This is a genomic window from Streptomyces sp. CB02414 (assembly GCF_001905385.1).
GTDB lineage: Bacteria > Actinomycetota > Actinomycetes > Streptomycetales > Streptomycetaceae > Streptomyces.
The window spans coordinates 57,081-170,839 of sequence record NZ_LIPF01000003.1; the positions used below are offsets into that span (position 1 = coordinate 57,081).

Annotated in this window: 102 protein-coding genes, 5 tRNA genes, 1 other RNA gene and 4 pseudogenes (1 of these 112 only partly in view); 57 read left to right on the forward strand and 55 right to left on the reverse strand. The window is 72.2% G+C overall.

Annotated elements, in window-relative coordinates; genetic code table 11:
- Positions 1-118 precede the first annotated feature (118 nt).
- The 4 genes from AMK11_RS11235 to ffs all read right to left on the reverse strand — a co-directional run bounded on the left by AMK11_RS11235 (position 119) and on the right by ffs (position 6,052).
- Entirely contained in the window at positions 119-1,957 is a 1,839-nt protein-coding gene (locus AMK11_RS11235; RefSeq protein ID WP_073725868.1) for a hypothetical protein, read from the reverse strand.
- Positions 1,958-2,255: 298 nt separating this feature from the next.
- Positions 2,256-3,506, reverse strand: a complete 1,251-nt coding sequence (purD, locus tag AMK11_RS11240; protein ID WP_073725870.1) for a phosphoribosylamine--glycine ligase — start codon at positions 3,504-3,506, stop codon at positions 2,256-2,258.
- 98 nt (positions 3,507-3,604) lie between these two features.
- Positions 3,605-5,908: a DNA polymerase III subunit gamma and tau gene (locus AMK11_RS11245; RefSeq protein WP_073725872.1), complete on the reverse strand. Its 2,304-nt coding sequence runs from the start codon at positions 5,906-5,908 to the stop codon at positions 3,605-3,607.
- A gap of 49 nt (positions 5,909-5,957) precedes the next feature.
- An RNA gene (gene ffs, locus AMK11_RS11250) (signal recognition particle sRNA small type) lies at positions 5,958-6,052 on the reverse strand.
- Between the two features lie 74 nt (positions 6,053-6,126).
- Between ffs and AMK11_RS11255 the strand changes: the two genes are divergently transcribed.
- Positions 6,127-6,214: transfer RNA gene (locus AMK11_RS11255), tRNA-Ser, on the forward strand.
- 67 nt (positions 6,215-6,281) lie between these two features.
- Here AMK11_RS11255 and AMK11_RS11260 read toward each other — a convergent pair.
- The gene (locus AMK11_RS11260; RefSeq protein ID WP_241846947.1) at positions 6,282-6,995 is read right to left on the reverse strand and encodes a hypothetical protein; all 714 of its coding nucleotides are present in this window, start codon (positions 6,993-6,995) and stop codon (positions 6,282-6,284) included.
- A gap of 297 nt (positions 6,996-7,292) precedes the next feature.
- On the opposite strand from AMK11_RS11260, the pseudogene AMK11_RS11265 reads away from it, so the two are divergent.
- Positions 7,293-8,057, forward strand: a pseudogene (locus tag AMK11_RS11265) (oxidoreductase).
- Positions 8,058-8,125: 68 nt separating this feature from the next.
- On the opposite strand, the pseudogene AMK11_RS11270 reads toward AMK11_RS11265, so the two are convergent.
- The 7 genes and pseudogenes from AMK11_RS11270 to AMK11_RS11295 all read right to left on the reverse strand — a co-directional run bounded on the left by AMK11_RS11270 (position 8,126) and on the right by AMK11_RS11295 (position 15,074).
- Positions 8,126-8,747 (reverse strand): annotated as a pseudogene (locus AMK11_RS11270) (LysR family transcriptional regulator substrate-binding protein).
- Positions 8,748-8,874: 127 nt separating this feature from the next.
- A pseudogene (locus AMK11_RS39205) lies at positions 8,875-8,997 on the reverse strand (LysR family transcriptional regulator); the annotation flags it as partial.
- Between the two features lie 105 nt (positions 8,998-9,102).
- Positions 9,103-10,869, reverse strand: coding sequence for a copper resistance CopC/CopD family protein (locus tag AMK11_RS11275; RefSeq protein ID WP_383580704.1), 1,767 nt, complete (start codon positions 10,867-10,869; stop codon positions 9,103-9,105).
- 183 nt (positions 10,870-11,052) lie between these two features.
- Positions 11,053-11,826: an SDR family NAD(P)-dependent oxidoreductase gene (locus tag AMK11_RS11280; protein WP_073725876.1), complete on the reverse strand. Its 774-nt coding sequence runs from the start codon at positions 11,824-11,826 to the stop codon at positions 11,053-11,055.
- Positions 11,823-12,314 carry a cupin domain-containing protein gene (locus tag AMK11_RS11285; RefSeq protein WP_073725878.1) on the reverse strand — a complete coding sequence of 164 codons (492 nt, stop codon included), beginning with the start codon at positions 12,312-12,314 and terminating at the stop codon, positions 11,823-11,825. Before AMK11_RS11285 ends, AMK11_RS11280 begins: the two co-directional genes overlap by 4 nt.
- Entirely contained in the window at positions 12,311-12,949 is a 639-nt protein-coding gene (locus tag AMK11_RS11290) for a GNAT family N-acetyltransferase (RefSeq protein ID WP_073725880.1), read from the reverse strand. The genes AMK11_RS11285 and AMK11_RS11290 overlap by 4 nt, the downstream gene beginning before the upstream one ends.
- Positions 12,942-15,074, reverse strand: coding sequence for a penicillin acylase family protein (locus AMK11_RS11295; protein WP_073725882.1), 2,133 nt, complete (start codon positions 15,072-15,074; stop codon positions 12,942-12,944). Before AMK11_RS11295 ends, AMK11_RS11290 begins: the two co-directional genes overlap by 8 nt.
- Before the next feature lie 82 nt (positions 15,075-15,156).
- Between AMK11_RS11295 and AMK11_RS11300 the strand changes: the two genes are divergently transcribed.
- From AMK11_RS11300 to AMK11_RS11330, 7 genes are all read left to right on the forward strand, one after another.
- Positions 15,157-15,885 (forward strand): siderophore-interacting protein, encoded by a 729-nt coding sequence (locus AMK11_RS11300; protein WP_073725884.1) that lies wholly within the window; start codon positions 15,157-15,159, stop codon positions 15,883-15,885.
- A gap of 25 nt (positions 15,886-15,910) precedes the next feature.
- Positions 15,911-16,507, forward strand: a complete 597-nt coding sequence (locus AMK11_RS11305) for an HhH-GPD-type base excision DNA repair protein (protein WP_073725886.1) — start codon at positions 15,911-15,913, stop codon at positions 16,505-16,507.
- Between the two features lie 476 nt (positions 16,508-16,983).
- Positions 16,984-17,661 carry an HdeD family acid-resistance protein gene (locus AMK11_RS11315; protein WP_073725890.1) on the forward strand — a complete coding sequence of 226 codons (678 nt, stop codon included), beginning with the start codon at positions 16,984-16,986 and terminating at the stop codon, positions 17,659-17,661.
- An 82-nt stretch (positions 17,662-17,743) separates the two neighbouring features.
- A complete protein-coding gene (locus AMK11_RS37785) occupies positions 17,744-18,073 on the forward strand; it encodes a hypothetical protein (RefSeq protein ID WP_073725892.1) in 330 nt (109 codons plus the stop codon).
- An 81-nt stretch (positions 18,074-18,154) separates the two neighbouring features.
- Entirely contained in the window at positions 18,155-18,292 is a 138-nt protein-coding gene (locus AMK11_RS38130) for a hypothetical protein (protein WP_198941339.1), read from the forward strand.
- 149 nt (positions 18,293-18,441) lie between these two features.
- On the forward strand, positions 18,442-18,738 hold the full coding sequence (locus AMK11_RS11325) for a type II toxin-antitoxin system VapB family antitoxin (RefSeq protein ID WP_003999914.1): 297 nt from the start codon (positions 18,442-18,444) through the stop codon (positions 18,736-18,738).
- A gap of 155 nt (positions 18,739-18,893) precedes the next feature.
- Complete coding sequence (locus tag AMK11_RS11330; protein WP_073725894.1) at positions 18,894-19,514, forward strand: LytR C-terminal domain-containing protein; 621 nt, start codon at positions 18,894-18,896, stop codon at positions 19,512-19,514.
- Between the two features lie 13 nt (positions 19,515-19,527).
- Here AMK11_RS11330 and upp read toward each other — a convergent pair whose 3' ends face one another.
- Positions 19,528-20,163 (reverse strand): uracil phosphoribosyltransferase, encoded by a 636-nt coding sequence (upp, locus tag AMK11_RS11335; RefSeq protein WP_073726785.1) that lies wholly within the window; start codon positions 20,161-20,163, stop codon positions 19,528-19,530.
- A 106-nt stretch (positions 20,164-20,269) separates the two neighbouring features.
- Between upp and AMK11_RS11340 the strand changes: the two genes are divergently transcribed.
- From AMK11_RS11340 to AMK11_RS11370, 8 genes are all read left to right on the forward strand, one after another.
- A complete protein-coding gene (locus tag AMK11_RS11340; protein WP_073725896.1) occupies positions 20,270-20,500 on the forward strand; it encodes a hypothetical protein in 231 nt (76 codons plus the stop codon).
- A 277-nt stretch (positions 20,501-20,777) separates the two neighbouring features.
- A complete protein-coding gene (locus AMK11_RS11345; RefSeq protein ID WP_073725898.1) occupies positions 20,778-21,323 on the forward strand; it encodes a tRNA adenosine deaminase-associated protein in 546 nt (181 codons plus the stop codon).
- Positions 21,324-21,400: 77 nt separating this feature from the next.
- Positions 21,401-21,832 (forward strand): tRNA adenosine(34) deaminase TadA, encoded by a 432-nt coding sequence (gene tadA, locus AMK11_RS11350; protein WP_079187423.1) that lies wholly within the window; start codon positions 21,401-21,403, stop codon positions 21,830-21,832.
- Positions 21,833-21,887: 55 nt separating this feature from the next.
- Positions 21,888-21,972 (forward strand) — tRNA-Ser (locus tag AMK11_RS11355).
- Positions 21,973-22,059: 87 nt separating this feature from the next.
- Positions 22,060-22,236, forward strand: coding sequence for a hypothetical protein (locus AMK11_RS36790; protein ID WP_079187385.1), 177 nt, complete (start codon positions 22,060-22,062; stop codon positions 22,234-22,236).
- Positions 22,236-22,529 carry a Dabb family protein gene (locus AMK11_RS11360; RefSeq protein ID WP_073725902.1) on the forward strand — a complete coding sequence of 98 codons (294 nt, stop codon included), beginning with the start codon at positions 22,236-22,238 and terminating at the stop codon, positions 22,527-22,529. Before AMK11_RS36790 ends, AMK11_RS11360 begins: the two co-directional genes overlap by 1 nt.
- A 131-nt stretch (positions 22,530-22,660) precedes the next feature.
- Positions 22,661-23,554, forward strand: a complete 894-nt coding sequence (locus tag AMK11_RS11365) for an RNA polymerase sigma factor SigF (RefSeq protein WP_031017799.1) — start codon at positions 22,661-22,663, stop codon at positions 23,552-23,554.
- Positions 23,555-23,845: 291 nt separating this feature from the next.
- A complete protein-coding gene (locus tag AMK11_RS11370) occupies positions 23,846-24,784 on the forward strand; it encodes an RNA polymerase sigma factor SigF (RefSeq protein WP_073725904.1) in 939 nt (312 codons plus the stop codon).
- A 108-nt stretch (positions 24,785-24,892) separates the two neighbouring features.
- Here AMK11_RS11370 and AMK11_RS11375 read toward each other — a convergent pair whose 3' ends face one another.
- Positions 24,893-25,102 (reverse strand): hypothetical protein, encoded by a 210-nt coding sequence (locus AMK11_RS11375; protein WP_073725906.1) that lies wholly within the window; start codon positions 25,100-25,102, stop codon positions 24,893-24,895.
- Between the two features lie 206 nt (positions 25,103-25,308).
- Here AMK11_RS11375 and AMK11_RS11380 point away from each other — a divergent pair, with 206 nt between their 5' ends.
- From AMK11_RS11380 to AMK11_RS11390, 3 genes are all read left to right on the forward strand, one after another.
- Positions 25,309-25,812 carry a MarR family winged helix-turn-helix transcriptional regulator gene (locus AMK11_RS11380; RefSeq protein ID WP_073725907.1) on the forward strand — a complete coding sequence of 168 codons (504 nt, stop codon included), beginning with the start codon at positions 25,309-25,311 and terminating at the stop codon, positions 25,810-25,812.
- 13 nt (positions 25,813-25,825) lie between these two features.
- A complete protein-coding gene (locus tag AMK11_RS11385) occupies positions 25,826-28,372 on the forward strand; it encodes an MFS transporter (protein WP_079187387.1) in 2,547 nt (848 codons plus the stop codon).
- Between the two features lie 132 nt (positions 28,373-28,504).
- Positions 28,505-29,326: a YceI family protein gene (locus AMK11_RS11390; protein WP_073725911.1), complete on the forward strand. Its 822-nt coding sequence runs from the start codon at positions 28,505-28,507 to the stop codon at positions 29,324-29,326.
- Here the strand turns inward: AMK11_RS11390 and AMK11_RS11395 are convergent.
- Entirely contained in the window at positions 29,309-30,010 is a 702-nt protein-coding gene (locus tag AMK11_RS11395) for a GAF and ANTAR domain-containing protein (RefSeq protein ID WP_073725913.1), read from the reverse strand. The genes AMK11_RS11390 and AMK11_RS11395 overlap by 18 nt on opposite strands.
- Positions 30,011-30,028: 18 nt before the next feature.
- The gene (locus AMK11_RS11400) at positions 30,029-30,733 is read right to left on the reverse strand and encodes an ANTAR domain-containing protein (protein WP_073725915.1); all 705 of its coding nucleotides are present in this window, start codon (positions 30,731-30,733) and stop codon (positions 30,029-30,031) included.
- A 260-nt stretch (positions 30,734-30,993) separates the two neighbouring features.
- On the opposite strand from AMK11_RS11400, the gene AMK11_RS11405 reads away from it, so the two are divergent.
- Both AMK11_RS11405 and AMK11_RS11410 read left to right on the forward strand, forming a co-directional pair.
- Complete coding sequence (locus AMK11_RS11405; protein ID WP_073725917.1) at positions 30,994-31,389, forward strand: STAS domain-containing protein; 396 nt, start codon at positions 30,994-30,996, stop codon at positions 31,387-31,389.
- Positions 31,390-31,424: 35 nt separating this feature from the next.
- Positions 31,425-31,895, forward strand: coding sequence for a PPOX class F420-dependent oxidoreductase (locus AMK11_RS11410; RefSeq protein WP_073725919.1), 471 nt, complete (start codon positions 31,425-31,427; stop codon positions 31,893-31,895).
- Positions 31,896-31,933: 38 nt separating this feature from the next.
- Here AMK11_RS11410 and AMK11_RS11415 read toward each other — a convergent pair whose 3' ends face one another.
- The 8 genes from AMK11_RS11415 to AMK11_RS11450 form a co-directional block, all read right to left on the reverse strand.
- Entirely contained in the window at positions 31,934-32,692 is a 759-nt protein-coding gene (locus AMK11_RS11415; RefSeq protein WP_073725921.1) for a TetR/AcrR family transcriptional regulator, read from the reverse strand.
- 119 nt (positions 32,693-32,811) lie between these two features.
- The gene (locus AMK11_RS11420; RefSeq protein ID WP_073725923.1) at positions 32,812-34,323 is read right to left on the reverse strand and encodes an MFS transporter; all 1,512 of its coding nucleotides are present in this window, start codon (positions 34,321-34,323) and stop codon (positions 32,812-32,814) included.
- A gap of 65 nt (positions 34,324-34,388) precedes the next feature.
- On the reverse strand, positions 34,389-36,416 hold the full coding sequence (locus AMK11_RS11425) for an ArnT family glycosyltransferase (protein ID WP_073725925.1): 2,028 nt from the start codon (positions 36,414-36,416) through the stop codon (positions 34,389-34,391).
- Positions 36,413-37,684 carry a bifunctional glycosyltransferase family 2/GtrA family protein gene (locus AMK11_RS11430; RefSeq protein WP_073725927.1) on the reverse strand — a complete coding sequence of 424 codons (1,272 nt, stop codon included), beginning with the start codon at positions 37,682-37,684 and terminating at the stop codon, positions 36,413-36,415. The genes AMK11_RS11425 and AMK11_RS11430 overlap by 4 nt, the downstream gene beginning before the upstream one ends.
- 14 nt (positions 37,685-37,698) lie before the next feature.
- Positions 37,699-39,252, reverse strand: coding sequence for a HAMP domain-containing sensor histidine kinase (locus AMK11_RS11435; RefSeq protein ID WP_073725929.1), 1,554 nt, complete (start codon positions 39,250-39,252; stop codon positions 37,699-37,701).
- On the reverse strand, positions 39,249-39,989 hold the full coding sequence (locus AMK11_RS11440) for a response regulator transcription factor (RefSeq protein ID WP_198941340.1): 741 nt from the start codon (positions 39,987-39,989) through the stop codon (positions 39,249-39,251). The genes AMK11_RS11435 and AMK11_RS11440 overlap by 4 nt, the downstream gene beginning before the upstream one ends.
- 112 nt (positions 39,990-40,101) lie before the next feature.
- Entirely contained in the window at positions 40,102-40,992 is an 891-nt protein-coding gene (locus AMK11_RS11445) for an amidohydrolase family protein (RefSeq protein WP_073725933.1), read from the reverse strand.
- 67 nt (positions 40,993-41,059) lie between these two features.
- A complete protein-coding gene (locus AMK11_RS11450) occupies positions 41,060-41,947 on the reverse strand; it encodes a DUF2797 domain-containing protein (RefSeq protein ID WP_073725935.1) in 888 nt (295 codons plus the stop codon).
- A 98-nt stretch (positions 41,948-42,045) separates the two neighbouring features.
- Here AMK11_RS11450 and AMK11_RS11455 point away from each other — a divergent pair, with 98 nt between their 5' ends.
- Entirely contained in the window at positions 42,046-42,405 is a 360-nt protein-coding gene (locus AMK11_RS11455) for a winged helix-turn-helix transcriptional regulator (RefSeq protein WP_073725937.1), read from the forward strand.
- A gap of 19 nt (positions 42,406-42,424) precedes the next feature.
- On the opposite strand, the gene AMK11_RS11460 is transcribed toward AMK11_RS11455, so the two are convergent.
- Positions 42,425-43,909 (reverse strand): peptidoglycan D,D-transpeptidase FtsI family protein, encoded by a 1,485-nt coding sequence (locus tag AMK11_RS11460; protein ID WP_073725939.1) that lies wholly within the window; start codon positions 43,907-43,909, stop codon positions 42,425-42,427.
- Positions 43,910-44,175: 266 nt separating this feature from the next.
- Here AMK11_RS11460 and AMK11_RS11465 point away from each other — a divergent pair, with 266 nt between their 5' ends.
- Positions 44,176-45,489, forward strand: coding sequence for a hypothetical protein (locus AMK11_RS11465; RefSeq protein WP_073725941.1), 1,314 nt, complete (start codon positions 44,176-44,178; stop codon positions 45,487-45,489).
- 107 nt (positions 45,490-45,596) lie between these two features.
- On the opposite strand, the gene AMK11_RS11470 is transcribed toward AMK11_RS11465, so the two are convergent.
- Both AMK11_RS11470 and AMK11_RS11475 read right to left on the reverse strand, forming a co-directional pair.
- A tRNA-Arg gene (locus tag AMK11_RS11470) sits at positions 45,597-45,669 on the reverse strand.
- A gap of 167 nt (positions 45,670-45,836) precedes the next feature.
- Positions 45,837-45,927: transfer RNA gene (locus AMK11_RS11475), tRNA-Ser, on the reverse strand.
- A 179-nt stretch (positions 45,928-46,106) separates the two neighbouring features.
- Here AMK11_RS11475 and AMK11_RS11480 point away from each other — a divergent pair.
- The gene (locus AMK11_RS11480; protein WP_073725943.1) at positions 46,107-46,598 is read left to right on the forward strand and encodes an SSI family serine proteinase inhibitor; all 492 of its coding nucleotides are present in this window, start codon (positions 46,107-46,109) and stop codon (positions 46,596-46,598) included.
- Between the two features lie 201 nt (positions 46,599-46,799).
- Positions 46,800-51,218, forward strand: coding sequence for a hybrid sensor histidine kinase/response regulator (locus AMK11_RS11485; protein WP_073725945.1), 4,419 nt, complete (start codon positions 46,800-46,802; stop codon positions 51,216-51,218).
- Positions 51,219-51,270: 52 nt separating this feature from the next.
- Here AMK11_RS11485 and AMK11_RS11490 read toward each other — a convergent pair whose 3' ends face one another.
- The 3 genes from AMK11_RS11490 to AMK11_RS11500 all read right to left on the reverse strand — a co-directional run bounded on the left by AMK11_RS11490 (position 51,271) and on the right by AMK11_RS11500 (position 54,349).
- Positions 51,271-52,926 (reverse strand): long-chain fatty acid--CoA ligase, encoded by a 1,656-nt coding sequence (locus AMK11_RS11490; protein WP_198941341.1) that lies wholly within the window; start codon positions 52,924-52,926, stop codon positions 51,271-51,273.
- A 169-nt stretch (positions 52,927-53,095) separates the two neighbouring features.
- Positions 53,096-53,692 carry a SigE family RNA polymerase sigma factor gene (locus AMK11_RS11495; RefSeq protein WP_073725947.1) on the reverse strand — a complete coding sequence of 199 codons (597 nt, stop codon included), beginning with the start codon at positions 53,690-53,692 and terminating at the stop codon, positions 53,096-53,098.
- A 330-nt stretch (positions 53,693-54,022) separates the two neighbouring features.
- The gene (locus AMK11_RS11500) at positions 54,023-54,349 is read right to left on the reverse strand and encodes a hypothetical protein (RefSeq protein ID WP_073725949.1); all 327 of its coding nucleotides are present in this window, start codon (positions 54,347-54,349) and stop codon (positions 54,023-54,025) included.
- 404 nt (positions 54,350-54,753) lie between these two features.
- Here AMK11_RS11500 and AMK11_RS11505 point away from each other — a divergent pair, with 404 nt between their 5' ends.
- Positions 54,754-55,626 carry a bifunctional DNA primase/polymerase gene (locus AMK11_RS11505; RefSeq protein WP_073725951.1) on the forward strand — a complete coding sequence of 291 codons (873 nt, stop codon included), beginning with the start codon at positions 54,754-54,756 and terminating at the stop codon, positions 55,624-55,626.
- 29 nt (positions 55,627-55,655) lie between these two features.
- Here the strand turns inward: AMK11_RS11505 and AMK11_RS11510 are convergent, their stop codons facing one another.
- The 4 genes and pseudogenes from AMK11_RS11510 to AMK11_RS11525 form a co-directional block, all read right to left on the reverse strand.
- Complete coding sequence (locus AMK11_RS11510; RefSeq protein WP_073725953.1) at positions 55,656-55,964, reverse strand: hypothetical protein; 309 nt, start codon at positions 55,962-55,964, stop codon at positions 55,656-55,658.
- A gap of 39 nt (positions 55,965-56,003) precedes the next feature.
- Positions 56,004-56,681 (reverse strand): annotated as a pseudogene (locus AMK11_RS11515) (DJ-1/PfpI family protein).
- A gap of 210 nt (positions 56,682-56,891) precedes the next feature.
- Positions 56,892-56,976, reverse strand: a tRNA-Ser gene (locus AMK11_RS11520).
- Between the two features lie 61 nt (positions 56,977-57,037).
- Positions 57,038-58,585 carry a S1C family serine protease gene (locus tag AMK11_RS11525; RefSeq protein WP_073725955.1) on the reverse strand — a complete coding sequence of 516 codons (1,548 nt, stop codon included), beginning with the start codon at positions 58,583-58,585 and terminating at the stop codon, positions 57,038-57,040.
- A gap of 305 nt (positions 58,586-58,890) precedes the next feature.
- Between AMK11_RS11525 and AMK11_RS11535 the strand changes: the two genes are divergently transcribed.
- The 3 genes from AMK11_RS11535 (at position 58,891) to AMK11_RS11545 (ending at position 61,844) form a co-directional block, all read left to right on the forward strand.
- Complete coding sequence (locus AMK11_RS11535) at positions 58,891-59,718, forward strand: glycerophosphodiester phosphodiesterase (protein WP_073725957.1); 828 nt, start codon at positions 58,891-58,893, stop codon at positions 59,716-59,718.
- A gap of 236 nt (positions 59,719-59,954) precedes the next feature.
- Complete coding sequence (locus tag AMK11_RS11540) at positions 59,955-60,506, forward strand: ATP-binding protein (protein WP_241846948.1); 552 nt, start codon at positions 59,955-59,957, stop codon at positions 60,504-60,506.
- Between the two features lie 372 nt (positions 60,507-60,878).
- Positions 60,879-61,844, forward strand: a complete 966-nt coding sequence (locus tag AMK11_RS11545; protein ID WP_073725961.1) for a DUF5926 family protein — start codon at positions 60,879-60,881, stop codon at positions 61,842-61,844.
- Between the two features lie 246 nt (positions 61,845-62,090).
- Here AMK11_RS11545 and AMK11_RS11550 read toward each other — a convergent pair whose 3' ends face one another.
- Positions 62,091-62,921: a hypothetical protein gene (locus tag AMK11_RS11550; RefSeq protein ID WP_241846949.1), complete on the reverse strand. Its 831-nt coding sequence runs from the start codon at positions 62,919-62,921 to the stop codon at positions 62,091-62,093.
- Between the two features lie 55 nt (positions 62,922-62,976).
- Entirely contained in the window at positions 62,977-63,642 is a 666-nt protein-coding gene (locus AMK11_RS11555; RefSeq protein ID WP_073725963.1) for a bifunctional DNA primase/polymerase, read from the reverse strand.
- Between the two features lie 649 nt (positions 63,643-64,291).
- Here AMK11_RS11555 and AMK11_RS11560 point away from each other — a divergent pair.
- Both AMK11_RS11560 and AMK11_RS11565 read left to right on the forward strand, forming a co-directional pair.
- Positions 64,292-65,812, forward strand: coding sequence for a PP2C family protein-serine/threonine phosphatase (locus tag AMK11_RS11560; protein WP_073725965.1), 1,521 nt, complete (start codon positions 64,292-64,294; stop codon positions 65,810-65,812).
- Positions 65,813-65,944: 132 nt separating this feature from the next.
- Entirely contained in the window at positions 65,945-67,411 is a 1,467-nt protein-coding gene (locus AMK11_RS11565) for an aminopeptidase P family protein (RefSeq protein WP_079187425.1), read from the forward strand.
- 76 nt (positions 67,412-67,487) lie between these two features.
- On the opposite strand, the gene AMK11_RS11570 is transcribed toward AMK11_RS11565, so the two are convergent.
- Positions 67,488-67,949, reverse strand: a complete 462-nt coding sequence (locus AMK11_RS11570; RefSeq protein ID WP_073725969.1) for an ATP-binding protein — start codon at positions 67,947-67,949, stop codon at positions 67,488-67,490.
- Positions 67,950-68,171: 222 nt separating this feature from the next.
- Between AMK11_RS11570 and AMK11_RS11575 the strand changes: the two genes are divergently transcribed.
- From AMK11_RS11575 to AMK11_RS11615, 9 genes are all read left to right on the forward strand, one after another.
- On the forward strand, positions 68,172-69,011 hold the full coding sequence (locus tag AMK11_RS11575; protein ID WP_073725971.1) for a hypothetical protein: 840 nt from the start codon (positions 68,172-68,174) through the stop codon (positions 69,009-69,011).
- A gap of 134 nt (positions 69,012-69,145) precedes the next feature.
- Positions 69,146-69,898: a YcnI family copper-binding membrane protein gene (locus tag AMK11_RS11580; protein WP_073725973.1), complete on the forward strand. Its 753-nt coding sequence runs from the start codon at positions 69,146-69,148 to the stop codon at positions 69,896-69,898.
- A 126-nt stretch (positions 69,899-70,024) separates the two neighbouring features.
- Positions 70,025-70,675 carry an SCO family protein gene (locus AMK11_RS11585; protein ID WP_073725975.1) on the forward strand — a complete coding sequence of 217 codons (651 nt, stop codon included), beginning with the start codon at positions 70,025-70,027 and terminating at the stop codon, positions 70,673-70,675.
- A complete protein-coding gene (locus AMK11_RS11590) occupies positions 70,672-71,181 on the forward strand; it encodes a copper chaperone PCu(A)C (RefSeq protein ID WP_073725977.1) in 510 nt (169 codons plus the stop codon). Before AMK11_RS11585 ends, AMK11_RS11590 begins: the two co-directional genes overlap by 4 nt.
- A gap of 13 nt (positions 71,182-71,194) precedes the next feature.
- The gene (locus AMK11_RS11595) at positions 71,195-73,273 is read left to right on the forward strand and encodes a copper resistance CopC/CopD family protein (RefSeq protein ID WP_073725979.1); all 2,079 of its coding nucleotides are present in this window, start codon (positions 71,195-71,197) and stop codon (positions 73,271-73,273) included.
- Positions 73,274-73,281: 8 nt separating this feature from the next.
- Positions 73,282-74,607, forward strand: coding sequence for an iron uptake transporter deferrochelatase/peroxidase subunit (efeB, locus tag AMK11_RS11600; protein WP_073725981.1), 1,326 nt, complete (start codon positions 73,282-73,284; stop codon positions 74,605-74,607).
- Positions 74,608-74,687: 80 nt separating this feature from the next.
- Entirely contained in the window at positions 74,688-75,620 is a 933-nt protein-coding gene (gene pheA, locus AMK11_RS11605; protein WP_073725983.1) for a prephenate dehydratase, read from the forward strand.
- 570 nt (positions 75,621-76,190) lie between these two features.
- Positions 76,191-77,468, forward strand: a complete 1,278-nt coding sequence (gene serS, locus AMK11_RS11610) for a serine--tRNA ligase (protein ID WP_073725985.1) — start codon at positions 76,191-76,193, stop codon at positions 77,466-77,468.
- Complete coding sequence (locus AMK11_RS11615; RefSeq protein ID WP_073725987.1) at positions 77,465-78,316, forward strand: HAD family hydrolase; 852 nt, start codon at positions 77,465-77,467, stop codon at positions 78,314-78,316. The genes serS and AMK11_RS11615 overlap by 4 nt, the downstream gene beginning before the upstream one ends.
- 241 nt (positions 78,317-78,557) lie before the next feature.
- Here AMK11_RS11615 and AMK11_RS11620 read toward each other — a convergent pair whose 3' ends face one another.
- From AMK11_RS11620 to AMK11_RS11640, 5 genes are all read right to left on the reverse strand, one after another.
- Entirely contained in the window at positions 78,558-78,794 is a 237-nt protein-coding gene (locus AMK11_RS11620) for an SGM_3592 family protein (RefSeq protein WP_073725989.1), read from the reverse strand.
- Between the two features lie 123 nt (positions 78,795-78,917).
- The gene (locus AMK11_RS11625) at positions 78,918-79,637 is read right to left on the reverse strand and encodes an ABC transporter permease subunit (protein ID WP_007388893.1); all 720 of its coding nucleotides are present in this window, start codon (positions 79,635-79,637) and stop codon (positions 78,918-78,920) included.
- 11 nt (positions 79,638-79,648) lie between these two features.
- A complete protein-coding gene (locus AMK11_RS11630; RefSeq protein ID WP_073725991.1) occupies positions 79,649-80,560 on the reverse strand; it encodes an ABC transporter ATP-binding protein in 912 nt (303 codons plus the stop codon).
- Positions 80,557-81,465, reverse strand: coding sequence for a hypothetical protein (locus AMK11_RS11635; RefSeq protein ID WP_073725993.1), 909 nt, complete (start codon positions 81,463-81,465; stop codon positions 80,557-80,559). Before AMK11_RS11635 ends, AMK11_RS11630 begins: the two co-directional genes overlap by 4 nt.
- Complete coding sequence (locus tag AMK11_RS11640) at positions 81,455-82,417, reverse strand: ABC transporter ATP-binding protein (protein ID WP_073725995.1); 963 nt, start codon at positions 82,415-82,417, stop codon at positions 81,455-81,457. The genes AMK11_RS11635 and AMK11_RS11640 overlap by 11 nt, the downstream gene beginning before the upstream one ends.
- Before the next feature lie 211 nt (positions 82,418-82,628).
- On the opposite strand from AMK11_RS11640, the gene AMK11_RS11645 reads away from it, so the two are divergent.
- The 5 genes from AMK11_RS11645 to AMK11_RS11665 all read left to right on the forward strand — a co-directional run bounded on the left by AMK11_RS11645 (position 82,629) and on the right by AMK11_RS11665 (position 87,424).
- A complete protein-coding gene (locus tag AMK11_RS11645) occupies positions 82,629-84,380 on the forward strand; it encodes an SDR family oxidoreductase (protein ID WP_198941342.1) in 1,752 nt (583 codons plus the stop codon).
- A 136-nt stretch (positions 84,381-84,516) separates the two neighbouring features.
- Positions 84,517-85,065, forward strand: a complete 549-nt coding sequence (locus AMK11_RS11650) for an RNA 2'-phosphotransferase (RefSeq protein WP_079187391.1) — start codon at positions 84,517-84,519, stop codon at positions 85,063-85,065.
- A gap of 6 nt (positions 85,066-85,071) precedes the next feature.
- The gene (locus AMK11_RS11655; RefSeq protein ID WP_073726001.1) at positions 85,072-85,530 is read left to right on the forward strand and encodes a hypothetical protein; all 459 of its coding nucleotides are present in this window, start codon (positions 85,072-85,074) and stop codon (positions 85,528-85,530) included.
- Positions 85,531-85,582: 52 nt separating this feature from the next.
- The gene (locus AMK11_RS11660) at positions 85,583-86,488 is read left to right on the forward strand and encodes an LLM class flavin-dependent oxidoreductase (protein ID WP_073726003.1); all 906 of its coding nucleotides are present in this window, start codon (positions 85,583-85,585) and stop codon (positions 86,486-86,488) included.
- A gap of 48 nt (positions 86,489-86,536) precedes the next feature.
- A complete protein-coding gene (locus tag AMK11_RS11665; RefSeq protein ID WP_073726005.1) occupies positions 86,537-87,424 on the forward strand; it encodes an HAD family hydrolase in 888 nt (295 codons plus the stop codon).
- Positions 87,425-87,452: 28 nt separating this feature from the next.
- Here AMK11_RS11665 and AMK11_RS11670 read toward each other — a convergent pair whose 3' ends face one another.
- The 5 genes from AMK11_RS11670 to AMK11_RS11690 all read right to left on the reverse strand — a co-directional run bounded on the left by AMK11_RS11670 (position 87,453) and on the right by AMK11_RS11690 (position 96,532).
- Positions 87,453-88,496 (reverse strand): M23 family metallopeptidase, encoded by a 1,044-nt coding sequence (locus AMK11_RS11670; protein WP_073726007.1) that lies wholly within the window; start codon positions 88,494-88,496, stop codon positions 87,453-87,455.
- Between the two features lie 122 nt (positions 88,497-88,618).
- Positions 88,619-90,301, reverse strand: a complete 1,683-nt coding sequence (locus tag AMK11_RS11675) for a GAF domain-containing sensor histidine kinase (RefSeq protein WP_073726009.1) — start codon at positions 90,299-90,301, stop codon at positions 88,619-88,621.
- Between the two features lie 117 nt (positions 90,302-90,418).
- Positions 90,419-93,922 carry a thiol reductant ABC exporter subunit CydD gene (gene cydD, locus AMK11_RS11680; protein WP_073726011.1) on the reverse strand — a complete coding sequence of 1,168 codons (3,504 nt, stop codon included), beginning with the start codon at positions 93,920-93,922 and terminating at the stop codon, positions 90,419-90,421.
- A 79-nt stretch (positions 93,923-94,001) separates the two neighbouring features.
- The gene (gene cydB, locus AMK11_RS11685) at positions 94,002-95,006 is read right to left on the reverse strand and encodes a cytochrome d ubiquinol oxidase subunit II (protein WP_073726013.1); all 1,005 of its coding nucleotides are present in this window, start codon (positions 95,004-95,006) and stop codon (positions 94,002-94,004) included.
- 20 nt (positions 95,007-95,026) lie between these two features.
- On the reverse strand, positions 95,027-96,532 hold the full coding sequence (locus tag AMK11_RS11690; protein ID WP_073726015.1) for a cytochrome ubiquinol oxidase subunit I: 1,506 nt from the start codon (positions 96,530-96,532) through the stop codon (positions 95,027-95,029).
- 209 nt (positions 96,533-96,741) lie between these two features.
- On the opposite strand from AMK11_RS11690, the gene AMK11_RS11695 reads away from it, so the two are divergent.
- Entirely contained in the window at positions 96,742-97,116 is a 375-nt protein-coding gene (locus tag AMK11_RS11695; protein ID WP_073726017.1) for a cyclophilin-like fold protein, read from the forward strand.
- Positions 97,117-97,169: 53 nt separating this feature from the next.
- On the opposite strand, the gene hisC is transcribed toward AMK11_RS11695, so the two are convergent.
- A complete protein-coding gene (gene hisC, locus AMK11_RS11700) occupies positions 97,170-98,249 on the reverse strand; it encodes a histidinol-phosphate transaminase (protein WP_073726793.1) in 1,080 nt (359 codons plus the stop codon).
- A gap of 401 nt (positions 98,250-98,650) precedes the next feature.
- Between hisC and AMK11_RS11705 the strand changes: the two genes are divergently transcribed.
- The 3 genes from AMK11_RS11705 to AMK11_RS11715 all read left to right on the forward strand — a co-directional run bounded on the left by AMK11_RS11705 (position 98,651) and on the right by AMK11_RS11715 (position 102,119).
- Positions 98,651-99,763 carry a LacI family DNA-binding transcriptional regulator gene (locus AMK11_RS11705; RefSeq protein WP_073726019.1) on the forward strand — a complete coding sequence of 371 codons (1,113 nt, stop codon included), beginning with the start codon at positions 98,651-98,653 and terminating at the stop codon, positions 99,761-99,763.
- A 212-nt stretch (positions 99,764-99,975) separates the two neighbouring features.
- Entirely contained in the window at positions 99,976-101,070 is a 1,095-nt protein-coding gene (locus tag AMK11_RS11710; protein ID WP_079187393.1) for a metallophosphoesterase family protein, read from the forward strand.
- 182 nt (positions 101,071-101,252) lie between these two features.
- The gene (locus tag AMK11_RS11715) at positions 101,253-102,119 is read left to right on the forward strand and encodes a hypothetical protein (protein ID WP_073726023.1); all 867 of its coding nucleotides are present in this window, start codon (positions 101,253-101,255) and stop codon (positions 102,117-102,119) included.
- 61 nt (positions 102,120-102,180) lie between these two features.
- Here AMK11_RS11715 and thiC read toward each other — a convergent pair whose 3' ends face one another.
- Positions 102,181-103,992 (reverse strand): phosphomethylpyrimidine synthase ThiC, encoded by a 1,812-nt coding sequence (gene thiC / locus AMK11_RS11720; RefSeq protein WP_073726025.1) that lies wholly within the window; start codon positions 103,990-103,992, stop codon positions 102,181-102,183.
- 253 nt (positions 103,993-104,245) lie between these two features.
- Between thiC and AMK11_RS11725 the strand changes: the two genes are divergently transcribed.
- On the forward strand, positions 104,246-105,790 hold the full coding sequence (locus AMK11_RS11725) for a YibE/F family protein (RefSeq protein WP_073726027.1): 1,545 nt from the start codon (positions 104,246-104,248) through the stop codon (positions 105,788-105,790).
- A 64-nt stretch (positions 105,791-105,854) separates the two neighbouring features.
- On the opposite strand, the gene AMK11_RS11730 is transcribed toward AMK11_RS11725, so the two are convergent.
- From AMK11_RS11730 to AMK11_RS11745, 4 genes are all read right to left on the reverse strand, one after another.
- Positions 105,855-106,292, reverse strand: coding sequence for an SsgA family sporulation/cell division regulator (locus AMK11_RS11730; protein ID WP_073726029.1), 438 nt, complete (start codon positions 106,290-106,292; stop codon positions 105,855-105,857).
- A 98-nt stretch (positions 106,293-106,390) separates the two neighbouring features.
- The gene (locus tag AMK11_RS11735) at positions 106,391-107,125 is read right to left on the reverse strand and encodes an IclR family transcriptional regulator (protein WP_338012646.1); all 735 of its coding nucleotides are present in this window, start codon (positions 107,123-107,125) and stop codon (positions 106,391-106,393) included.
- A 306-nt stretch (positions 107,126-107,431) separates the two neighbouring features.
- Entirely contained in the window at positions 107,432-107,644 is a 213-nt protein-coding gene (locus tag AMK11_RS11740) for a DUF5326 family protein (RefSeq protein ID WP_073726033.1), read from the reverse strand.
- 175 nt (positions 107,645-107,819) lie between these two features.
- Positions 107,820-108,137 carry a cupin domain-containing protein gene (locus tag AMK11_RS11745; protein ID WP_043382483.1) on the reverse strand — a complete coding sequence of 106 codons (318 nt, stop codon included), beginning with the start codon at positions 108,135-108,137 and terminating at the stop codon, positions 107,820-107,822.
- Between the two features lie 59 nt (positions 108,138-108,196).
- Between AMK11_RS11745 and AMK11_RS11750 the strand changes: the two genes are divergently transcribed.
- The 6 genes from AMK11_RS11750 to AMK11_RS11775 all read left to right on the forward strand — a co-directional run bounded on the left by AMK11_RS11750 (position 108,197) and on the right by AMK11_RS11775 (position 112,885).
- On the forward strand, positions 108,197-108,574 hold the full coding sequence (locus AMK11_RS11750) for a phage holin family protein (RefSeq protein ID WP_073726035.1): 378 nt from the start codon (positions 108,197-108,199) through the stop codon (positions 108,572-108,574).
- 4 nt (positions 108,575-108,578) lie between these two features.
- Positions 108,579-109,073: a low molecular weight protein-tyrosine-phosphatase gene (locus AMK11_RS11755; protein WP_073726037.1), complete on the forward strand. Its 495-nt coding sequence runs from the start codon at positions 108,579-108,581 to the stop codon at positions 109,071-109,073.
- Positions 109,070-110,248 (forward strand): cystathionine gamma-lyase, encoded by a 1,179-nt coding sequence (locus AMK11_RS11760; protein WP_073726039.1) that lies wholly within the window; start codon positions 109,070-109,072, stop codon positions 110,246-110,248. Before AMK11_RS11755 ends, AMK11_RS11760 begins: the two co-directional genes overlap by 4 nt.
- Before the next feature lie 226 nt (positions 110,249-110,474).
- Positions 110,475-111,380: a LysR family transcriptional regulator gene (locus AMK11_RS11765; RefSeq protein WP_073726041.1), complete on the forward strand. Its 906-nt coding sequence runs from the start codon at positions 110,475-110,477 to the stop codon at positions 111,378-111,380.
- A gap of 67 nt (positions 111,381-111,447) precedes the next feature.
- The gene (locus AMK11_RS11770) at positions 111,448-111,930 is read left to right on the forward strand and encodes an NUDIX domain-containing protein (RefSeq protein WP_073726043.1); all 483 of its coding nucleotides are present in this window, start codon (positions 111,448-111,450) and stop codon (positions 111,928-111,930) included.
- A gap of 88 nt (positions 111,931-112,018) precedes the next feature.
- The gene (locus AMK11_RS11775) at positions 112,019-112,885 is read left to right on the forward strand and encodes a GNAT family N-acetyltransferase (RefSeq protein ID WP_073726045.1); all 867 of its coding nucleotides are present in this window, start codon (positions 112,019-112,021) and stop codon (positions 112,883-112,885) included.
- 72 nt (positions 112,886-112,957) lie between these two features.
- Here the strand turns inward: AMK11_RS11775 and AMK11_RS11780 are convergent, their stop codons facing one another.
- Together AMK11_RS11780 and AMK11_RS11785 are read right to left on the reverse strand one after the other, a co-directional pair.
- Positions 112,958-113,377, reverse strand: coding sequence for a GlcG/HbpS family heme-binding protein (locus AMK11_RS11780; protein ID WP_073726047.1), 420 nt, complete (start codon positions 113,375-113,377; stop codon positions 112,958-112,960).
- Positions 113,378-113,477: 100 nt separating this feature from the next.
- Positions 113,478-113,759, reverse strand: partial view of an MFS transporter gene (locus AMK11_RS11785; protein WP_073726049.1) — the final stretch only. 930 nt of this gene lie beyond the right edge of the window; the window shows 282 of its 1,212 coding nt (coding positions 931-1,212); its start codon lies off the right edge, out of view; the stop codon is at positions 113,478-113,480.

Consider the following 113,759-nt stretch of genomic DNA (forward strand, 5'->3'; position numbering starts at 1 on the left):
TGTTCGTCGCGAAGTGGCCGAAAGTGGAATTCAGAAGTCCGCTTCGAGTGGGGCGGGGTGACGTCGAAGCGGGTCGGGTCCTGGGCCCGCGCCCGGGCGCGGGCCTGGGGAGTCCGGGTCAGACGAGGCGTACCGGCTTCTCGGGGCGCACGCCGAGCTCGGCCAGCCAGGTACGCAGCGGGTCCGGGTCGCCGGTCTCCACGAGGCTGCGGACGTGGGAGGCCAGGTCGGCGACTCGCGCGCCGTCGACCAGGAGGGACGGTCCGTCGAGCCAGTCGAGGCCGGGGGCCGCGCCGGCGGTGTCCATCGCCGCGCAGCACACCATCGCCGTGATGTGGGCGGTGAGGATCTCGCGACCGGTGCGCGGCGGCTGCAGGGGGAGGAGAGGGAGCGCGCGGTCGTCCCAGAGGGCGGTGTCCGGGGCAACCGGTCCGGCGTCCGCCCCGGGGTGAGCGGCCGGGGCCGGGGCTCCGGAGGGCTGTGCCCGTGCTTCCTCGCGGGCCAGCTCGGCACTGAGCCCGGCGGCGAGGGCGGCACCGCGGGAGGTCGTGCCGGCGAGGTCGTCATCGTCGTCGGGGGTGAAGGCGGTGCTGGTGTCGGTGTCGGTGCCTGTGACGGCGGCGGCCTCGGTCGCCGGGTCACCCGCAAGCGCGGGGCCGTCCGGGGGCGTGGTCGTGAGGTGGTCCAGGACGCGGGACAGGGTCGGGCCGTCCGTGCCCGGTGCGGCCCCCTCGGCGGCGCGGCGGACACCCAGGGCGTCGAGGACGCGGTGGAGGCGGGCCGCGTCCGTGCGCCAGGTCCGGTCGACGACCTCCTCGGGATACTCCTCCCACCCGACCGGCGCCCAGTCCGGGCCGGTCTCGGCGGGCCCCCCGTGGAAGAGGCGCGCGGCCAGGAGCGAGACCGCCTCGTCCATCGTCCCGGGCTCCTCCAGCAGGTCGCAGGCGGGACGCTCACCCAGGCGGGAGGCGAAACCCTCGGCCAGCCGGTCGCGGCGGGACAGCTCCGTGAGCGCGGCGACGACGCCCACGTCCAGCCGGGAGGGCCAGCGGCCCATCCGCCAGGCGGGCAGCGCCACCCGGGTCAGCAGCCGGTCCCAGCCCGCGTAGGCGAGCCCGACCTGCTCCTGCGCGACGATCCGCAGACCGTAGTCCACAGCCTGTGCACGCTCCGCGGCGGCCGCGGCGACCCCGCGCTCCATCTCGGCCGCGTGCACACGGCAGCTGCGCAGCAGGAGTCTGGACACCCAGCCGAGTCCCGCGCCCACGGCACGGGACAACGGTCCCCGCCCGACGTCCGACGCCGCCGCCACCGCCGCGTCCAGGCCCCGTATGAAACGGCGGGCTGCGGCTATGTCGGGGTGGGCCGAGGGCCCCGTACCCGCGACGACCGGGGCGAGGACGGCGCGCAGCTCCCCCACCCGCATCCACCACAGGAAGGGCGAGCCGATGACGAGGACGGGCGCGGGGGCACTCCGGCGCCGGGCGGGTCCACCCGGTCCGGACAGGTCGTCGTGCTCCTGGGCGGACGGCGGGCCGTGGGCCGGGTGGTTGCGGTCCTCCAGCCAGCTGTCGCAGTCCGGAGTGAGGGCTATCGCGGAGGGAGCGGGGACGTCGAGCCGGTCGGCCAGGTCGCGGACCATCCGGTAGAGGTCGGGGGCCGACTCCTCGGCGACCGCGACCGTCGGCGTGACGGCGGGCCGGGAGCGGGTGACGACCAGGGCGACCGCGGCGGCGGCCACCAGGACGAGGAGCGCGAGCACGGACACGGCCCAGCGGACGGCGTCCCAGCCCCCGCCCACCAGGTGCCCGGTCGAGCCGCCCGCCAGCAGGATCACGGCGGCGGCTGCGGGCAACAGGGCGACGGCCAACGCCCTGCCGCGGACGCGCAGCACGGCCAGCGCCCGGGAACGCGCGGCCTGCGCGCCCAGCTCCACTCCACCACCGATACCGGTCACGACCGGACCTCACCCCCTCCTCGCTGTCCTGTCCGTCCAGGGCTGTCCTGCTGCTCTCCCGCTCTTGCTCACTCACCCCACTGTGGCACCCGCCACTGACATCGCAATGCCGGTGGGCCAAGTGCCGGACGCTTGCGCGGCACCCTAGTTGGGGGTCGTGCACCCGTCAGCCGTATAGCCCATCGGTCACTCGATGGAATGGCTTTGGGGAAAGGTGGGTGACGGACGGCAAGGATCAGGCCCCGGCTCCTGAGACGGAGTCGGGGCCTGCCGGGTTCGGGTGCGGTGGGGATTCGGGCTACGCGCCCGCCGCCTTCGCCGCGATGTCCGTGCGGTGCTGGGAGCCGTCCAGACCGATGCGGGCGACGGCCCGGTACGCGCGGTCGCGGGCCTCGGTGAGGTCGGTCCCGGTGGCGGTGACGGACAGGACGCGGCCGCCGGCGCTGACGACCGCGTCGCCCTCGCGCCGGGTGCCGGCGTGCAGGACGTAGGCGTGCGGGGCGTCCTGGGCGGCGACCTCGTCGAGGCCGGTGATCGGGTCGCCGGTGCGCGGGGTGCCGGGGTAGTTGTGGGAGGCGACGACCACGGTGACGGCCGCGTCGTCGCTCCAGCGCAGCGGCTCCAGGTCGGCGAGGTTGCCGGTGGCGGCGGCCATCAGCAGGCCGGCGAGCGGGGTCCGCAGCCGGGCCAGCACGACCTGGGTCTCGGGGTCACCGAAGCGGGCGTTGAACTCGATCACGCGGACGCCGCGCGAGGTGATCGCCAGACCGGCGTACAGCAGCCCGGAGAACGGGGTGCCGCGTCGGCGCATCTCGTCGACGGTCGGCTGGAGGACGCTCTCCACGACCTCGTCGACCAGCTTGGGGTCGGCCCACGGCAGCGGCGAGTACGCGCCCATGCCGCCGGTGTTGGGGCCCTCGTCGCCGTCGAGGGCGCGCTTGAAGTCCTGGGCGGGCTGGAGCGGGCGGACGTTCTCGCCGTCGGTGATGGCGAAGAGGGAGACCTCGGGGCCGTCCAGGTACTCCTCGATCACGACGCGGTCGCAGGCCGCCGCGTGCGCACGGGCGGCCTCGACGTCGTCGGTGACGACGACGCCCTTTCCGGCGGCGAGCCCGTCGTCCTTCACGACGTAGGGGGCGCCGAAGGCGTCCAGGGCCGCGTCGGCCTCGTCCGCGCTCGTGCAGACGTACGAACGGGCCGTGGGCACACCGGCGGCGGCCATGACGTCCTTGGCGAAGGCCTTCGAGCCCTCGAGTTGCGCGGCCTGCCCGGAGGGGCCGAAGACCGGGATGCCCGCCTCGCGCACGGCGTCGGCGACCCCGGCGACGAGGGGCGCCTCGGGCCCGACGACGACCAGTTCGGCACCGAGCCGGGTGGCGAGCGCGGTGACGGCCGCACCGTCGAGGGCGTCGACCTGGTGCAGTTCGGCGACCTCGGCGATACCGGCGTTGCCGGGTGCGCAGTGCAGCGCGGTGACGTCGGGGTCGAGGGACAGGGAACGGCACAGGGCGTGTTCGCGGGCGCCGCCGCCGATGACAAGGACCTTCACGGGGGTCAGCCTAATGGGAACGGGCCGGTGCCCTTTGTGCGGGCTTCCGAGAGGGCGGGGCGCGGAGGGTTGTACCTTCCTCCAGCGCAGCTCCGCCCCTACTCGTTCGCGATCTCCTCGACCACGGTCGCCCCCAGCTCCCGTACCAGCAGTTCCTTGCCGGAGAGGGCCGACTCGTCCAGGTCGGGGTCGTCGTCCTCGGGGATGTCGTCCTCGGGGGAGATCGGACGCGGCTCGGGCGCCGGGGGTCTGGGCGCGGGAGCGGGTGCGGCGGGCGCGGCGGACGAGGGGGCCGGTGCGGACGACGCGGGGCCCGGAGGCCGGGCGGCGGGCGAGGGCTCCGACGGGCGCGGCGCGGGCGCACCGCCACCGAAGCCGCCACCACCGCCGCCGCCCGTGTTCCCGAAGCCGCCGGCGCCACCGCCGGGACCGCCGTATCCACCGGCGGGTCCGGGCGGGGCCGCCGGTGCCGAGCCGCCCGACGGATCGACGACCGCCTCGATCTTCCACTGCACGTTGAACTGCTCGGTCAGGGCCTGCCGCAGCACGTCCTCGCTGCCGCTGCTCAGGAAGTTGTCGCGGGCCCCCGCGTTGACGAAGCCGACCTGGAGGGTGGTGCCGTCGAAGCCGGTCACCTGGGCGTTCTGGCTGAGCAGGATCCAGGTGAACCGGCGACGGTTCTTCACCGCCTCCAGGATGTTGGGCCAGATCTGGCGGGGGTCCACTCCGGAGCCCGGCGGCGGGCCGGCGGGTGCGGAGGCGGCCGGCGTGGGTGCCGGAGCAGCGGCCGGAGGCGCGGCGGGGCCGGGTGCGGCAGGAGTACGGGGCTGTCCGCTGCCCGCGGGTGCCGCGGTGGGCCACCCTCCGGGCCGCCGTCCGCCACCCGCGGGCGTCGCGGTCGGCCACGCACCGGGCGCGGGCGACGAGGCGGGCGGAGCCGCGTCGGGCGCGGGACCTGGTGCCGGAGGGGAGGCAGGGGCGGGAGCGGGAGCGGCCTGGGGCGAGCCACCGCCGTCCCCGAGAGAGTGACCGCCACCGCCGCCACCGCCACCGGCAGTCGGCTCCGGGGCCGGCCCGCCCCCGGCCCCACGCACCGCCGCCCGCGCGGCGGCGGGCCCACCGCCCGGCGGAACCGGAGCGACGGGGGCGGAAGGAGCGGAAGCGGAGGCGGCCGCAGCGCCTCCGTGCGCCTCGGGCCCGGGCACGTACCCCATGGCGGGCGCGCCCGCACCCGCCGAGAACTGCACGCCACGCTCGATGCGGTCCAGCCGCGCCATCACCGAACGCTCGTCGCCGTACGCGGCGGGCAGCAGCACGCGCGCGCAGATCAGCTCCAGCTGGAGGCGCGGCGAGTGGGCGCCCCGCATCTCGGTGAGCCCCTCGTTGACGATGTCGGCGGCGCGGCTCAGCTCGGCGGCGCCGAAGGAACCCGCCTGGGCCTGCATCCGCTCCAGGACGTCGGCGGGGGCGTCGATGAGCCCCTTCTCCGCGGCGTCGGGCACGGCGGCGAGGATCACCAGGTCACGCAGGCGCTCCAGCAGGTCGGTGACGAAACGCCGCGGGTCGTTCCCGCTCTCGATCACCCGGTCGACGACCTCGAAGGCGGCCGAGCCGTCCCCTGTGACGAACGCCTCGACGACGGAGTCGAGCAGCGAGCCGTCCGTGTAGCCGAGGAGGGCGGTCGTCATGTCGTACGTCACACCGTCGGCACCGGCGCCCGCGAGCAGCTGGTCCATGACGGACATGGAGTCCCGGACGGATCCCGCGCCGGCCCGCACCACCAGGGGCAGCACACCGTCCTCGACCGGGATCTCCTCCCTGCCGCAGACCTCGCCGAGGTAGTCGCGCAGGGTGCCGGGCGGCACGAGACGGAAGGGGTAGTGGTGGGTCCGCGACCGGATGGTGCCGATGACCTTCTCGGGCTCGGTGGTGGCGAAGATGAACTTGAGGTGCTCCGGGGGCTCCTCGACGACCTTCAGCAGGGCGTTGAAGCCCTGCGGCGAGACCATGTGGGCCTCGTCGATGATGTAGATCTTGTACCGGCTGGAGGCGGGCCCGAAGAACGCCTTCTCTCGCAGGTCACGGGCATCGTCCACGCCTCCGTGGGAGGCGGCGTCGATCTCGATGACGTCGATCGAACCCGGCCCGTTCCTGGCCAGGTCCCGGCAGGACTGGCACTCGCCGCACGGGGTCGGCGTGGGTCCTTGCTCGCAGTTCAGGCAGCGCGCCAGGATGCGGGCGCTGGTCGTCTTGCCGCAGCCGCGCGGCCCGCTGAACAGGTACGCGTGATTGACCCGGTTGTTCCGCAGCGCCTGCTGCAACGGGTCGGTGACATGCCCCTGACCGATGACCTCGGCGAAGGACTCCGGGCGGTAACGGCGGTAGAGCGCGAGAGACGACACGCATACGAGGTTATAGGCGCCCACTGACAACCGGACCGCCCCGGGGAACGCAGGCGCCCCCCACGCACCCGCCAGAGCCAACCTACCCTTGCTGCCTTCCGGCCCTGGGGGAGTTCAGTCAGATAGCGCCGCGTGAGGGGCTGAGCCACACGTTACCCGATCCGGGGCCCCGAGAACGAGTTCGCGAGCACTCTCCGACGTCATGTAATGTTCTCTGCGGAGGATTCGCCTAGAGGCCTAGGGCGCACGCTTGGAAAGCGTGTTGGGGGCAACCCCTCACGAGTTCGAATCTCGTATCCTCCGCCAGTGCCTCACCGGGCACGATGTCGAAGGGCCCCCTGGAAACAGGGGGCCCTTCGACGTGCGCGGTACATCAGCGCCGCCGCGCAGACCACCACGGGATGCCCGTCCACACCGCGGGCAGGCCCACTCCGAAGCAGGCGGCGATGATGGTGAAGAACAGCCGCCTGCCATAGGGCTCCCATGTGAAGGGCTCGTGGTGCCGGGGCCTGACCAGGCGCACCGCGCCGAACACGAGGGTCTGTGCCGCGACGAGCCCGGCGAGCACGCCGACGGCGGCGTTCATCTGGAGTTCGTCGCGGGGCGCCGCCGAGGTGTTCTGCCGCACACCGTCCTTGCCGAGCGCCACGATGTCGCGGCGCCAGGCGGTGGCCGTGACCCGGTCGCCGGGTTCGAGCCGCTCCAGGAGGGGGCCAGGGTCGCCGAATGACACGGTCGCCCGCCAGGAGTCGCGGTCCGTCAGGACCGCCTCGTAGGTGGAGCTCTTCCCGGCGGTCTCGTTCACCGTCTTCTCCACTGTGAACCGCCAGGTGCTCAGGCAGTCCGTCTCCCTCTGCTCCATGGCGCGGGAGGAACACGGCTCGGCCGCGCGATAGTCCTGGTAGCGCGCGCCGTCGGAAGGCAACCACCGGCTGAAGACCAGCCAGCAGCCGGCCACCGACGCCAAGGACAGCAGGATGAGCAGCACACCCGTGAGCCGGGTCCGGACCGGCGACCGCCTGTCGGTCCGGCCCTCGCCCGGCCGTCCGCCCCCGCTCCGCGCCGTGGCTCTCGCCTGCGCCGCCATGTCGCCCTCCTCCACCCCCGCTTCGCTCTCGCCAGCTTCCAGCAGCCATGAGCGGGGCCACAACGGGGTCGTACGGCAGCGTGGGAGGGCCTCGGTTTTCCGTGCCCCGGCAGGCACGGCCGCGACGTCGGCCCGGCGGCACAGCCGCACCCCGCCGCTCCCGGAGGCATAGGAACCCCCTATAGCCCCCCCTCATATCCCGTCTTTGCCTCTGTTTGTTTTCCGGTCGTAGCGTGAAGCAGCTCGACACAGGTGATCACCGTTGTTTCCATGCACGCGACCGAGAGAAACAAAGACATGTCCCCGAATGGGAACGGACCGGATTCACGGGAACTCGCCGGAAAGCGGGCCCTCGTCACGAGGGGGCACCCGCGGTATCGGAGCGGCCGTTGTACGGCGGCTCATGGAGGCGGGAGCCGACGTGCTCACCACCGCCAGGTCGGCGACGAGCACGGTGCCGGAAGGGGCCGCCTTCGCCGCGGCCGACGTGCGGACCCGGACGGGAGCGGAGGCGGTCGCGGACGCCGCGCGGGAGGTGCTCGGCGAGGTGGACGTCCTTGTGCACAACGCGGGTGGGGCGCAGCCGTACAAGGGCGCCCTGGACATCCCCGACGAGGAGTGGCAAGAGGCGCTGGACCTGAACTTCCTGGCGGCGGTACGGCTGGACGCGCTGCTGGCGCCGGGGGGCGGGAGCGGGGCACCGGGGTGATCGTGCACGTCTCCTCGGCCGCGGTCGCCGCCGCGCTGCCGCCGTTCCTGCACTACGAGGCGGCGAAGGCGGCACTGGAGAACTACAGCCGGGGCATGGCCGCGGAACTGCCCCGTCCGAAATCCGGGTCAACACCGTGAGCCCCGGCAGGGTCGCCACGCCCGGCGGCGAGGCGACGCGGGAGCAGTGGGCGCGCCTGTCCGAAGAGCCGGGCCCGGATACCACCACCCCGCTGGGGCGCGACGGCCGGCCCGACGACATCGCCCACGCGTGCTGCTCCTCGCGTCCGACTGGGCGGCTGGCTCACCGGCAGCGACATCTTCGTGGACGGCGGGGAATTCCCCAGGGGGTAACAACGTATTTCCGTGGCGGACATCGCGACGGGAGTGGTCGAGTGGCGCCCGTCTCCTTCTCCCGGCCGTCAGGAAATCGTCGGGACGGAAAGGGAAGCGGGCCAGGATTCCTTGCGGAGAAATTCGACCAGGGCCTTCTCCGCCGGGCCCGCGCCCTGCCGGAGCACGGCGATGACGGGCTGAGACACGGCCGGGAAGGCCGGGCGGGCGAGGTGCCGGTGGTTATGGGGCACCACCGAGGCGGGCACCAGCGCCACCCCCAGCCCGTGGGCGGCCCAGCGGACGGCCGTCGCCGTCTGGGAGACGCGGGCGGCCGTGACCGGGGCGGGATCGCTGTCCCGCAGCACGTTCAGCAGTACGCCGTCCAGGACTGTCGCGGTCGAACCGCACCCACGGCTCCCCCTTCAACGCGCCCAGCTCGACCCGGTCCGCGGCAAGCCCCGGGTGCCCGGTGCCCAGCACCGCGACGAACTCCTCGTCGCCGAGGTGGTGGGCGTCGGAGGGGCTCCGCTCGCACGCCGCCATCAGGGCGAGGTCCAGCACGCCTCGGCGGCACAGCCGCTCCAGCCCGGCGGAGCTCGGCTCCTCGAAGACCGTGACCTCCAGCCGCGGGTAACGCGCCCGGCAGCTGCCGGGTGCCCAGCCCCAGCTGGGCGGAGACCACCAGCTCGCCCACCAGCTCCTCGGCACCGGCCCGCGCCGCCGCCCGCGCCCGCCTGGCCGCGCTCACCGCGGCCTCCGCGTCGCGCGGGAAGGCGCGGCCGACCGCAGTGGGCACCAGCCCCGTCGGCGTACGGGCGAACAGTTCCACGCCCAGTTCCCGCTCCAGGCCCCGGATCTCCTGGGACACCGACGGCTGGGTGACGCGCAGCGATTCCGCCGCCGTCACCGGGCCCTGCTCGGCCACGGCCAGGGGGTACTCGAACTGACGGAGACTCATCGGCTTCCGTTCCCTTCCCGGGTTGATGCGGTCCACGCGGTCGTCGTCCTCGTCCCGTCCTCGTCCTCGTGAAGGGAAGAAGTCCTTTCCGACCGTCGTTCATCCCTACCTCTCGACGCGGATCCGCCTCGACTCGCTCACCTGGTCGATCTCCGACACCCGGACCGTCGTCCTCATCGTCCAGGTGCCGGGGAGCGGGAGGGTGAGGGAGTTGGCGCTCCAGTAGCCGCCCCGGTCGACGAGTTCCGCGTCGATCGGGCCCACGTCCCGGTCGGGCAGCGTGAAGGAGAGGCGCAGTTCGGGTACGGCGGCCAGGCTGCCGTCGGGGCCGAAGACGACGGCCTGGACCGCGTTGTCGCCGGTGCGGCCGGGGTCCAGAGTGATCTGGACGGTGCCGCTGCCGGAGTCGCCGATCTCGAAGGGGATCGTGGTGACGGACGCGGGCAGCACTCCGCCCGCCGGTGCGGACCGCGCCGCCTCGGCCGCCGCACGGCCCGGGACGGTGCTGGTGAGCACGGTCGTCACTCCGAGGACGACGGCCGCGACGCCGGCCTCGGCGAGGACCGACCTCCGCAGTCCCCGGCGGTGGGCGTCCGCGGCGGTCCCGGCCGGTGGCGCCGGCTCGGGCGGCTCCGGGGTGGGCTCCCCGCCCCCGGGCGGCCCGCCCACCCGTTCCGGCACCCTGTCGGGTGCGCGCTCCCGTTCCCGTACGGCTGTCCCGGGGTCCGCCAGTGCCGCCGTCCACCGTCGCGAGACCGCCGCCGCGGCCAGCAGCACGGCGACCGCCGCCAGCTTGGCCAGCAGCAGCCTGCCGTACGCCGTCCCGGTGAGCGCCTGCCAGGAACCGAGTCCGCGCCAGGACTGGTAGGCGCCGGTGACGACCAGGACGGCCACGGAGACGAAGGCGACTCGGGAGAAGCGGGCGACGGTGGCGGCGTCCGTGGTGCCGCGCAGGATGAGGAGGAGGGCGACCAGGCCGCCGAGCCAGACGGCGGTGGCGAGCAGGTGCAGCACGGACGACGTCATCGCGACCGGCACCTGGATGCCGGCGGAGGCGTGCTCGGCCGCGGCCCAGGTCAGGGCGAGACCGACGGCGAGCGCGGCGCCGGCCGCGGCGGAGACGGGGGTGCGTATGCGGCGCCGGGCGGCGCGGGTGAGGAGGAACGCCACCGGTGCCAGCAGCGCCAGCCTCGCCAGCAGCAGCGCGCCCGGCCGGGTCGACGCCGTGCCGCCGAGGGCCGGGACGTCGAGAACCGCCGACGGTCCCGTCCCCGCCTCGTACGGGGCCCTGAGCAGCAGCAGGGCGACGGTGGACGCCAGCAGGCTCCACCAGGACGCCAGCAGCGGACGGCGCAGCGGGGCGGGGTCCGGCGGGCGGCACAGGGCGACGAAGGCGGTTGCGCCGATGAGCAGGGCGGCGGAGAGGTAGGCGAGGTAGCGGGCGATGTGGTGAAGGGCCGCGGTCGCGGGGTCCTCGGTGGGACCGGGGTCCACCGCCGCCGGCGCCGCGGAGGGCTTGCCGACGGAGAAGGTGAAGGCGCCGGAGACGGGGTGGCTGTCGGCCGACACCACCCGCCACGCCACGGTGTACGTGCCCTCGCCGAGCTCGCCCGACAGCGTGACGCGGGCCGTGTCGGAACGGCCCCCGGCACGTCCGGCCTCCCCCGTGCGCACCCGGTGGCCCCCGGGGTCCAGGACGCGGAATGAGTCGTCGCGCAGGCCGACGGACTCGGTGAAGGTCAGGGTGACGTGGCGCGGGGCCGACCGGAGGACGCTGCCGTCCCCGGGGTCGGTGGAGCGGAGGGCGGCGTGGGCGGACGCCGGTCCGGCACCGCCGACGCCGAGGACGAGCAGGGTGAACACGGTGCCCATGAGCACCGGCCAGCGCCGCCCCCACGGTCCCCGCACTCGCCGGTCCACGGCACGCGCACCGCCACCACGCCTCACGTCGCATCTCCGTCGTCGGGACCCACTGCCTCGGGGATACGTACGGATGCGGGGGCCGCGCCGCTCAGCGGACGTCCGGCCGGTTCGGTGCGGGGTACGGCCGGTTCCTCACCATGACGGGCGTGCCGTCACCCCGCCGTCCACCACGAGGTCGTGACCGGTGATCCAGGACGCCAGCCGCGACGCCAGGAACACACACGCGTCGCCCACGTCCTCCGGCCGGCCCAGCCGTCCCGCGGGTGCCGCCCGCCGCCACCGCCGTACGCCGTCCGGCCAGGCCTCGGCGAGACCGTCCCGGTCGATGAGGCCGGGCGAGACGGAGTTGACCCGCACTCCCCACGGCCCGTACTCCAGGGCCGCCGAACGGGCGTGCATCACGACCGCCGCCTTGGAGGCGCTGTAGTGCGCGTGGGCGGGGGCCGGGGCGCCCGCCTCGATGGACGCGATGTGGGTGACGGTGCCGCCGCCGTCCTGGTCCCGCATGATCGCGGCGGCGGACTGTGTGCACGCGAAGACGCCGGTGAGGTTGGTGTCCACGACCTCCCGCCACTCGGCGGCCGTCATACCGGGCAGCTCCCGCAGCGGCTGCACGCCGGCGTTGTTGACCAGCGCGGTCAGCCGTCCGCCGCCCCAGTCGGCGGCGTCCTCGACCAGGGTGCGGCAGGCGTCCTCGTCGGTGAGGTCGGCACGCAGCACGGTCGCCCGGCCGCCGTGGTCCCGGATCCGTGCGGCCACGTCCTGGGCCGGCGCCACCGCCGTACGGCAGTGCACCGCGACCGCCGCGCCCTCCTCGGCGAACCGCAGCGCGATGCCCCGGCCGATGCCGCCGCCCGCGCCGGTGACCAGGGCGACCTGTCCGTCGAGGAGAGTGGGGAGACTCATGGACGGCACAGTTCCATGATCCGCGCCGCCTGGTCCGGGTAGCGCGCCGTCAGTTCGGCCGCGTCGCCGTGCTCGTAGTCCCCGTAGGTGAAGCCGGGCGCCATCGTGCAGCCGAAGAGCGACCACGCGCCGCCCGCCCTGACCCGGCCGCCCATCCAGGTCCCGGCGGGAACGGTGAACTGCACGTGCTGCCCGCCCAGTACGTCCGGCCCCAGCACGGCGGTGCGCGTGCCGCCGTCCGGGCCGAGGAGCAGCAGCTCCAGGGGATCTCCGAGGTAGAAGTGCCAGACCTCGTCCGAGGGCAGGCGGTGCAGTGCCGAGAAGTCGTCCGGGCGGGCGGTCAGCAGCGCCACGATGGCGGTCCCGGCGGGGCGTCCGCCGGGGCCCCCGGGACCGGCCCAGGTGCGGCGGAACAGGCCGCCCTCGCGGGGGATGGGTGCCAGCCCGTAGTGCGCGATCAGGTCTTCGGCGGTCGGCGTGCGCGTCACGCGGGGAAGGCTACCTCCCGGCGGAGAAAGGCGAGTTGCGCCTTCTTCTCCGGCAGGTACACGTCCGGCAGGTCGACCTCGGGCAGCACGACGGCCGGTCCGGCGGTGAAGCCCTGCTTGAGGAAGCGGGCGATCGCCTTCTCGTTGCCGACGTCCGGGTCGACCACGATCCGCTTCCGGTCCAGGCCGATGAGGACGTACGCCATGAGGGCCGACGCCAGCGCGGCCGTCCAGCCGGGACGGGCGCCCTCGGGCCCCGCGGGCGCGAGCAGCAGGTGGACGCCGATGTCGCCCGGTTCGGGCTCGTAGCACTCGCTCACCCGGTCGGCCTCGGGGTCGTAGGTCTGGAGCAGCGCGACCGGCGCGTCGTCCTTCACGACCAGGAAGGCGTGGTGGGTGTCGAGCGTGTCCATGTGGGCGTAGACGCCGGCGACCTGATCGCGCGTGAGTCCGGTCATGCCCCAGAAGGCCGCGCGTTCCTCGCTCACCCAGCGGTGGATCGTGTCGGCGTCCGCGGCGGGGTCGAGGGGGAGGACGCGGACGGTGCCGAAGCCGCGGAGCTCCTGCTCGTGGACGGGGTTGCGGGAGGCGTACGGCGGCGTGGGAGCGGCCTGGTGGGCGTCGGGGTCAGTCATCGGTTTCCTTCGTGAGCCGGTCGAAGTCGGTGATCACCGGGGCGAGTGCGCCGTCGAGCCACAGGGGCTGCTGATCACGGTGGTGGGGTGAGCCGGGGACGCCCGAGGCGCCGAGGGGCACCACCCAGCGGCTGTGCTGCCGGTCGGCCAGGTCCCAGACGTAGCGGGCGGCGGGGCCGCGCGCGGCGCGGTCGGTGAGTCCGGGGACGGCGGAGGTGCAGAGCACGCAGTCGTGGTCGCCGGCCAGGCCGGGTTCCGGGCGGCCCGAGGTGTCCGGCAGGGCCCGCCAGGGGGCGAGGCGGTGGGTGTCGCCCCAGGTGCCGGCGGGGGGCCGGGCGGCCACCTCCTCCAGCGCGGCGCGGACGGTCTCGGCGCGGTCGATGCCGTAGAGGTCGTCCGCGCGCAGGAGGTGTTCGAGGGCGTAGGCGACGCGCGGGACGAGGGCGAGCCAGGGCTGGAGCACCTCGGGATAGGCGGGCGGGACGGCGGCCGGGGCCAGCGCCGGGTGCGCGGCGAGCCGCCGTACGACGGCCGCGCGGACGGCCGCGTACGCCGCCGCGTCGGCGCTGTCCGCGTCCATGTGCCGGTCCCAGGCGAGGAGACGGTCGCGCAAGGCGGTGGCCTCGGGGGACAGGGCGATGGCCTCGGGGGACAGGGCAGTGACCTCGGGGGGCGGGGCGGGGGCCTCGCCGGGCGGGACGCCGAGTGCGGCGATGTGGTCCAGGAGGGGGGCGGCCGAGGCGAGGTGGGTGTCCGTGTGGATCGCGGGCATGTCCGCCGCCGACCAGCGTTCCCTGCCCGCGAGCAGGGCGGCGATGCGGTCGGCGCGGTGCGGCGGGGCGAACTCGACGCCGAGCGGGGTGGCCGGGCCACGCTGGTTGGCCATCACGGCGACGCCGTCGGTGAGGCCGGCGCGCGGCGGGGTGTGCCAGCCGGTCCACTCGTGACCGGGTTCCCAGGCGGGCACCGGGCGCAGGCCGTTCGCGGCGGGGCGCACGGGTACGCGACCCGCCACCCGGTGCAGCAGCCCGCCCTCGGTGTCCGCCGCCTGCACGACGTTGACCGGCTCCGCCCACGCCTCCAGCGCGCGGTCCACGTCGCCGACCCGGCGGGCCCGCAGCAGCGGCAGCAGGGCGCCGAAGCCGAGGTCGGCGGTGACGCGGGGCGGGTAGCGCAGGCTGAGGGCGGCCGGGGTGCCGTCGTCCAGGCCCTCGGGTCCGCCGGCGATCACCGGGCCGCGGTCGGTCTCGATGACCTCGACCTCCACGGTGTCCTCGCCCGCGACGTGGATGGTCTCGGTGTGCCGGGCGGCACGGTGCCAGGTGCCGTCGGGGCCGAGCGCCTCGACGCCGGCGCCGGTGCGGCGCAGCCGTTCCCGGTAGAGGTCCTGGTAGTCGGCCATGGCGTTGGTGATGGCCCAGGCGACCGTGCCGGTGTGGCCGAAGTGGGCGATGCCGGGGACGCCGGGCACGGCGAGGCCGACGACGTCGAACTCCGGGCAGGACAAGTGGATCTGCTGGTAGACGCCGGGGTCCTCGATGAAGCGGTGCGGGTCGCCGGCGACGATCGCGTGTCCGGTGACGGTGCGGTCGCCGGAGACCAGCCAGCCGTTGCTGCCGGCGGTGCCGGGGCCGTCGGCGGCGAAGAGAGCGGCGGCGTCCGGGCCGAGGTGGGCGGTGATGTGCTCGCGCCAGAGCTTGGCGGGGAAGCCGGCGAACAGGATGTGCGTGGCGAGCCAGACGGCGAGCGGGGTCCAGGGTTCCCAGTGGCCCGGGGTGAGGTCCACCCGGGCGAACTCGGGGGCGTCGCAGGCGGCGAGCCCCTCGTTCACGCCGCCGGCGTACGCCCGTACCCAGGTGGCCGTCTCCGGGTCGTTCTCCTCCAGGGCGGTGAAGCAGCGGCGGGCGGTGTCCGCGAGGCGGGCGCGGCGGGCCAGGCGGTCCCAGGACAGGGCCTCCGGGCCGAGGAAGGACGCGGAGGTGCCCTGGGCGCGGTGCCGCTCGACCTCCAGTTGCCAGGCGCGGTCCCGGGCGGTGACCCGGCCCTGGGCGCGGGCGAGTTCGTGCGCGTCCTGCGCGCGGAGATGGGGGATTCCCCAGGCATCGCGGTATGTCTCGGCGCTCACCCCTGTGCCCCTACTTTCCTTTAGGTTAGGCTCACCTAAGTCTTTGGTCGTGGCCGAATAGTACGTGAAGGGTGAAGAAACGATGGGGCAGGGGCGGGGTTGGGAGGGCGCGGTCCTCAAGCTGATGCGGGGCAAGGACTTCGAGTTCACCGTGACGGACGTTGAGGACGTGACGCCGGACTTCCGGCGGCTGCGCCTGACCGACGGCGGCATGCTGGCGGCGACCGGGGTGCACCCGACGATGTGGGTGCGGCTGTGGTTCGAGAACGCGGGCAAGCCGCACCAGCGGGCGTACACGCTGGTCGACCCCGACCCGGAGGCCGGCACGTTCGGCATGGAGTTCGCCCTGCACGAGGGGTGCGCGAGTGACTGGGCGCGGGCGGCGAAGGCGGGGGACACGATCGAGGCGACGGTGCAGGGCACGGGGTTCGAGGTGCCGCAGCCGGCCCCCTCCCGTGTCTTCGCGGTCGCGGACCCGGCGTCGCTGCCCGCGCTGAACTCGCTGCTCGACGCGGTGTGGGCGGTGCCCGCGACCATCTGGTTCGAGGGCGGCGGGGCGGAGGACGGCCTGCCCTTCCGTACCGATCCGGAGCTGCACGAGGTCCGCACGGTGCCGCGCCGGGACGCGGGCGCGCATCTGGTGGCGCGAGTGAAGGAGGAGCTGCCGGAGCTGCTGCGGGCCGCTCCCGAGCCGTACGTCTGGATCGCCTGCGACACGGCGACGACGCGGGCCCTGGGGGCGTACGTCCGCAAGGAGCTGGGGGTGGCCAAGCAGCGGGTGAACGCGCTGGGGTACTGGCGCGCGACCTGAGCCGTTGCTTGCGATCATCGTGGGCATGGACGTCACACTGCACCTCGCCCAGGACCCCGAGGCCGACGAGCTGCTCGGCCGCAGTCCGCTCGCCGCGCTGGTGGGCATGCTGCTCGACCAGCAAGTTCCCATGGAGTGGGCGTTCAAGGGGCCGTCGACCATCGCCCGGCGGATGGGCGCGGAGGATCTGGACGCGCACGACATCGCGGCGTACGACCCGGAGGCGTTCGCCGCGCTGCTCTCCGAGAAGCCTGCGGTGCACCGGTATCCCGGGTCGATGGCGGGCCGGGTGCAGCAGCTGTGCCGGTACCTCGTCGAGACGTACGACGGTGATGCCGAGGCGGTGTGGCGGGGCGTCGGCAGTGGGAAGGAGCTGCTGAAGCGGCTCCAGGACCTGCCGGGCTTCGGCAAGCAGAAGGCCCAGATCTTCCTGGCCCTGCTGGGCAAGCAGCTCGGCGTACGGCCGGAGGGGTGGCGGGAGGCGGCCGGGGCTTACGGCGAGGCGGACTCCTTCCGGTCGGTGGCCGACATCACCGGGCCGGAGTCACTGACGAAGGTACGGGCGTACAAGCAGGAGGCCAAGGCTGCGGCGAAGGCGAAGGCGAAGGCCTCCGGCGGTTGAGCGGGGCGCCTGCGGCGCCGCTGCGGGCCCGGTGGGGGTGCGGGTAGCGCGTGGGTTGTCTGTGGGTCGGGGCCGCGCCGGGGGGTGTCCGTCCTCGGAACGGCGCGGAATCGGTCGGACAGAGAAGTGGACGGCGCGGACGCGCCAACCGCTGCGGGCGGACACCCCCCGACACGTCCCCTTCCCGCCGTACGCGGCTGACCGACCACGCGGCGCCTCCGGTGGGCGCCGCGCCGGCGTGCGCGGCTGCGGGCACGTCCCGCCCAGCTGCGGGCAGTCGTGCCTCCCCCAGTGCCTGAACGGCCTGGGAGGTACCCCCAGGGCGGCACGGGTGGGCGCAGCGGCACCCCGTAGCGCCGGGCCGTGCCCCCCGACGCCCACACCCACACCGGGCTCCCCGGACCCCGCCCAGGCACCGTCAGCCTGACAGCCCACCCCAAGTGGCGCAGCCCACCGCGCCGTTCCCAGCATGGAGCATGACCGAGTCACCGAGCGGCGCTCCCGGTAGTCAGCCGTACGACGACCGCGGGGTGCACACCCGGGCCGCCGGCCGGGGCGAGCGCGAGCGCGCGCACGAAGCCGAGCCGGCCCTCGAAGGACCACTGCACCTGCTGTCCCGCACCGCATGGCAGACCGTGCTGCTCACCGGGGTCGCCTCCCTGGTCCTGGGCGTGCTCGTCCTGGTCTGGCCGGGCGCGTCACTGCTCGCCGCCGGAGTGCTCTTCGGCCTCTACCTCGTCGTCAGCGGCGTCCTCCAGCTGGCCGCCGCCTTCGGCACGCACCGGACGACCTCGCTGCGGGTCCTCGCCTTCATCAGCGGTGCCGTGTCGATCCTGCTCGGCCTGTTCTGCTTCCGCGGGCACCTGCAGTCGGTGCTGCTGCTCGCGCTGTGGATCGGCATCGGCTGGCTGTTCCGCGGCGTCACACAGATCGTGGCCGCCGTGCACGACCCCGCGATGCCGGCGCGCGGCTGGCACGTCTTCCTCGGCGTCGTCACCGTCGTCGCCGGGATCGTGCTGATCGACTCGCCGGTCGAGTCGGCCACCGTGCTCATGCTGGTCGGCGGCTGGTGGCTGGTCGTCGTCGGGGTGGTGGAGATCGTCACGGCCGTGGGCCTGCGCGGGCGCGCCCGTCAGGTCCCGCGCACGCTGTGAACGGGGCGCGCCGCTACGCCGAGCGGGCGGTTCTCGTACCGTCGCGATGGGCGCGGTGCGCCCGGCGGGGACACGAACCGACGTGAGCCCCGCACCGTACGCCACCCTCCGCGCCGGGCGTCGTGGTGCGTGGCTGCGTGTCCTCGTTCTGTTGCTCGCCCTCGCCCTGCCCTGCGCCCACGTCACGGGCCAGGCGGCGCCGCCCGTGCCGGTGGCGGGCGCGAGCGGCGGGGGCGTCGGCGAGTACGACCATCTCGACACCGCCACGCGCGCACCGGCCCGATGCGTCCGGCGCGGGGCGCCCGCGTGCGCGGCTCCGGTGCCGACGGCCGCTCCTCGGTGGCGGTCCTTCGCGCCCCCGGTGCCGGCCGGGCTGCCGCCCACCCCTCGTTCCGTGGTCCTGCGCTGCTGACAGGGCCGGTGCCGGGCGTCCGTCCGGTCCGTCCGTCCCACGACAGGAACAGGAACAGGAAGAGGAACGAGGGAAACAGCCATGCCCAACGACCCCTACGCAGTCCTGCGCGCCCTCCTGCGCGCCGAAGGTGCCCGCCGCACTCCGCACCCCGGCCCCGGCAAGCCGCAGGTCCCGAGCGAACCCCGGCCGTCCGCGCGTGAGGGGAGGCGGGACTGACCGAGGCGGCCGAGCGGGGCGGAGGCGGTCCGGCCGTCTCCGTCCCGGGTGCGCCCGGACCTGTTTGCCCCCGTTTACGGCGTCATTTCCAGCGCCGCACTCCGCCGCCATGGCTGCGCCCGCGACGACTTGGCCGGTAGGCTTTCCGTGTGATCTTCAAGCGCATCGGAAACGGCCGGCCGTACCCCGACCACGGCCGGGAGAGCACCCGGCAGTGGGCGGACGTCGCGCCGCGCCCGGTCCGCCTCGATCAGCTCGTGACGACCAAGGGTCAGCTCGACCTGGAGACCCTCCTCGCCGAGGACTCCACCTTCTACGGCGACCTCTTCGCGCACGTCGTGAAGTGGCAGGGCGACCTGTATCTGGAGGACGGGCTGCACCGCGCGGTGCGCGCGGCACTGCAGCAGCGCCAGGTGCTGCACGCGCGGGTCCTCGAGCTCGACTGAGTCCCGATGCGCCCGGCCGACCGGCCCCGTGACGTTCGGGTTTGATCCGTTCGGGTTGCATCGCACCGGGTCCCGGAACGTCGACTGATCATCTAATAGGCATCGCCGCCGGAGCGCACTACGCTGCGTTCATGAGCATGCTCACTCCCCCTGGCATGGGCGGCCAGTACAAGATCACGGGGGACCGGTACCCGCGGATGCGACCGGCCCGGCGACGCGGCAGGCTCGCGGTCGCCGCCGTCGCCTGCGTCACCGTTCTCGGCGTGCTCGGCTGGGGCACGCTCCAGCTGATCGACGTCTTCACCGGCGGGGACAAGGCGAACGCGGCCGGTGCCGCCGCCGACTGCCCGACCACGGGCACGAAGGCGAGCGCCGCGCCCGCGGCGGTGAAGCTGCCGAAGCCCGCTCAGGTGACCGTCAACGTGCTCAACGCCACGACCCGCACCGGCCTCGCCCAGAAGACCGCCGACGAGCTGAAGAAGCGCGGTTTCCGGGTCGGTGAGGTGAGCAACGCGCCCAAGGAGTACGACAAGAAGATCAAGGGTGCGGGGGTCCTGCTCGGGCCCTCCGCCTCCCTGAAGAGTTCGCTGGCCGTGCTCGGCACTCAGCTGCCCGGCGCCGAACGCCGTACCGACGCGGCGCGCAAGGGCGCCGAGGTCGACCTGATGATCGGCGACGCCTTCAAGGGGCTGGCGAAGCCCGCGGACGCCGACGCGGCGCTGACCGCACTGGCCGCGCCGCAGCCGACGCCCGCCGCGGAGAAGAAGGGCTGCTGAGCAGCCGTACGGCTTATTCGGCCGCGCCGTACATGCGGTCGCCCGCGTCGCCGAGGCCCGGGACGATGTAACCCAGTTCGTTGAGACGCTCGTCGACCGAGGCCGTCACGACCGTCACCGGGGTGCCGGCCAGCTCGCGCTCCATCAGCTCGACGCCCTCGGGCGCGGCGAGCAGCACCACGGCCGTCACGTCATCCGCGCCGCGCTTGATCAGCTCCTGGATCGACGCGACCAGGGTGCCGCCCGTGGCCAGCATCGGGTCCAGGACGTACACCTGGCGTCCGGAGAGGTCGTCCGGCATGCGGGTGGCGTAGGTGGAGGCCTGGAGCGTCTCCTCGTTGCGCACCATGCCCAGGAAGCCGACCTCGGCGGTCGGCAGCAGCCGGACCATGCCGTCCAGCATGCCGAGCCCGGCCCGCAGGATCGGCACCACCAGGGGGCGTGGGTGGGAGAGCTTGACGCCGGTGGTCGGGCAGACCGGTGTCTGGATGTCGACCTGTTCGGTGCGCACGTCGCGCGTGGCCTCGTAGGCGAGCAGGGTGACCAGCTCGTCGGCGAGGCGGCGGAAGGTCGCGGAGTCGGTGCGCTGGTCGCGCAGCGTGGTGAGCTTGTGGGCGACCAGGGGGTGGTCGACGACGTGGAGACGCATGTCCACCACAGTAACCGGGCCCCCGGGGGGACGCTTCACTCGCTCGCTGGAGTCAAACCCCCCGGTCGGGGGAAGGTGGGAGGGACTGACGCTGGGTGGTGAGACTGTGCCTGACCGGGACTTCTACGACACTCCGTCCCCCGGCGAACGGCCGCGGGCCGGGAGCGGGGCTGAGCGGAGCACGGAACCGGACCGGGAGGCGGCCCGACGACGGCGGCGGGCCCAGTTCCTGCGGGACCTGGCGGAGGCCCGGGAGCTGCGGGACCGTGTGCAGCCGCGCCGCGCCAAGGCCGCCCGGCTGCGCCACGCGATGCGCATGCGCACCTTCCGCTGGTAGTTCCGCCGCCCGGCGGGGGAAGATCGCGCGCCGCGCCGGTGTTGGGGCGACGGGAGTACGCGGGTGGCGGGAGAAATCCGCGTACGATCCGCACGTGGTGGTGACGAGTCTGGTTTCCGGGCGAAACTGCCGGAGACAGGGCGCCGAAGACGTCCCCTGACGGCCTTGTTTCTGCCACGATTCCGAGTGGGTGGGGCTCGGAGCACCGCTCCCCCGCCCGCAGCCTCCGCCGGGGGGACCCCCAACCGGCACGCCTATGACCAGTGGGAGAGTCACGGTGTACTTCGCCGCACTGCTCGCGCGCACCGAAGAGGGATGGGTAGCGAGCGACACTGAGCTCGACGATGTGGAGACCCTGTCGGATCTGGCCGACCTGGCCCGGGAGGCCTCTCCCGACGAGGACACGGTGCTCGTGCTGATCGAGCAGGAGGACGCGTGGTTCGGAGTCGTCCGGGTGGACGGCGAGGAGGACCCCCGTATCTACGTGTCGGACGCCGCCGCCGCGGCCCGCAGCAGCTACGGCGAGATCCTGCTCACCGACGAACTGCTGGGCCGAGAGCCCGGTGACGACGGCGACGACCTCGACGCCCTCGACCTCGACGGCACGGAGGACGGTGAGTCCGAGGACGACGAGGACGGTACCGACGGCGGTGACGCGGCCGCCGGTGCCGGGGAGGCCGTGCCGCACGGGCCGGTCGGTGACGCCGAGGTCCTGGACGACCTGGGTGTGAGCGAGAAGGAGCTGCGCTCGATGGCCGGGGACGCGGTCGGCGAGATCGCCGAGGCGCTGGGCGCCTCCGAGGTGCTGGAGACCGTGCGCTGACCGGACAGGACGTGGGAGAACAACCGGCGGAACGTTCCGCGCCGCCCGATCCGGTGCGCGACCCGTGGCGGGCGGCGATGCGGCTGGCCCTGGCCGAGGCCGGGCGGGCCGCGCTCGGCGGTGACGTGCCCGTCGGCGCCGTCGTGCTGGCACCGGACGGGCGCACGGTGCTGGCCGCCGGGCACAACGAGCGTGAGGCCGGCGGCGATCCCACGGCCCACGCCGAGGTGCTCGCCGTCCGCCGGGCGGCGGAGGCCCTCGGTGAGTGGCGGCTGGCCGGGTGCACCCTCGTCGTCACCCTGGAGCCGTGCACGATGTGCGCGGGCGCGCTGGTGCAGTCCCGGGTGGACCGGGTCGTCTACGGCGCCCGCGACGACAAGGCGGGCGCGGCCGGCTCCCTGTGGGACGTCGTGCGCGACCGGCGGCTCAACCACCGTCCCGAGGTGATCGAGGGCGTCCTCGCGGACGACTGCGCGCAGCTGCTGACCGAGTTCTTCCGCGACCGCTGACCGGCCCCGAATACCGATTTCGAACCATGCGGCACTGTGCTGTAAGGTCTGTCTCGGTAGCGTGTCCGAGCGGCCGAAGGAGCTCGCCTCGAAAGCGAGTGTGGCGCAAGTCACCGAGGGTTCAAATCCCTCCGCTACCGCTTTTGAAGGGCCCCGTCGAAAGACGGGGCCCTTCGTGCGATCATGTGCGATCGAAAGGCGTGCAACAAGGGACAGGGGAGGCCGCGGTGGCGGTGAACGCGAAGAAGATCGCCGTCTACGCACTCGTGGTTTTCGTGCTGTATGTGATCATCACCGATCCGGAGACTGCCGCCGACTACGTCCTAATAGGTTTCCAGGGCATCTCCGACGCGGCGGGCGCTGTGGGCGACTTCATGACCTGGGCCGCCAAGGGAGGAAATTGATGATCCGCCACCTGGTGCTGTTCAAGCTCAACGACGGCGTGGAGCGCGACGACCCGCGCGTCGTGGAGGGCGTCGAGGCGTTCCGCGCGCTCGGCGACCGGATCGAGGAGCTGCGCTTCTGGGAGTGCGCCTGGAACATCAGCGACCGTCCCATCGCCTACGACTTCGCCATCAACTCCGCGGTCGAGGACGCCGACGCCCTCAAGCGGTACCTCGAACACCCCGCACACCAGGCGGGCGTCGCGCTGTGGCGCGAGTTCGCCACCTGGGTGATCGCCGACTACGAGTTCTAGAGCCTCGCCGCGCAGATCGGCCCCGTACCTGATCGGTACGGGGCCGATCTGCGTTCGTTCACTCAACACGACGTTATGAGGTGCTTGCACACAGTGCACATGTCTTGTGATGCTATGACCGCTTTTGACGGATGAGTGACGGAAGAGTTGACGATCACGAGGTGGAGTTGACCGTGCCGGCCAGTACTGCGCCTCAAGCACCGCCCGCGCCGCCCGCCCAGGCCACTGAGGCGCCCGCGCGGGAGACCACGCAGCAGCGCAGCCGGGGCGCCGACACCCGGGCCCTGACCCAGGTGCTCTTCGGTCAGCTGAAGGGGCTCACACCTGGCTCACCGGAGCACGACCGGGTGCGCGCGGCGCTCATCGAGGCGAATCTGCCGCTGGTGCGCTACGCCGCCGCCCGCTTCCGCTCCCGCAACGAGCCGATGGAGGACGTGGTCCAGGTCGGCACGATCGGGCTCATCAACGCCATCGACCGTTTCGACCCCGAACGGGGCGTGCAGTTCCCGACGTTCGCGATGCCGACCGTCGTCGGCGAGATCAAGCGGTACTTCCGCGACAACGTCCGCACGGTGCACGTACCGCGCCGGCTGCACGAGCTGTGGGTGCAGGTCAACAGCGCCACCGAGGACCTGACGACCGCCTTCGGGCGCTCCCCGACCACCGCCGAGATCGCCGAACGGCTGCGCATCACCGAGGAGGAGGTGCTGTCCTGCATCGAGGCGGGGCGGTCGTACCACGCCACCTCGCTGGAGGCCGCGCAGGAGGGCGACGGGCTGCCCGGCCTGCTCGACCGGCTCGGCTACGAGGACCCCGCCCTCGACGGGGTCGAACACCGCGACCTGGTGCGGCACCTGCTGGTCCAGCTCCCGGAGCGGGAGCAGCGGATCCTGCTGCTGCGCTACTACAGCAATCTGACGCAGTCGCAGATCAGCGCGGAGCTCGGCGTCTCGCAGATGCACGTCTCGCGGCTGCTGGCGCGCAGTTTCCAGCGGTTGAGGTCCGCCAACCGCATCGAGGCGTAGTCTCACCACAGCGCGGGAAGCATTCGAAGGCGCGAGCGAACGGTCACCGGGGCGAGCGAATCGCTCACCAGGGCCGTTGCGGGCGGAATCGGGCCGAAAGCCCGTCAGACCCCCTGTTTCCAGGGGGAATTCGCGTCTCGGATGTCGACATGTCACTACAGCGCGTTGCCGACATGTGACATTCTGCCGGAGACGCGTTTGCCGGAGCTCCGGCTCCGGTATTCAGGTGAAGGCTGCGTTCCCGTCCCGGGATCGTGTGCCGCGACCGTCCCGCGACCCAAAGGGGGTGGCATGTCCGCAGAACAGGGCAGCTCGAAGGTGCTCGCGCTCGCGGAGAGCGAGACCGCGCCCGACACGCTCGAGGCGCTCGGCCCCGTCGGCTCCATCGACTCCGTCGACGACGGTCAGGCCGTCGAAGCCGTACCGACCCTCGACGCCGTGCCGGCCCAGGCCCTCGCGGCCCCGGAGGCCATCGACACCCGCACCCTGTCCCGCTCCCTGTTCCTGCGGCTCGCCGCCCTCGACGCGGACAGCCCCGAGCGTGCCTACGTCCGGGACACCCTGATCGAGCTCAACCTCCCGCTGGTGCGCTACGCGGCGGCCCGCTTCCGCTCGCGCAACGAGCCGATGGAGGACATCGTCCAGGTCGGCACCATCGGCCTGATCAAGGCGATCGACCGCTTCGACTGCGAGCGGGGCGTGGAGTTCCCGACCTTCGCGATGCCGACCGTCGTCGGCGAGATCAAGCGGTTCTTCCGGGACACCTCGTGGTCGGTGCGCGTCCCGCGCCGGCTCCAGGAGCTGCGCCTGGCCCTGACCAAGGCGAGCGACGAGCTCTCCCAGAAGCTGGACCGCTCCCCGACCGTGGGCGAGCTGGCCGCCGTGCTCGGCGTCTCCGAGGAGGACGTCGTCGACGGCCTCGCGGTGGGCAACGCCTACACCGCCTCCTCGCTGGACTCCCCGGCCCCGGAGGACGACGGCGGCGAGGGCTCGCTGGCCGACCGCCTCGGCTACGAGGACACGGCGCTGGAGGGCGTGGAGTACCGCGAGTCCCTCAAGCCGCTGCTGGCCAAGCTGCCGCCCCGCGAGCGGCGGATCATCATGCTGCGCTTCTTCGCCAACATGACCCAGTCGCAGATCGGCGAGGAGGTCGGCATCTCGCAGATGCACGTCTCACGGCTGCTGACCCGCACCCTGGCGCAGCTGCGCGAGGGACTCATCTCCGACTGACGCCGGTTCCCCGGCATTACGGCGACCGCCGCGGCCCCTCGGGGGGTTCCGTGGCGGTCGCCGTCACATATGCGTGCCCGCGCCCCGGAGGCCGGTCGCGTGCCGGAGTTACGCCAGCGCCAGCCAGGCCACGGCCGCGACGACCGCCACGGCGACCACGACGCCGACGATCAGGCCGATGCGCGGGCCGGAGGAGGAAGCGGCGGGGGCCGCCTGCCGGGACTGGGGGGCGTCGTCGACGAACGCGCGGAACATCTGGGTGCTGCCGGCGGGGTCGTGGTTGCCCTGCGGGCCCTGGGTGCCCTGGTTGTTAGCCATGGGCCGAGACACTAGCGAATCCTCGGTGGGGCCCCAAGTGCGGGGCCGCCGAACCCTCTTGAGGCACCTCACCACCCGCCACCTGCGCGTTTACTTTCGCAATACTTGCCTTTGCCAACTTTTTATGGCCGCATGACCGTTTTTGTTTGCCTGTAGCAACCAACCGCTTCTATGGTTGCCCTAAGCAACGAATGCGGGAGGTGCGCATGGCCGAGAGGGCGCAGTACGAGGAGCTGATCCGACAGTTCAGCGCCTTCGGCGCCGTCAAACGGGAGATGGGCCGCATCCTGCCGGCCGACTGCCCCGGTGGCTCCGCCGCCGTACTGACCCTCCTCGGCCGCCATGGGGACATGCGCATCAGCAAGCTCGCCGAGCTGCTGGCCGTGGACATGTCGGTGACCAGCCGCCACGTCGCGCACATCGCCGACCGGGGCTGGATCGAACGCTCCCCCGACCCCGCGGACAAGCGCTCGCGCATCCTGCGCCTGACGCCCGCGGGCCAGGCCCTGCTCGACGAGCTGTCGGAGCGGACGACCCAGCTGCTGGCCCACCGCCTGAGCGACTGGAGCGACGACGAGGTCGGCCAGCTCACCCGGCTGATGACCAGGCTCAGGGCGAGCTTCGACGACTGCCGGTCCGCACCGGCCCGGCCCCCCGCACCACCCGAGGTCGAACAGACCACCCGTACACCCGCGACCACCACGAAGTAAGCAAAGGAAGTCCATGGCAACGACCACACCAGCCGGTGTGCGGGCTCATGCCAAGCACGGGGGAGGCTCCGCCGGAGACGCTCCGATGTCGCACCGGCAGATCATGGAGGCGCTGTCCGGGCTCTTGCTCGGCATGTTCTGCGCCATCCTGTCCTCGACCATCGTCACCAACGCCCTGCCCGAGATCGTGGGCGACCTCGGTGGCGGCCAGAGCGCCTACACCTGGGTCGTCACCGCGTCGCTGCTGACGATGACCGCCTCCACCCCGCTGTGGGGCAAGCTCGCCGACCTGGTCAGCAAGAAGGCCCTGGTCCAGATAGCCCTCTGCGTCTTCGTCCTCGGCTCCGTCGTGGCCGGCCTGTCGCAGAACGCGGGCATGCTCATCACCGCGCGTGCCATCCAGGGTCTGGGCGCCGGCGGTCTGTCCGCCCTGGCCCAGATCATCATGGCCGCGATGATCTCCCCGCGCGAGCGCGGCCGGTACTCCGGCTACCTCGGCGCCACCTTCGCCGTAGCCACCGTCGGCGGCCCGCTGCTCGGCGGCGTCATCACCGACACCAGCTGGCTCGGCTGGCGCTGGTGCCTCTACGTCGGCGTGCCGTTCGCGATCATCGCGCTGATCGTGCTGCAGAAGACCCTGAACCTGCCGGTGACCAAGCGGAAGGTCAAGGTCGACTGGGCCGGCGCCTTCTTCATCACCGCCGCGGTCTGCCTGCTGCTCGTCTGGGTCACCTTCGCCGACGACAAGTACTCCTGGATGTCCTGGCAGACGGGCGTCATGGTCGGCGGCTCGATCGCGCTGACGCTGATCTTCCTGCTCGTCGAGTCCAAGGCCAGCGAGCCGATCATCCCGCTGCGCCTGTTCCGGAACCGCACCATCACCCTGGCCTCGCTGGCCTCGCTGTTCGTCGGTATCGCGATGTTCGCGGGCACCGTCTACTTCAGCCAGTACTTCCAGCTGGCTCGCGGTGAGTCCCCGACCATGTCGGGCGTCATGACCATCCCGATGATCGGCGGCCTGTTCGTGTCGTCGACCGTCTCCGGTCAGATCATCACCAAGACCGGCAAGTGGAAGGGCTGGCTGCTGGCCGGCGGCGTGCTCCTCACGGCGGGCCTGGGCCTGCTGAGCGGCATGCGCTACGACACCCCGTACTGGCACATCGCGATCTTCATGGCGCTGATGGGTCTCGGCGTCGGCATGATGATGCAGAACCTGGTGCTCTGCACGCAGAATCAGGTGGCCCCGCAGGACCTGGGCGCCGCCTCCTCCGTGGTGACCTTCTTCCGGTCGCTCGGCGGCGCGGTGGGCGTGTCGGTGCTCGGCTCGATCATGTCGACCCGGATCAGCCACTACGCCCAGGACACCATCGGGCAGCTCAGCCCCGAGGAGCAGGCGGGCGCGGCCAAGGCCACCGGCGGGGGCATCCCCGACATGGACCTGCTGCCGCCGGGCATCCGCGAGTGGCTGGAGAGCGCCTACGGGCACGGCATCGCCGACATCTTCCTGTACGTCGCGCCGGTCGCCGCCCTCGGTTTCCTCGTGACCCTGTTCATCAAGGAGGTCCCGCTGCGTACGTCGGGCGCCCTCGCCCAGGCCGCGGAGGCCTCGGCCGAGACGGCCTCCCCGGCGGCTCCGGCCCCGGCCGAGGCCACCCGGGTCGCCGCCGAGCCGGTCCCGGCCGGTGCGGTCGCCGCCCCGTCCGTCGCCGACTCCGGCACGCAGCCCGCGGCCACGCAGCGGCTCGCCGCCGTCGCCACCGCGGCGGCCGGCTCCGGCGAGACCCCGGCACCCGTCTCCGGCGGCATCGCGGTGCGCGGCTTCGTCCGCGGCGCCGAGGCCGCGCCGGTCCCGCAGGCCGCGGTCACGCTGATCTCGCTGGGCGGACGGCAGCTGGGCCGCTCGGTCGCCCAGGCCGACGGTTCCTACGCCGTGGACGCGCCGGGCGCGGGCTCGTACGTCCTGATCGCCTCCGCCGACGGTTTCCAGCCGCAGGCCTCGACGATCGTCGTCAACGACGAGCCGGTCGCCTACGACATCCTGCTCAGCGGCACCAGCGGGCTCACCGGCCTGGTGCGGGCCGTGGAGAGCGGGCTGCCGGTCAAGGACGCGATGGTGATCGTGACCGACGTGCGAGGTGACCTGCTGGCCACCGCCGCCACCGGCGAGGCGGGCGAGTTCGCCTTCACCGAGCTGGTGCCGGGCACGGTGACCGTCGCGGTCAACGCCGCCGGCTACCGGCCGCGCGCCCTGCCCCTGGAGGTGGGCGGCACCGGTGTCACCCGCGTGGAGGTCGACCTCCAGGCCGGGGCGCAGGTCCAGGGCGTCGTGCGGGCTCCGCACGGTCCGCTGGCCGACGCCCGCGTCACGCTGGTCGACGCGGCGGGCAACGTGGTCGGCACGGCCACGACCGGCGCGGACGGGGCGTACGCCTTCACCGACCTGGACGCCGGTGAGTACACCGTGATCGCGACCGGCTACCCGCCGGTGGCGACGTCCCTGACGGTCGCCGGCCCGGGTGCCGACGGCCACGACATCGAGCTCGCCCACCCCGGCGAGTAGCGAGTCCCCGGCCCGTGGTGGCGTGCGCGCTCTGAGCGGAGGTGCGCCCGCCCACCACGGGCCGGTTTGTTTACGACCAGCTTTACGACCAGCTTTCGACCAATTTCTGAGCCTTTGCAGGGAGAAAACGGGATGGGACTGACCGCGAGGATCCGAACGCGGGACGGATGGGCCGTGTCGCACGCGGTCGTCACGGTGACCGACATGACCGGCACGCAGGTGCTGCGCGCCGAGGCGGACACCGAGGGCACCGTGCGGGACACCACCGCGCTGGCGCCGGGGGCGTACACCGTAATCGTCACCGCCGTCGGCTACGCGCCGGCCGCGTCCAGCGCGATCGTCACCGCGAGCGGCCGGGCCGAGGTCGGCACCGTGACGCTGGCCCGCCAGGGCGGCACCGAGCTGCCGCCGCCGGGGCCGTGGACCATCGACCCGGCGCACTCCAGCGTCGCCGCGGTCGCCCAGCACCTGGGCATTTCCAGCGTGCACGGCCGGTTCACGGAGTTCGCCGGCACGGTCGAGATCGCGCCGGACGACGTGACCAAGTCCAGGGTCGAGGCGGTGATCCGGGCGGCCTCCGTCGACACGGGCAACGGCATGCGCGACACCCACCTGCGTTCCGCCGACTTCCTGGACACCGAGCGGTACCCGGAGATCACCTACCGCTCCACGGGCGTGACGCAGGCCGGCCCCGACCGCTGGACCGTCCACGGCGAGCTGGGCCTGCACGGCGTGGTCCGCCCGGTCGACCTGGACCTGGCCTACCTCGGCACCGGCGCCGACCCGTGGGGCGGCACCCGGGCGGCGTTCCGCGCCACCACGGAGCTGCGGCGCGAGGACTTCGCCATGAACTACAACCAGGTCCTCCAGGCCGGCATCGCCGCCATCGGCACGACGCTCAGGGTCGAGCTGGACATCCAGGCGGTCCAGGGGGAGTCACTGCCGGCCGCGTGAGGCGCCGCCGGACGCCTGGGCCACCAGCTCGCCGCACAGGTCCCGGAGCTTGACGTTCCGGTGCTGCGAGGCACGGCGCAGCCGCGCCAGGGCCCGGTGGGCGTCGATGCGCTCCCGGGCCATGAGCATGCCGACCGCCTGGTCGATGACGCTGCGGGAGAGCAGCGCGGTGCGCACGTCGGCCGCCGAGGCCCGCTGCCGCTCCAGGCGCAGGGCCTCGTTCACCGCGTCGGCGGCCCGCTCCGCGAAGGCGCGGGCCGCTTCGCGTCCCCGGGCCAGCGAGTCGGGCTCCATGCCGTAGAAATTGAGCGCGGCCCCCGTCTCGCCCTCGACGGCCATCGGCAGCGCCAGTACACAGCGCACCCCGGTGGCCAGCGCGTACTCGGTGTACGCGGGCCAGCGGGTCTCCGCGGTCAGGTCGGGTGAGTACCGGGGGCTGTCCGTCTCGGCGGCGTCCACGCACGGACCCGAGCCGTTCTCGTACTGCCTGAGGTCCAAGCCGCTGGGCAGCCCGGAACTCCCCGCCAGGGTCAGCAGCCGGTCGGCGCGGCGCACGGTGACCGAGCAGGCCGCGGCGCCGGGGACCTGGCCGACGGCACGGTCGGTCAGGTCGCGCAGCAGCGTGTCGAGACCCTGGCTGCGGGCCATCGCCTGGTCGAGCGGGTCAGAGGTCTGCGAGGTCATGCACGTACGGATATCCCGTCATCGTTCCGCCACGCCTCGGCCGCCCGCACCGCTGTTCGCGTCGACGATGCGGCGGGCGAGGTCGCGCAGTTTCACGTTCTCCCGCTGGGAGGCTTTCACCAGGGAGTCGAAGGCGCCGGCCGCGTCGATGTCCATGCGCTCCATGAGGATGCCGGTGGCCTGGCCGATCAGGTCCCGGGTGCGCATGGCTTCGGTGAGCTGTTCCCGCACGGTCGCCGAGTCCAGGGCGAGGGAGACGTGCGCGGTGAACAGGCGGCCGATGCGGGCGGCGTCCTCGTCGAAGGCCTGCGGTTTGCGGGCGTAGGCCGTCAGCACGGTCAGGCGGCGCCGGTCGGCGCGCAGCCGCAGCGACAGGGCGGAACGCAGGCCGAGGGCGCAGAGGGCGTTCCCGCCGCCGTCGGCCTCGCTGTCGTCCGTCCGGACCACGGGGGTGGTCCACAGGCGGTCCCAGTCCGGGTGCGGCTCGCGGCCCCCGTGCCGGGAGTCGGCGTCGAAGCGTACGGCCTCGTCGGTCCAGGCGAGGGTGCGCAGCCGGCCGCGCTGGATCTCCGAGATGCCCGCGTGCTCGGCGCCGGGCAGCAGGCTCACGGCCAGTTGGACCGCGGTGCTCAGGGTGTCGTCCGGGGAGCCCGTCCCATGCAGCTGCCGAGCCGCCGACGTCAGGGCCTCGGCCAGCTCGAAGCCCACCGGAAAACGCGGCAAATCAGTAAATTCGGACGCAGCCACCACGAACCTCTTCGGCGTGCACGACCCGGTGGCCGTGCGCAGGAGAGCTCCGCAGCACATTCCTGACTGCGAGCACAGGACGTACAGCACTCTAGCTGCTCGGTTGCGGTCCGGTGACGCGCGGTCGACGGACCGATCAGGCACCTTCCCCATCGACTCGGCGGCGTGATGGAATGGGACACGGGTCAGGAAGCGGCCTTGCCGGAAGCCGGACGTACGTCTGCAAGGTGAGTGCCGTGCCCTTACGCCCCCGCCCCTGCGACCCGTGTGATCCTCCCGGCTGCGCCGTACTCTCGCTGCCCCCGGACATCGACTTCTGCAACGCCGCGGGGCTGCTCCCCCTGATCATGACCGCCGTGGAACACCACTCGGCCGGCCTGCGCGTCCTCGTCCTGGACCTGACGGCGACCCGCTTCATGGACTCCCAGGGCGTCCGCCTCCTCGACGAGGTGCGCCGCCGCCTGCCCGGCCGCGCCCGGCTGCGGGTGGTGGCTGCCCCGAAGGGCGTGCCCAGCCGGGTCCTGGAGCTGTCCGGGCTGCGCCGGGACGTGCCGGTGTACGACAACCTCGCGGAGGCGCTGCGCCAGGAGAGCGGTGCGGCGAGCGGGCCCGGAAGCGGGAGCGCGGCCTAGAGGTGACAGCCTGTGACAGCCTCTAGGGTGACCGCATGGCACCGAACATCGCGACGAACACCCGCGTCTCCCTGGACGAGTTGCTGGACTTCGTACGCCCCCGGCACCGGGCGATCCTGCTGACCCGCCGGGCCGACGGCAGCCCGCAGGGGTCGCCGCTGACCTGCGGGGTCGACGACTCGGGCCGGATCGTGGTCTCCACGTACCCCGAACGGGCCAAGACCCGCAACGCGCACCGCGATCCGCGGGTCAGCGTCATCGTGCTCAGCGACGAGTGGAACGGCCCCTGGGTCCAGGTCGACGGCACGGCGGAGGTCGTCGACAGCCCCGACTCGGTGGAGCCGCTCGTGGAGTACTACCGGAACATCGCCGGCGAGCACCCCGACTGGGACGAGTACCGGCGGGCCATGGTGGCGCAGGGCAAGTCGATCATCCGGGTGACGCCGGAGAAGTGGGGGCCGGTGGCCACGGGGGGCTTCCCGGCGCGGCTGACGTCGGACGGCTGACGTCCGGGGCGGGTCGGCCCCGTCCCGCCGGGGGCGGGTCAGCCCCGTTCGACCATCGCCTCGATGCCCGCGACCAGCAGGTCCAGCGCGAACTCGAAGTCCCGGTCCAGCATCTCGTCGACCGTCTCACCGCCGCGGGCCGACATGATGGCCCGGGACTCCGCGACGACGTCCGGGGCGGTGTCCGACGACTCGGCCACCGCGTTCATGGAGTCCTGGAAGTACTCGTCCGGGCTCATCCCGGTGTCGGCCGCCCGGGCGAAGAGGTGACCCTCGATGGTTCCGTAGCCGTACACGAACTGGAAGACGGCCGAGATCCCCCCGGTCAGCCGGTGGGCGGGCAGTCCGCTGCGCCGCATCACGCCCTGCACCGCGCGGGAGAACTCCATCGAGTGCGGCCCGATGTTGAGGTAGGTACCGGTCAGCTGGGACATCCACGGGTGACGCACCAGCAGGGACCGGTTCTCCCGGGCCAGTGCGCGCAACTGCTCGCGCCAGTCCCCCTCGGCCTCCGGGTCGGGGTGGCGCAGCTCGCCGTAGGCCGCGTCCACGGCAAGTTCGAGCAGCTCGTCCTTGGTGTCGACGTACCAGTAGACGGACATGGCGGTGACGTTCAGCTCGGCGGCCAGGCGGCGCATGGAGAACTTGGCCAGCCCCTCGGCGTCCAGCAGCCGCACCGTGACCTCGGTGATCCGCTCCCGGTCCAGCCCCGACGGCTGACCGCCACGCCGCCCCCCACGCCGCCCTTCGTCCACCAGCCACACACTGGCCCGCGCCCCCCGGCCCGCCTTCGCCATACGCACCTACCTCGCTCACCGATGCCGGTCATGCTAGGCGCCCCTCCAGGGGCGCGGGGAACGGCGCGACCAGCCACAACGAAGCCCGCAGCCGCGCGGAGACCCCACCACCCGAGCTCTCAGGCGCCCGCCCGTTCCGCCCTCCGCAACAACACCGACGCCACCGCCCCACCGACCAGCACGGCCACCGCCCCCACCAACTGACTGCTCTCCAGTCCGGAGGAGAACGCGTCGACGACCCGCTCCCGCTCCGCCTCCCCCTCCGCCGAGGCCAGCGCCGCGGGCAACGACGCCGCCGCGACCGGTACCAGCGCCGCGAACCGCGAGTTCAGCACCGCGCCCAGCACGGCCACGCCCAGCCCGTTGCCGAACTCCGCGAGCGTCCCGTTGATGCCCGCGCCGACGCCCGCCTTGGCCGGCGGTATCGAACTCATGATGGCGTGCGCCATGGCTGGGTTGCCGAGCGCGCACCCCACGCCGATCAGCAGCAGCCCCAGCAGCGTGCCCGGATAGCCCACGCCGGTCAGCGTGGCGATGGCCACCAGGCCCGCCGACATCAGCACCATGCTCAGCATGACCGCCACCGGCGTACCGAGCTTGACCAGCCACTTGGCCGCGATGCCGGAGAAGTTCAGGACCACCACCGTCGCCGCCAGCGGCGCCGTCGCCAGCCCCGCCTCCAGCGGGTCGTACCCGAGCACGAACTGCAGGTGCTGGGTGAGCAGGAACAGCGCGCCGCCCATGCCGAAGGTGATCAGCATCAGCCCGGCGACCGCGCCCGTGAACCGCTGATTGCGGAAGAAGGCCAGGTCGAGCATGGGGTACGGGATGCGGCTCTCCCAGTACGCGAAGAGCGCGAGCACACCGACCGCGACGGCCGCCGTGGCCAGTACCCGGCCGGAGGTCCAGCCGTGCTCGGGGCCGGAGATGATCGCGTAGACCAGCGCGGCCATGCCGATCGTGGAGAGCAGGGCGCCCAGCAGGTCGGGGCGGTCGCCCTGCCGGTTCTTCGACTCCGGGACCAGGGTCACGACCGCGACCAGGCCCAGTGCCACGACCGGCAGGTTGATCAGGAAGATCGCGCCCCACCAGAAGTGGTCCAGCATGAAGCCGCCGATCAGCGGCCCGCAGGCGAAGCCCAGCGCGCTCACCGCGCTCCAGATGCCGATCGCCTTGGGGTGCTCCTCGGGCGCGAAGATCTGCATGACCACGGCCAGGGTGGTGGTCAGCAGCAGCGCGCCGCCGACGCCCATCCCGGCGCGGGCCGCGATCAGCTGGCCGGTGCTCTCCGCGAGGCCCGCCGCCAGTGAGCCCAGACCGAACAGTGCCAGGCCCGCGGTCAGCATCTTCTTGCGGCCGTAGCGGTCGGCGGCGCTGCCCGCGGTGAGCAGCAGGCCGGACTGCACCAGTGAGTAGGCGTTGATCATCCACTGGATGTCGGAGGTGGCCGCGCCCAGCTCGTCGGTGAGGGAGGGGATGGCCACGTTCAGCACGGTGTTGTCCAGCACGACCGTCAGCTGGGCGAGGCTGATGACACCGAGGATCAGCCAGCGCTGCGGGTGACCCTGGACGGCGGGCACGGTCGGCGCCCGGCCGGGTTCCTGTTCCTGCTCGGGGGAGGACGTCGTCATGCTGTACAGCGTATAGGGCTTCCTATACGCTGTACAGCTGGCTGATTCAGTGATTCCGCGCCTGGTCAGGCGGTCGGTCGGGTCAGGTCGTAGAAGGTGGCCGATCCGACCGTGACCTCCTCGAAGTTGGCCTCGACCCATGAGGTGATCTGCGACGAGGTGCCGGAGTCGCCGCCCATGCCGCCTCCCGTTCCGCCGGCGATGAAGTAGTGGATCCTGCCGTCCGCGACGTACTCCTTGAACCGGTCGAGGGTCGGAGACGGGTCCGTGCCGTTGAAGCCGCCGATCGCCATCACGGGCTCGCCGGTGGCGAGCTGGTAGCTCGCGGCGTTCTGGGAGCCGATCGCGGCGGCCGCCCAGGTGTAGTCGTCGGCGTCGGTCTCCAGCAGCTTCTTCGCCTCGGTGCCGACCTGGGCGCCGTTGAGCAGGCCGCCCATGCCCATGCCGCCGCCTCCACCCGCGCCGGGGCGGGCGGCCTCGCCGGTCCGGCCGTTCTGGCCCGGTGCGCCTCCGGGAAAGCCACCGCCCCCGGGGAAGCCCCCGCCACCGGGACCGCCGCCCCGGCCCCCGCCATCCCCACCGCCCGGACCCGCACCGCCCGGAGGGCCCCCGCCGCCCATCACGCTCGCGCCGGACGGACCCGCCGTGACGATGGAGCCGCTGTGCCCCTCCCGCACGGTGCTCAGCGTGTACGCCGTCGGCGCGGCCAGCGACGTCACGATCCCCAGCCCCGCCGCCGCGAGCGCCGCCCGCCGTCCCAGCCGCCCGGCGAAGACCAGCCCGAGCGCGGCGACCAGACCTCCGACGAGGACCAGCCACTTCAGCCAGGGCAGGTAGTCGGGCGTGCGGTCGAGGAGCACATACCCCCAGGCCGCGGTCACCGTGGCCGCGGCGGCCAGCGCGAGGGACGCCCAGGCCCGCTCCCGCCGCTCCCACAGCGTGGCCGCGCCGATGCCGACCACCGCGGCGAGGTACGGCGCGAGGGCGACCGTGTAGTACTGGTGGAAGATGCCCGCCATGTAGCTGAAGACGGCCGTGGTCGTCAGCAGCGAGCCGCCCCAGACCAGGAGGGACGCGCGGGCGGCGTCGGTACGGCCGCCGCGGCGCAGCGCGACCAGCCCCGCGGCCAGCAGGATCAGGGCCGCCGGGAGCAGCCAGGAGATCTGGCCGCCGATCTCGGCGTTGAACATCCGGTCCCAGCCGGTCTCGCCCCACTGTCCGCCGCCGCCACCGGGGCCACCGCCGCCGCCGACGCTGCCGGTCTCCTCGCCGTTGAGCCGGCCCAGGCCGTTGTAGCCGAAGGTCAGCTCCAGGAAACTGTTGTTCTGCGAGCCGCCGACGTACGGGCGGGACGACGCGGGCCACAGCTCCACGACCGCCACCCACCAGCCGCCGGAGACGACGATGGCGAGGGTGGCGAGCGCGAGCTGCCCGAGCCGCTTGCCCGGCCGCACCGGCGCGCAGACGCCGTAGACGAAGGCGAGGGCGGGCAGGATCAGGAACGCCTGGAGGGTCTTCGTCAGGAAGGCGAGGCCGATCGCGACACCGGCCCACACCAGCCACCTGGTCCGGCCGTCCTCCAGCGCGCGGACGACGAGGTAACAGGCCACGGACATCAGCAGCGCGAGCAGCGCGTCCGGGTTGTTGAAGCGGAACATCAGCGCGGCGACGGGCGTCAGGGCCAGCACCGCACCGGCGATCAGTCCGGCCGCGGGGCCGAACCGGCGGCGCACGGCCGCGTACACGACGGCGACCGTCGCGACGCCCATCAGCACCTCGGGGACGAGGATCGACCAGGAGCTCAGCCCGAAGATCCGGACCGCCAGCGCCATCGGCCACAGCGCGGCCGGCGGCTTGTCGACGGTGATGGCGTTGGCCGCGTCGAGCGAGCCGAAGAAGAACGCCTTCCAGGACCGGCTGCCCGCCTGCGCGGCCGCCGAGTAGAAGGAGTTGGCGTAGCCGGAGGCGCTCAGGTCGTACAGGTACAGCACCGCGGTGGCGAGCAGCAGGCCGAGGAAGACCGGGCGCACCCATCGCGGGTCCTCGGGACGGCCCCGCCACAAGCGGCGCCACAGATCGTGGTGGGTCGTCATCGTCCGTCCCCCGGCTCCGTCACCGACCGTGCCGGGTCCGCGAACACCCAGGCGCGGAAGAGCAGGAAGCGCAGCACGGTGGCCGCGAGGTTGGCGGCGATCAGCACCGCCAGTTCCGTGGAGTGGCCGGGGTCCGCGGTCGCCGAGTTCAGGGCGGCGAGCGAACCGCTGGTCAGCACGAGACCGATGCCGAACACCACCAGTCCCTGCGCCTGGTGGCGTACCGCACCGCCCCGCCCGCGCACACCGAAGGTCAGCCGCCGGTTGGCGGCGGTGTTGGCGACCGCCGAGACCAGCAGGGCGAGCGCGTTGGCGAGCTGCGAACCGGCGAAGAGGCGGAAGCCGCTGTAGAGCAGCAGGTAGACGAGGGTGGACAGGGCGCCGACGACGCAGAAGCCGACGAGCTGCCGGGCCAGGCCCTGCGGTACGCCGGTCAGCTCCCGGTCGCGCGGGTCGTCGCCGAACGGCCGCGCCAGCCGGTCCAGCGGCAGCGAACCGGTGGCCAGCGCCTTGCCGACCCGCCAGACGCCCTTGAGGTCGTCGGTCGCCGTCTTCACGATGTGCACGGTCGAGTCGGGGTCGTCGACCCAGTCGACCGGCACCTCGTGGATGCGGCACCCGGCGCGCTCGGCGAGCACCAGCATCTCGGTGTCGAAGAACCAGCCGGTGTCCTCCACCAGCGGCAGCAGCACCTGGGCGACGTCCCGGCGGATCGCCTTGAACCCGCACTGGGCGTCGGAGAAGCGGGCCTGGAGGGAGCCGCGCAGGATGAGGTTGTAGGAGCGGGAGATGAACTCCCGTTTGGCGCCGCGCACCACGCGTGAGCTGCGAGCGAGGCGGGAGCCGATGGCCAGGTCCGAGTGGCCGGAGATCAGGGGCGCCACCAGCGGCAGCAGGGCGTTCAGGTCGGTGGACAGGTCGACGTCCATGTAGGCGAGGACGGGGGCGTCCGAGGCCGACCAGACGGTCCGCAGGGCCCGGCCCCGCCCCTTCCGCTCCAGGCGGCGGGAGGTGACCTCGGGCAGCTCCGCCGCGAGCCGGGCGGCCACGCGCGCGGTGGCGTCGGTGGAGGCGTTGTCCGCGACCGTGATGCGGAAGCCGTACGGGAAGGTCCGCGTGAGGTGGTCGTGCAGCCTCAGGACGCACGGCCGGAGATCCTTCTCCTCGTTGTAGACGGGGACCACTACGTCCAGGACAGGCGTACCGGCTCCTGCGGCCGGGAGATGCTCCCGCGCCGGCAGGGAGCCGGGAGAAGAGTCGGTTCGCATGGGACCGACACTTCTCAACTCCCCTGTCGCACCCGTGTGGTGACGCTGTGCTGTGCCTGTGAGTGCGCCGGCGAGCTCGCCGGGGCCGGCAGGTGCAGGGTGAAGACGGTGCGTCCGGGCACGCTGTCGACGGTCACGGCGCCGCCGTGCGCGGCCGCCACGGCCTGCACGATGGCGAGCCCGAGGCCCGTCGAGCCGGTGGCGCGGGAGCGGGCCGAGTCGCCGCGCGCGAACCTCTCGAAGACGTGCGGCAGCAACCCGGCGGGTATCCCCGGCCCGTTGTCCTCCACGTCCGCGCACAGCCACGCCCCGTCGCACCGCACGCGCGCGGTGACGGTGGTGCCGGGCGGGGTGTGGGTGCGTGCGTTGGCCAGCAGGTTGACCAGCACCTGCTGGAGCCGGGCGGCGTCCGCCGAGACGATCGCCGGTTCGTCGGGCAGGTCGAGGCGCCAGGTGTGGTCCAGCCCGGCCGCGCGGGCGTCGCTGACGGTGTCCACGACGAGCGGTACGAGGTCGGTCCGCCCGAACTCCAGCGGCCGTCCGGCGTCCAGGCGGGCGAGCAGGAGCAGGTCCTCGACCAGCCCGGTCATCCGCCCGGCCTCGGACTCGATGCGGCCCAGCGCGTGCCGGGTGTCGGGGCCGACCTGTTCCCCTCCCCGGCGGGTCAGTTCGGCGTACCCGCGGATCGAGGCGAGCGGCGTGCGCAGCTCGTGGCTGGCGTCGGCGACGAACTGCCGTACCCGCGTCTCGCTGGCCTGGCGGGCGTGCAGGGCCCCGTGCACGTGGTTGAGCATCCGGTTGAGCGCGGCGCCGACCCGGCCGACCTCGGTGTGCGGGTCGCACTCGGACTCCGGGACGCGTTCGTCGAGGCTCACCTCGCCCGCGTGCAGGGGGAGTTCGGAGACGCGGGTGGCGGTGGCGGCGACCCTGCGCAGGGGGCGGGTGGCGACACCGACGATGACGGTGCCGGCGAGACAGGCGGCGACGAGGCCGGCGGCGGTGACGCTGGCCTCGACGATGATCAGGGTGTTGACGGTGCCGGTGACCTCGGAGGTGGGGACGGCGGCGTAGTACCCGTCCCGGTACTCCACGCGGTAGTCGCCGAGGTCGCCGATCTCGACGGTGTGCTGGTCCCCGTCGCGGGGTGCGGAGGCCAGCGCGGCGCGTTCCGCCTCGGTGAGGGCGACCGGGCTGGTACCGCTGAAGTCGGTGCTGTCGTCGTCCTTCTCGCCGTACTTGGCGTCGACGACGGCACCGTCCTGGACCTCGGCGACGATCGTGCCGAGCGGCTGCGGGCCGCGGGTGACGAACTCGTCCAGGTCCATCCGCCGCGGGCCGTCGGCGCCGGGCTGGAGGTCGCCGGGGCCGGTGCCGACGGGCGGCCCGAAGCCGGAGACCCGCATGGCGACCTCGTGCAGCTGCTTGTCCAGCTGGTCGTACAGGTGCGACCGCAGGGCCACCGTCGTCACCGTGCCGATCACCGCGCACACCACCGCGATCAACGCCACGGACACGACGACGAGCCGCGTCCGCAGGGTCCGCGGACGCGGTCGCCGCCGTCCGCTCACGACACCGCGGGCTTGATCAGATAGCCGGCGCCGCGCCGCGTGTGGATCATCGGCTCGCGTCCGGCGTCGATCTTCCGGCGCAGGTAGGAGATGTACAGCTCGACGACGTTGGCCTGCCCGCCGAAGTCGTACGACCACACGCGGTCCAGGATCTGCGCCTTGCTCAGCACGCGCCGCGGGTTGCGCATCAGGAACCGCAGCAGTTCGAACTCGGTAGCGGTGAGGTGGATGCCGTCACCGCCCCGCGTCACCTCGTGGCTGTCCTCGTCGAGGGTGAGGTCGCCGACGACCAGGACGGACTCGGAGCGCCGGTCGGCGGCACCGGTGCGCCGGATCAGTCCGCGCAGCCGGGCGACGACCTCCTCCAGGCTGAACGGCTTGGTGACGTAGTCGTCCCCGCCCGCGGTCAGCCCGGCGATGCGGTCCTCGACCGCGTCCTTGGCGGTCAGGAACAGCACCGGCACGTCCGGCACGTCGCGGCGCAGCCGCCCCAGCACGCTCAGCCCGTCCATGTCGGGCAGCATCATGTCCAGCACCACCGCGTCGGGCCGGAACTCGCGCGCGGCCTGGACGGCGCCGTGGCCGTCGCCCGCGCTGCGGATCTGCCAGCCCTCGTAGCGCAGGGCCATGGAGAGCAGTTCGGTGATGGACAGCTCGTCGTCCACTACAAGCACCCGGACGGGGCTCCCGTCCGGCCTCAGCAGTTCGGTGCGCCCCTGGGGCGAGGTCGTGGTCATACCGGACACCCTGGCGGTGCGCTCTGAGAGCACTCTTTCGCCAAGCTGTGATTTTCCTGAGAAACCCACAGGGGCCTCCCAGGCACCGCCCGGCCGCAGCGGCCGGTCGCCGTCAGTGCCCGGGCAGCCCGAACAGCCGGGCCCCGTTGTCGTGGCACACGCCCCGCAGCCACGCGTCGCCGAGCTCCAGCCGCTCCAGCGCGCGCAGCTGGTGCAGGTAGGGGTAGGGGATGTTGGGGAAGTCCGTGCCCAGCAGGACGCGGTCGCCGAGGCCGGCCAGCCGGGGCAGCGCCCGCCGGGGGAAGGGGGCGAGCCGCTCGCTGAAGTCGGTGAACGCCATGGTCGTGTCCAGCCGCACCTCGCCGTACCGCTCGGCCAGGTCCAGGAAGCCCTCGTACTCGGGCATCCCCATGTGCGCGACGATCAGCCGCAGCCGGGGGTGGCGGGCGAGCACGCGGGCGATCGGCTCGGGCCCGGTGTGCTTGCCGGGCGCCGGCCCGGACCCGCAGTGGATCACGACGGGCACCCCCGCCTCGGCGAGCAGCCCCCACGCACCGTCGAGCAGCTCGTCGGCCGGGTCGTAGGCACCGACCTGGACGTGCGCCTTGAAGACCCGCGCCCCCGCCTCGACCGCCTCGCGGACGTACGCCTCGACGCCGGGCTCCGGGAAGAGGGTGGAGGTGTGCAGACAGTCGGGGGTCCGGCGGGCGAAGTCCACCGCCCAGCCGTTCAGCCACCGGGCCATGCCCGCCTTGTGCGGGTACAGCATGGCGGTGAAGGACCGCACGCCGAACTCCCGCAGCAGTGCCGTCCGTTCGTCCTCCTCCCTCCGGTAGGTGATCGGCCACTCGACGCCGCCGGTCAGCGGCCCGAGGGAGTCGAAGTAGCCCCACACCTTGCGCAGGACGCGCTCGGGCATGAAGTGCGTGTGCACGTCGACCAGCCCGGGCAGCCCGAGCCCCTCCCAGAACCGGCGGACCTGTCCGGCCTCGTGATCACTCATGCAGCCACGATCGCGCCCGGCCCGCCCCCGGAACAAGGGGCCGGATCGGGACTGTCCGGGGGCGAGGTCAGAACAGCCCGTCCTGCACCCCGGCCGCCACGCCCCTGAACCCCCGCACGGGCACGGCGCACGGTTCGCCCCCGGCCGCCACCAGCTCCCACCCGGTCATCAGCCGTGAGTCGAGCACGATCACCCCCCGCTCCGTCGCCAGATGCAGATCGGGTCCCGCGACGGCCATCAGCCCGCCCCCGATCGCGCCGCCGGCCACCAGTTCGGTCACCTCCCCCACGGCGCCCGGACCGTCGGCCCCTGCCTCCGCGACACCGAAGGCGGCGGCATGGTCCACGCCCCGGAACGGCGCCGGCGTCAGCGACTCCGGCCAGCCGCCCAGCGCCACCGCCCGCGCGTGCAGCTCCGCGATCTCGGCCGTCCGCTCCCCCTCCGACCCCGGCAGCCCGGACCGGACCGCACGCTTCTGGGCGTAGGGGATGCGGTCGGGCACCCCCAGCGCGGCCCGCAGCAGCTCCTCCGTCCGCCGCGCGGCCATCAGCGGGCCGTGGCCCAGCCAGCTGAAGCAGACGGCGCCCTGCTCCAGCAGCCGGGCGGACCCCCGCTCGTACGCGGTGATCCCGACCTTGACGAGGCCCGGCCCGAACCACGCCAGGTAGACGCGGTACGGCCGCGGATCGTCCGCGACGGTGTCGGCGGCCACGGAGTGCGCCCGGTCCAGCCGCGCGCACTCCTCGCACCGCGCCCCCGTGCTCCGCCCCGGCACGCCGGCCCGCACCGGGCATGCGTGCCCCCGTGCCCCCACGCAGGTCCGCTCACCCCCCTCGGCGACCCCGAAGGCCACCCTTCTGCCCCGGACCAGCGCACTGCGCCGTCCCCCGACCCACGTCAGCACGGGACCGTCCGCCGCCCACCGCAGCCCCGAGCACTTCCACGTCTGTGCCATCCCCGCCGAGCGTAGAGGCCACCACTGACAACGCCCCCGACAGCAACAGCGACGAGGCGGGCACTGCCCAGAAGACAGTGCCCGCCTCGACGTACGGTATGAGCATGATGGGAAGCGACGCGACGTGTCCGGAACGCCTGGTCATGGAGCACGTCACCAGCCGCTGGGGCACCCTGGCCCTGATCGCCCTGCTGGACCGCCCCTACCGCTTCAGCGAACTGCGCCGGGAGATCGGCCAGGTCAGCGAGAAGATGCTGGCGCAGACCCTGCGGACCCTGGAGCGCGACGGCCTGGTCCACCGGGACGCCAAACCGGTGATCCCGCCCCGCGTGGACTACTCCCTCACGGACCTCGGCCGGGAGGCCGCCGAACAGGTCCGGGGCCTGGCCCGCTGGACGGAGCGGCGGATGACGGCGGTGGAGCAGGCCCGCGAGGCGTACGACGCCGGCCGGGCCTGACCCGCCACCGCGCTCCGCGTCACTGCTGCAGGACCGCCTTCATGACGTCCCGGGCGATGGGTGCGCCGAGGCGTCCACCGGAGATGTCCGCGCGGGAGATGTCCATGTCGGTCGGGTCGATGAAGACGGCGACGGCGACGGAGGACCCGTCGTCCTTCTTGCCGTAGGAGACGAACCAGCCGTAGGGCACCTCGTCGTCCACGTCGACACCGCGCTGCGCGGTACCCGTCTTGCCGCCGACCGTGATGCCGTCGATCAGGGCGCGCTTGGCGCTGCCCTCCTTGGCGGTGAACTCCATCATCTGCTGGACCTTCTGCGCGGTCTCGGCGGAGACCGCCTCGCTCATCACCGCGGGTTCGGTCTTCTCCAGCGTGTCGAGGTCCGGGCCCTTGACCTCGTCGACGATGTAGGGCTGCATCAGCTTGCCGTCGTTGGCCAGCGCGGCGGTGACCATGGCCATCTGCATCGGCGTGCTGGTGAGGCTGCCCTGTCCCATGCCGGTGAGCGCGGTGCCCGGCAGGTCGAGGTCCTTGGGGTAGAGGCTCTTGGTGGCGAGCAGGTCGCCGAAGTCGTCGGAGTAGACGTCCTCGTTGAAGCCGAACTTCTCGGCCGTCTCCCGCATCTTCTCCGGCCCCAGCTCGGCGGCGGCGTCGAGGAAGACGTTGTTGCACGACCACTGCATCGCGACCTTCATCGAGGCCTTGTTGCAGACGCCGTCGCCGGCCTCACTGCCGATCTTGGTGCTGGACTGCGGCAGCTGGTACGGCGACTCGGCGTCCGTGCGCGCATTGATGTCGCTGACCGCTCCGTGCTCCAGCGCGGCGGCCGCGGTGAGGATCTTGAAGGTGGAGCCCGGCGGGTAGGTCTCGCGCAGCGCGCGGTTGGCGAGCGGCTTGCGCTTCTCCTTGGTGAGCGCGACGAAGCGGTCCGACTCGTTGAAGGTGCCGCCCGAGAACGTCGACGGGTCGTAGGAGGGCGCCGACACCAGCGCCAGCACCTTGCCCGTGCTCGGGTCGAGTGCGACCACGGCTCCCCGGGCGCCCTCCAGCTTGGTCAGCCCGTCCCAGGCGGCCTTCTGCGCCTTCGGGTCGATGGTGGTGACCACCGAGCCGGCCCGGCGGCCCTCCCCGCTGACGACGTCGGCGAACCGCTGGAACGCCAGCCGGTCGTCCTTGCCGGTCAGGATGCCGTCGTAGGTCTTCTCCAGCAGCGTCATGCCCTGGGCCTGCGACGCGTACCCGGTCACCGGCGCGTACATCGGCCCGTTGACGTAGGTGCGCTTGTACTTGAGGTCGCCCTCGGTCTCGGTGGAGCCCGTGATGGCCCGCCCGCCGACGATGATGTCACCGCGCGGGGTGGAGAACTGCTCGATCTGCACCCGCCGGTTCTTGGTGTCGGAGGCGAGCTCCGGGGCCCGGACGTACTGCAGCCAGTTCGCACGGATCAGCAGGCCGAGCACCAGCAGCCCGCAGAAGATCGCCACGGCCCTCAGCGGCTTGTTCACCGGATGCCTCCGTCGAGGCTCGGCCGGGTGGCGGTCGGCCTGTCGGATATGGAGACGCGTCGTCGCAACATGGGCACACCCTAGACACAGTCACGGGCCTTCTTCACCGGGCGGTGCGACCTTGCGACGCGTCTGCGACAGACCTGTGCCGCGGTATTGCCCGGCACGGAAGACCCTGTTGATCATAAACTCATCACACTTTCAGGCCGACCCCCACACTCGCGGCGGCCGGCCCCCACCGTCTCTCCCCCATGAAGGGCCCATTTGTGAGACTCCGTCGTTCCCTGTCCGTGGCCGCCGCGGTCGCGGTCGCCACTCCCGTCGTACTGCTCACCGCCGCCCCGGCGTTCGCCGCCGGGACGCCCGCGGCACAGACGCAGCACCAGCCCACGTACGCGGAGTTGCAGAAGGCCGCCGCGGACGCGGCCAAGGAGTACGAGGACGCCCTCGCCGCCGAGAAGGAGGGGCGGAAGACGGTCGACGCCACCCTGGCGGCGCTGGACTCCGACACCCACCCGCTCAAGGCGGCCACGATCACCGCCGACAAGGCGGCCAAGGACGCGGCCGACGCCGAGGCGGCCGCCGGGAAGGCCGTTGCGGACGCGCGGGCCTCGGTCGAGGCGGCCGTGACCGACGCCGAGAAGGCCGAGGCGCAGCAGGCTCTGGAGGCCGCCGAGAGCGACCTGGCGGAGGCCGCCGAGGCCAGGCAGAAGGCCGACGCCACCGCCGAGGCGGCCCAGACCGCGCTGGGCGACGCCCGGGTGGCGGCGGTGCGCGAGTACGGGAAGCTCCAGACGGCCCTGGAGAAGGCGCTCGAGGCCAAGGAGGCCGCCGAGGAAGCGCTCGGCACCGCGAAGGAGTGCGTCCGCGAGAACGGACTGACCGCTCGCGCGGTGGGGTTGCCGTCCAAGGTCGTCGCCGGCACCACCGTGGACTTCACCCTGCGCGTGACCAACGGGTCCGAGCGCACGCTGGACGTGGACCCCCTGGCCTTCGTGCGCGTGGCAGGCGAGGGCAGCGGTGCGAAGAGCGCGCTGAAGGTCAAGTGGTCCGACGGCTCCGGCTGGAAGGCCCTGGACGGCAACCGGCCCGAGCACATCGCCCCCGTCGACACCATGAAGCCCGGCGAGCACAGCGACGTGAAGCTGCGGATGAAGGTCGCCTCCGGCGCCGGGGCCGCCGACGCCTTCGCCCTGTTCGCCGCCGACGCCTCCAGCGCGTACAAGCCCTGCGTCCTGGGCCCGATGAAGCGCTACGACTTCGAACTCCTGCCCGCGGACAGCGACCCCGGCACGGTGGACGAGGCCGACCCGGGCGCGCCCGGCAAGGACGACGACAAGCGGCCGGGCACGACGGGCACGGGCACCTCCCCCCAGGGCGGCACCCCGAAGCAGACGACGCAGACGACACCGACGACACAGACGGTGCGCACGTCGGCCGCCGGCACCGGCGGCACCCTCGCCCAGACCGGCACGTCCCCCGCACTGGCGCCGCTCGGCATCGCGAGCGCCGTCGCCGTGGCACTCGGCGCCGGCACGATCGTCGCCGCACGCCGCCGCAGGGGTGCGGACAACACCTGACGCGGCACTCGGTGGATGCCCGCCCGGACCGGGCGGGCCTCTACCGGGGGATGCAATGGAACAACAACGACAGAGGCCCCGGATTTCTCCGTGGCCTCTGTCACATGTGCACTCGGCAGGATTCGAACCTGCAACCTTCTGATCCGTAGTCAGATGCTCTATCCGTTAAGCTACGAGTGCTTGTCTTTTCAGTTCTACCGTCGCTCCCGGTCCTTTCGGCCCGCTCGCGGCGACAGGAAGAACATTACATGACTGCCGCCGTCATGTGAAATCCATTGACCGCACCCCTTGTGACCTGCGAAAACACCGAAGCCCCGGCCAAGTGGCCGGGGCTTCGGTGATCGGTGCGGAGGCGGAGGGATTTGAACCCTCGATGGGGGGTAAGCCCCAAACCGCATTAGCAGTGCGGCGCCATAGACCGGACTAGGCGACGCCTCCAGACAACATCACCGACTCGCGTGCGAGCGCGAGCGGTGCGTGCCGATGATGACACAGTTGAGCGCGCTGTCACCAATCGACCCCTACGGTACTAGGCGGGCGGGCCGCAGGGCAAAGCCTTACGACGTGGTCGCCCGCCGGTCGCGCAACGTCCGGCGGGCCGACGCGTTAGTCAGGTCATGTCGCAGGTCACCCGAGTCCCCGCCGCCCGCCTCCTCGGCGCCGCCGCCCTGTCCGTCGCGAGCCTCGCCGCCCTGGCCGCGCACCCGGCCGCGGCCGCCGGGCCGTACGCCCCCGCCCCCGCCCCCGCCGCCGGCCCGGACGACCGGGCCACGGACCACCTGACCGTCACCGTCCGGGACACCGGTCCGGACGCCGACGGCACGTACGAGCTGTCCTGCGGCCCCGCCGGCGGCACCCACCCCGACCCGGCCGGCGCCTGCGCCGTCGTCGAGCGCGACACGCGCTGGGGGCAGGACGCCTTCGCGCCGGTCCCCGAGGGCAGCGTCTGCACCATGCAGTACGGCGGCCCGGCCACCGCACACGTCACGGGCACCTGGGCCGGGCGCCCGGTCGACGTCACGTACGACCGCCGCGACGGCTGCGAGATCTCCCGCTGGGACCGCATGGTGCCGCTGCTGCCCGAGGTGGGGGCGCCGGGACGGTCGTAGGCGCCCCCCGGCGAGTGCCGGAAGGGCGGCGCCCGGGGGCATCGGTCACACGTTCTGCGTCATTCCCGCGTGCGACCTCCGTCCCGTCCCGCACCGCCCGCCGGGCCCCAACCCTTAGACTCCCTCGCGTGACACGCTGCGGGCCGATTGGCAAGATGGCCCGAGCGGTCGGCAAGTGCGGTAACAGGAGGGAAGCGTCTCGTGAGCAGCAGGCCATCCCGAGGCGCTGCTCGCCTCGCAGCCATACTGGACGCGCTGCCGGACGCGTTGGTCCTGGTCAACGCCAACGGCACCGTCGTCAACGCCAACACCATCGCGCTGGAGGCCTTCGAGACGCCGGGCACGGCGCTGGTCGGGCGCGGCCTGCTGGATCTGCTGCCGGAGTTCGACTCGCGGCTCATCCCCGGGTCGATGCGGCGCCCCGACCACATCGACCCCCGGACACGCACCAAGCCGACCCGCATGGTCGCCCGGCGCACCGACGGCAGTGAGTTCCCCGTCGAGGTCACCAGCGCCAACCTGGAGACCGGCCAGCAGGCCTACGACAACTACGGCTACACCGGCGACGAACTGCTGATGCTCGTCGTCCGCGACCTCTCCGGCACCATCGACACCGAGGCCGAACTGGCCCGTTCGCAGCGGCAGACCGAGATGATCCTGCGGGCCGCCGCCGAGGGCGTCGTCGGCACCGACACCGACGGGCGGATCGTCCTCGTCAACCCGGCCGCCGCCCAGATACTGGGTTACCGCGCCAGCGACCTCGGCGGCCGCGAGCTGCACACCCTCGTCCTGCACTCGCGGGCCGACGGCTCCCCCTTCCCGTACGACGAGTCCCCGCTCGCCGACACCCTGCGCTCCGGACGCAAGCACCGGGTGCGCGGGCAGGTGCTGTTCTCCAAGAGCGGCGACCAGGTGCCGGTCGACCTGACGACCGCCCCCGTGCGCGACGGCGACCAGCTCGTCGGCGCCGTGATGACCTTCACCGACCGGCGCCCCCACGACGCCCTGGTCAAGGAGCACGAGGACGCGGAACGGCGGCACGCCGAGGAACTGGAGCGGCTCGCCGAGGAGCACGCCGCCGAGCTGACCGCCCTGCGCCAGGAACACGTGAGTGAGCTGGAGGAGCTGCGGGAGAAGCACGCGGAGGAGGTCGCCGCGGACGCGGACCGCTACGCCGCCCTCGGCGAACGGGAGAAGGACCGCTACGAGGCGCTCGCCGCCCGGCACGAGCAGCTCCTCACCCTCCTCGGCGGCTCCCTGCGCGGCCCCCTGGACGAGCTGCGCCAGGAGCTGGCCGCGCTGGCCTCGGACGACGCCGGGCAGCTGTGGCCCGAGGCCAACCAGGTGCTGCACCACCTGTCGGCCGGTTACTCGCGCATCACCACGCTCATCGACAACGTCCTCGGCTACCAGCGCCTCGACGTCGGCAACGAGGGCGTCGCCCGTACGAAGGTGATGCTCGACGCGGTCGTCGCCTCCGGTGTCGACGGTGCCGTCGAGCTGATCGGGCCGGGGCGCGTGCAGTTCGCGGTGCACGCGCCGCCCATCGAGGCCGAGGTCGACCACCGGCTGCTCGCGATCGCCCTCGCGCACCTCGTCGCGGACGTGGCGGGCGTCGACGCCACCGGCAACTCGCCCGTGTCGGCGACCGGCGGCTACCTGGACAACACCGTCGTGGTCGCGGCGGCGCAGCGCGGCGAGGTCGTACGCATCGAGGTGCGCGGGCCGTACTCCGGGGGCGACCCGGTGCACGAGCCGATCGTGCGCGGGATCGTGCGGGCGCACGGTGGCGTGCTCCAGACGCACGAGGTACCGGGGATGAGCGGCAGCGCGTTCGTGCTGGAGGTGCCGATCGGGGGCGGGGCGGGAGCGGTCGCGGACCGGGCTCCGGCACTGGTCTCGGAGCCGGGCGCCGCCGAGGACGCGGGTGCCGCGGGTGCCGCGGGCACGGTCGGTGGTCCGGCCGGTGCCGAACCGGCCGGTTCCGGTGGCGGGCGGCGGCGTGCCCGGCGGGCCTCCGTCGACGCGTTCCTGGAGAGCGAGGTCGCGGGTGCGGCGGGCGAGGATGCCGACGGGTCCGGTGCCGCCGAGGCCGGTCCCGAGGGCGCGGGTGCCGCGCCGACGGGACGGCGCAGGCGACGCGCGGCCCAGGCCCAGCCCTCAGCTGAAGACCAGGTGGCGCAGGCGTCCGCGCCGCTGCCGGTCCCCGCGCAGGCCGCCCCCGGCGAGGGGTCCGGCGGTACCGGGCGCCGGCGCGGTCGCCCGGCGGAGGACGCGGGTGCCGCCGTCGAGGCCGCGCACCCGATGGCGCTTCCCGCCGGCGTGTCCGAGGGCGCCGTCGTCATGGCCGGGGAACACGGTGGAGGGGCCGCGGCCTCCAACACCGGTCTGGGCGGGACCGTACCGCCGCAGGGCGTTCCCGCGCCGACCGGCCGGCGTGCCCGGCGGGACGGTGCCGCGCAGCAGGCGCTGCCGCCGGCGCTCCCCGCCCAGGCCGGTGAGTCGGACCCGGCCGACGCGGACCGGCCCACCGGGCGCAGGCGTCGTGCCCTGGCCTCCGCGAACGAGCGCGCCGCCGCACAGGAAGCCGCGCCCCGTCAGGTGTTCGCCCTGCCGCCCGCCGACGCGGACCGTCCGTCCGACGCCGTGGCGGAGCCCGGAGGGGCGGAAGGGCAGGGAGCGGCCGCGGCGGCCCCGGCGCCCGGTGCGCACGGCCAGGAGCACGAGCAGGGACAGGAGCACGGACGGGGCCACGGACCGCTGCCCGGACCGGCCGTCCCCGGTGCCGCCCTCGTCGACGACGGGCGGCACGACGCCGTACCGCACGACCAGGCCGACGACCACACCCCGCCGCAGCCGCACCCGGCCGAGGCGCCCACCGGACGGCGGCGCCGGGCCGCGGCCGCCCAGCAGGCGGAGGCAGCCCCGTCCGGCCCGGCGCAGGGTGGTCCGGCCCCCTCGGCACCCGTGCACGGAGCGCCCGTTCCGCCGCAGAGCACCGCCGGTCAGCAGGCCCCCGCACCGGCCGCGGCCGACCCCGGGGAGCCCCGCCCCGCCGACGCGACGGCGGGCGCCCAGCCCGCCACCGCCCGGCCCACCGCCGGTCAGCCCGCGCCGCAGCCCTGGCCGGCAGCCGCCACGGACGTGCCCGGCGCCGGTACGCACGCGACCGCACCGCACGCCACCGCTCCGGACGCGGCCACTCCCGAAGTGCCGGGCGCCGCACCGGGCACGGAGGCCCCCGCAGCACCCGACGGCACCACCGGCCCCGCGTCGGCACCCGCCCCGGGGACCCCCGCCGCGCCCGTGGCCCCGGCGCCCCCGCGGGCCGTTCCCGCGACCACGCCGAGCCAGGGCACGCCGCTGCCGCCCGAGAACGCTCCCGCCCCGCGCGCGGCGCAGCCGCTGCCCGCCGAGACGTCCGCGCCCGTCGACCCGAACTCGACCCAGGGCCGGGCTATCAGCGTGCGGACGCTGGGCCAGGGCGTGCCGTTCAACCGGCAGGCGGTCCAGGTGCAGCAGCCGACGGCCACCCCCGTCCCGCAGCAGCCGGGCGGTTCGGGCCGGCGTCGCAAGCTGGGCACGCCGCCCGACCCGGCCGCCACCACTCAGCCCCAGGGCCAGACCCAGGGCGCGGGCCGGCCCCAGCCGCAGCCTCAACCCCACCCTCAGTCCCAGCCCCAGCCCCAGCCCCAGCCCCAGTCCCAGGAGCAGCCGTCCCTGACCGGTGGTCAGCCGCGGCGCATGCCGGGTACGGAGGGCGTCGGACGGTCGTACGCCATAGGCGCGCCGGACCGCAACGCCGCCGAGGGTCCCGAGCCGCTGGACGGGCCCGGCGGGGCCGTGGAGGTCGCCGACCCGCCGCGTCCGCAGCCGATGGACGACGAGTTGCCGCCGGAGCCGCTGGACAACCCGCGGCGGCTGCTCGTGTGGCCCGCTCCGGACGTGTCCACGCAGCAGGCGCTCAGCGACCGCGGTTACCGGCCGGTGATCGTGAACTCGCGCGAGGAGGTCGACGCACAGATCGCGGCGTTCCCCGCCGCGCTGTTCGTGGACCCGCTGACCGGCCCGATCACCCGTACCGCGCTCCAGTCCCTGCGCCAGGCGGCGGTGGCGGCCGAGGTGCCGGTGCTGGTCACGGCCGGACTCGGACAGGCCTCGCGGGACGCCGCCTACGGCGCCGATCCCGCCGTACTGCTGAAGGCGCTCGCGCCGCGCGACAGCGAGCAGCATCCGCCGCGCGTCCTGCTGATCGAGGAGCACGCGGAGATCGCGCTGGCGCTGACCTCGACGCTGGAGCGGCGCGGGATGCAGGTGGCGCGGGCGGCGAGCGACGCCGACGCGGTGACGCTGGCCGGGCAGTTCCGGCCCAACCTGGTCGTGATGGACCTGATGCAGATCGAGGGGCGCCAGGAGGGGCACGCCGGGATCATCGACTGGCTGCGGGCGAACGGGCAGCTCAACCGCACCCCGCTCGTCGTCTACACCGCCGCCGTCGACCAGGCCGACCTGCCGCGGCTGGCCTCGGGCGAGACGGTGCTGTTCCTGGCGGAGCGTTCCACCAGCGGCGAGGTGCAGTCCCGGATCGTCGAGCTGCTCTCCCGGATCGGCACCAACTGACGCGTGTACGCCGGGCTCGATGCCGCCCGGCGTACGCGCGTTCCGGACTCGGTCAGAGCCGGGTCACGTCCAGCCCTCCGTCGGCGTACTGCCTGCGCAGCACCTTCTTGTCGAACTTGCCGACGCTCGTCTTAGGCACCGCCTCGATCACCGTCCAGCGCTCCGGGAGCTGCCACTTGGCGATCTTGCCGTCCTCGGCGAGGAAGGACCGCAGCTCCTCGAAGCCGACGCTCGCGCCCTCCTTGAGGACGACGGTGGCCAGCGGGCGCTCGCCCCACTTGTCGTCGGGGACGGCGACGACCGCGGCCTCGGCGACATCCGGGTGGGACATCAGCGCGTTCTCCAGCTCCACGGAGGAGATCCACTCACCGCCGGACTTGATGACGTCCTTGGCGCGGTCGGTGAGGGTGAGGAAGCCGTCGGGGGAGATGGTGCCGACGTCGCCGGTCTTCAGCCAGCCGTCCTCGCTGAACTTGTCCTCGGGGCGGAGCGGCTCGGCGCCCGGCCCGTTGTAGTACGCGCCGGCGATCCAGTTGCCGCGCACCTCCAGCTCACCGGCGGACTCGCCGTCCCAGGGCAGGCGCTCGCCGCCGGGACCGGTGAGGCGGGCCTCGACGCCGGCCGGGAAGCGGCCCTGGGTGAGGCGGTAGGCGAATTCCCGGTCGGTGCCGATCGCGTGGGCCGGCGGCCGGGCGATCGTGCCGAGCGGGGAGGTCTCCGTCATGCCCCAGGCGTGGCAGACCCGCATGCCGAGCGCGTCGAACGCCTCCATGAGGGAGGGCGGGCAGGCGGAGCCGCCGATGGTGACCTGGGTGAGGGAGGAGACGTCCCTCGGCTTGGCGGTCAGCTCGGCGAGCAGGCCCTGCCAGATGGTGGGGACGGCGGCGGCGTGCGTCGGCCGCTCGCCCTCGATCATCTCGGCGAGCGGGGCGGGCTGGAGAAAGCGGTCCGGCATCAGCATGTTCACGCCGGTCATGAAGGTGGCGTGCGGCAGTCCCCACGCGTTGACGTGGAACTGCGGGACCACGACCAGCGAGGTGTCCTCGTCGGTCAGGCCCATCGACTGGGCCATGTTGACCTGCATGGAGTGCAGGTAGATGGAGCGGTGGCTGTAGACCACGCCCTTGGGGTCGCCGGTGGTGCCGGAGGTGTAGCACATGGCGGCGGCGGCCCGCTCGTCCAGCTCGGGCCAGTCGTACGCGGTCGGCTTCCCGGCGATCAGGTCCTCGTACTCGTGCACCTGGACGGACGCCCCGGTCAGCGGGGAGCGGTCGCCCGGGCCGGCGACGACGACGTGCTCGACCGTCTTCAGGTGCGGGAGCAGCGGGGCGAGCAGCGGCAGCAGCGATCCGTTGGCGATCACGACGCGGTCGGCGGCGTGGTTCACGATCCAGGCCAGCTGCTCGGGCGGGAGGCGGAGATTGAGGGTGTGGAGGATCGCGCCCATGGAGGGGATCGCGAAGTAGGCCTCGACGTGCTCGGCGTTGTTCCACATGAGGGTCGCCACACGCTCGTCGTCGCCGACGGCGAGATCCTCGCGCAGGGCGTGCGCCAGCTGGGCGGCACGCTCGCCGATCTCGGCGAAGGAGCGGCGGTGCGGCTCGTCCTCACCGGTCCAGGTGGTCACCTGCGAGCTGCCGTGGATCGTCGACCCGTGGTTCAGGATCCTCGAAATCAGCAGCGGTACGTCCTGCATCGTGCTCAGCACGGTGTCCTCCCGGGGCGACTTTGCCTACGCGGCGGTAAGGGTTGCGCTGATTCTGCGCACATACCGCGCGGTATGTCACTACTCCGGGCTGATCGATCAGTGTGCGGGCGTCTCCGAGGCGTCCCGCCGGGACCCCCGAGGGCGGCATCGGCGGCACACGCGCCGGGCATCAGGACCGGACGAATCCCAGCTCGGGGTCCTCACGCAGCTTACCGAGCGCCCGGGACACCGCCGACTTCACCGTGCCCACGGAAACGCCGAGCACGTCGGCCGTCTGGGCCTCGCTGAGATCCTCGTAGTACCTGAGGACGACCATCGCACGCTGCCGGGCGGGCAGCTTCATGATCGCCCGCCACATCGCGTCGTGCAGCGCCTGGCGCTCGGCCGGGTCGTCGCCGGCCGGCACGGGCTCCGGCTCGGGCAGCTCGTCACAGGCGAACTCGTCGACCTTGCGCTTGCGCCACTGCGACGTCCGGGTGTTCACCAGTGCCCGGCGCACATAGCCGTCGAGCGCCCGGTGGTCCTCGATGCGCTCCCAGGCCACGTAGGTCTTGGTGAGGGCGGTCTGCAGCAGGTCCTCCGCGTCGCTCGGGTTCGCGGTGAGTGACCGGGCGGTACGCAGCAGCACCGGCTGGCGGGCCTTCACGTACGACGAGAACGACGGGTACGGGAAGGTCTGCGCCCTTGCCGTGGCTCTGGCCGGGACCTTGGCCGGGGCCATGGCGGTGGCGGCGTTCGAAGCGCTGGTGCAGACGGGTGCGGTCATGGCTCAACGCTATGAGCGGGAGGGTGCCCGGCGGATCGCCCGCAGGTCCCGAAGCCGCGTCCGCCTCAGGTTGTAGGGGTGGTGCCGGCTGCACCTCCTGTAGGTGGACGAGGGGAGGAGAGGCCATGCGGGTTCACCCGGGTTCACCCCTGGGGGAGCCACTGCGAGCAGGGCCGCCCGAAGGCCCCCGCGCACACGGAAACGCCTGGGCGGCGGTACCGGAACAACCGGTTCACCGCCGCCCAGACGCCTTGCGACCCCATGAAGCACACCCCGCACGGAGAGTGAGGGACCGGACGCGGGAGCGCACCCGCGCCCCGGCCCCTCAGCTCACCACCACAGCGGGGAGAAGCTGACGGCCACGTTGTCGTTGCCCTGGTTGATCGCCGTGAACGCGGAGCCGTCGACCTGCGCGGTGTTGCTCTGGTTCGAGGCCCCCGAGCCGACGGCCTGCTGCTGCGTGGTCGACGAGTTGCCGTTGTTGTCGTCGCCGACGCCGCTGCCGATGATGCCCGCGAAGGCCTCCGAAGCGGTCGCGTTCGATCCGTCGTCCGCGATGGCGCCGTTGTCCGCCGTCGCGATGCCGCCGAAGAGGGCGGCGGCGAGCGGCAGGGCGGCGACGGCGGCGACGACGCGGGCGGTACGGATGCTTGCCATGTTGTTCCTCCAGAACAAGTGCGCACCGGCTTGCGGCCGAGGGCGCGGTCAGTACGTGAAGCTGCCTGGACCTGCGTGAAGTTGCGTGAAGCGGTTCTGAACTCTGGCTCTTGACGAGGCAGTTGGCCGACCACCTCGACGTTGTGCACGACGTCGCGTGATCAGAATTGCCCACCGAACCCCGCCGAACCACCCCGGAAGGCCTGATTCGCCCTCAAGCGTGATGACAAGTCGATAAACCCCTTTGCTTCCCTTCCGCCCCAGCTCAGCGCAGTAGGGACACCTGCACCCCAAGTACCGCAAGAGGTGAAGCGTTCCGGCACTTTTTCCACCCGCCGCCCCGCCCCGGCGTGTCACACGCACCCACCCTTCCCTTTTTCGAACACACATACGAACATAGAGCCATGGCCACCACAGACCGGCAGGCCACGACGCTGGCCCTCGCACACGCCCTGTCAGCCGCCGAACGCGGTCTGGCCGTCATCCCCCTGTCCCGGACGAAGCTCCCGGCCCTCCGCTCCCCCCACCGCGACGACCCGTCCCCGGCCCCCTGCCACGGCGAGTGCGGCCGCCTCGGCCACGGGGTCCACGACGCCTCCACCGACCCCGCCCGCGTCCGCGAACTGTTCGCCGCCGCCCCCTGGGCCACCGGATACGGCATCGCCTGCGGTCTGCCCCCGCACCACCTCGTCGGCGTCGACCTGGACACGAAGTCGGAGACGGACTCCTCGGCCGCCCTGCGCGAACTGGCCCTGCGCCACCTGTTCACGATCCCGCCCACGGTCGTCGTCCTCACCCCGAGCGGAGGCCGCCACCTGTGGCTGAGCGGCCCGCCCGACGTCGTCGTCCCCAACTCGGCCGGCCGCCTCGCCCCCGGCATCGACATCCGGGGCGCCGGCGGCTACCTGGTCGGCCCCGGCTCCCGCACCCGCCACGGCGCGTACGCCGCCGCCCCCGGCACCGCCCACCTCGCCCCCGCACCCTGCCCGCCCGCGCTCCTGCGCCTGCTCCTCCCGCCGCCCCGGCCGCGTCGGCACACTCCCGCCCACGCCGCGACCGACGCCCACGGCCGGGGACTCGTCCAGTTCGTTCTCGCGGCCCACACCGGCCAGCGCAACACCCGCCTCTTCTGGGCGGCCTGCCGCGCCTACGAGAACGGCATCGGGGCCGCCTTGCTGGACCCCTTGGTCGAGGCCGCCCGCAGCACCGGCCTGACGGAACACGAGGCCCGCGCCACGATCGCCTCCGCGGCCCGCATGACGGGCCACCACCCCTGACCGGTCCCGGCGTCTCCCGGAGCAACGGTTCAGTCCGTCCTCCTGCGCGCCCCGGTGACCTTCGAGGCGGGCAGTCGGCCGGCCCGGGACGTACCGGCCAGGCCGTCACCGTCGACCGTCACGTCGAAGGCGAGGTTCAGCCGCAACGGCTTGGTGACGGCCTGCTTCCAGGTGAGCCGGTCGCCGTGGAGTACGACGTCACGCAGCGGTACTTCCTCCCCCGCCCCGTGGGCGGTCCCGACGAGGAGCCCGTCCTCGCGCCGCCGGAACTCGGCGACCGCCGCGATCCGGCCGACCGGGGTCGAGACGGCCAGGTCCCAGGTGCCTTCGACAGACATGCTGTGCTTCTTCCTGACGGTGGGTGGTGGACGGCGAGATCAGAACCCGACGGGCAAGGGCCCCTCGGCCTTCCACACGGTGCCGCGGCGCTCGTGGGCGAACAGTTCCTCGACGGCGTGGGCGATCCGCGGACCCACCTCGCGCTCCAGCAGGTACAGGCCCAGGGTCGAGCCCCGAGGTGACACCGGCGCCGGTGACGAGGTCGCCGTCGTCGACGACACGGGCGTTCACCGCGTGGACGCCCGTGGCATCGAGCATGTCGAGGCCCATGTGGTGGGTGGTGGCGTGACGCCCCTCCAGCAGTCCGGCCATGGCCGGCACCAGCGACCCTCCGCACACGGCGGCGACGATGACCTCGGGGTTCTCCATCGCCGCCGTCAGCAGCACGGGCAACTCGGTGGCCAGGGTGCGGCCCAGCAGCACGGGATCGTCTCGTCCCCGGCCCCCGTGTCCTCGCCCGGGACCTCGCCGGGCTCCCCGACCCGACCCGACGCCCCGGGCAGCACGATCAGCCCCGCACGCCCGGGATCGAGCGCGGCCGTGGCCCGCAACGCCAGCCCCTTCGTACCGCTGACCACCTCCCGCGGCCCCTCGGCGGACACCAGCTCCACACTCACCGAGCCGGGTGCGGCGGTGGCGCCGGCACACAGCACCTCGAAGGGGGCGACGACATCGAGCGGATCAAAACCGTCGAACAGAACGATCTGGGCATGCATGAGGGTCACCCTCCAAGTCCGAGAATCCCGGCCCGCACCGGCCACCCCTCGAACGTAACGACCGCCCCACCCGCCTCCCAGCGGCAAAAACGACGCCTCTCAACGGATTCGCGCCGACCGCACCACCGGCCCGCCCCACAGCACCCGGCCCGCACCGGACACGACGACGGCCCCCGACCGTAACGCCTGGTCAGGGGCCATCAATCCATGCGGTGGGTGTGGGATTTGAACCCACGGTGACTTGCGCCACGACGGTTTTCAAGACCGTTCCCTTAGGCCGCTCGGGCAACCCACCCCGCGCCGCTCGTGATCGACGGCGCGGGACAAGGGTAGCGGGTCGGCGCGTGGGGGTGGGATCAGTCGTCGCCGATCTTGGAGCCCAGGGTGAGTTCCGTGGTGTGCTGCTTGCCGCCGCGCTCGTAGGTGACCGTGACCTCGTCGCCGGGCTTGTGGGTCCAGATCTCGCCGATCAGGGTCGGGCCGCTGTCGATGACGCGTTCGTCGAGCTTGGTGATGACGTCACCGGGCTTGAGGCCGGCGTCGTCCGCGGGGCCGCCCGGTTCGACGGGCTCGGAGCCGTTCACGCCCTGCTCGGTGAGTTTCGCGCCGTTCGTCGTCTCCTCGAGGGAGACGGAGGCGCCGATCTTCGCGTACACCGGCTTGCCGGTCTTGATCAGCTGCTTGGCGACGAACTCGGCCTGGTTGATGGGGATGGCGAAGCCCAGGCCGATCGAACCGGCCTGGCCGGTGCCGAAGCCGCCGTTGCTCGTGGACTGGATGGCGGAGTTGATGCCGATGACGTTGCCCTGCGCGTCGAGGAGGGGGCCGCCGGAGTTGCCCGGGTTGATCGACGCGTCGGTCTGGAGGGCGCTCATGTAGGAGGCCTTGCTGGTGCCGCTGCCGTCGCTGGAGGCCACGGGGCGGTTCTTGGCGCTGATGATGCCGGTCGTCACCGTGTTGGACAGGCCGAAGGGGGCGCCGATGGCGATAGTGGAGTCGCCGACCGCCACCTTGTCGGAGTTGCCGAGGGGGAGGGGCTTGAGGTCCGAGGGGGCGTTCTCGAGCTTGATGACCGCCACGTCGTAGCCCTGGGCGTGGCCGACCACCTGCGCCTCGTACTTCTTGCCGTTCGGGAAGGTGGCGCTGAGCTTGCCTCCGTCCACCGCCTCCGCCACCACGTGGTTGTTGGTGACGATGTGGCCCTGCTTGTCGAAGACGAACCCGGTGCCGGTGCCCCCTTCGCCGTTGCTGCCCTCGGCCTGGATGGTGACCGTGCTGGGCAGCGCCTCGGCGGCCACTCCGGCAACTGTGCCCGCGTCGCGCTTGACGGAGCCGCCGGTGTCGGAGGCGGAGACCGTGGTGGAGCCGGACTCGTCGTTGTTCTTGGCCAGGGTGTAGCCGAGGCCGCCGCCCAGGCCGCCCGCCACCAGCGCGGCGACCAGGAGTCCGGCGACCAGTCCGCCACGGCCCCGGCCCGCCTTCGGAGCGGGGGGCTGGTACGAGGCGCCCCAGCCGCCGGCGCCGTAGCCACCGCCGCCGTAACCACCACCGCCGTAGCCCTCGCCGCCGTGGCCGTCGCCGCCTCCTCCGCCGTAGTGCGGGGTGCCCGGGGGCGGGGGCGGGGGCCAGGAGGCGTCCGGGGCGCTGTGCGTCACGCCGGGTGTCTGGGGCGCCGCCGGGTCGTGGGGGGCGGGAGCGGAGGACTGGTGGGGCGAGCCGGGTGCCTGGGCGCCGGGTGCGGCGGCGGGTGCGGCCGGTGCCTGGCCGTCCTGCGGCTGCGGTGCCGTCGGCGCGGGGGACGGCGGCTGGGGGTCCTGGTGGGAGGAGGCTGCGGGAGAGTCCACCGGCACTGGAGGCGCGGACGGGGCCGGGGGTACCGCGGTGCCCTCGTTCTCGGTGCTCACAGCTTCTCTCCTCGTTCCACGGCTGTCTTCCGGTCCACGGGTCTTTCCCGGTCCACGGGCGGTTTCGTCACATCGGCCGGCCTCGGCCGCGCTCACGCGGTGCTCCGCGGTCCGGCGCGGCGCGGATGTGCGGTGTTTTCGTATGCCATCAGCTTTTCCCACGGGCCGTCAGAGCACCATAAGCGGTTGCTGTGGGTCCACGGACAGCCCTTACATGGGACATCCAAGACTAAACGGACGTACTGGCGATAGCTGCCGACGGCTCCGACGGCACGTATACCCGCGCGCGGTGGCACCATGACGCGGTGACCCATGCACGACAACAACCGATCCAGGTCGTCGCCCACCGTGGCGCGTCCGAGGACGCTCCCGAGCACACCCTCGCCGCCTACCGGAAGGCTATCGAGGACGGGGCGGACGCCCTCGAGTGCGACGTGCGCCTGACCGCGGACGGCCACCTGGTCTGCGTGCACGACTGGCGCGTCAACCGTACGTCCAACGGCCGCGGCGCGGTGTCGGCCCTGGAGCTCGCCGACCTGGCCGCCCTGGACTTCGGCGCCCGCAGGACCCGTGAGTTCTGGCGCACGCGCGACGAGCAGCCCGACTGGGAGCACCGGCCCGAGGACCGGGAGGAGACCTCCGTACTGACCCTGGAGCGCCTGCTCCAGCTGGTGGCCGACGCGGGGCGGCGGGTGGAACTGGCCATCGAGACCAAGCACCCCACGCGCTGGGCGGGGCAGGTGGAGGATCGGCTGCTGCTGCTCCTGAAGCGGTTCGGACTCGACGCTCCCGCCTCGGCCGCCGAGTCCCCGGTGCGCGTGATGAGCTTCTCGGCCCGCTCGCTGCACCGGGTGCGGGCCGCGTCGCCGACCCTGCCGACGGTCTACCTGATGCAGTTCGTCTCGCCCCGGCTGCGCGACGGCCGGCTGCCCGCCGGTGTCCGGATCGCGGGCCCCTCGATCCGGATCGTGCGCAACCACCCCGCCTACGTCGAGCGCCTGAAGCAGGCCGGCCACCAGGTGCACGTGTGGACCGTGAACGAGTCCGACGACGTCGATCTCTGCGCCGGCCTGGGCGTCGACGCCATCATCACCAACCGGCCGCGCGCGGTACTGGACCATCTCGGCCGCTGATTCGCCGTCGCTTCGTCGCTGATTCGTCCCGAAACCTTGACCCGGCGGTCTCGCTGGCCCATTCTCCGGACTCGGCCACACCGACGAAATCCAGCCACACGATTACGGGGAGTGCTCCGGCGCGTTCGGTACGTGTTCGACCGTGTCGAATGCGTCACTGGGCGGGGACCGGCCGGTTTCCGGTTCAGGCCAGAAGGGCATCCACACCGTGGCGTGGGGCGAAGGAGGTCTCGGGGGTGGCGTTGGTGGTGGCACAGGAGGTGCCCACGTCGTCGAGCATGGCCGTTCCCCATGGCCCTGCGGGCGTGGGGAAGGCACGGCGCCGGATGCGCGAGCAGTTGCGCGGCGGCGGTGTGGCGGAATCGGTCATCGACGACGCCGTACTGGTCCTTTCGGAGCTTTTGAGCAACGCGTGCAAGCACGGCCGCCCACTGGGCGACGCCCTGGCGGGAGACGGCGACGTCCGCGCCGCATGGCAGGTGGACGCGGCCGGACGCCTCCTGGTGGAGGTCACGGACGGCGGCGGCCCGACCCGCCCGGCGCCGGCGACCCCCTCGGTCACCGCGCACGGCGGCCGCGGGCTGAACATCATCACGGCGCTCGCGGACGACTGGGGCGTACGGGACGACGCCCGCGGGGAGGTCACGGTCTGGGTCGTCGTCCACGACGACGTGCACGACCCGGACGCCGGGCACCGGCGGGACGACTTCGCCACCCGGATCACGGCACCCGCGGTGTCGGAGATCCCCGGGCTGGACTTCGCGGACGCCTTCGACGACGTGGGCTGATCAGCGCCCGCGCGGGGCACGGTGACGGTCGTCCCCGCGGCGGGACACGGTGCGGGCGGGGGTGGTCGGCAGGCCGGTCGGCCCGACGGTCACGTGGCGTGCGGTGACAGCCGTCCCGGCCGGTGGGAGAGACGCCCCGTCGGCGGCCCCGTCGGCGCCCCGGCGGCGCCCCGTCGGCCGCTCATCGGCCGCTCATCGGCCGCTCATCGGCCGCCCGTCGGCGGCAAACAGCCCGCCGCCCACCCGACCAGCCGCCCACCGTCGGCTCGTTGTACACAAGCGCCCGGTTGTCCACAGGGTCCCGTCGGCCGGAGTGGGAGCGGCTAGGCTCGCGCCCGTACGAGATTGAGCCGCAACCGGGAGACACCCACGATGGCCAAGAAGCGACCCCAGACGAAGGCCAAGCGGCCGCAGCTCACGGACGGTGAGATCCCGGTGGTCGGCGCACGCGAGCCCTGCCCGTGCGGCAGTGGCCGCCGCTACAAGGCCTGCCACGGCCGTGCCGCCGCACACGCCACGACCGAGCTGGTGCAGCGCCCGTTCGAGGGGCTCCCCGGCGAGTGCGACTGGGTGGCCCTGCGCGAACTGGTCCCGGCGGCCACGGCCGAGCTCACCCTGAAGGACGGCCTGCCCGAAGGCGTTCCGTCCGTCACGCTGGCCACGGTGCTGCCGATGGCCTGGCCCGCCCTGCGCCGCGACGACGGCTCCGTCCTGCTCGGCCTGCAGAACGACACGGCTTCCGGTGACATCAGCCGCGACCTCGCCGACACCCTCCAGCGGGCGCTGACCGCCCAGCCGGGCACCCCCGTGCAGGGCCGCCGCGCGCCGTCCGGCGGGCCCCGGCTGCAGGACCTGCTCGCTCCCGAGGGCCCGTTCCAGCCCGAGGTGCACCCGGGCTTCGAGTTCTGGGTCCCGGACCCGGAGAACGCCACCCCGGAGGTGACCGCCTCCCTGGAGCGCGCCAACGCCGCGGCCATCCCGACCGTCCGGCTCCAAAGCGTGGACTTCGCCTACTGGTGCGAGACGCCGGACAAGAACCACCTGCGCTGGGTCATGCCGCACGAGGAGGAGCGACTTCTGGACGCTCTCGCCCGGCTGCACGCGGCCGGCCGGTCGTCGCTCGGCGAGGGCACCCGCCTCGTCGGCTCGTTCCGGGCGCACGGGCTCACCGTTCCGGTGTGGGACCTGCCGAGCGAGGTCACCGCGCAGGACATCGAGAAGCCGGCGGCCGAGTTCGCGGAGCGTCTCGCCGAGGCGCTGGCGGCGGGCACCCCGCTCAGCCCGGACGAGCGCCGGGCACGCGGCGGCCTGACCAACCGGCAGGTCACCCTCAGCTGACCCCCGCCGCAGCGGAAGGCGTCCCGGCTGACCGACCGGTCAGCCGGGACATCCGGCGGCACACGCGTGACTCCGGTCACAACTCCCGGCCCGAACAGGCCAGTCGGTGACCGGAAAACGGGAGATCGAATTTGCTAACCGCCGATCTCTTGTTACCGTTCGAGTAGCCCGGTTGCTGGTGCATCCCCCGTCGCCAGCAACCGGGTCTTTCCATGCGCCGGGTCACCCACGCACCGCGACCGCTCGTCAACTCCGCGTCTCCGTCGTCGAGTTGCCCCGTCGGCCCTCATCACTCCTGACGCTCCCGTTGCCCCCGTTACTCCCGTCGCCCACGGCACCACCGCTTCCGGTACCGCCGTCACCACGGTTGCTCCCGGTGCGCAGCAGCAGCGGCCCGTACCCTGCCCGGCCCGCGAACTCCGCGACCGCGGTATAGGCCGCCGGTCCGCCGCGTACGGGCTCCCTCGGCGTCTCGCAGGTGCCCGGCGCGTCCTCGGCGCCGACCTCGCAGCGCATCCGCACGCTGCGCCCGTCGGGCCCCAGAAGGCTCAGCACGGCTTCCAGCGGGTCACCGGTCGCGTTGCGGTAGTAGGTCCGCGCCCAGGTCCGCGTGCCGCTCCCCGTGCCCTGGGTGAGTACGCAGGTCTGGGCCTCGACGCCCTCCGGGGAGGTGAGTTCGGGACCGCAGCGCACTGCGGTTGCCGGTCCCGCGGGCAGTGGGGAGCGGGCGGACGCGGCAGCCTCGGCCCGGCCTCGACCGGCTCCTTCGTCGGCTCCCGCGTCCCCTGGTGCCTTGCCGTCACCGCCCCGCGAGAGGAGGGGGACGGTCGCGGGGGTCTCCTCCGCGTCACCCGGCCTGTCACCCGACGGCCCCGCGGACGCCACCGCGAACGGCAGTACGACCGCACACACCACGATGGCGGCGAGTCCGTACAGCCGGGCCCGACGACGGTCCGGCCGGCCCCGGCGCGGCCACGCGCGGCACTGCCCGGCCGCGCGGTGCTGCCCGACGACGCGGTACCGCCCGAAGGCACGGTACCGCCGGGCGACGCGGTGCTCCCCTGCATGAAGCGGCATGGGGCGGACGATAACGACGGCGGCGGGCGCGCCCTTCCGCGCGCGCCGGGCACCCCTACAACTCGGGCGCGCTCACACCCGTACGAGTGAGGGCGTCGACCACCGCGTCCACCACGGCCTCCACGTCGGGCACCCAGGGCGAGGCGGAGCCGGGCAGCGGTGCCCGCTCCCAGCGGACGGCGCCCGGACCGGTCTCGGACGGCGGCAGTGCGAGGTAGCCGCCCTCGCCGTGGAACCGCAGGGAGCCGGGCACGAAGTCCTTCGCGTACAGCAGCTCGCCCAGCTGCTCCATGGAGTACGGCCGCACCAGCAGCGACCAGCGGGTGGGCGAGGCGACGACCGGGCCGAGCCGCATGCCGGCGCGGTCGAGCGCGGCCAGCGCGCGGGCGGCCGGCAGGGCGGGCAGGGAGACGGCGCAGGGGGCGCCGCCCCCGGTGGCCAGGACGATCGGCGCGGTGGGCCGGTTGCTCCACCACCAGCGCACCATGCGCGCGTCGGTGGTGGCCGCGAGGAGCCCGGGGTCGAAGGGATGCGCGCCGGGCACCGTGCACTCGGGGTCGGGACAGCCGCAGCGCGACCGCGCCCGCGGGTCCGCCGCCGCTCCCGGGAGTACGGGCCACTGCCATTGTGTCGCGTAGGTCAGGGCCGCGCCGATGAGCTCAGGCCGCCCGTCGTCGTGCTGGGACAAGAGCCTGCGTCGCCTTCCGAGGATCTCGCGCATGAGCGCTCGTTCCTTTCCGTTGCACGCCTGGCAACACCGTGGTCACATCACCATGTGTCGATCACTTCGCTGTGCGTAGCTGGTGGCGCATCACACCCCTGCCGAGGGCCATCTTCCGCCGACGACGCCTCCGCCAAGGGCGAGGGAAAGCCCTGTGGGCCGAGCACTGACTGCGTCCGGGACGGTTCGTCCGCACTGCGTCCATCAAAAGCATGGGCGTGGCGCGGGGGTGGCGAAGTCTGGCGTTTTGCCGTCGCGCGTATTTCTCTCCGCCTCCGCCACGGGAGGATGGGGCACGGTCGTCGGTGGATAGGACGCCCGGGTCCGCCGCCAGGTTCCGAGTGGCCCCCAACCACCCCTGGCCTTCACCGAGTACGTACCCATCACGACCGCTGTGACGCTCCGTAAAGCACCCCCAGTCGACCGCAACAAGACGTCCTCTAGGGCAGTTTCAAGCCATTTTCTCTTTTCCGCAAGAGGTCGAGAAGGAGGACACTCGCACCCCACGGACACCAGGAATCCCGGCAGGACAATGCTGGACATCTCCTTACGAGTGCGTGTACATGTGGAGACACTGCTAGCGGCGCAGAATGACATGGGGGTTCGCGATGCTTTTGAGCAGTAAGCGCCGGTCGGAAGGCCGGACACCATGAACGCCCCGCACCCTGCGAAAGTGGCCGGAATCGATTCAACGGTTCCGTCCCCCGCACACACTGTCGCGTCCACCGGCCCCGGCACCTCCCCGGCCGCGCCGCAGAGCGCCACGGACACCGCGGACGTCACGGACCACCCGGGCACCTCCTGCGCCCCCGGCGCCCAGCTCCAGGACCGGCTCGCCGGCTGGGTCTCGGACCTCACGACCCTGCACGAACTCACCGAGCGCCTGGTCCGTACGGACTCCCTGGCCGAAGGCCTGCAGGAACTGCTGCGCGCCGGAGCCGCCCTGGTGGGCGCCCGGCGCGGTCTCGTCACCCTGGAACCGGCCGACGGACTGGGCCCCGACACCACCGTCGGCCTCGGGCTCGACCGCGCGGACCTGGGCCACATCGAGACGGTGTCCCGCGACGCCCTGCCCCACGGGCGGATTCTGGACGGGCTGCCGGTCGGTGAGGGCGGGCTCGCCGAGCCGGACCTGTTCGCCGAGAAGCGGCTCGACCCCCGCCACCGCGAGGTCGCCGCCCGCCTCGGCTACGCCGCCAGCTACGCACTGCCGCTGGCCGCGGAAAGCACCGGCAGCACGGGCAGCACCGGAAGCCACCACGGAGTGGCCGGAAGTAGTACCGCACGTACCGGAAACAACGAGAGCGCCGAAGGCACCGCGCGCCTCGGAGCCGCCGTCTGGTTCTACGACGAGCCCGCCGAGCCCGACGAACGGCAGCGCCACCTCGCGGGCCTCTACACCCGGCACGCCGCACCGCACCTGGCCCGGATGCTGGAAGTCGAGCGCACGCGCGCGTCCATGGCGACGCTGGCCGAGGAACTGCTGCCCTCCCGCCTGCCCCGGGTGCCCGGCGTCCAGCTCGCCGCCCGGCACCGCACCGGACCGCGCGGCGGCGGCGACTGGTACGACGCCCTGCCGCTGCCGGACGCCGCGCTGGGGCTCGCCGTCGGGTCCGTCACCGGGGCCGGGCCCAGCGCGGTCGCCGCGATGGGACGGCTGCGCGCCTCCCTGCGGGCGTACGCCGTGATGGAGGGCGAGGACCCGGTCGCGGTCCTGTCCGACCTGGAACTGCTGCTGCGGCTCACCGAGCCCGCCCGCTCGGCCACCGCCCTGTTCGGCTACTGCGAGCCCGCGCTGCGCCGGCTCACCCTGGCCGGCGCCGGACACAGCCCGCCGCTGCTGATCGGGCAGCGGCGCACGGAGTACGTCGAGACCTCCGTCTCCGCGCCGCTGGGCATGCTCGCCTGCTGGGAGGCACCGAGCGTGGAGGTGCAGGCCGAGCCGGGAGAGACGGTTCTGCTGTACACCGACGGACTGCTGCACCGCACCGGCGACCCGGCCGACCGCGCCTTCGCCCGGCTGCACGCGGCGGCGGCCGGCGTGCCCAGGGCCGCGCGGCAGGACCCGGACGCCGTCGCCGAGCACGTCCTGCGCACGGTGCTGCCGGGCGGGAAGGCAGAGGCGGACTCCGCGGAGGACGTGGTTCTGCTGGCGGTCCGGTTCGATTAACGGACGTCTACGCCGGGTCCGCGGCGGATAACGGACGGTAGCGCTCCCGGGTAACAGGTCCTTCGGCCCTGGGCCCCCTTACGTACGACCGTACGATGGGGGTGGTCCAGTGCCGTACCTAGGAGGATGACCGTGGCGGAGGAGCTCACCCCGGAGAACCCGGAGACCCCGGACGAGACCGAGGAGCCGATCAAGCAGCGCAAGAACGGCCTGTACCCGGGCGTGTCCGACGAGCTGGCCGAGAACATGAAGTCCGGCTGGGCCGACACCGAGCTGCACGAGCTGGAGCCGATCGCCCAGGCCGCCGAGACCGCGGCCCGCCGCGCCGCGCTGTCCGCCCGCTTCCCCGGCGAGCGCCTGGTGATCCCCGCGGGCAACCTGAAGACCCGCTCCAACGACACGGAGTACTCCTTCCGCGCCTCGGTCGAGTACGCGTACCTGACCGGCAACCAGACCGAGGACGGCGTCCTGGTCCTGGAGCCCAAGGGCGACGGTCACGAGGCCACGATCTACCTCCTGCCCCGCTCGGACCGCGAGAACGGCGAGTTCTGGCTGGACGGCCAGGGCGAGCTGTGGGTCGGCCGCCGCCACTCCCTCACCGAGGCCGCGAAGCTGCACGGCATCCCCGCCTCCGACGTGCGCGAACTGGCCGGCGCCCTGCGCGAGGCCACCGGCCCCGTGCGCGTCGTGCGCGGCTACGACGCCGGCATCGAGGCGGCCCTGACCGACAAGGTCACCGCCGAACGCGACGAGGAACTGCGCGTCTTCCTGTCCGAGGCCCGCCTGGTCAAGGACGAGTTCGAGATCGGCGAGCTGCAGAAGGCCGTCGACTCCACCGTGCGCGGCTTCGAGGACGTCGTGAAGGTCCTCGACAAGGCCGAGGCGACCAGCGAGCGCTACATCGAGGGCACCTTCTTCCTCCGCGCGCGCGTCGAGGGCAACGACGTCGGCTACGGCTCCATCTGCGCCGCCGGTCCGCACGCCTGCACCCTGCACTGGGTGCGCAACGACGGCCCGGTCCGCTCCGGCGACCTGCTGCTGCTCGACGCGGGCGTGGAGACGCACACCTACTACACCGCGGACGTCACGCGCACGCTCCCGGTCAACGGCCGCTACACCGAGCTGCAGAAGAAGATCTACGACGCCGTGTACGACGCCCAGGAGGCGGGCATCGCGGCGGTCAAGCCGGGCGCCAAGTACCGCGACTTCCACGACGCCGCCCAGCGCGTGCTGGCCGAGCGGCTCGTCGAGTGGGGCCTGGTCGAGGGACCGGTCGAGCGCGTGCTGGAGCTGGGCCTGCAGCGCCGCTGGACACTGCACGGCACCGGTCACATGCTCGGCATGGACGTCCACGACTGCGCCGCCGCACGCGTCGAGTCGTACGTCGACGGCACGCTGGAGCCCGGCATGGTCCTCACCGTCGAGCCCGGCCTGTACTTCCAGGCCGACGACCTGACCGTGCCCGAGGAGTACCGGGGCATCGGCGTCCGCATCGAGGACGACATCCTCGTCACCGCGGACGGCAACCGGAACCTGTCGGCCGGGCTGCCGCGCCGGTCGGACGAGGTCGAGGAGTGGATGGCCGCGCTGAAGGGCTGACGCCACCGGCACACGAGAGACGGCCGGGCACCGCGAAGGTGCCCGGCCGTCGGCATGCCAACGGGTGTCGACGGAGTCATACCGCCACCAGCGGTGTGTCCTCCCGCCACTTGAGGATCTTGTCGAAGCTCACCACGGACCCGGACCGGCCCGGCGTGCTCCCGATGTGGACGTGGTCGGCGAGTTCACGGATGAGACACAGACCCCGTCCACTCTCCGCCTCGACCGGCGGCGCTGGAGGCAGTACGCCCGCCCCCGTGCCACCGGCGGGAAAGCCCGGGCCGGTGTCGGCGACCTCGATACGGCACCGTTCACCGTCGAGGTAGGCCGTGACGCGGTACGCCTCCGAGGGGCCGCCGGGCTCGTCGTCGCCGCCGTGCTCGACGGCGTTGGCACAGGCCTCGCTCAGGGCGACGGAGAGGTCGAAGGAGATGTCCGGGTCGACGCCCGCGGTCTCCATGGTGCCGATCAGCAGGCGTCGGGCCAGGGGCACGCTCGCAGCCTCGCGCCGCAGATGGAGTGACCACCAGATGCTCATGCTCCAGCCTCCCGGCCGCGGCTCGACATACCGTTACGTATTGCCCCTCGTATCCGGACGTAAGCGCCCTGTCCGCGCCGGACCGCCCGAACGGCGGATGCGTCCCTGCCGCCGATCGGTGTATGCGGGGCAACTCGCACCCAACGATGATCTTCCGGTCGTACGGCATCTTGTGGACCTGCCGTACGGGACGGGTGGCGCCAGTGCGATGATGAGGCCGCCATGACTGCCCCCCACCCGCCAACGACGTGCTCCGGAAACGATCTCCGGATCCTGCGGGCCGCGGTGTTCGCCGCGGTCTGCGTCGTGCTGGCCGCGGCGGGGCACACTCTCGCCTCCTGCGCCGGCGTCCCGCTGTGGTCGCTGGGCGCGGGATTCCTCGGGGCGGTCCTGGTCGCCGCGCCCCTCGCCGGACGCGAACGTTCGCTGCCCGGCATCGCGGTGCTGCTCACCGTCGGCCAGACGGCTCTGCACACCCTCTTCGGCCTGGGCCAGCACGGCACCACGGCGGTCACGGCCGCAGGCGCGGCCACGGGGGGTTCGGGTGCGCCGTCCGACGCCTCACTGATCCAGCAGGCCGCACGACTGGTCTGCGGGACCACCGCAGCGGCGATCAGTCCGGCCGAGGCCCAGCGCATCCTCACCGACGCGCGGATCGCCCCGGCCGCCGGCGCCCACTCCGGCGCCGCGCACCAGCCCGCCGACGCACTGGCCGGCACCTCCGCCGCCCTGCTGCCGTCCCTGCCGATGCTGCTCGGTCACGTCCTCGCCGCCCTGGCCGCCGGCTGGCTGCTGCGCCGCGGGGACCTCGCCCTGGCACGGCTGATCGAACTGTCGGCGCAGTCGGCCCACTCGGTGGCCGAGGCGGCCTTCGTCCGCGCCCTGCGCGCGGCGCTCTCCCTGGTGCGCGCGCTGCACGCCGGTCTCGCCGGCGCTCCCGGCAAGGGCCCGCGCCCGCCGCGTGCCGCCGAGCCGGTACCGCCGCGCCCGTGCGCCACGGCGCTCCAGCACACGGTGATCAGGCGCGGACCGCCGAGCGACGCGTTCGCCCTCGCCGCCTGACACGACGCGACCGCTTCCGGAGTACGGAGGGGCCGCCGTCGTGCGGCACGCGCGCGTGCGCGCGCTCCTCCTGTCATCCGACATCCGTCACCGGCCCCGTACCGGTGACCCACTCGAAGCGGAGTGCTCCGTCCATGAAGGCTTCCCGTATCGCCGCCGCCGGCGCCGTGTCCGGCATCGCCGTCCTCGCCCTGTCCGCCCCCGCCTTCGCGCACGTCAGCGTGCAGCCGGAGGGCGCCGCCGCCAAGGGCGGCTACGCGACCGTCGGCTTCAAGGTCCCCAACGAGCGCGACAACGCCTCCACCACCAAGCTGGAGATCAACTTCCCCACCGACCACCCGCTGGCCTCCGTGATGCCGCAGCCGGTCCCCGGCTGGAAGGCCGAGGTCACCAAGTCCAAGCTCGACAAGCCGCTGGACTCGCACGGCAAGCAGCTCACCGAGGTCGTCAGCAAGGTGACCTGGACGGCGGAGGGCAAGGGCATCGAGCCCGGCTACTTCCAGAAGTTCCCCGTCTCTCTCGGCGCGCTGCCCGAGGACACCGACCAGCTGGTGTTCAAGGCGATCCAGACGTACTCCAACAAGGAGGTCGTGCGCTGGATCGAGGTGCCGCAGGAGGGCCAGGAGGAGCCCGACACCCCGGCTCCCGTGCTGGAACTGTCCGCCGCCGAGGACGACGCCCACGGCGCGTCGGGCGCCAAGGCCGGTGACGACACCGAGGCGGCCGCGCAGAACACGGCCGCCGACAGCTCCTCCTCGTCCGGCTCCGGCGACAGCAGCGACACCACCGCCCGCGTCCTCGGCACCGTCGGCATCGTCGTCGGCGTCGCGGGCGTCGCGTACGGCGTGCTGGCGGGCCGCCGGCGCGACTCCGGTGCGTCGGCGTAACCACGCCCGCGCCGGTGTGCCGGCGTGACCACGCCGGCACATCATCTCGTCCGGTGCGCGCCGGGGCCCCGTCGGTCGACGGACCCCGGCGCGCACCCGAGCACCTCACATCTGGGACATTTTCCTATGCGCAAGAAGACGTTCGCCGCGGCCGCCCTGCTCGCCGCCGCATCCCTGACCCTGTCCGCGTGCGGCAGCGGCGCCGACAGCGACAAGCCCGTCACCGTGGTCTCCGAGGACACCAGTCAGCAGGCCGCCACCGTTCTCGACAAGCCCTTCGAGAAGCCCGACCTGGTCCTCACCGACACCCAGGGCAAGGAGTACGACCTCCGCGAGCAGACCGCCGGCAAGCCCACCCTGATCTACTTCGGCTACACCCACTGCCCCGACGTCTGCCCGCTGACCATGAACAACATCGCGGTCGCCAAGAAGCAGCTGTCCCAGGCCGAGCAGGACAAGCTCCGGATCGTGTTCGTCACCACCGACCCGGAGCGCGACACCCCGGCCGCGCTCGGCAAGTGGCTCAAGGGCATCGACCCGCAGATCGTCGGCCTCACCGGCGACTTCGACACCATCCAGGCCGGCGCCCGCACCCTCGGCATCTCCATCGACCCGCCGACCAAGGACAAGGACGGCAAGATCGTCTCGACGCACGGCACCCAGGTCGTCGCCTTCTCGCCGAAGTCCGACGCCGGCTACGTGCTGTACGGCGAGGACGCCACCGTCGAGGACTACACCACGGACCTCCCCAAGCTCATCAAGGGGGAGAACCCGTGAGGCGCACGAGGACCCCGAAGGGCCTGCGCGGCCGCCCCGCCCTCGCCGCCGTCGCGGTGAGCGGCGCGCTGATCCTCGCGGGCTGCGGCGCTTCCGGCTCGGACTCGTCCGGCCCCGGTGCCGAACTCTCCGTCGGCGCCGCCTACATACCGCAGCCGGTCTCCGACTCGATGGCGGCGGGATTCCTCACGATCACCAACAAGGGCGACGCCGAGGACGAACTGACCTCCGTGACGAGCGAAGCCGGTGACGTCACCGTGCACGAAACCGTCGACGGCGCGATGAAGGAGGTCGACCGCCTCCCGATCCCCGCCCACGGCGAACTCGTACTCGAAAGCGGCGGCAACCACCTGATGTTCGAGAAGCTCACGCAGCGGCTCGAACAGGGTGAGACCGTCTCCGTCGAACTGCACTTCGCCCACTCCGGCCCCGTCACGGTCGAACTCCCCGTGAAGGCGGCCACCTACCGGCCCAACACCGGACAATCCGAACACACCGGACACTGAGGGAGGGACCACCTTGACGCAGACCATCGCCCCGCGCGTCCGGACCCTGGTGCTGCTGTTCCTGGCCGCGGCCTGCGCACTGCTCGCCGCCGCCGGACCGGCCTCCGCGCACGCCGCGCTCACCGGCAGCGATCCCCAGCAGGGGGCGGTGGTCGACAAGGCTCCGGCCCAGATGTCGCTCACCTTCTCCGAGTCGGTCTCCATGGACGCCGACTCACTGCGCGTCCTGGACCCCAAGGGCAAGCGCGTCGACGAGGGGAAGCCCTCCGGCACCGGCGGCACGACCTACACCGTGAAACTGCACGCCGGGCTGCCCGACGGCACGTACACGGTGACCTACCAGGTCGTCTCCGCCGACAGCCATCCCGTCGCCGGGGCCTACACCTTCTCCGTCGGCGCCCCCTCCGAGACCTCCGTATCCGTCTACACCACCGACGCGGGCGGCGGGGTCGTCGGCTGGCTCTACGGACTCGGGCGGTACGTGTCGTACGCCGGGTTCACCGTCCTGGTGGGCGGCGCCGCCTTCGTCCTCGCCTGCTGGCCGCGCGGCTCCGGGGCACGGCCCGTGCAGCGGCTCGTCGTCTCCGGATGGCTCGCGCTCACCGCCTCCACCCTGCTGCTGCTCCTGCTGCGCGGCTCCTACACGAGCTCCGGGAAGTTCGGTGACATCTTCGACCTGAGCCTGCTCGGCGAGGTACTGCAGACCAAGTCCGGTGCGGCGCTGGTCTCCCGGCTGCTCCTGCTCGCGGCGGCCGCCCTGTTCGTCGCGGTCCTCTTCGGCGCCTACGACAAACGGGAGGACGAGGAGAAGCGCGACCTCAGCTTCGGGCTCGCGATCGGCGGGACCGTCGTGGCGGCCGGCCTCGCGGCGACGTGGGCGATGTCCGAGCACGCCTCCGTCGGCCTCCAGGCAGGCATCGCCATGCCCGTCGACGTCGTCCATCTGCTCGCCGTCGCCGCCTGGCTCGGCGGCCTCACCGCTCTGCTCGTCGCCCTCTACCGGACGACCGCCGAGACACCCGTCCCCGCCCTCGCCGTACGCCGGTTCTCCCGCGTCGCATTCGGCAGCGTGGTCGCGCTGGTGGCGACCGGCACCTACCAGTCCTGGCGTCAGCTCGGCTCCTGGACGGCCTTCACCGACACCCGGTACGGGCAGCTGCTCCTCGTCAAGATCGGGCTCGTGGCCGTACTGGTCGGCATCGCTTACCTGTCGCGGCGGTGGACGGCACGGCTGGCGGAGACCGGACCGGCGCTGGTCCGGCAGCGGGAGGGAACCACCGAGGAATCGGGGGCGGCGAAGGAAGCGAGCACGCCGGAGAAGACCGCCGCCGGCAAGGCCTCCGGCACGGCGAAGGCAACCAGCGCGGCGAAGAAAGCCGACACGGCTGAGGCAGTCGCCACGGCTGAGGCAGTCGGCAAGGCCAAGGAAACCGGCACGGCCGAGGAAACCGGCACGGCTGAGGAAACCGGCACGGCTGAGGCTTCCGCCGCGACCGCCGGATCCGGTGACTCCCGGCGAGCCGCCCAGCTCGCGCGGCAGCGCGCCGCCATGGACGCCGCCCGGCAGAAGAGGCAACGCGACGCCGATCCCCAGCGCTTCGGCCTACGGCGCTCCGTGCTCGCCGAGGCGGGGGTCGCCGTCGTCCTGCTCGCCGTGACCACCGTGCTGACCCAGACGGAGCCGGGCCGGACCGAGGAGGAGGCCAAGGCCGCCAACCCGTCGTCCTCCGCCGCCGCGTCCGCCCCCTCCGGGGCGGTGACCCTGGACATGCCCTTCGACACCGGCGGCCAGAACGGCAAGGGCGTCGTACGGGTCGAGCTGGATCCCGCCCGCGTCGGCGCCAACGACCTGCACCTCTACGTCGAGCGCCCGGACGGCACCGCCGTCGACATCCCCGAGGTGAAGGTCGCCTTCACCCAGGAGGCCAAGGACATCGGGCCACTGCCCGTCGTCCCCGACCACATCACCACCGGACACTGGTCGGCGAGCGGAGTACAGATCCCGATGGCCGGCGACTGGGAGGTCGCCGTGACCGTACGGACCTCCGACATCGACCAGGTGACCGTCTCCAAGAACGCGCAGATCGGCTGAACCGCACCATGGCTGACCAGTCCAACCCGGAGACCCGCTCCCCCGAGGTGAACCGCGGGATGCCCGGCGGATCCGGGCCCTCCGACGCCCAGAACGACCACGAGGGCATCTCACGCCGGCGGCTGCTCGGCACCGCCGGTGCCACCGGGCTCGTACTCGGCGCCGCGGGCGCCGCCGCCGGCTACGCCTCCGCTCCCTCCTCCGCGGCCACCCCGCTCGCCTCGGTGGGCAGCGAGCAGGTGAAGTTTCACGTGAAACATCAGCCCGGCATCACCACGCCGATGCAGGCCCGCGGCCACCTCGTCGCCTTCGACCTGGCGGCGGGCGCCGGCCGCAAGGAGGCGGCCGCGCTGCTGCGCCGCTGGTCGGACACCGCACGGCGGCTGATGGCGGGAGAACCGGCCGGGACCCGGGACACGGACGTGGCCCGCGACGCGGGACCCTCCTCCCTGACCGTCACCTTCGGGTTCGGGCACAGCTTCTTCGGGCGCACCGGCCTGGAGGAGCAGCGTCCGGTCGCCCTCGACCCGCTGCCCGACTTCTCCTCCGACCACCTCGACAAGAACCGCAGCAACGGCGACCTCTGGGTGCAGATCGGCGCCGACGACGCCCTGGTCGCCTTCCACGCCCTGCGCGCGATCCAGAAGGACGCCGGATCGGCCGCCCGCGTCCGCTGGCAGATGAACGGCTTCAACCGCTCACCGGGCGCCACCGCCCACCCCATGACGGCCCGCAACCTCATGGGCCAGGTCGACGGCACCCGCAACCCCAAACCGGCCGACGCCGACTTCGACCAGCGGATCTTCGTCCCCGACAACCCCGCCAAGGACGGGACGAACGCACCGGCATGGATGGCGAACGGCTCCTACGCGGTCGTACGCCGCATCCGCATGCTCCTCGACGACTGGGAGAAGCTGTCGCTCAAGGCCCAGGAGGACGTCATCGGGCGCCGAAAGTCCGACGGGGCACCGCTGTCCGGGGGCACCGAGACGACCGAGATGGACCTGGAGAAGACGGACGGGTCGGGAAAGCTGGTCGTCCCGATCAACGCCCACGCCCGGATCACCCGCCCCGACCAGAACGGCGGCGCGGCCATGGTCCGGCGCCCCTTCTCCTACCACGACGGCTTCGACGCGGACGGCGTCCCGGACGCCGGGCTGCTCTTCATCTGCTGGCAGGCCGACCCGCTGCGCGGCTTCGTGCCGGTGCAGCGCAAGCTGGACCGGGGGGACGCCCTGTCGCCGTTCATCCGGCACGAGGCGAGCGGCCTGTTCGCGGTGCCGGGCGGGGCCGCGGAGGGAGAGTACGTGGGTCAGCGGCTGCTGGAGGGGTGAAACCGGCCGCGCTTCACCCCGGTGAGGGGCGTGCGCGGGACGCGTCGGCCGCCTCGGCCGGGGCCCATTAGGGTGAGGACATGCCAGCCAGTTACGCGTATCTCGGTCCCGAAGGCACCTTCACCGAAGTCGCCCTGCGCACACTTCCGGAGACGGCGACCCGGGAACTGGTCCCGTACGTGTCCGTGCAGTCCGCACTCGACGCGGTGCGCACCGGCGAGGCCGAGGCCGCGTTCGTGCCGATCGAGAACTCCGTCGAGGGCGGCATCACCACCACCCTCGACGAGCTGGTCGCCGGCCAGCCGCTGATGATCTACCGCGAGGTGCTGCTCTCCATCACCTTCGCGCTGCTCGTCCGCCCCGGCACCAAGCTCTCCGACATCAAGACGGTCACCGCCCACCCGGCGGCCCAGCCCCAGGTCCGCAACTGGCTCAAGGCCCATCTCCCGGACGCCGCCTGGGAATCGGCCGCCTCCAACGCGGACGGCGCCCGCCTGGTGCAGGAGGGCCGGTACGACGCGGCCTTCGCCGGCGAGTTCGCCGCGAGCCGATACGGCCTTCAGGTGCTGGAGTCCGACATCCACGACGCGGAGAACGCCCAGACCCGCTTCGTGCTGGTGGGCCGTCCGGCCCGGCCCGCCGCACCGACCGGCGCGGACAAGACGTCCGTCGTGCTCTGGCAGCGCGACGACCACCCCGGCGGCCTGCGCGACCTGCTGGGCGAGTTCGCCACCCGGGGCGTCAACCTGATGCTGCTCCAGTCCCGGCCCACCGGCGCCGGCATCGGCAACTACTGCTTCTGCATCGACGCCGAGGGCCACATCTCCGACCGTCGGGTCGCCGACGCCCTGATGGGCCTCAAGCGGTCCTGTCTCCAGGTGCGCTACCTCGGGTCCTACCCGCGCGCAGAAGTCACGCCGGCGGACGTGGACGCGCTGCGGCCGGGCACCTCGGACGAGGAGTTCGTGGCGGCGGCGGACTGGGTGGCGCGCTGCCAGGACGGCCGCTTCTGACGGCTGGAATCGGCCAGCGGTAGATCATATCTGCCGATCTTCGTTGTCCACAGGAGTTATCCACAGGTCCTCTTCTCGACCTGGGGACAAGTCGACAACGAACCGCCATTCAGTCGACAAATCCCCCTACAGCCCCCTACTTCATCCACAGAGCCGCAGGTCACCCTTCGTCCACCTGTTTCTTGCCCGCCATACTCCGGAGTGACACCGGGTGTCCCGTTTTCACTCGAAAGTGGGCACGTGAAGGGTTTGGACCAACCCTCTCCCGGAATCAGGAATGATCAATTCCAAGAGTCCACAGATCTTTCGCACAGCCTGTGGATAACTTTTCCGGGCTGTGGATTCCGACGAACCCCGAACCCCCAAGTCCCGTCCTGCGCACGGGAATCCGGTCAACTCACCGCCCGCCCGCTGGCTCGTTCCAGGGAATGAGACACCTTTTATTGACAGTCCGGATCACGGGCCTCCCGAGACGTACACAACGGGCAATGCCCACATAACGGAACGTGAGACCCGTGATCGGCAATAGTGAGTCGAGACCCGTCACCGCACACCGGTAGCCTTGACCGCGTGATTGACCTTCGCCTGCTCCGTGAGGACCCCGACCGTGCGCGCGCGTCCCAGCGCGCCCGTGGAGAGGACGTCGCGCTCGTCGACTCCCTCCTGTCTGCCGACGAGCGGCGCAGGTCGTCCGGCGTGCGCTTCGACGAGCTGCGCGCCGAGCAGAAGGGCCTCGGCAAGCTCATCGGCAAGGCCACCGGGGACGAGAAGGCCGAGCTGCTGAAGCGTGCGAGCCAGCTCGCCGCCGACGTCAAGGCCGCCGACGCCGAGCGCGACAAGGCCGACGCCGAGACCCAGGAGCTGCTCCAGCGGCTCGGCAACCTCGTCCACCCCGACGTGCCCGTCGGCGGCGAGGAGGACTTCGTCACCCTGGAGACGCACGGCACGCACCGCGACTTCGCGGCCGAGGGCTTCGAGCCGCGCGACCACCTGGAGCTGGGCCAGCTGCTTGGCGCCATCGACGTCGAGCGCGGCGCCAAGGTCTCCGGATCGCGCTTCTACTTCCTCACCGGTGTCGGCGCCCTCCTGGAGCTGGCCCTGGTCAACGCGGCGATCGCCCAGGCCACGGCGGCCGGCTTCACGCCGATGCTCACCCCGGCGCTGGTCCGCCCGCAGTCGATGGCCGGCACCGGCTTCCTCGGCCAGGCCGCGCAGGACGTCTACCACCTCGACAAGGACGACCTGTACCTGGTGGGCACGTCCGAGGTGCCGCTGGCGGCGTACCACATGGACGAGATCATCGACGCCGAGCGTCTGCCGCTGCGCTACGCCGGCTTCTCGCCGTGCTTCCGCCGCGAGGCGGGCTCACACGGCAAGGACACGCGGGGCATCTTCCGCGTGCACCAGTTCGACAAGGTCGAGATGTTCTCCTACGTCCTCCCCGAGGACTCGCAGGCCGAGCACCAGCGCCTGCTGGAGTGGGAGAAGCAGTGGCTGACGTCGCTGGAGCTGCCGTTCCGGGTCATCGACGTCGCCTCGGCCGACCTGGGCTCCTCGGCCTCGCGCAAGTACGACTGCGAGGCGTGGATCCCGACGCAGGGCAAGTACCGCGAGCTGACCTCGACCTCCGACTGCACCGAGTTCCAGTCCCGCCGGCTGTCGATCCGGGTCCGCGAGGACAAGAAGGTGCGCCCGCTGGCCACGCTCAACGGCACGCTGTGCGCGGTTCCGCGCACGATCGTGGCGATCCTGGAGAACCACCAGCAGGCCGACGGGTCGGTGCGCGTACCCGAGGTGCTGCGCCCGTACCTGGGCGGCCGGGAGGTCCTGGAACCGGTGGCCAAGTGAGTGACACCGACTCCGCCTCGGCCGCTTCCGGCACCGGCACCGGCACCCCGGATGGATTCCCGTACCGGCTGATCGCCACCGATCTCGACGGCACGCTGCTGCGCGGGGACGACACGATCTCGCGGCGGACCCGGGACGCGCTCGCCGCGGCCACCGCGGCGGGCGCCGCCCACATCGTGGTCACCGGCCGCGCGGTGCCGTGGACCCGGCACATCCTCGACGACCTCGGCTACCACGGTCTGGCCGTCTGCGGTCAGGGCGCGCAGGTCTACCACGCCGGCGAGCACCGGCTGCTGACCTCGGTCACGCTGGACCGCCAGCTGGCCGGGGTGGCACTGGCCAAGATCGAGGCGGAGACCGGCCCGCTGTATCTCGCGGCGAGCCGTGACGGCCTGGACGGCGACGTCTTGGTCGGCCCGGGCTACTCGGTCGGGGGCAACCTGCCCGCGGTGCCGTTCACCGACGCGTCGGACCTCTGGTCGGCGCCGCTGAACAAGATCTACATCCAGCATCCGACCCTGTCGGACGACGAGCTGGCCGAGGCGGCCCGGCGCACCGCGGGCGGCTTCGTCACGGTGACCATGGCCGGTGCGGGCATCGTCGAGCTGCTGCCCCTGGGGCTGACCAAGGCCACCGGGCTGTCGCTGGCGGCCCGGCGGCTCGGCCTGAAGGCCTCGGACACGATCGCCTTCGGCGACATGCCCAACGACGTCCCGATGTTCGGCTGGGCCGCCCGGGGCGTGGCGATGGCCAATGCCCACGAGGAGCTGAAGGCGGTGGCCGACGAGGTGACGTCCTCCAACGACGACGACGGCATCGCGGTGGTCCTGGAGCGGCTGGCGAGTTGAGACCGCCGGCCTGACGCCGACGTCCCGGGCGCCGGTCGGTCGGCCCTGCGCCGGGCCCCGGGCACGGCCCGGACGGCACCGGCGTCCCCGTCGGGTAGGCCCACGCCGGGCGCCTCGCGAGAGACGGCCGGCGTGCTCGAAGCGGCCGCCCGATGCGCCGGTGCCGTCCGGCCTCGTGCATCCACCACAGTGCCGGTCCGGAAAGCCGGGCGCCACCGATTAAAAGCGGACGTAGGGCGCGTTACCGTCGGCGCCACCTGCGGCGTCGGCCCTTGCTGAAGAACCACCCGGCGGGCGGCTCGTCGGAGCGCCACGGCTGCGGTTCCGGCTGCTCCCGGCGCCAGCGGGCGGTGAGCATCCGGGCACGGGCCGACGGCTCGGAGGTCCCGGCGTCGCGTATGAACTCCTCGTCCAGGACGAGGCCGTCCCAGGGGTCGTCACCATCGTGAGCGTCGCGCTGAGGTGTCTGGTCCGCCATTGAGGTCCTCCCCGCCCTGCGTCCTCGTGTTCTCCCGCGTTCTGTCCGGCTCTGCCTCGCCTGTCTCGGCCCAGTGTGCCCGGGCCGAGGTGAAGGTGCCGTCAGGCCATGGCCCGTGGCCCGTCACTCCTCCCCGGCGAGCGTCAGCGACCGCAGCTTCTGCCCGGCATACCAGGTGGCGAGCACGGTCACCGCGGCCAGCAGCACCGTCGCCGTCGGCAGGCCGACGTCGGAGGTGACCAGGTTCCCGTCGGCCACCTTCTGCGCCACCGCCAGCGACCACTGCTGGACGCTCAGCGTGCGGGCCCCAGGGACCAGGGAGCCGAACAGGGCCTCCCAGACGAGGGCGTAGACGAGCCCGAAGACCACCGCGTGCCGGGACACCGTGCCCAGCAGCAGGAACAGCGCCGCGTAGGCGATGGAGGCGACCAGCGCGGCGATCGTGTAGGCGACGGCGACCTGCTGGCCGTTGCCGTTGAGGATCAGGCCGGCGAGGAGTGTGGGCACGGCGGAGAAGACCATCGTCACGGCGATGGCGACGATCAGCTTGGTGAAGATGATCGTCGGCCGCTTGATCGGCTTGGACAGCAGGTACACCACCGAGCCGTCGTCGATCTCCGGCCCGATGGCGCCGGTGCCGGCGATGACGCCGATGATCGGCACCATGGTGGCGAGCGCGAACCCGCCCAGGACGTCGGCCGCGGTCTGGTCGTCGGCTCCCGCGAGGGCGCGCACCGCCACGGCGATGACGAGCAGCAGCAGGGGCAGCGCGCCGAGGATGAGGGCCCGGCGCCGGCCGAGCAGGGCCCGGTAGGTGAGCCGGGCGACTGTGGGGTCGTACATTCTTCGGCCTCCTACGCCGCGACGAGATACGAGAAGACGGACTCGAGGGACTCGTCGGACGGCGAGACCGTGAGCAACCGGATGCCGTGGTCGCGCGCGACCTTGGGCAGCAGGGCCGTGAACCGGCCGAAGTCGACGGCCTGGATGCGCAGGGCACCCTCGGCGAGGTCGACCTCGATGCCGGACGTCGACGGGTCGGCGATCAGCGCCGCGGCGAGCGCCCGGTCGTCGCTGGAACGCACCAGGTACCGGTGCGGCCGGTCGGTCATCAGGCGACGGATCTTGCGGAAGTCACCGCTGGCCGCGTGCCGGCCGGCGACGATCACCTCGATGTGCCAGGCCAGCTGTTCGACCTCTTCGAGGATGTGCGAGGAGAACAGCACCGTGCGGCCCTCGTCGCCCATGCGCCGCAGCAGGTCCATCAGCTGCATGCGCTGTCGGGGGTCCATGCCGTTGAACGGCTCGTCGAGCAGGAGCAGGGAGGGGTTGTGCACGAGGGCGCTGGCCATCTTGACGCGCTGCCGCATGCCCTTGGAGTACGTGGCGATCTTCCGGTCCTGCGCGTACTCCATCTGCACGGTGGCGAGCGCTTCCTGGGCCGCCTTGGCGCCCAGCCCGTGCAGTTCGGCGTTGGCGAGGACGAACTCGCGGCCGGTCAGGAAGTCGTACATCGCCTCCCGCTCGGGGACGATGCCGATGTGCTGGTAGATGGCCTCGTTGCGCCAGACCGGCTGTCCGTCGAGGGTGACGCTGCCGGTGGAGGGGGCCAGGAAGCCGCCCATCATGTTGATCAGGGTGGACTTGCCCGCGCCGTTGGGGCCGAGCAGGCCGGTGACGCCGGGGCCGATCGTCATGGTGACGTCGTTGACGGCGACCACGTTGCCGAACCAGCGGGAGACGTGGTCGATGCTGAGGGTGCTCACAGTCCCACCTTCTTGTAGCGGCGCAGCAGCAGGCCATAGGCGCCGGTGATCAGGCCGAGGGTGACGAGGACGTAGACCGCGCCCTCGGCGTTGCTCGGTCCGATCCCGCCGGGGAAGGCGGAGGTGGCGCCCAGGAAGGCGGACTGCACACCGTCGATGAGGGTGATCGGCGAGAAGAGGCCGATCCAGGCGACGGCACCGGTGCTGCCCTGGACGTCCGCGATGGCCTGGAGCGTGGAGACCGCGCCGTAGGTGATGGTCAGGACGGCGATGACGGCCGCGATGCCGAAGCCGCGGCGCGGGGTGACCGACGCGACGACCAGGCCGAGGCCGGCGAAGAGGAGCGAGAGCAGTGCCACGGAGACGAGTCCCTGTGCGAATCCCTTGGTCTGGTCCGCGAAGTCGAGTTCGGCGAGCAGCGCGCCCACGTAGAGCACCACGAGGGGTGCGGCGGTGAGGATGAACAGGGCCGACGCCAGCGACGCGTACTTGGCGCGGACGTAGTCGGCGGTCTCGATGGGCCGCGAGAAGTACAGCGGCACGGTCTTGAAGCGCAGGTCGCGGGAGACGGACTGGGGGGCCTGCGAGGCGACGTAGAGGCTGATGACGGCCTGGAGGACGATGGCGTAGCGCGTGTAGTCCAGTGGCAGTTCGTTCGCCTTGGTGGCGACGGCCACGGCGACCATGATGGCCGCGGGCAGGCACATCACCACGAACAGCAGCATCGGAAGGACCTTGGACTTGACCGAGCGGCCGAGGCCGTAGGCACCGCGCAGGGACTGCGAGTACAGCGAGCGGCGGGCGTAGGCGCGGCCGAGGCGGGGGCCGTCGTAGTTGCGGTAGCCGATGTTGTGGATGCGGGTCTGGTCACCCGCCGCAGTGGCTACGGGCTGCTCAGTTGCCATGGCCGACCGCCTCCTTCCGTTCTGCGTCGCTGTCCTTGAAGACCTCCGAGATGTGGTGCCGGCGCTGCTCCATGCGCACCAGGCCGAGGCCCAGGTCGGCGATGACGTCCCGGACCAGGTCGTAGGTGTCCTCGCCCGCCGCGGTGAGCAGCAGGACGTGGCCGGCGCCGGGCAGGCCGCTGCCGTCCTGGACGCTCACCCCGCGCGCGTGGAGCGCGTCGCGGACCGCGCGGGTGCCGTCGGGGTGTTCGTCGGTGTCGGTGACCTCGATCGCGAGGGTCGTCGTGGTCTGGGTGAAGTCCGTGGTGGAGCTGGAGCGCAGCAGCTTCCCGCCGTCGACGACGACGACGTGGTCGCAGGTGCGTTCCAGTTCGCCCAGCAGGTGGGAGGTGACCAGGACGGAGATGCCGAAGTCGGTGTGGATGCGGCGGATGAGGCCGAGCATCTCGTCGCGGCCGACCGGGTCGAGGCCGTTGGTCGGCTCGTCGAGGAAGACCAGCTGGGGGTCGTGGACCAGGGCCTGCGCGAGTTTCACGCGCTGTTTCATGCCGGTGGAATAGCCGCCGATGGGCCGGTACCGCTCCTCGTACAGGCCGACGTGGCGCAGGGTGTCGGCCGTGCGTTCGCGGGCGGCGGTGGGCGGCAGGCCGGACATGCGTGCCATGTGGACGACGAACTCGGTGGCCGAGACGTCGGGTGGCAGGCAGTCGTGTTCCGGCATGTAGCCGACCCGCTCGCGGATGTCGGCGCCCTTGGTGGCGACATCGAGTCCGAGCACTTCGGCCCGGCCCTCGGTGGCGGGAGACAGACCCAGCAGGATCTTGATCAGGGTGGACTTGCCGGCGCCGTTGGCACCGACGAGTCCGGTCACACCGGGTCCGACGTCCACGGAGAGCCGGTCGAGAGCGGTCACCCGGGGGAACCGCTTGCTCAGGCTTTCGGTCGCGATCACAGTCACATCCATGACAGTAGTGACGGGCGCCACTGAGGTCGTCAGACCGGAGAGCCGTCTTCGCGTCAGTCTCGAGTAGTACGGGCCCGTAGGGGATGCCGTGCCTGAGAGCTACGGCGCGAGGGCGCGGGGGCCGTGCCCCGCGCTCTATTGACGCCGGGTCTAACAACTGGGAGATTCGGCGGCGTCGCTGGGCGGAGGGGAGTCGACGGTGCTGGACGGTGCGCGGGAACGCTGGGTGCGCTCGGGCGAGGTCGAACTGTGCGTGGCCGAACTGGGCGACCCGGTCCGCCCCACGGTCGTACTGGTGCACGGCTACCCGGACAGCAAGGAGGTCTGGTCCGCGGTGGCCGCCCGCCTCGCCGACCGCTTCCACGTGGTCCTCTACGACGTGCGGGGCCACGGCCGGTCCACCGCACCGAACGTGCTGCGCGGCGGGTTCACGCTGGAGAAGCTGACGGACGACTTCCTGGCCGTCGCGGCCGCCGTCAGCCCGGACCGGCCCGTGCACCTGGTGGGTCACGACTGGGGCTCGGTGCAGTCGTGGGAGTTCGTCACCGTCGAGCGGACCAGGGGCCGCATCGCGTCCTTCACGTCGATGTCCGGGCCGTCGCTGGACCATTTCGGGCACTGGATCAACAAGCGCCTCAGGCGCCCCACTCCGCGCCGGGTCGGCCAGCTCCTCGGCCAGGGCGCCAAGTCCTGGTACGTGTACCTGCTGCACACACCGGTGCTGCCCGAACTGGCCTGGCGCGGCCCGCTCGGCAGGCACTGGCCGGGCATCCTGCGGCGGGCCGAGAAGCTGCCCGGCGGCGACTACCCGACCGCCTCGCTCCCGACGGACGCGGCACACGGGGCGTGGCTGTACCGGGACAACGTCCGGCCCCGGCTGCGCCGTCCGCGCGGCGACGCGCACGCACACGCCCCCGTTCAGCTCGTCACGCCGCTGGGGGACGCCTTCCTCTCCGAGCGGCTCTACGACGAGCTGGAGCTGTGGGTGCCGCGGCTGACCCGCCGCACACTGCCCGCCAAGCACTGGGTGCCGCGGACCCGGCCGGACAGGCTGGCGGACTGGATCACGGAGTTCGTCACCGCTGTCGAGGGCGGCGGGCCCGGGGCTGCGGCGAGCGGCCGGCATGCCGACCGTTTCGCCGGGCAGCTGGTACTGGTCACGGGTGCGGGCGGCGGCATCGGGCGGGCGACGGCGCTGGCCTTCGCCGAGGCCGGCGCACGCGTGGTGGCCGTCGACCGGGACGCCGAGGCAGCCGTCCGCACCGCGGAGCTGGCCCGGCTGACCGGTGCGACGGCTGCCTGGGCGGAGACGGCCGACGTCTCCGACGAGCAGGCCATGGAGAAACTGGCGGCCGAGGTCACCGCCGAGTACGGCGTGGTGGACGTCCTGGTGAACAACGCCGGGATCGGTCTGTCGGGCTCCTTCTTCGACACCACCCCGCAGGACTGGAAGAAGGTCCTCGACGTCAATCTGTGGGGCGTGATCCACGGCTGCCGCCTGTTCGGCGGGCGGATGGCCGCACGCGGGCAGGGCGGCCACATCGTCAACATCGCGTCGGCGGCGGCCTTACAGCCCTCCCGGGCGCTGCCCGCCTACAGCACGTCCAAGGCGGCCGTGCTGATGCTGAGCGAGTGCCTGCGCGCCGAGCTGGCCGGGCAGGATATCGGCGTCACGGCGATCTGCCCCGGCCTCGTCAACACCGGCATCACGTCGACGGCGCACTTCGCGGGCGTCGACGCCGAGGAGGAGAAACGGCGGCAGCAGCGCGCGGCCCGGCTGTACGGACTGCGCAGCTACCCGCCGGAGAAGGTCGCCGACGCCGTCCTTGAGGCGGTGGCGAACAACAGGGCCGTGGTTCCGGTGACGCCGGAGGCGCGGATGGTCCACCTCATGTCCCATACCTTTCCCGGGGTGTTGAGGAGGCTGGCTCGGGTGAAGCCGCCGCTCTAGTTTCCACAGGAGAACCAAAAGACCTGTGGATAACCGCACTTGACTGTGGATCAAACCTCCAGGACAAAATCAATCGCGTGACGCGCGTCTCTCTCGGCAGGCTGATCGCATGCCACGAGACATGCCACGAGAACCCATGGACGACAGACGCGCTGTGCGAGTATCCAAGTTCCTGTCGAAGCACCTTCGCCACCAGCCGGAGAGGCTGGGGCTCACACTCGACGAGGCCGGCTGGGTCGAGATCGACACGCTCATCGCTGCGGCGGTCGCGCACGGTTTCCACTTCACGCGGGACGAGCTCGACCACGTCGTCGCGGGCAATGACAAACGGCGCTTCGCCGTCGAGGGCACCCGTATCCGCGCCAGCCAGGGGCACAGCGTCGATGTGGACCTGGGACTGCCCCCGGCGACCCCGCCGCCGTACCTCCATCACGGGACCGTCGCCCGGCACCTGGACGCCATCCGCGCCGAGGGGCTGCGGCCGATGAACCGGCACGATGTGCATCTCTCGCCCGACCGTGAGACGGCGACCCGGGTCGGCGCCCGCCGCGGCCGGGCGGTCGTGCTCTCGGTGGACGCCGCCGCCATGCATCGCGAGGGGCATGTCTTCCGTGTCAGCGCCAACGGCGTCTGGCTGACGAAAGCGGTACCGCTGCGGTATCTGCGTTTTCCCTCCCGGGACTGATCCCGCATGATCGGTGACATGGAGCAGCTGCCCACCACCCAGGCCGCCGTCACCGCCCTGCGCGCCATCGCCGAGGAGTACGCGCTGGAGATCGAGGTCAGCGACGACATCGGCGCCGACCAGACCTCCCGCCACAGCGCCGCGGGCGTGGGCGTGGTCATCGACGCCGACGGCTCCCTCCCCCACGAGGCCTTCGTCGAGTTCGGCGGGGTGCCCCGGGTGAGTGTCCGGCTCTTCCACGAGGGCGACGCCCTGATCGACATCGAGGGAGTCGAGTGCCCGGACGTCCCGCGCGACGACGTCCCCGCTTTCCTGCGCTCCGTCTTCGGCGGTCTCGCCCACGTCAAGGGCCGCCGCTTCCCGCCCGGCTACCGCCTGATCGTGCCGCTGCCCGGCGATCGCGTGCACAAGGAATTTGTACCGATGGTCCTCCTCACCCCGTGGTTGAGCAGCCGTGTGCGGTGACGCCCGTGCACGTTTCACGTGAAACCCGGGTCAGCCGCTTAGGCTCGGAAGCATGAGTCTTCGCTTGAGCACCGTGATCCTTCCGTACCGCCGCTGGCACGAGGGCGGCCGTTCGGCCTGGACGCGCGCCGAGCAGCTCGGTTTCCATACCGCGTACACCTACGATCATCTGTCCTGGAGGAGCTTCCGGGACGGCCCGTGGTTCGGCGCCGTTCCCACACTCACCGCCGCCGCGGCCGTCACCGAGCGGCTGCGCCTGGGCACCCTGGTGACCTCGCCGAACTTCCGGCACCCGGTGACGCTCGCCAAGGAGCTGATCTCCCTCGACGACATCTCCGGCGGCCGGGTCACGCTCGGCATAGGAGCCGGCGGCACCGGCTTCGACGCCACCGCCCTCGGCCAGGAGCCGTGGACACCGCGTGAGCGCGCCGACCGGTTCAACGAGTTCCTCCCGCTGCTGGACCGGCTGCTGACCGAGGACGCGGTGTCCTACGAGGGCGATTTCTACTCGGCCCACGAGGCCCGCAACATCCCGGGGTGTGTGCAGCGGCCCCGGCTGCCGTTCGCGGTGGCCGCGACCGGGCCGCGCGGTCTGCGACTCGCCGCGCAGTACGGGCAGGCCTGGGTGACCACCGGTGACCCGAAGCTCTTCGAGCACGGCACCCCCGAGCAGTCCGACCGGGCCCTGCGGGCGCAGGCCGACAAACTCGCCGACGCCTGCTCCGCCATCGGCCGGGAGGTGGTCGAGCTCGACAAGGTCCTGCTCACAGGCTTCACGCCGGACCGCAGCCGGCCGCTGGAGTCCGTGGACGCCTTCGTCGACTTCGCCGGCCGCCACCGTGACCTGGGCTTCACCGAACTCGTCGTCCACTGGCCGATCCCGGACTCGGACTTCACGGCGGACGAGAAGGTCTTCGAGCGGATCGCCATGGAGGCCCCGGCGCAGCTGCGGGCATGAGAGCCGTAGCTCACATATGTGCAGAGTCGCGCACGGGCGTGCAGGCATATGCGGGACAATGACCGGGTGACCTCAGCGACCCGACAGCCCGAGCCCCCGGCCGCGGTACTCCGCCCGCGGCTCATCGCCACCGACCTCGACGGCACCCTGCTGCGGGACGACAAGTCGGTTTCCCCGCGCACGGTCGCCGCGCTGGCCGCCGCCGAGAAGGCGGGCATCGAGGTCTTCTTCGTCACCGGCCGCCCCGCCCGCTGGATGGACGTCGTCAGCGCCCACGTCCACGGACACGGCCTCGCCATCTGCGGCAACGGCGCCGCCGTGGTCGACCTCCACGGCGGCCCCGGCACACACCGGTTCGTGAAGGTCCGGGAGCTGGCCCGGGACAACGCGCTGGACGCCGTACGGCTGCTGCGCGAGGCGGCGCCCGGAACGGTGTACGCGGTCGAGCAGACGTACGGGTTCCACCAGGAGCCGGCGTACCCGAAGCTGCACATGGAGGTTCCCGACGACCTCCTGCCCGCCGAGGAGATCTTGGCGCCGGGCGGTCGCGCCGCCGAGGAGCCGGTCCTCAAGATCCTGGCCTTCCACCCCGAGCTGGACCCCGACGGCTTCCTCGCACTGGCCCGCCTCGCCATCGGCGACCGCGCCAACGTCACCCGGTCCAGCCCCAGCGCCCTGCTGGAGATCAGCGGCCCGGACGTCTCCAAGGCCAGCACACTCGCCCTGTGCTGCGCCGAGCGCGGCATCTCGCACGAGGAGGTCGTCGCCTTCGGCGACATGCCGAACGACGTGGAGATGCTCACCTGGGCGGGACGGTCGTACGCCATGGGCAACGCGCATCCGGACGTGGTCGCCGCCGCGTCGGGGCGGACGGTCGCCAACAACGAGGACGGGGTGGCCGTGGTCATCGAACGGATCCTGGCGGAGCTGCCCTAGCGTTCGCCCGGCGGCGCTCCCCGGCCCGTCAGAGCGAGACCCCGCGCTCCGACAGCCACGGCACCGGGTCCAGGGCCGACCCCATCTCGGGTGTCACCCGCACCTCGAAGTGCAGATGCGGGCCGGTGGAGTTGCCGGTACTGCCCGACTGCCCGACCCACTGGCCGGGCCGGACCCTCTCGCCCTGGTCGACGGCGACCGTGGCGAGATGGGCGTACTGCGTGTAGTAGCCGCCGGCGTGCTGGACCACGACCTGCATGCCGAAGGCCCCGCCGCAGGACACCTTCACCACCCGGCCCGCGCCGACCGACCGCACCGGTGTCCCGACCGGCACCGCGAAGTCCTGACCGGTGTGCCGGTTCGCCCAGCGTGCCCCGCCGCTGCCGAAGGACGCCGACAGCGCATACGTCTGCACCGGTGCGACCCAGGAGCGGCCCACGTCCTCGTCGGGCTGGTCGAGGCGGACCGCGCCCGGGCACGAACCGGCCGTGACCGAGGCGTCCGCCTCCCCCTCCAGGCGCGCCCGGGCCGCCTCCAGCTTCCCCTCGATCTCCTGCTTCAGCTCGGCCAGATCCGCGTTGCGCTCCTCAAGCGCCCGCCAGGCGGCCTGGGCTTTCGCCTCGTCGGCGGCGAGCCGGGCCTCGGCCCGCAGGCTCCGGCCGATGGCGTTGTTGACGGCCACGTCGGCCCGGGCAAGGGCGTGCTGACCGCGCATCAGCCCGTCGGGGTCGTCGGCCAGCAGCATCTGCGCGGTGAGCGGCAACCCTCCGCTGCCGCGATACTGCGCGCGGGCGATACGGCCCAGGTCCTCGTGCATGCCGTCGATCTTCCGCCGCTGCCGGTCGAGACGCTTCTCGTACTCCAGGGCCTTCGACCGCTGTGCCTCGGCCTCGCGCCGCCCGTCCTCGTACTGCCGGGTGGCCTCGGCCGCGTCCGCGTACAGTCGCGCCACCTGTGCGCCGGTGGCGGAGGCGCCGTCCTCGTCCCCGGCGTCCGTGGGACGGGCGGCGAGCACGGCGAGCGCGCACAGCAGCACCGGAACCAGCAGCGGGTGACGGCGAGGTGAGCGCATGTCAGCGATCGTGGACCGAGCACAGGCCTGGGGTCTCCTTCAGCTCGTACGAGTGGGGGACCCGTTGCTGCACACGGCGCAGTACCGCTGCTGCACATGGGGCAACGCGGCGGCAACGGTGCTCAGTACGGGGCCTCCCACTGCACCGTCGTGCCGCTGCCGTCCCTCCCGATGCCCGGCCCGGTCCGGCTGGTGCCCCCGATGGTCTCGGCGCGCCGCTCGAGATTGCGCAGCCCACTGCGCCGTCCGCCCTCGGGGATGCCGACACCGTCGTCCGCGACGGTCAGCCGCACCCCCGGCCGGCCGTCCGGGAGCGTCACCGTGGCATCGACGACCACCTCGATCCGGGTGGCACCGGCGTGCCGGAAGGCGTTGGACAGGGTCTCGCGCAGCGCGGCGATGAGGTTCTTGCCGGTCAGGTCACCGACGGCGGTGTCGACCGGGCCGACGAAGCGGTGGGAGGGCGAGAAACCGAGCGGCACGGCGGCCATGGCGACCTCGCGCAGCACGCGTGTGCGCAGCCCCTCGAGTGCCTCGGCGGGCTGCCGCAGCGCGAAGATGGCGGAGCGGATCTCCTGGATGGTGACGTCGAGTTCGTCGACGGCCCCGCCCACCCCGTCACGCACCTCGGGCGCGAGCACCCTGCGCTGTGCGCTCTCCAGCATCATTCCCGTGGCGAACAGCCGCTGGATCACGAGGTCGTGCAGATCGCGCGCGATGCGGTCGCGGTCCTCGTAGACGGCGAGCCGTTCCCGGTCGCGCTGGGCGTCGGCCATCGTCAGGGCCAGCGCGGCCTGCGAGGCGAACCGGTCGCCGAGTGCGCGCTCCGTCCGCGTGAACGGACGCTCCCCTCGGGCGCGGGGCATGACGAGACCACCGAGGACCCGCCCGTCCCTGCACAGGGGCAGCAGCATGATCGGTCCGTAGCCACGCACGGGCCCCGCCGCCGTTCGTGGGTCGGTGGCGGCATCGTCCACGAACAGCGGTCGCCCGGCCAGCAGTTCGGCGACGACGCCGTTGTCCGGCGGGATGACCGTGCCGAGGGCCTTCGTGGCGTGCTGCGCGGCGACGGCCACGATCTCCAGGCCGCCCCCGTCGGCCGGCAGCAGCACGATTCCCGCCCGCGCTCCGGAGAGCCGGCGGGCGTGTTCGGCGACGACCTGGAGGGCCTCGTCCATGTCACCGCCGGAGAGCAGCGCGGTGGTCACGGCGACCGACCCGTCGATCCAGCGCTCCCGCTGCTGGGCGGCTTCGTACAGTCGCGCGTTGCCGATCGCGATACCGGCCTCGGTGGCCAGGACCCGGACCATCGCGAGGTCGTAGTCGTTGAACGGCTCCCCGGCCGGCTTGTCGCTCAGGTAGAGGTTGCCGAAGTTCTCGCCGTGTACACGGATGGGGACGCCGAGGAAGCTGCGCATCGGCGGGTGGTGCTCGGGGAAACCGCAGGAGCGCGGGTCCTCGGTCAGGTCCGTGAGCCGGACCGGGCCCGGGTCGCGAATGAGGGCGCCGAGCAGACCCTTGTGCCCGTCGGGCAGGTGGCCGATCCGCCGGGCGGTCGCCTCGTCGACGCCGTGGTGCACGAACTCGGCGAGGCCGTCACCGTCCTCGTCGACGACGCCGATGGCCGCGTAGCGGGCGCTCGCCAGGTCGGCCGCCGTCTCGCAGATCCGGTTCAGCGTGGAGTGCAGTTCCAGTCCGCTGCCGACGGAACGCATCGCGTCCAGCAGCTTCGGCACCCGCGCCAGGAGCTCGGCCGAGGTCCCCTGGTGGGGCGGCTGCGGGCCGGGAAGCGGTGCAGGGGGCATGACCCGAGCCTAATGAGCCCCTTTTGTTCAGGAAAGTCGTATTTCCTGAGAGAGTCGTGAACTGCGGGATTGGCGGGCCGTGGCATCTCGCGGCTGCGGCGGCGCCGGTCAGCCGGGTCACACCACACCCACCAGCAGTTCCGACGCCGCCTCCCGCTCGGCCATGGTCCGCAGCGGACCCGGTACGGCGGCCAGCTCCGCGTAGGTCCCCCGCTGCACGGCCCGGCCCTCGTCCAGCACGATCACCTCGTCCACGGCCTCCAGACCGGCCAGCCTGTGCGTGATCAGGAGGGTGGTACGGCCCTCGGTGGCGGCCAGCAGATCGGCGGTGAGCGCATCGGCGGTCGGCAGGTCCAGGTGCTCGGCGGGCTCGTCCAGCACCAGGACCGGGAAGTCGGCGAGCAGCGCCCGGGCAAGGGCCAGCCGTTGGCGCTGCCCGCCGGAGAGCCGGGCACCGTGCTCTCCCACCAGCGTGTCCAGGCCCTCGGGCAGGCCATCGGCCCACGCCAGCAGCCGGGCCCGCTCCAGCGCCTCCCGCAGTTCGCCCTCGGTGGCGTCCTTCCTGGCCAGCAGCAGGTTCTCCCGCACCGAACTGTCGAAGAGGTGCGCGTCCTGGGCGCACAGTCCGACGAGTCGCCGTACGCCGTCGCCCGCCAGGGCACTGGCGTCCACGCCGGCCAGCGTGTAGGAACCGGCGTCCGTGTCGAGGAACCTCAGCAGCACCTGGGCCAGGGTGGTCTTGCCGGACCCCGAAGGACCGACCACAGCGACGCGGCGGCCCTTCGCCAGGGTCAGGTCCAGCCTCGCCAGGGCGTCCCGGCCCTGCCCGGTGTACCGGGCGGCCAGCCCTTTGAGGACGACCGGGAACGGCGACGCGGGGGCCTGTCGGGGCGTCTCCGGCTCCCGTACGGGCTCGGGAGCGTCGAGCACGTCGTGCACGCGCTCCGCACTCCTGTGGACGCGCTGGCGGTACTGCACGGCCAGTGGCAGACCGAGTACGGCCTCGAAGGCAGCCAGCGGGGTGAGCACCACGACGGCCACGGCCACACCGGTGAGCCGGCCGTCGGCGACCGCCTGAACACCGACGAAAGCAGCGCCCGCGACCGTCAGGCCGGAGATCAGGGCGGTGAGTCCGTCGCCCAGCGCGGTGGCGGTGGCAGCGCGCGAGGCGATCCGGGTGAGCGCGCCGTCGGCCCGGCGCGCCTCGGCGGCCCGCGCGGGCAGGGCGCCGGCGACGGTCAGTTCGGCGGTACCGGTGAGCAGGTCGGTCACCCGGGTGGCGAGCACACCGCGGGCGGGCGCCAGCCTGTGCTCGGCCCTTCGTGCCACGGCACCGGTGATCAGCGGGACCCCCGCTCCGGCCGCCAGCAGGCCGACGGCGAGCACGGCGCCCGCCTCCGGCAGCAGCCAGGCGGTGAAGCCGACGGACGCGATGGAGACGACCACCGCGGAACCGGCGGGCAGCAGCCAGCGCAGCCAGTAGTCCTGCAGGGCGTCGACATCGGAGACGAGCCGGGACAGCAGGTCGCCCCGGCGGCTGCGGCGCAGTCCGGCGGGTGCCAGCCGCTCCAGTCGCCGGTACACGGCGACGCGGGTGTCGGCCAGCATTCGCAGCACCGCGTCATGGGACACGAGCCGCTCGGCATAGCGGAACACGGCACGTCCGATTCCGAAGGCACGCGTCGCCGTCACGGCCACCATCAGGTAGAGCACCGGTGGCTGCTCGGACGCCCGCGAGATGAGATACCCGGAGGTGGCCATCAGGCCGACGGCACTTCCCAGGGCCAGGCTGCTGAGCAACAGCGCGAGACCCAGCCGCCCACGCCGGGCGGCTGCCATGGCTCGCACCCTGGCGAGGACTCCGCCCACGCTCTCCATCCCCGTGACCGGGTCGTCGAGGGCCGCTCGGGCCGGGGCGTCAGCGGCCTCCGCCTGAGGCCGTGCGGCAGGTGCCGCGCCGTGGACGCCGTGGGCCGCGACGGCGCCGGTCGGCTCCTCCAGCCGCACCACCCGGTCGGCCACCTCCAGCAGGGCCGGCCGGTGCACGACCAGCAGCACCGTCCGTCCCGCCGCCAGCCTCCGCACCGCAGCCACGATCTCGGCCTCGGTGGCACCGTCCAGTGCGGCCGTCGGCTCGTCCAGCAGCAGCACGGGCCGGTCGGCGAGGAACGCCCTGGCGAGCGCCAGCCGCTGCCGCTGCCCCGCGGACAGTCCGCTGCCGCCCTCGCCGAGCACCGTCGCCGTGCCCTCGGGCAGCGCGTCCACGAACGCCAGCGCATGGGCGTCGCGCAGCGCCCGTCGTACGGCGTCGTCGTCGGCATCGGGCCGCGCCAGCCGTACGTTCTCGGCGATGGTGCCCGCGTACAGGTGCGGGTGCTGCGGCACCCAGGCGACACGGGTGTGCCACTGCTCCAGGTCGAGGTCGGTGAGGTCGGCTCCCCCTACGCGGACTCGTCCGCCGGCCGGGCGCACGAAGCCGAGCAGAGTGGTGAGGAGCGTCGACTTGCCCGCTCCGCTCGGGCCGACCAGGGCGACGGTCTCCCCGGGTTCGACGGTGAAGTTCACGTCCGTCACGGCATCCGTGGCGCGTCCGGGATAGCGGACGGTCACGCCCTCGAACGCCAGAGGGCCGGTGGTCGGTACGGTGCCGGTCCCCGCGGCCGGTACCGGTCGTTCCAGCACCGAGAAGATCTCCTCGGCGGCGGCGAGGCCTTCTGCCGCCGCGTGGTACTGGGCGCCGACCTGGCGCAGTGGCAGATATGCCTCGGGTGCGAGCACCAGCACGACCAGCCCGTCGTAGAGGGCCATGTCCCCGTGGACGAGCCGCATGCCGATGGTGACGGCGACGAGCGCCACGGAGAGCGTGGCCAGAAGTTCCAGTGCGAAGGACGACAGAAAGGCGATCCGCAGGGTCCGCATGGTGGCCTGCCGGTACTCGCCGGTGATGCGCTTGATCGACTCGGCCTGTGCCTTGGCCCGCCCGAAGACCTTCAGCGTCGGCAGCCCGGCGACCACGTCCAGGAAGTGCCCGGACAGCCGGGACAGCAACCGCCACTGACGGTCCATCCGGGACTGAGTCGCCCAGCCGATCAGCACCATGAAGATCGGAATGAGCGGCAGGGTACCGACGATGATGGCCGCCGAGACCCAGTCCTCGGTGACGATGCGGGCCAGCACCGCGACGGGGACGACCACCGCGAGTCCCAGCTGGGGCAGGTAGCGCGAGAAGTAGTCGTCGAGGGCATCGACGCCCCGCGTGGCCAGGGCGACCAGCGACCCGGTCTGCTGTCCGCTCAGCCACCCGGGGCCGAGCGCCGTGGCCCGCTCCAGCAGCCGGCCGCGCAGCTCCGACTTCACCGCCGCGCTCGCCCGGTGCGCGGCCAGTTCGGTGAGCCATCCGACCAGCGCGCGACCGCATGCCACGCCCACCAGGAGCAGCAGCGGAGTGCGGAGTTCGGCTGCCGTCATGTCCTGCTGGAAGGCGCCCACCACCACCTCGGCGATGAGCATCGCCTGGGCGACGAGAAGTCCCGCGCCGACGGCGCCGAGAGCGACGACCGCCATCAGGAAGAGTCGAGTGGCGCGAGCGTACCGCAGAAGACGTGGGTCGATGGGTTTCACGTGAAACATGCCCTCCCGTCCGGAGAGGGTGTTTCACGTGAAACTGGAGGACGTGTCACGTGAAACACCCCCGTCGGACTCAGTGCGCGGGTTCGGCGATGTGCTGGGTGCCGATCCGCTTGCGGAACACCCAGTACGTCCAGCCCTGGTAGAGCAGGACGACAGGTGTGGCGACTGCGGCCAGCCAGGTCATGATCTTCAGGGTGTAGGGGCTGGACGACGCGTTGGTGACGGTGAGGCTCCAGTCCGCGTCGAGCGTGGACGGCATGACGTTCGGGAACAGCGTCAGGAAGAGCATCGCCACGGCGGCCACGATGGTGACGCCGGACAGGGCGAACGCCCATCCCTCACGCCCGGCCTGATTCGCCACCAGCGCGACGACCAGACCGGCCACGGCCACCACGAGGGCCACCAGGCTCTTGCCGTCACCGCTGGCGGCCTGTGTCCAGAGCAGGAAGGCGAGGGCGAGCACCGCCGTGACGAGGCCGATGCGCAGCGCCAGGGTACGGGCCCGTTCCCGGATGTCACCGACGGTCTTGAGTGCCGTGAACACCGTTCCGTGGAAGGTGAACAGCGTCAGCGTCACCAGGCCGCCCAGGAGGGCGTAGGGGTTGAGCAGCTCCCAGACGGAGCCGACGTACTCCATGTCCCGGTCGATCTTCACACCGCGGACGATGTTGCCGAAGGCGACGCCCCACAGGAACGCCGGGATCAGCGAGGTCCAGAAGATCGCGGTCTCCCAGTTGCGCTGCCAGCGCTCCTCGGGCCGCTTCACGCGGTACTCGAAGGCGACACCGCGAACGATCAGACAGACCAGGATGGCCAGCAGCGGGAGGTAGAAGCCGGAGAACAGCGTGGCGTACCACTCCGGGAAGGCGGCGAAGGTGGCGCCGCCGGCCGTGAGCAGCCACACCTCGTTGCCGTCCCAGACAGGGCCGATCGTGTTGATCAGCACCCGCTTCTCGGCCCGGTTCCGGGCGAGCAGCTTGGTGAGCACACCGACCCCGAAGTCGAATCCCTCGAGGAAGAAGTAGCCGGTCCACAGGACCGCGATCAGAACGAACCAGACGTCGTGCAGTTCCATGACTGTGCAGCTCCCTCGGCCTAGTACGAGAAGGCCATCGGCTTGTCGGCGTCACGGAGGTCGCCGCCGATCTTCGTGGGCGGGTTGAGATCGGCCTCGGTGAGCTCGGGCGGGCCGGCCTTGACGTACTTGGCGAGCAGTTTGACCTCGATGACGGCGAGGACGGCGTACAGCAGGGTGAAGACGGACATCGAGATGATGACCTCGGCCGTGGAGACACCGGGGGAGACCGCGTCGCGGGTCTGCATCACGCCGTAGACGACCCAGGGCTGACGGCCCATCTCGGTGAAGATCCAGCCCCAGGAGTTGGCGATCAGCGGGAACGCCATCGTCCAGACCGCCAGGAGCCAGTACAGACGGGTGAGCCTCGTGCCGAGCGGCTTGCGCAGCAGGACCAGGTGCGGCACCTCGTCCTCCCCGGTCCGCAGCGCGGGCGGCAGCAGGAACTTCTTCCGTGTCAGCCACAGGCCCAGCAGGCCGAGGGAGAAGGAGGCCATTCCGAAGCCGATCATCCAGCGGAAGCCCCAGTAGGCGACGGGGACGATGGGCTTGTAGTCACCGGGCCCGAACTTCTCCTGAAGGGCCTCATTGGTGTCGTTGATGCCGGGCACGTACGAGTCGAAGTCGCTGTGGGCGAGGAAGGACAGCAGCCCGGGGATCTCCAGGGCGACCTTGTTGTGCCCCTCGTCGACGTCCCCGTAGGCGAAGACGGAGAAGGGAGCCGGTTCCTCGCCGTCCCACAGCGCCTCGGCGGCGGCCATCTTCATCGGCTGCTGCTCGTACATGACCTTGCCGAGGGTGTCGCCGCTGACCGCGGTGAGGATGCCGCCGACCGCCAGGGTGACGAGGCCGAGCCGGAGCGAGGTCCGCATCACCGTGATGTGCTTCTTGCGCATCAGGTGGAAGGCCGCGATGCCCACCATGAAGGCGCCGCCCGTCAGGAAGGCCGCCGAGAAGCTGTGGAAGACCTGGTTGAGGGTGGTGTTCTGGGTCAGGACGGCCCAGAAGTCGGTGAGTTCGGCCCGGCCCTTCTCCTCGTTGATCCGGTAGCCGACCGGGTGCTGCATCCAGGAGTTGGCCGCCAGGATGAAGTACGCCGACAGCAGGGTGCCGATCGAGACCATCCAGATGCAGGCCAGGTGGATCTTCTTGGGCAGCTTGTCCCAGCCGAAGATCCACAGACCGATGAAGGTCGACTCGAAGAAGAAGGCGATCAGCGCCTCGAAGGCAAGCGGGGCGCCGAAGACATCACCGACGAAGCGGGAGTAGTCGGACCAGTTCATGCCGAACTGGAACTCCTGCACGATGCCGGTGACGACACCCATGGCGATGTTGATCAGGAAGAGCTTGCCCCAGAACTTGGTCGCTCTGAGGTACTTCTCCTTCTCGGTACGGACCCAGGCGGTCTGCAGACCGGCCGTGAGGGCGGCCAGCGAGATCGTCAGGGGGACGAACAGGAAGTGGTAGACGGTCGTGATGCCGAACTGCCAGCGCGCCAGCGTCTCCGGCGCCAGAGCCATGTCCACGTCGTCACTCTCCTTGCATCGCCACTCGCCGTGGTCGGCGGCAGTTTGTGCGTGTATGTCACACCTAACTCGGGCGCAACCGGGACACGCTTGTGAACGCGTTCACATTCACAAGCAATTATGACGTACAGCTTTTCGACACCGGAAGGGGGGTCCCTTGTGACGTCAACCCCTTGGCGAGAACTTCAACATCTTGTTGAATTCGCCGCATGAAGATACGGATCTCATGGCCTGCGGGTCACCTCACCGCGACCCTCACCGACACTCCGAGCACGCAGGCCCTCCTCAAGGCCCTGCCGCTCACCTCCTCCGCCCACACCTGGGGCGAGGAGGTGTACTTCGACACAGGTGTGTCGGTTTCACGTGAAACGGACGCCCGGCAGGTCGTCGAGCCCGGCACGGTCGCCTTCTGGACCGACGGCGACGCCCTGGCGTTGCCGTACGGGCCCACGCCGATCTCGCGAAGCGACGAGTGCCGCCTCGCGAGTCCCTGCAATGTCCTCGGCCGCCTCGACGGCGACCCGCGCCTGCTGGCGACGGTGCGCGACGGCGACCCGGTGCGCGTCGAACGCGCCGACGCCTAGCGACTGAGGACGCCGCGCTACACGACCTAGCCCGCGGGCGCGCCACAGCCGCCCTACAGCTCCTTGCGGAACTCCTGCGCCACCTTCAGGAAGATGTCGTTCGCCTCGCTCTCGCCGACCGTCACCCGCACACCCTCGCCCGGGAACGGCCGGATGACCACGCCGGCCTGCTCGCACGCGTCCGCGAAGGCGACCGTGCGCTCCCCCAGTCGCAGCCACACGAAGTTCGCCTGGGTGTCCGGAACGGTCCAGCCGTGCGCGCGCAGCGCGTCGACCACGCGCGTGCGCTCGCACACGAGCGAGCCGACCCGCCCGATCAGCTCGTCCTCGGCTCGCAGCGACGCGATCGCCGCCTCCTGGGCGATGTGACTCACTCCGAAAGGCACCGCCGTCTTCCGCAGCGCGGCCGCCACCGGTTCGTGGGCGATCGCGAACCCGACCCGCAGGCCGGCGAGGCCGTAGGCCTTGGAGAAGGTCCGCAACACGCAGACGTTGGGCCGCTCGCGGTACAGCTCGCAGCCGTCCGGCACCTCGGGGTCGCGGATGAACTCGCGGTACGCCTCGTCGAGGACCACCAGCACATCGCTGGGCACCCGGTCCAGGAACCGCTCCAGCTCGGCCCGTCGCACCACCGTGCCGGTCGGGTTGTTCGGGTTGCAGACGAAGATCAGACGGGTCCGGTCGGTGATCGCGGCCGCCATCGCGTCTAGATCGTGCACATCGCCCGGGGTGAGCGGCACCTTCACCGAGGTCGCGCCGCTGATCTGCGTGATGATCGGGTACGCCTCGAACGAGCGCCAGGCGTAGATCACCTCGTCGCCCGGGCCGGAGGTCGCCTGGATCAGCTGCTGGGCCACACCGACCGAACCTGTGCCGGTGGCCAGGTGGGAGAGGGGGACGCCGAACCGGTCGGAGAGCTCGCTCATCAGGGACGTACAGGCCATGTCCGGGTACCGGTTGAACGACGAGGCCGCGGCCGTCACCGTCTCCATCACGCCCGGCAGGGGCGGGTACGGGTTCTCGTTGGAGGACAGCTTGTAGGCCACCGGGCCATCGGCAGCGGCGGGCTTGCCCGGCTTGTAGGTGGGAATACCCTCCAGCTCGGCGCGCAGCTTGGGGCTCATCTCGCTCACCACAGTCCTCCTCATGACCACCACCGGCATCGAATACTCCTCACCTTAAGAGGATTCGGCGTCGCTGCGTATAGGTGAGGCCAGACCTCCTCCGCCACACCGGCAACAGGGGCATCAGGACACGAAGGCGCACTATTCGGGGGGCGCGCCGCACATATATCTACGCGCCGGTGGCTCGCGCCGTGGCGCGCATCCCTCGTGCAGGTGAGTTGAGACCTCTTCGCAACATCGGACACGCACCAGGCCCTCAGTCGCCGGCACGTCAGGTACTGGGATAGGTGGTCCCATCCGGCTTAGTTTCCATGGCAGTTGACCCTAGTTGATCTTGCAGAAACGTGACTGTCAACGCGTGCATATGCGTCCGCCCTACCCCACCCCATGAGCCCTACTATCGGCTCGCCATGACAGCAGCAGGGAAGCACCAGGTGAGCCGCGCGGAAACCTCACGCCGAGGCAGCCGGCCGGGCCGGGCGGGCATCAGGGACGTGGCCGCCGCCGCCGGAGTGTCCATCACAACCGTCTCCGATGCCCTCAACGGCAAGGGCCGACTCCCGGATGCCACCCGGCGCCATGTGCGCGAGGTCGCGGACCGACTGGGCTACCGGCCCTCGGCCGCCGCCCGCACGCTCCGCACCGGCAAGTCCGGACTAATTGGCCTGACCGTGACGACGTACGGGGATGAACCTTTCACCTTCACCGAGTTCGCGTACTTCGCCGAGATGGCGCGCGCCGCCACGTCCGCCGCGCTCGCCCGGGGCTACGCGCTCGTCATCCTCCCGGCGACCTCCCGTCACGACGTGTGGTCCAACGTCGCGCTCGACGGTACGGTCGTCATCGACCCCTCCGACCACGACCCGGTCGTCAGCGAACTCGTGCGCCAGGGTTTACCGGTCGTCTCCGACGGCCGCCCGGCCGGCACGCTCCCCGTCACCGCCTGGGTCGACAACGACCACGAGGCCGCCGTACTCGGCATCCTCGACCACCTCGCCGACGCCGGCGCCCGCCGGATCGGCCTGCTCACCGGCACCACGACCGACACCTACACGCATCTGTCGACCACCGCCTACCTGCGCTGGTGCGAGCGCGTCGGCCAGGACCCCGTCTACGAGTCCTACCCGGCACACGATCCGTGCGCCGGGGCCGTCGCCGCCGACCGGCTGCTGGCCCGCCCCGACCGGCCCGACGCCGTCTACGGCCTGTTCGACCCGAACGGCACCGACCTGCTCGCCGCCGCCCGCCGCTACGGTCTGCGCGTCCCGGAGGACCTGCTGCTGGTCTGCTGCAGCGAGTCCACCGTGTACGCCAGCACCGAGCCGCCCATCACGACGTTGTCCCTGAAGCCCCGCCGTATCGGTACGGCGGTGATCCAGGTCCTGATCGACGCCATCGAAGGGCTCGCCCAGGACCAGCCGGTCGAGCAGGTGATACCGACCGAGCTGATCGTGCGTACGTCTTCGCAGCGCCGCCCGCCCCGGACGACGGTCAGCCCGCCGCGGTCGCCCGAGCGCGAGTAGGGCCACCGCCCGGCGCGTCCGGAGCACGGTCGCGCCGCCGCCGCGGACGGGCGAAGCCGGGCCCAATCGGGGCGAAAGCCACGGTGAACCGGAGTCCTGTTCTGATTCACCACCCCTGGGTCATCACACAGCGCGATCCGCATTCCTATGATGGGCCCACACACCGCGGGCCGCTGCGACCAGGCAGTCCGAAGCGGTGCAGATGCGGCGCGATGGTGGAGGGGTCGATGACTCAGGGGGCCGGTCAGGGACCCGAGGTGCAGCGGACGGCGACGGTGCGCGACTTCCGGGTACCCGCGTACGTCCACGAGGCCGCTCCGTACGCCGCCCCCGGGCCACAGGCGAGCGAGGCCGCTCCGCCGTCCGAGGAGACCCTTCCGGAGGGGTACACGCCCACGCAGCGGGACCTGCCCGTCATCCGCCGGGGTGACACGGTCCAGGTGGCCGTCGACCCGGAGCCGGTCCAGGTGACACAGCCCGCCACGGGACAGGGCCCGCTGTTCGTCGTCGGCGACGTGCACGGCTACCTCGACGAGCTGGTGGCCGCCCTGCGAGAGAAGGGCCTCATCGACGAGGGCGGCCAGTGGTGCGCCGGCACCACGCGGCTGTGGTTCCTCGGCGACTTCACGGACCGCGGCCCCGACGGCATCGGCGTCATCGACCTCGTGATGCGGCTGTCCGCCGAGGCCGCCGCGGCCGGTGGCTACTGCAAGGCCCTGATGGGCAACCACGAGCTGCTGCTGCTGGGCGCCAAGCGGTTCGGCGACACGCCCGTCAACTCCGGCGCGGGCACCGCCACCTTCCAGGCGGCCTGGCTGCTGAACGGCGGCCAGAAGACCGACATGGACCGCCTGCAGGACCACCACCTGCAGTGGATGGCCCGGCTCGACGCCATGGAAGAGGTCGACGGCCATCTCCTGGTCCACTCGGACGCCACCACCTACCTCGACTACGGCCGTTCCATCGAGGAGGTCAACGACACCGTCCGCGAGGCTCTCACGCGCAACGACGCGGAAGAGGTGTGGGACCTGTTCCGCAAGCTCACCAAGCGCTTCTCGTTCCGCGACGAGGGCGGCGCCGACGCCGTGCGCTCCCTGCTGGACACGTACGGCGGCACCCGGATCGTTCACGGCCACAGCCCTATTCCCTATCTGCTGGGCGAGGTCGGCTCCGAGGACGGCGAGGACGACACCCGTACCGCGGTCGAAGGACCTCACGTCTACGCGGACGGGCTGGCCATCGCGATGGACGGCGGCGTGACCATGGCCGGGAAGCTGCTGGTCCAGCAACTGCCGCTGGAATCCTGAGCGTTCACCGGACGCACTTTTCGGCGGCGGCTTCCTCACAGCCGGGCACCCAATTTCTGGAAACCCCCTGTCACCCTCCACCGTCACCGCTCTACCATCGGCTTATCCGTAGCAGGCTCCCCTCCGTTTCTGCCCGACGGCTCGTTGGCATGCGAGCCCCAAGCCCTACGGAGCATCGGGGGATGCACATGAACAGCGTTCCGCAGCACCTGCCGAACGAGGACCGCCAGGAGTACGAGCGGATCCTCGACGAGGCGCTGCGCTCCGCGCCACACCGCCCGGAGCTGGCCGCCGTCGGACAGCGGCTCAACTCCGAACAACTGCGCACCATGGCACTCAACGCCACCGCCCTGATCACCGCGGCGGCCACCACCGAGTACCAGCACTACGTCAAGGTCCGTGAGGAACTGCGCCACCCGGCGCCGTCGGCCAAGTCACCGGCCCCGCGCGGGTCCGGCTCCGAGGAGCAGGGCACGGGCGGGGCGGGGCTCGCCGCCACCATGGGCGAGGTCGCCGAGGCGACCGGCGCGGGAGCCGTGGCCGTCGTGGCCGTCCTGGCTCCCGTCCTGGCCGGCACCGCGGCGGCGATCTTCCTGCTCGTCGGTTACCTCCTGAAGGTCCTCGCTCCCGGGCAGACCGTCGCGCAGACCATGCTCACCACCGGGTGGGTGTTCGGCGCCGTGACCGCGGTCGCGATCCTTGTCGCCGCGGTGGGTCTGCTGCTCACCGCGCTGCGCAACCGCCCCTTCGCCGAGTCCGCCTTCTACGGCGAACTCGACGAGGAGGTGGTCCGGGCCAGGGACGCCTGGCACGAAGCCCTGCTGGAGCGGGGCATCCTGCCGTTCCTGCGGGAGGCACTCGCCGATCCGGGCACCGCGGCCCTGCACACGGGACCGGGAGCACCCACGAGCCGCATGCCGCACCTCGGCTACGGCCGTCCGGGCTTCACCAGCCCCGGTGAGGGCACCGCCACCGGTCCGCGCCCGAGCTACTCGAGCCCGGACTACAGCAGCCCGGACTTCGGTGGCCCGGAACACCGGCCCGAGTAGTCACCGTCCGGGCGCCGTACCCCCTGGTCTTCGGGGGTACGGGGCACCGGACCGGGCGACGTCAGTCGGCGATCGGCAGGTACACCCTGTTCCCGCTCGCCGCGAACTCCTTCGACTTCTGGAGCATCCCCTCGGCGATCTCCTCGGGGGACGCTCCCTCGGCGGCCGCACCACCGAATCGCTCCGTGATGCTCTGGCTGATCTTCATGGAGCAGAACTTCGGCCCGCACATCGAGCAGAAGTGAGCCGTCTTGGCAGGTTCGGCCGGCAGTGTCTCGTCGTGGAACTCCCGCGCCGTGTCCGGGTCGAGGGCCAGGTTGAACTGATCCTCCCACCGGAACTCGAAACGGGCGTCCGACAGCGCGTCGTCCCACTCCTGGGCACCTGGGTGACCCTTGGCCAGGTCGGCGGCATGGGCGGCGATCTTGTAGGTGATGACGCCGGTCTTGACGTCGTCACGGTTGGGCAGGCCCAGATGCTCCTTGGGCGTGACGTAGCAGAGCATGGCTGTGCCCCACCAGGCGATCATCGCGGCACCGATGCCGGAGGTGATGTGGTCGTAGGCGGGCGCGACGTCGGTCGTCAGCGGGCCGAGCGTATAGAACGGAGCTTCATCGCAGATCTCCTGCTGAAGGTCGATGTTCTCCTTGATCTTGTGCATCGGGACGTGGCCCGGGCCCTCGATCATGGTCTGTACGTTGTAACGCTTGGCGATCGTGTTGAGTTCCCCGAGGGTGCGCAACTCCGCGAACTGCGCCTGGTCGTTGGCGTCCGCGATGGAGCCCGGCCGCAGGCCGTCACCGAGCGAGTAGGTGACGTCATAGGCGGCGAGGATCTCGCAGAGCTCCTCGAAGTTCTCGTACAGGAAGGACTCCTTGTGGTGCGCCAGGCACCACGCCGCCATGATCGACCCGCCGCGCGAGACGATGCCGGTCTTGCGGTTCGCGGTCAGCGGTACGTACGCCAGGCGCACACCGGCGTGGACCGTCATGTAGTCCACGCCTTGCTCGGCCTGTTCGATGACCGTGTCCTTGTAGATTTCCCAGGTCAGCTCCTCGGCACGGCCGTCGACCTTCTCCAGGGCCTGGTAGAGCGGCACGGTCCCGATGGGGACGGGAGAGTTGCGCAGCACCCATTCGCGCGTGGTGTGGATGTTGCGGCCTGTGGACAGGTCCATGACCGTGTCGGCGCCCCACCGGGTCGCCCAGGTCATCTTCTCGACCTCCTCCTCGATGGAGGACGTCACCGCCGAGTTCCCGATGTTGGCGTTGACCTTCACCAGGAACCGCTTGCCGATGATCATCGGCTCGATCTCCGGGTGATTGACGTTGGCGGGCAGCACGGCACGGCCCGCCGCGATCTCCTCGCGGACCACCTCCGGCGCCACGTTCTCCCGGATGGCCACGTACTCCATCTCCGGCGTGATCTCTCCCCGGCGTGCGTACGCGAGCTGCGTGACCGCGTTGCCGTCCCGGCCGCGGCGCGGCTGGCGCGGACGGCCGGGGAAGACGGCGTCGAGGTTGCGCAGGCCGCCACGCGGCGAGGTGTGCTTGATCCCGTCGTCCTCGGGACGGACGGGACGGCCCGCGTACTCCTCGGTGTCACCGCGGGCGATGATCCAGTTCTCCCGCAGCGGCGGCAGCCCCCGGCGGACATCGGTGTCGACGAGCGGATCGGTGTACGGGCCCGACGTGTCATAGAGCGTGACCGACTGCCCGTTGGTGAGGTGCACCTGACGGACCGGCACCCGCAGGTCGGGGCGCGAGCCCTCGACGTACGCCTTGTGCCAGCCGATGGACTTCCCGGCCTCCGCGGTCTCCTCCTGGGCGGAGTCCTGAGCGGAGGCAGGCGTGCGTGCGTCCTTGATGGTCATGAGACCTACTCCCTACGCCGGCATTACCCGGTAACAGGTTCGGCGGTCGACGCAGCGGATTCCGTCCTCGGACGCTTCGTGGTCAACGTCACTCGGCTTCGGTGACGTTTCCCGTGAAACATCGCTGGGACGGAGGTCAGCGCCCTCTCAGCCCGGTGCTCCGAGCTCCCGCGTGTACAAAGGTGCCTCCACGCTAGCGTCAATTCGGGCGCGGTGAACAGAGGGCCCCCCTCGTTCTTGCGATGATCGGTCGGTGACCACACCGCAGCATCCCCCCTTCCCGCCGCACGAACCCCGCCGCGGACCGGGCACCGAGCACGGCGCCGACCGCGGAGCCGGTCCGGCCTCGCCCGGCCCTCACGGCGCGGGCGCAGACCGACATGACGAGGGGGGCGGGTACGGCTCGGGCGGGTACGGCTCGGGCGGGCGCGGTGCCGGTGGAGGCCACGGCTCGGGCGGCGGAGACGGGGGCGGCGGGCACGGCCACTCGCACGCACACAGCCATGGTCCGGCTGCGCCCGTCTCCCGGCATCTGCGGAAGGTCATCGCCGCGGTCCTCATCCCGTTCGCCGCGGCCGTGCTGATCGGGCTCGCGGTGCTGTGGCCGGGCGGAGCCCCGCCGCACGAACGCACCGGGGTCGGCTTCGACCGGCAGACGCAGCAGGCCACCGTCACCAAGGTGGTCGAGCTGAGCTGCCAGTCCGTGAACGCCTCGGGCGTTCCCCCGACCGGCGACACCTCCACCGCCGAGGGTTCCTCCGCGGTGCAGCGGGCGAACGGCGACTGCAAGCGGGCCACGATCCGCGTCGACAGCGGCGACGACAAGGGCCGCACCTTCACCGAGATCGTGCAGCCGGACCAGTCACGGCAGTTGCACGAGGGCCAGAAGGTCGTGGTCGCCTACGAGCCCTCCGCGCCCGAGGACCTGCAGTACTCGGTGACCGACATCAACCGCCGGGTCCCGATGGCGCTGCTCGCCGGCATCTTCGCCCTCGCGGTCGTGGTCGTCGGGCGTCTGCGGGGTCTCATGGCGCTGATCTCGCTGGCCGTCAGCTTCCTGCTGCTGAACTTCTTCATGCTGCCCGCGATCCTGCAAGGATCGAACCCGCTGCTCGTGGCGGTGATCGGCTCCAGCGCCATCATGCTGATCGCGCTGTACCTGTGCCACGGTCTGTCGGCTCGTACGTCCGTGGCGGTACTGGGCACGCTCATCTCCCTGGTGCTGATCGGCGTACTCGGGTCGCTGTTCATCGGCTGGGCCGCGCTCACCGGCAACACGGACGACAACACAGGCCTCATCCACGGCCTGTATCCGACGATCGACATGAGCGGTCTGCTGCTCGCCGGAGTCATCATCGGTTCGCTCGGTGTCCTCGACGACGTGACGGTCACCCAGACGTCGGCGGTCTGGGAACTGCACGAGGCCAACCCGGCGCTGGGCCGCCGCGGGCTGTACCGCGCCGGAATCCGTATCGGTCGCGACCACATCGCCTCGGTCGTCAACACCCTGGTCCTCGCCTACGCGGGCGCCGCCCTTCCGCTGCTGCTGCTGTTCTCCATCGCGCAGAGCGGGGTGGGGACGGTCGCCAACAGCGAGTTGGTCGCGGAGGAGATCGTGCGCACGCTGGTCGGCTCGATCGGCCTGGTGGCGTCCGTTCCGGTCACCACGGCCCTCGCGGCCCTCGTCGTGTCGGCCGACCGGCCCGCCGACCGCCCCGCGGCCCAGTCCGCCGGAGCGGCACCGGGTTCGGGTCCGGCGCCCGTACGTGGCGGGCGGGGCCGGCGCCGCAAGCGCTGAGCCATCGGCGCGGCCGCCCCGGTGAAGCGTTACGGCACGTGGAGAGAGTTGCTGCCGTAACGGTTCAGCCCGCGCTCTGTTCCTCCGCCAGGATGCGGTCCAGGGCCTCGTCGAGGTGTGCGTCGAAGTCGGCGAGCGCACCCTCCTGACCCAGCGGCACCAGCTTGTCGGTCCGGTCCAGGAACGCCACCAGAGGAGCCGCCGACGAACGGAAGAGCGCCTGGTCGTTTCCGACCTGAAGGCGGATCAGCACCTCGGCCAGCGGCTCCGGGTCGACGGGAGCGATGCGCACGTCGCCGTCACCGCACGGCCGGCCCACCCCGTCCACCAGCAGCTCCCGGCCGAAGGCCCAGGTCACCGGCGCGTCCCCGGGCAGATGGAAGGTCAGTCGCACGGCATAGGGATCACAGGTCTCGTAGCGCAGCTCCACCGGGATGCGGAACGAGAGCTCCTCGGACACGAGAAAGCTCATCATGACCTCTGCCTGTACGGACTCGCCCATCGCACACCCGTCATTCGCCGTCGACTGTCCGGGAATCAAACCTCTAACACTGGTGGCATCTTGCTCAACGTACACACCAGATCACAAGGAGTGAGTTTTCAGATACTGATAGAGATCGCCAGTGACCCCAGAAGCCGCCCCACCTCGTCCTGCAACCGCTGCGCCGCGGGCAGCAGCCGGTCGGCCTGTTGGAGGGGCAGAGAAAGGGCCATGGTGGCGGCCGTGGTGCCGACGGTGATCGGGATCGCCGCGCACACCGTCCCCAGGGCGTACTCCTGGCGTTCGACCACCGGGGCCATCCGCCGCATGCGTTCCAGCCGCTTCAGCAGGGCATTGCCATCACGCACCGTGTACGGCGTGACGGGTTTCACGGGGTAGCGGTCCAGGTGGTCGCGGCGGGCATCCTCGTCCAGCTGCGAGAGCAGGCACTGCCCGATGGCGTGCGCGTGCCCGGTCTCGCGGAAGTCCGCCCATTCCTCCACGGCCGGATTGCCCGGGGTGTCGGAGACGCACATGACTTCGATCTCGCCGTCGCGGTACATGGCGTAGTACACGGGGACGCCGATCGCGTCGCGCCAGCGCGCCAATGCGTCGATCACCGTGGTGCGACGTTTCTGCTGGGCGCCCCTGCCACTCAGCCGCTCGGCGGCCTCACCGAGGAAGAACAGCCCCTTCTCCCGGCGCAGATAGCCCTCGTGCACCAGGGTGCGCAGCAGGTGGTACGCCGTGGGCAGCGCCAGCCCGGTCTCCCGGGCCAGCTGCTTGGCGGGAGCTCCGTACGTGTGACCGGCGACGCACTCCAGGAGGCGCATCGCCCGCTGAACGGATCCGATGAGCGTCGCGGAGGGCGGGTCCGCGGAGGACGTGGGGGGCGTCCGGGGCGTCGAGTGTGGTTGCACGGGCAATGCGTGCAGCGGAACACATGCGGTGTCGGCCGTGGCCAAGGGTCACTCCCGGAACGCGAGGGGGCAGCCCCGTGCGGGGAACACGGGTGGGGGTGTACGCCGCTCGCGGGGTCACCCCCGCGTCGAGTTCCGGACTCTAATCGCCGGCCACCGCTCACCGACGATCCGTCCGGAAACTTCCCTCGCGCGAGGGAACCGGTGATTCCTGTTACCGCCTCCGGTGTCCCACAGTCCTCACCAGTCGCTGCGTGACGATGAATTCGACATGAACTTGCGCACCACGTAGATCAGTCCGCCGACGAGCGCGACGAAGACCAGCAGCTTGAACAGCAGTCCGATCACGAAGCCGACGACGCTGGCGATCAGCCCGCCGAACACGACCAGGGCGATGACCGGCACCGCGATCCACTTCACCCACCACGGCAGCCCCGTGAAGATCTCTCGCATCGCCCTCGTCCTTACCTCTCCGCCCGTTCGGGTGCCGGGTCCTTCGGCGGCCCGGAAGCCCGCTGGGAATTCCGAATGTCCTGCACTCGATGCTAGGGCCGCGCGGGCCCCGGCAGGGGCCCCGCATCCCTTGTCTCCCCCTGACCGATCCCCTAGGGAACCCCGAAGCGCGGGCTCAGCTCTCGGGCGGAGAGAAGACCACCAGAACCCGCAGGTCCTCGCTGATGTGGTGGAACTTGTGGGCGACCCCGGCCGGCACGTAGACCACGCTGCCGCGCGCGACCTGGGTGGTCTCCATGCCCACGGTGATCGCGGCCCGGCCGCTCACCACGAAGTACACCTCGTCCTGCGCGTGCGGCTGCTGCGGATCGGACGTTCCCGCGTCAAGGGCGTACAGACCGACCGACATGTTCCGCTCGCGCAGGAACTGCAGGTAGGCACCGTCGTTGGCGGCGCGCTCCGCCTCCAGTTCGTCCAGCCGGAATGCCTTCATCGCCTCGTCCGCCCCTGCCTCACCGTTCGTTTCCGATCGCGTCTGCCACGATCAGACACATGAAGAATTTCCTAGTCAAGACGATCGCCAACGCGGCCGCCCTCGCGGTCGCCGTGTGGCTGCTCGACAAGATCACGCTGACCGGGGGCAGCACCGGCGAGAAGACCCTCACACTGATCGTCGTCGCCCTGGTGTTCGGCCTGGTCAACATGCTGGTCAAGCCGATCGTGCAGGTGCTGACCTTCCCGCTGTTCATCCTGACCCTCGGCCTGTTCACGCTGGTGGTCAACGCTCTGATGCTGTTGCTCACGTCGTGGCTCGCCGACAAGCTCGACCTGAGCTTCCACGTCGACGGGTTCTGGACCGCCGTCCTGGGTGGACTGATCATCTCGGTCGTCTCCTGGGCCCTCAACGCGTTCCTGCCCGACAAGGACTGATCCCATGACCTACCGCGTCTGCTTCGTGTGCACGGGCAACATCTGCCGCTCCCCGATGGCCGAGGCCGTCTTCCACGCGCGCGTGGCGGACGCAGGACTGGACGGCCTGGTCGAGGCCGACAGCGCCGGCACCGGCGGCTGGCACGAGGGAGAGGGCGCCGACCCCCGCACGGTCGACGTCCTCGTGGAGAACGGGTACACGCTCGACCACACGGCACGGCAGTTCCAGCCGTCCTGGTTCGAACGTCTCGACCTCGTCGTCGCCCTGGACGCCGGCCACCTGCGGGCGCTGCGCCGCCTCGCGCCCACGGAACAGGACGCGGACAAGGTGCGGCTGCTGCGCTCCTACGACCCCGCCGCCGACCGCGGAGACCTCGACGTACCTGATCCGTACTACGGGGGCGTGGACGGCTTCCAGGAGTGCCTTGAGATGGTGGAGGCGGCGAGCGGCGGACTGCTCGCCGCGGTACGCGAGCAGGTGAGAGGGCGGGTGGCATGAACGATTCCGTTGCGGGCGACAGGCACGGTACAGGAGCGGAGGGGCGCCTTCCCGGCGCCGGCGACGGCACCCGCGCCGTGCGGGCCGGGCTGCCGGAGCCCGTCAAGCACGAACCGACACTGCCCGGCCCGGTGTTCGCCGCCCACTTCCACCTGCCGGGGGAGCCGACCGGTCCGTACACCTACGGACGGGACGAGAACCCGACCTGGACCCACCTCGAGCGCGCCATCGGCGAACTGGAGGCACCAGGACAGGACGACGTCGAGACACTCGTGTTCGCCTCGGGCATGGCCGCGATCTCCTCGGTGCTCTTCTCGCAGCTGCGCGCCGGGGACACGGCCGTCCTGCCCGACGACGGCTACCAGGCGCTGCCGCTGGCCCGCGCCCAGCTGGAGGCGTACGGCATCGAGGTGCGCACCGCGCCGACCGGCGGCGACGCCCAGCTGGACGTCCTGGACGGGGCGAGGCTGCTGTGGATCGAGACGCCCTCCAACCCGGGGCTGGACGTCTGCGACGTCCGGCGGCTCGCGGAGGCGGCCCACGCACGCGGTGCCCTGGTCGCCGTCGACAACACGCTCGCCACGCCTCTCGGTCAGCGCCCGCTGGACCTCGGCGCCGACTTCTCGGTGGCCAGCGGCACCAAGCAGCTCACCGGGCACGGCGACGTCCTCCTGGGCTACGTGGCAGGTCGCGACCGCGAGGCGATGGCCGCCGTACGGCGTTGGCGCAAGATCGTCGGCGCCATCCCCGGCCCCATGGAGGCCTGGCTCGCGCACCGCTCGATCGCCACCCTCCAGCTGCGCGTCGACCGGCAGAACGCCACCGCACTCAAGGTGGCCGAGGCGCTCGGCACGCGGTCCGAGGTCACCGGCCTGCGCTACCCGGGGCTGCCCGACGACCCCTCGCACAAGATCGCTTCGCAGCAGATGCGGCGCTACGGGTGCGTGGTCTCCTTCACGCTGCCCACGCGCGCGCGTGCCGATCGTTTTCTCGACGCGCTGCGTCTCGTGGAGGGTGCGACCAGTTTCGGTGGCGTGCGGTCCACGGCCGAACGGCGCGGACGCTGGGGCGGCGACGCGGTACCGGAAGGCTTCGTCCGCCTCTCGGTCGGCGCCGAGGACCCCGAGGACCTGGTGGCGGACCTGCTGCGCGCGCTCGACGAATCGGCGGGCTGACCGGCACCGCGCGGCTCCTCGCCGGGCCGGCCGGACACGCCGGGCGGTCCGAGCCTCCCCCCTCGTGGCTCGGACCGCCCTTCGGTTCTCGCGCGAAGAACCGCGCGACTCAGGCTAGTTGACTCTGTGTCAGTGTCCAATCACAGTAGCGACAGCGACCTATCGACATATTTATAGTTGAGCGCGGCCGGAGGGCCGGTGGAGAACAGAAGAGGGGACGGCTTCCGTGGATCTGGCCTTGCTGCGCACGTTCGTGACCGTGCACCGGGCCGGTTCCTTCACGCGCGCGGCGGCTCTGCTCGGTCTCTCCCAGCCGGCCGTCACCTCCCAGATCCGCACGCTGGAGAGGCAGCTCGGGCGCCCTCTCTTCCTGCGGCAGGCCCGCGGCGTGACCCCGACGACCATCGGCGACGAACTCGCCCACAAGGCCGCACCCCACCTCGACGCCCTGGTCGAGATAGCCGAGACCGGGCCCGACGACGACTCCTCCCTGCGGACCCTGCATCTTGCCGGTCCCCCGGAGTTCACCGCCGAGCGGGCACTGCCCGCGCTCACGGAACTCACCGGCGAGGACGGACAGGGATTCGCCCTGCGCGCCTCGTTCGGGAACGCCGAGGAGGCCCTGGAGGGGCTGGCCGCCGGGCATCACGATCTGGCCATCGGTACGGCCCGGCCGCGCGGGGCGCTGCTCACGGCGACTCCGCTCTGCGACGAGGAACACATCCTGGTCGCCGCTCCCCACTGGGCGGAGCGGGCCGGCCCCGGGCAGTTCCGCCGCACCGCCGCACCCGACCTGGAGCACATCCCCGTGGTCGAGGTGCACGAGTCGCTGCCCTTCGTCGCCCGCTACTGGGCATCCGTCTTCGACGCCCGCCCGGCGGCCCCGGCCACGGTCGTCGCCCCCGACCTACGTGCGGTACTCGCCTGTACGGTCGCCGGCGCGGGGCTCGCCGTACTGCCCCGCTACCTGTGCGCCGAAGCGCTGGAGCGCGGTGAGGCAGTCGCCCTGCACGACCCCGCGGTGCCACCTCTGCGGACGTATTTCCTGGTGGTACGTACCGGCACACTCGCGATGCCACACATCGCCCGGGCCCATGAGTGGCTGCTGCACGCGGCCGCCGACTGGAGCTGAGCCGTCGGTCCGGGGCGGTTGACGCCCTCGATGTTTCACGTGGAACCAGTCGGGCCACATTTTCCCCATGACCGTCCGACCCGTGGTCAAGCGCACCGCCCGCGCCGTTCTCCTGGACGACGGCGCCCTGATTCTGATCAAGCGCACCAAGCCCGGCGTCGATCCCTACTGGGTCACTCCCGGAGGCGGGGTCGAGCCCGGCGACACCACCGTCGTGGACGCCCTGCACCGCGAGGTGCACGAGGAACTGGGCGCAAAGATCACCGACGTGGTTCCGTGTTTCGTGGACACGGTGGAACACATCGGCGAGGACGGTGGGGCGACGGGTGTGAAGGTGCAGCACTTCTTCGTCTGCCGCCTGGAGTCCATGGACCCGTCCCTGCGGCACGGTCCCGAGGTCGACGAGCCCGCCGGGGAGTACGAGATCGTCCGGGTGCCCTTCACCAGGGTCGGGATCGCCTCCGTGCACCTCGTACCGCTCTCGCTCCGGCATTACCTGGACGGCAACATCGAGGGCGTGCGTGCCCTGCTCGCTTCCGACCTCGGCTGACCCCGGGGGCGTCAGGGATGGCCAAAAGCTCGCGTGTTCCGCGGAAAGCGGTGGACGCCGACGGCTGCCGTCGGACAGCCTGACCTGCGTGTCGACACCTTCCCTCGCCTCGCTGCCGATCCGCCGCCTGACGCTCCGCGATCTCACCGCCTGCGCCGACCTGTCCGAGGACCGGGGGTGGCCCCGTGAGGAACACAAGTGGTCCTTCCTCCTCACAGCCGGGAACGCGTACGGCATCGACGATCCCGACGGCGGCCTCGTCAGTGCCTGCACCGTCACCGAGTACGGGCCGCACGGACGCCCCTGTCTCGCTGCCATCGGCATGGTGCTGGTCGCGGAGCGGCACGCCCGCCAGGGCATCGGGCGCCGGCTGATGCGCCACGTCGTCGACGCCCTGGGCACCACCCCGCTGACGCTCCACGCCACCCCGTGCGGCCGGCCCCTCTACGAGGAACTCGGTTTCAAGACCACCGGCCGGGCGGAGATGGTGCGCGGGCATTTCGTGCCCGACGGGAGCGAGCCCGCGGTCCTCACCCGCGCGGCCACGGCCGAGGATCTCGCCGGGATCCTCCGGCTCGACGAGGAGGTGTTCGGCGCCGACCGCACGCACATCATCACGCGGTTGCCGGCCTTCGCCGATCAGCTCCGGGTCGCCGAGGAGGGCGGACGGATCATCGGATACGCCGCCGCCTGGCCCAACATGGACACCCACGTCGTGGGCCCGCTGATCGCCCGTGACACCGAGACGGCCAAGGCGCTGCTGGCCTCCCTCGCCGCCCGCACCGACCGCCCGCTGCGCACCGACATCGACGTACGGCACGAAGAGCTGCTGGCCTGGGTGAAGGAGCACGGTCTCTCCTCCCTCACCACCAACGCGGTCATGACGTACGGCATCACGGAGCTGCCCGGGCACTGGCAGCGGCGGTTCGCTCCCTTGACGCTGGCTGCGGGCTGATCTCCTTCCGCGCGGCGAGGCCGGTCCCCGGTGACGTTCCGGTGACCGGCCTCGTGTGGCTGGCGGCTGCCGTCAGGCGAGTCCCGCCACGGCGGCCGCGGCGAGGGCGTGATCCTGCTCGGGCGCTCCGCCGCCGACCCCCAGCGCGCCGATCAGCCGGCCGTCGCGGTGCACGGGCACGCCGCCCGCGATGAACAGCAGCGGCCGGTCGAGCGCGGTGGGCAGGGTGTGGAAGAGGCCTCCGGGCTGGACGGCGTCGACGAGGTCGGCGGTGGGTGTGTCCAGCTGGAGCGCCGTGTAGGCCTTGCGTGTGCTGGTCTCCCCGGAGATCAGCACGGCCCGGTCGTCGCGCCGGAAGGCCAGGAGGTGGCCGCCCGCGTCGAGGACGGTGACGCTGACGGCGACCCCGGCTGCCTCGGCGGCGCGGTGGGCGGCGGTGACGAGGGCTTCGGCGTCCTGAATGGTCAGCGGGGCGACGGTGGTGGTGGTCATGTGGGGTTCTCCTCGGTGGTGCTGAGTGGTACGTGCCTCGGGGGTGTCGAGGCGGGGGGCCGCAGGGGTGCGCGCCGCGCGATCCGGCGGCCGGGGTCGTTCAGCGGTGTACGGCGGGGGTCCGCTGTTCGGCGGGGACTGAGCCCGCGACGACGGCGCCGGCGGCGGGCTCGCGCCGCTCGAGGGCGGCCGAGAGAAGGGCGAGGAGCAGGGCGGCTGCGGCAAGCGCGGCACCGACCCAGTTCGGAGCGGTGTAGCCGAAGCCGGCGGCGATGACGACGCCGCCGAGCCAGGCGGAGAGCGCGTTGCCGAGGTTGAAGGCGCCGATGTTCACCGCCGATGCCAGCGTCGGCGCGCCGTGCGCATGGTCCAGAACGCGCTT

Excerpts from the sequence above, each read along its gene's own strand:
- AMK11_RS11275 (WP_383580704.1), bottom strand. The coding sequence starts at position 10,869 with ATGGGCACCGTGTTCACCCTGCTCGTCCTCGGCGTCGGCGGTGCCGGA.
- AMK11_RS11415 (WP_073725921.1), bottom strand. The coding sequence starts at position 32,692 with ATGGCGAAGGCGGGCCGGGGGGCGCGGGCCAGTGTGTGGCTGGTGGAC.
- cydB (WP_073726013.1), bottom strand. The coding sequence starts at position 95,006 with ATGGAACTGCACGACGTCTGGTTCGTTCTGATCGCGGTCCTGTGGACC.
- AMK11_RS11330 (WP_073725894.1), top strand. The coding sequence starts at position 18,894 with ATGGGCGGCCAGTACAAGATCACGGGGGACCGGTACCCGCGGATGCGA.
- AMK11_RS11480 (WP_073725943.1), top strand. The coding sequence starts at position 46,107 with ATGTCGCAGGTCACCCGAGTCCCCGCCGCCCGCCTCCTCGGCGCCGCC.
- upp (WP_073726785.1), bottom strand. The coding sequence starts at position 20,163 with ATGCGTCTCCACGTCGTCGACCACCCCCTGGTCGCCCACAAGCTCACC.
- AMK11_RS11440 (WP_198941340.1), bottom strand. The coding sequence starts at position 39,989 with ATGACCACGACCTCGCCCCAGGGGCGCACCGAACTGCTGAGGCCGGAC.
- AMK11_RS11715 (WP_073726023.1), top strand. The coding sequence starts at position 101,253 with ATGCACATGAACAGCGTTCCGCAGCACCTGCCGAACGAGGACCGCCAG.
- AMK11_RS11695 (WP_073726017.1), top strand. The coding sequence starts at position 96,742 with ATGAAGATACGGATCTCATGGCCTGCGGGTCACCTCACCGCGACCCTC.
- AMK11_RS11365 (WP_031017799.1), top strand. The coding sequence starts at position 22,661 with ATGAGTGACGGAAGAGTTGACGATCACGAGGTGGAGTTGACCGTGCCG.
- AMK11_RS11740 (WP_073726033.1), bottom strand. The coding sequence starts at position 107,644 with ATGCGAGAGATCTTCACGGGGCTGCCGTGGTGGGTGAAGTGGATCGCG.
- AMK11_RS11370 (WP_073725904.1), top strand. The coding sequence starts at position 23,846 with ATGTCCGCAGAACAGGGCAGCTCGAAGGTGCTCGCGCTCGCGGAGAGC.
- AMK11_RS11655 (WP_073726001.1), top strand. The coding sequence starts at position 85,072 with ATGATCGGTGACATGGAGCAGCTGCCCACCACCCAGGCCGCCGTCACC.
- AMK11_RS11375 (WP_073725906.1), bottom strand. The coding sequence starts at position 25,102 with ATGGCTAACAACCAGGGCACCCAGGGCCCGCAGGGCAACCACGACCCC.
- AMK11_RS11665 (WP_073726005.1), top strand. The coding sequence starts at position 86,537 with ATGCGGGACAATGACCGGGTGACCTCAGCGACCCGACAGCCCGAGCCC.
- AMK11_RS11660 (WP_073726003.1), top strand. The coding sequence starts at position 85,583 with ATGAGTCTTCGCTTGAGCACCGTGATCCTTCCGTACCGCCGCTGGCAC.
- AMK11_RS11430 (WP_073725927.1), bottom strand. The coding sequence starts at position 37,684 with ATGCGAACCGACTCTTCTCCCGGCTCCCTGCCGGCGCGGGAGCATCTC.
- AMK11_RS11705 (WP_073726019.1), top strand. The coding sequence starts at position 98,651 with ATGACAGCAGCAGGGAAGCACCAGGTGAGCCGCGCGGAAACCTCACGC.
- AMK11_RS11745 (WP_043382483.1), bottom strand. The coding sequence starts at position 108,137 with ATGAAGGCATTCCGGCTGGACGAACTGGAGGCGGAGCGCGCCGCCAAC.
- AMK11_RS11710 (WP_079187393.1), top strand. The coding sequence starts at position 99,976 with ATGGTGGAGGGGTCGATGACTCAGGGGGCCGGTCAGGGACCCGAGGTG.
- AMK11_RS11575 (WP_073725971.1), top strand. The coding sequence starts at position 68,172 with ATGACTGCCCCCCACCCGCCAACGACGTGCTCCGGAAACGATCTCCGG.
- AMK11_RS11570 (WP_073725969.1), bottom strand. The coding sequence starts at position 67,949 with ATGAGCATCTGGTGGTCACTCCATCTGCGGCGCGAGGCTGCGAGCGTG.
- AMK11_RS11445 (WP_073725933.1), bottom strand. The coding sequence starts at position 40,992 with ATGAGTGATCACGAGGCCGGACAGGTCCGCCGGTTCTGGGAGGGGCTC.
- AMK11_RS11360 (WP_073725902.1), top strand. The coding sequence starts at position 22,236 with ATGATCCGCCACCTGGTGCTGTTCAAGCTCAACGACGGCGTGGAGCGC.
- AMK11_RS11305 (WP_073725886.1), top strand. The coding sequence starts at position 15,911 with ATGGACGTCACACTGCACCTCGCCCAGGACCCCGAGGCCGACGAGCTG.
- AMK11_RS11750 (WP_073726035.1), top strand. The coding sequence starts at position 108,197 with ATGAAGAATTTCCTAGTCAAGACGATCGCCAACGCGGCCGCCCTCGCG.
- AMK11_RS11730 (WP_073726029.1), bottom strand. The coding sequence starts at position 106,292 with ATGGGCGAGTCCGTACAGGCAGAGGTCATGATGAGCTTTCTCGTGTCC.
- AMK11_RS11410 (WP_073725919.1), top strand. The coding sequence starts at position 31,425 with ATGGCACCGAACATCGCGACGAACACCCGCGTCTCCCTGGACGAGTTG.
- AMK11_RS11670 (WP_073726007.1), bottom strand. The coding sequence starts at position 88,496 with ATGCGCTCACCTCGCCGTCACCCGCTGCTGGTTCCGGTGCTGCTGTGC.
- AMK11_RS11580 (WP_073725973.1), top strand. The coding sequence starts at position 69,146 with ATGAAGGCTTCCCGTATCGCCGCCGCCGGCGCCGTGTCCGGCATCGCC.
- AMK11_RS11755 (WP_073726037.1), top strand. The coding sequence starts at position 108,579 with ATGACCTACCGCGTCTGCTTCGTGTGCACGGGCAACATCTGCCGCTCC.
- AMK11_RS11290 (WP_073725880.1), bottom strand. The coding sequence starts at position 12,949 with ATGACTGACCCCGACGCCCACCAGGCCGCTCCCACGCCGCCGTACGCC.
- AMK11_RS11280 (WP_073725876.1), bottom strand. The coding sequence starts at position 11,826 with ATGAGTCTCCCCACTCTCCTCGACGGACAGGTCGCCCTGGTCACCGGC.
- AMK11_RS11545 (WP_073725961.1), top strand. The coding sequence starts at position 60,879 with ATGGCCAAGAAGCGACCCCAGACGAAGGCCAAGCGGCCGCAGCTCACG.
- AMK11_RS11760 (WP_073726039.1), top strand. The coding sequence starts at position 109,070 with ATGAACGATTCCGTTGCGGGCGACAGGCACGGTACAGGAGCGGAGGGG.
- AMK11_RS11500 (WP_073725949.1), bottom strand. The coding sequence starts at position 54,349 with ATGGCAAGCATCCGTACCGCCCGCGTCGTCGCCGCCGTCGCCGCCCTG.
- AMK11_RS11650 (WP_079187391.1), top strand. The coding sequence starts at position 84,517 with ATGGACGACAGACGCGCTGTGCGAGTATCCAAGTTCCTGTCGAAGCAC.
- efeB (WP_073725981.1), top strand. The coding sequence starts at position 73,282 with ATGGCTGACCAGTCCAACCCGGAGACCCGCTCCCCCGAGGTGAACCGC.
- AMK11_RS11420 (WP_073725923.1), bottom strand. The coding sequence starts at position 34,323 with ATGACGACGTCCTCCCCCGAGCAGGAACAGGAACCCGGCCGGGCGCCG.
- AMK11_RS11550 (WP_241846949.1), bottom strand. The coding sequence starts at position 62,921 with ATGCCGCTTCATGCAGGGGAGCACCGCGTCGCCCGGCGGTACCGTGCC.
- AMK11_RS11495 (WP_073725947.1), bottom strand. The coding sequence starts at position 53,692 with ATGACCGCACCCGTCTGCACCAGCGCTTCGAACGCCGCCACCGCCATG.
- AMK11_RS11380 (WP_073725907.1), top strand. The coding sequence starts at position 25,309 with ATGGCCGAGAGGGCGCAGTACGAGGAGCTGATCCGACAGTTCAGCGCC.
- AMK11_RS11300 (WP_073725884.1), top strand. The coding sequence starts at position 15,157 with ATGGGGCAGGGGCGGGGTTGGGAGGGCGCGGTCCTCAAGCTGATGCGG.
- AMK11_RS11675 (WP_073726009.1), bottom strand. The coding sequence starts at position 90,301 with ATGCCCCCTGCACCGCTTCCCGGCCCGCAGCCGCCCCACCAGGGGACC.
- AMK11_RS38130 (WP_198941339.1), top strand. The coding sequence starts at position 18,155 with ATGCCCAACGACCCCTACGCAGTCCTGCGCGCCCTCCTGCGCGCCGAA.
- AMK11_RS11260 (WP_241846947.1), bottom strand. The coding sequence starts at position 6,995 with ATGGCGGCGCAGGCGAGAGCCACGGCGCGGAGCGGGGGCGGACGGCCG.
- AMK11_RS11635 (WP_073725993.1), bottom strand. The coding sequence starts at position 81,465 with ATGGCAACTGAGCAGCCCGTAGCCACTGCGGCGGGTGACCAGACCCGC.
- AMK11_RS11625 (WP_007388893.1), bottom strand. The coding sequence starts at position 79,637 with ATGTACGACCCCACAGTCGCCCGGCTCACCTACCGGGCCCTGCTCGGC.
- AMK11_RS11780 (WP_073726047.1), bottom strand. The coding sequence starts at position 113,377 with ATGACCACCACCACCGTCGCCCCGCTGACCATTCAGGACGCCGAAGCC.
- AMK11_RS11450 (WP_073725935.1), bottom strand. The coding sequence starts at position 41,947 with ATGGCACAGACGTGGAAGTGCTCGGGGCTGCGGTGGGCGGCGGACGGT.
- AMK11_RS11555 (WP_073725963.1), bottom strand. The coding sequence starts at position 63,642 with ATGCGCGAGATCCTCGGAAGGCGACGCAGGCTCTTGTCCCAGCACGAC.
- AMK11_RS11455 (WP_073725937.1), top strand. The coding sequence starts at position 42,046 with ATGAGCATGATGGGAAGCGACGCGACGTGTCCGGAACGCCTGGTCATG.
- AMK11_RS11585 (WP_073725975.1), top strand. The coding sequence starts at position 70,025 with ATGCGCAAGAAGACGTTCGCCGCGGCCGCCCTGCTCGCCGCCGCATCC.
- tadA (WP_079187423.1), top strand. The coding sequence starts at position 21,401 with ATGCGGCTGGCCCTGGCCGAGGCCGGGCGGGCCGCGCTCGGCGGTGAC.
- AMK11_RS11505 (WP_073725951.1), top strand. The coding sequence starts at position 54,754 with ATGGCCACCACAGACCGGCAGGCCACGACGCTGGCCCTCGCACACGCC.
- AMK11_RS11770 (WP_073726043.1), top strand. The coding sequence starts at position 111,448 with ATGACCGTCCGACCCGTGGTCAAGCGCACCGCCCGCGCCGTTCTCCTG.
- AMK11_RS11510 (WP_073725953.1), bottom strand. The coding sequence starts at position 55,964 with ATGTCTGTCGAAGGCACCTGGGACCTGGCCGTCTCGACCCCGGTCGGC.
- AMK11_RS11395 (WP_073725913.1), bottom strand. The coding sequence starts at position 30,010 with ATGACCTCGCAGACCTCTGACCCGCTCGACCAGGCGATGGCCCGCAGC.
- AMK11_RS11620 (WP_073725989.1), bottom strand. The coding sequence starts at position 78,794 with ATGGCGGACCAGACACCTCAGCGCGACGCTCACGATGGTGACGACCCC.
- AMK11_RS11385 (WP_079187387.1), top strand. The coding sequence starts at position 25,826 with ATGGCAACGACCACACCAGCCGGTGTGCGGGCTCATGCCAAGCACGGG.
- AMK11_RS11425 (WP_073725925.1), bottom strand. The coding sequence starts at position 36,416 with ATGACGACCCACCACGATCTGTGGCGCCGCTTGTGGCGGGGCCGTCCC.
- AMK11_RS11560 (WP_073725965.1), top strand. The coding sequence starts at position 64,292 with ATGAACGCCCCGCACCCTGCGAAAGTGGCCGGAATCGATTCAACGGTT.
- AMK11_RS11315 (WP_073725890.1), top strand. The coding sequence starts at position 16,984 with ATGACCGAGTCACCGAGCGGCGCTCCCGGTAGTCAGCCGTACGACGAC.
- AMK11_RS11390 (WP_073725911.1), top strand. The coding sequence starts at position 28,505 with ATGGGACTGACCGCGAGGATCCGAACGCGGGACGGATGGGCCGTGTCG.
- thiC (WP_073726025.1), bottom strand. The coding sequence starts at position 103,992 with ATGACCATCAAGGACGCACGCACGCCTGCCTCCGCTCAGGACTCCGCC.
- pheA (WP_073725983.1), top strand. The coding sequence starts at position 74,688 with ATGCCAGCCAGTTACGCGTATCTCGGTCCCGAAGGCACCTTCACCGAA.